Source organism: Streptomyces sp. NPDC000594, from assembly GCF_040299965.1.
Taxonomy (GTDB): domain Bacteria; phylum Actinomycetota; class Actinomycetes; order Streptomycetales; family Streptomycetaceae; genus Streptomyces.
Genome location: NZ_JBEPCY010000031.1, coordinates 1 through 90,772 on the forward strand (window position 1 = coordinate 1; position 90,772 = coordinate 90,772).

73 protein-coding genes, 1 pseudogene and 1 riboswitch are annotated in these 90,772 nt (G+C 73.6%); of the genes and pseudogenes, 49 read left to right on the forward strand and 25 right to left on the reverse strand.

Annotation, left to right across the window (positions count from 1 at the left end; translation table 11 throughout):
- Positions 1–69: 69 nt before the first annotated feature.
- The 10 genes from ABT354_RS29785 (at position 70) to ABT354_RS29830 (ending at position 10,714) form a co-directional block, all read left to right on the forward strand.
- A complete protein-coding gene (locus ABT354_RS29785) occupies positions 70–1,515 on the forward strand; it encodes an RsmB/NOP family class I SAM-dependent RNA methyltransferase (RefSeq protein WP_351499450.1) in 1,446 nt (481 codons plus the stop codon).
- A gap of 135 nt (positions 1,516–1,650) precedes the next feature.
- Positions 1,651–2,316, forward strand: a complete 666-nt coding sequence (rpe, locus tag ABT354_RS29790) for a ribulose-phosphate 3-epimerase (protein ID WP_351499452.1) — start codon at positions 1,651–1,653, stop codon at positions 2,314–2,316.
- Between the two features lie 224 nt (positions 2,317–2,540).
- Entirely contained in the window at positions 2,541–3,572 is a 1,032-nt protein-coding gene (locus tag ABT354_RS29795) for a sugar-binding transcriptional regulator (protein ID WP_351499454.1), read from the forward strand.
- Positions 3,573–4,164: 592 nt separating this feature from the next.
- Positions 4,165–4,812 carry a helix-turn-helix transcriptional regulator gene (locus ABT354_RS29800; protein ID WP_351499456.1) on the forward strand — a complete coding sequence of 216 codons (648 nt, stop codon included), beginning with the start codon at positions 4,165–4,167 and terminating at the stop codon, positions 4,810–4,812.
- Between the two features lie 62 nt (positions 4,813–4,874).
- A complete protein-coding gene (locus ABT354_RS29805; RefSeq protein WP_351499458.1) occupies positions 4,875–5,381 on the forward strand; it encodes a hypothetical protein in 507 nt (168 codons plus the stop codon).
- Complete coding sequence (locus tag ABT354_RS29810; RefSeq protein WP_351499460.1) at positions 5,374–6,597, forward strand: MAB_1171c family putative transporter; 1,224 nt, start codon at positions 5,374–5,376, stop codon at positions 6,595–6,597. Before ABT354_RS29805 ends, ABT354_RS29810 begins: the two co-directional genes overlap by 8 nt.
- 60 nt (positions 6,598–6,657) lie before the next feature.
- Positions 6,658–7,416 (forward strand): oxygenase MpaB family protein, encoded by a 759-nt coding sequence (locus ABT354_RS29815; protein WP_351499462.1) that lies wholly within the window; start codon positions 6,658–6,660, stop codon positions 7,414–7,416.
- 140 nt (positions 7,417–7,556) lie between these two features.
- Entirely contained in the window at positions 7,557–8,999 is a 1,443-nt protein-coding gene (locus ABT354_RS29820) for a GuaB1 family IMP dehydrogenase-related protein (protein WP_351499464.1), read from the forward strand.
- Between the two features lie 168 nt (positions 9,000–9,167).
- Positions 9,168–10,037: an RNA polymerase sigma factor SigF gene (locus tag ABT354_RS29825; protein WP_351499466.1), complete on the forward strand. Its 870-nt coding sequence runs from the start codon at positions 9,168–9,170 to the stop codon at positions 10,035–10,037.
- A gap of 221 nt (positions 10,038–10,258) precedes the next feature.
- Positions 10,259–10,714 (forward strand): Lrp/AsnC family transcriptional regulator, encoded by a 456-nt coding sequence (locus ABT354_RS29830; RefSeq protein WP_351499468.1) that lies wholly within the window; start codon positions 10,259–10,261, stop codon positions 10,712–10,714.
- Between the two features lie 69 nt (positions 10,715–10,783).
- On the opposite strand, the gene ABT354_RS29835 is transcribed toward ABT354_RS29830, so the two are convergent.
- A complete protein-coding gene (locus ABT354_RS29835) occupies positions 10,784–11,371 on the reverse strand; it encodes a Repetin (protein ID WP_351499470.1) in 588 nt (195 codons plus the stop codon).
- Positions 11,372–11,823: 452 nt separating this feature from the next.
- On the opposite strand from ABT354_RS29835, the gene ABT354_RS29840 reads away from it, so the two are divergent.
- Both ABT354_RS29840 and ABT354_RS29845 read left to right on the forward strand, forming a co-directional pair.
- Positions 11,824–12,627 carry a carbon-nitrogen hydrolase family protein gene (locus ABT354_RS29840; protein ID WP_351499472.1) on the forward strand — a complete coding sequence of 268 codons (804 nt, stop codon included), beginning with the start codon at positions 11,824–11,826 and terminating at the stop codon, positions 12,625–12,627.
- Positions 12,628–12,758: 131 nt separating this feature from the next.
- Positions 12,759–14,465, forward strand: a complete 1,707-nt coding sequence (locus ABT354_RS29845; RefSeq protein WP_351499474.1) for a flavin monoamine oxidase family protein — start codon at positions 12,759–12,761, stop codon at positions 14,463–14,465.
- Between the two features lie 318 nt (positions 14,466–14,783).
- On the opposite strand, the gene ABT354_RS29850 is transcribed toward ABT354_RS29845, so the two are convergent.
- Positions 14,784–15,467, reverse strand: coding sequence for a TetR/AcrR family transcriptional regulator (locus ABT354_RS29850; RefSeq protein ID WP_351499476.1), 684 nt, complete (start codon positions 15,465–15,467; stop codon positions 14,784–14,786).
- Between the two features lie 135 nt (positions 15,468–15,602).
- On the opposite strand from ABT354_RS29850, the gene ABT354_RS29855 reads away from it, so the two are divergent.
- The gene (locus ABT354_RS29855; protein WP_351499585.1) at positions 15,603–16,349 is read left to right on the forward strand and encodes an SDR family NAD(P)-dependent oxidoreductase; all 747 of its coding nucleotides are present in this window, start codon (positions 15,603–15,605) and stop codon (positions 16,347–16,349) included.
- Between the two features lie 482 nt (positions 16,350–16,831).
- Here ABT354_RS29855 and ABT354_RS29860 read toward each other — a convergent pair whose 3' ends face one another.
- A complete protein-coding gene (locus ABT354_RS29860; RefSeq protein WP_351499478.1) occupies positions 16,832–17,554 on the reverse strand; it encodes a DUF5995 family protein in 723 nt (240 codons plus the stop codon).
- A 309-nt stretch (positions 17,555–17,863) separates the two neighbouring features.
- Here ABT354_RS29860 and ABT354_RS29865 point away from each other — a divergent pair, with 309 nt between their 5' ends.
- Together ABT354_RS29865 and ABT354_RS29870 are read left to right on the forward strand one after the other, a co-directional pair.
- Entirely contained in the window at positions 17,864–19,255 is a 1,392-nt protein-coding gene (locus tag ABT354_RS29865; protein WP_351499480.1) for a uracil-xanthine permease family protein, read from the forward strand.
- Positions 19,256–19,483: 228 nt separating this feature from the next.
- Positions 19,484–20,818, forward strand: a complete 1,335-nt coding sequence (locus tag ABT354_RS29870; RefSeq protein ID WP_351499482.1) for an alginate lyase family protein — start codon at positions 19,484–19,486, stop codon at positions 20,816–20,818.
- A 106-nt stretch (positions 20,819–20,924) separates the two neighbouring features.
- Here ABT354_RS29870 and ABT354_RS29875 read toward each other — a convergent pair whose 3' ends face one another.
- A complete protein-coding gene (locus ABT354_RS29875; RefSeq protein ID WP_351499484.1) occupies positions 20,925–22,142 on the reverse strand; it encodes an MFS transporter in 1,218 nt (405 codons plus the stop codon).
- Between the two features lie 101 nt (positions 22,143–22,243).
- On the opposite strand from ABT354_RS29875, the gene ABT354_RS29880 reads away from it, so the two are divergent.
- The 11 genes from ABT354_RS29880 to ABT354_RS29930 all read left to right on the forward strand — a co-directional run bounded on the left by ABT354_RS29880 (position 22,244) and on the right by ABT354_RS29930 (position 32,804).
- Positions 22,244–23,413 (forward strand): ROK family transcriptional regulator, encoded by a 1,170-nt coding sequence (locus ABT354_RS29880; RefSeq protein WP_351499486.1) that lies wholly within the window; start codon positions 22,244–22,246, stop codon positions 23,411–23,413.
- Positions 23,414–23,676: 263 nt separating this feature from the next.
- Positions 23,677–23,807, forward strand: a riboswitch (FMN riboswitch).
- A gap of 164 nt (positions 23,808–23,971) precedes the next feature.
- Complete coding sequence (ribD, locus tag ABT354_RS29885; RefSeq protein WP_351499488.1) at positions 23,972–25,102, forward strand: bifunctional diaminohydroxyphosphoribosylaminopyrimidine deaminase/5-amino-6-(5-phosphoribosylamino)uracil reductase RibD; 1,131 nt, start codon at positions 23,972–23,974, stop codon at positions 25,100–25,102.
- Between the two features lies 1 nt (position 25,103).
- Complete coding sequence (locus ABT354_RS29890) at positions 25,104–25,739, forward strand: riboflavin synthase (protein WP_351499490.1); 636 nt, start codon at positions 25,104–25,106, stop codon at positions 25,737–25,739.
- A complete protein-coding gene (locus tag ABT354_RS29895; RefSeq protein ID WP_351499492.1) occupies positions 25,736–26,380 on the forward strand; it encodes a nicotinamide mononucleotide transporter family protein in 645 nt (214 codons plus the stop codon). Before ABT354_RS29890 ends, ABT354_RS29895 begins: the two co-directional genes overlap by 4 nt.
- The gene (locus ABT354_RS29900) at positions 26,377–27,747 is read left to right on the forward strand and encodes a bifunctional 3,4-dihydroxy-2-butanone-4-phosphate synthase/GTP cyclohydrolase II (RefSeq protein WP_351499495.1); all 1,371 of its coding nucleotides are present in this window, start codon (positions 26,377–26,379) and stop codon (positions 27,745–27,747) included. The genes ABT354_RS29895 and ABT354_RS29900 overlap by 4 nt, the downstream gene beginning before the upstream one ends.
- A 117-nt stretch (positions 27,748–27,864) precedes the next feature.
- A complete protein-coding gene (ribH, locus tag ABT354_RS29905; protein WP_351499497.1) occupies positions 27,865–28,350 on the forward strand; it encodes a 6,7-dimethyl-8-ribityllumazine synthase in 486 nt (161 codons plus the stop codon).
- A gap of 33 nt (positions 28,351–28,383) precedes the next feature.
- Entirely contained in the window at positions 28,384–28,656 is a 273-nt protein-coding gene (locus tag ABT354_RS29910; RefSeq protein WP_351499499.1) for a phosphoribosyl-ATP diphosphatase, read from the forward strand.
- A 120-nt stretch (positions 28,657–28,776) separates the two neighbouring features.
- The gene (gene hisG, locus ABT354_RS29915; RefSeq protein ID WP_351499501.1) at positions 28,777–29,625 is read left to right on the forward strand and encodes an ATP phosphoribosyltransferase; all 849 of its coding nucleotides are present in this window, start codon (positions 28,777–28,779) and stop codon (positions 29,623–29,625) included.
- A 10-nt stretch (positions 29,626–29,635) separates the two neighbouring features.
- Positions 29,636–30,133, forward strand: a complete 498-nt coding sequence (locus tag ABT354_RS29920; protein ID WP_351499503.1) for a PH domain-containing protein — start codon at positions 29,636–29,638, stop codon at positions 30,131–30,133.
- A 248-nt stretch (positions 30,134–30,381) separates the two neighbouring features.
- Positions 30,382–31,719: a hemolysin family protein gene (locus ABT354_RS29925; protein ID WP_351499505.1), complete on the forward strand. Its 1,338-nt coding sequence runs from the start codon at positions 30,382–30,384 to the stop codon at positions 31,717–31,719.
- Positions 31,716–32,804 carry a hemolysin family protein gene (locus ABT354_RS29930; protein ID WP_351499507.1) on the forward strand — a complete coding sequence of 363 codons (1,089 nt, stop codon included), beginning with the start codon at positions 31,716–31,718 and terminating at the stop codon, positions 32,802–32,804. Before ABT354_RS29925 ends, ABT354_RS29930 begins: the two co-directional genes overlap by 4 nt.
- 61 nt (positions 32,805–32,865) lie before the next feature.
- Here the strand turns inward: ABT354_RS29930 and ABT354_RS29935 are convergent, their stop codons facing one another.
- A complete protein-coding gene (locus ABT354_RS29935; protein ID WP_351499509.1) occupies positions 32,866–34,785 on the reverse strand; it encodes an AAA family ATPase in 1,920 nt (639 codons plus the stop codon).
- A 360-nt stretch (positions 34,786–35,145) separates the two neighbouring features.
- On the reverse strand, positions 35,146–35,844 hold the full coding sequence (locus tag ABT354_RS29940; protein ID WP_351499511.1) for a uridine kinase family protein: 699 nt from the start codon (positions 35,842–35,844) through the stop codon (positions 35,146–35,148).
- A 294-nt stretch (positions 35,845–36,138) separates the two neighbouring features.
- Here ABT354_RS29940 and ABT354_RS29945 point away from each other — a divergent pair, with 294 nt between their 5' ends.
- The 4 genes and pseudogenes from ABT354_RS29945 to ABT354_RS29960 all read left to right on the forward strand — a co-directional run bounded on the left by ABT354_RS29945 (position 36,139) and on the right by ABT354_RS29960 (position 40,188).
- Positions 36,139–37,500: a C39 family peptidase gene (locus tag ABT354_RS29945; protein ID WP_351499513.1), complete on the forward strand. Its 1,362-nt coding sequence runs from the start codon at positions 36,139–36,141 to the stop codon at positions 37,498–37,500.
- A 179-nt stretch (positions 37,501–37,679) separates the two neighbouring features.
- Complete coding sequence (locus ABT354_RS29950) at positions 37,680–37,838, forward strand: SCO1431 family membrane protein (RefSeq protein WP_351499515.1); 159 nt, start codon at positions 37,680–37,682, stop codon at positions 37,836–37,838.
- Between the two features lie 86 nt (positions 37,839–37,924).
- Positions 37,925–38,551: pseudogene (locus ABT354_RS29955) on the forward strand (TetR/AcrR family transcriptional regulator); the annotation flags it as partial.
- Between the two features lie 464 nt (positions 38,552–39,015).
- Positions 39,016–40,188 carry an acyl-CoA dehydrogenase family protein gene (locus tag ABT354_RS29960; protein WP_351499517.1) on the forward strand — a complete coding sequence of 391 codons (1,173 nt, stop codon included), beginning with the start codon at positions 39,016–39,018 and terminating at the stop codon, positions 40,186–40,188.
- 154 nt (positions 40,189–40,342) lie between these two features.
- Here ABT354_RS29960 and ABT354_RS29965 read toward each other — a convergent pair whose 3' ends face one another.
- The gene (locus ABT354_RS29965) at positions 40,343–40,732 is read right to left on the reverse strand and encodes a hypothetical protein (RefSeq protein ID WP_351499518.1); all 390 of its coding nucleotides are present in this window, start codon (positions 40,730–40,732) and stop codon (positions 40,343–40,345) included.
- Positions 40,733–40,934: 202 nt separating this feature from the next.
- Between ABT354_RS29965 and ABT354_RS29970 the strand changes: the two genes are divergently transcribed.
- The 4 genes from ABT354_RS29970 (at position 40,935) to fxsA (ending at position 45,050) form a co-directional block, all read left to right on the forward strand.
- Entirely contained in the window at positions 40,935–41,375 is a 441-nt protein-coding gene (locus tag ABT354_RS29970) for an Lrp/AsnC family transcriptional regulator (protein WP_323448465.1), read from the forward strand.
- Positions 41,376–41,471: 96 nt separating this feature from the next.
- Entirely contained in the window at positions 41,472–43,109 is a 1,638-nt protein-coding gene (locus ABT354_RS29975) for an amidohydrolase (RefSeq protein ID WP_351499520.1), read from the forward strand.
- Positions 43,110–43,638: 529 nt separating this feature from the next.
- On the forward strand, positions 43,639–44,424 hold the full coding sequence (locus ABT354_RS29980) for a polyprenol monophosphomannose synthase (RefSeq protein WP_351499522.1): 786 nt from the start codon (positions 43,639–43,641) through the stop codon (positions 44,422–44,424).
- Between the two features lie 35 nt (positions 44,425–44,459).
- The gene (fxsA, locus tag ABT354_RS29985) at positions 44,460–45,050 is read left to right on the forward strand and encodes an FxsA family membrane protein (RefSeq protein ID WP_351499524.1); all 591 of its coding nucleotides are present in this window, start codon (positions 44,460–44,462) and stop codon (positions 45,048–45,050) included.
- A gap of 299 nt (positions 45,051–45,349) precedes the next feature.
- Here fxsA and ABT354_RS29990 read toward each other — a convergent pair whose 3' ends face one another.
- The 4 genes from ABT354_RS29990 to yczE form a co-directional block, all read right to left on the reverse strand.
- Positions 45,350–45,724, reverse strand: coding sequence for an RNA polymerase-binding protein RbpA (locus ABT354_RS29990; protein ID WP_114627560.1), 375 nt, complete (start codon positions 45,722–45,724; stop codon positions 45,350–45,352).
- Between the two features lie 267 nt (positions 45,725–45,991).
- On the reverse strand, positions 45,992–47,344 hold the full coding sequence (locus ABT354_RS29995; protein WP_351499526.1) for an MFS transporter: 1,353 nt from the start codon (positions 47,342–47,344) through the stop codon (positions 45,992–45,994).
- Between the two features lie 94 nt (positions 47,345–47,438).
- Positions 47,439–48,209 (reverse strand): glycerophosphodiester phosphodiesterase family protein, encoded by a 771-nt coding sequence (locus ABT354_RS30000; protein WP_351499528.1) that lies wholly within the window; start codon positions 48,207–48,209, stop codon positions 47,439–47,441.
- Positions 48,206–48,970 carry a membrane protein YczE gene (gene yczE / locus ABT354_RS30005; RefSeq protein WP_502983526.1) on the reverse strand — a complete coding sequence of 255 codons (765 nt, stop codon included), beginning with the start codon at positions 48,968–48,970 and terminating at the stop codon, positions 48,206–48,208. The genes ABT354_RS30000 and yczE overlap by 4 nt, the downstream gene beginning before the upstream one ends.
- Positions 48,971–49,139: 169 nt before the next feature.
- Here yczE and ABT354_RS30010 point away from each other — a divergent pair, with 169 nt between their 5' ends.
- Positions 49,140–50,639 carry an SCO1417 family PLP biosynthesis transcription factor gene (locus ABT354_RS30010; protein ID WP_351499530.1) on the forward strand — a complete coding sequence of 500 codons (1,500 nt, stop codon included), beginning with the start codon at positions 49,140–49,142 and terminating at the stop codon, positions 50,637–50,639.
- A 133-nt stretch (positions 50,640–50,772) separates the two neighbouring features.
- Here ABT354_RS30010 and ABT354_RS30015 read toward each other — a convergent pair whose 3' ends face one another.
- The gene (locus ABT354_RS30015) at positions 50,773–52,464 is read right to left on the reverse strand and encodes a hypothetical protein (protein ID WP_351499589.1); all 1,692 of its coding nucleotides are present in this window, start codon (positions 52,462–52,464) and stop codon (positions 50,773–50,775) included.
- Between the two features lie 195 nt (positions 52,465–52,659).
- Positions 52,660–52,854, reverse strand: a complete 195-nt coding sequence (locus ABT354_RS30020) for a hypothetical protein (RefSeq protein ID WP_323448473.1) — start codon at positions 52,852–52,854, stop codon at positions 52,660–52,662.
- A 455-nt stretch (positions 52,855–53,309) separates the two neighbouring features.
- Between ABT354_RS30020 and ABT354_RS30025 the strand changes: the two genes are divergently transcribed.
- The 3 genes from ABT354_RS30025 to ABT354_RS30035 all read left to right on the forward strand — a co-directional run bounded on the left by ABT354_RS30025 (position 53,310) and on the right by ABT354_RS30035 (position 59,293).
- Positions 53,310–53,702, forward strand: coding sequence for an ankyrin repeat domain-containing protein (locus ABT354_RS30025; RefSeq protein WP_351499532.1), 393 nt, complete (start codon positions 53,310–53,312; stop codon positions 53,700–53,702).
- Positions 53,703–54,035: 333 nt separating this feature from the next.
- Entirely contained in the window at positions 54,036–55,454 is a 1,419-nt protein-coding gene (locus ABT354_RS30030) for a HEAT repeat domain-containing protein (protein WP_351499534.1), read from the forward strand.
- 155 nt (positions 55,455–55,609) lie between these two features.
- On the forward strand, positions 55,610–59,293 hold the full coding sequence (locus ABT354_RS30035) for a hydantoinase B/oxoprolinase family protein (RefSeq protein ID WP_351499536.1): 3,684 nt from the start codon (positions 55,610–55,612) through the stop codon (positions 59,291–59,293).
- 36 nt (positions 59,294–59,329) lie between these two features.
- Here ABT354_RS30035 and ABT354_RS30040 read toward each other — a convergent pair whose 3' ends face one another.
- The 4 genes from ABT354_RS30040 to ABT354_RS30055 all read right to left on the reverse strand — a co-directional run bounded on the left by ABT354_RS30040 (position 59,330) and on the right by ABT354_RS30055 (position 63,051).
- Entirely contained in the window at positions 59,330–60,196 is an 867-nt protein-coding gene (locus ABT354_RS30040) for a 5-oxoprolinase subunit C family protein (RefSeq protein ID WP_351499538.1), read from the reverse strand.
- Positions 60,193–60,858 carry a 5-oxoprolinase subunit PxpB gene (gene pxpB, locus ABT354_RS30045; RefSeq protein ID WP_351499540.1) on the reverse strand — a complete coding sequence of 222 codons (666 nt, stop codon included), beginning with the start codon at positions 60,856–60,858 and terminating at the stop codon, positions 60,193–60,195. The genes ABT354_RS30040 and pxpB overlap by 4 nt, the downstream gene beginning before the upstream one ends.
- Positions 60,855–61,619, reverse strand: a complete 765-nt coding sequence (locus ABT354_RS30050; protein ID WP_351499542.1) for a LamB/YcsF family protein — start codon at positions 61,617–61,619, stop codon at positions 60,855–60,857. The genes pxpB and ABT354_RS30050 overlap by 4 nt, the downstream gene beginning before the upstream one ends.
- Positions 61,620–61,749: 130 nt before the next feature.
- Positions 61,750–63,051, reverse strand: coding sequence for an MFS transporter (locus ABT354_RS30055; RefSeq protein ID WP_351499544.1), 1,302 nt, complete (start codon positions 63,049–63,051; stop codon positions 61,750–61,752).
- A gap of 174 nt (positions 63,052–63,225) precedes the next feature.
- Here ABT354_RS30055 and ABT354_RS30060 point away from each other — a divergent pair, with 174 nt between their 5' ends.
- The 4 genes from ABT354_RS30060 (at position 63,226) to ABT354_RS30075 (ending at position 71,581) form a co-directional block, all read left to right on the forward strand.
- Positions 63,226–63,957 carry a GntR family transcriptional regulator gene (locus tag ABT354_RS30060; protein ID WP_351499546.1) on the forward strand — a complete coding sequence of 244 codons (732 nt, stop codon included), beginning with the start codon at positions 63,226–63,228 and terminating at the stop codon, positions 63,955–63,957.
- A gap of 285 nt (positions 63,958–64,242) precedes the next feature.
- Positions 64,243–65,787 (forward strand): hypothetical protein, encoded by a 1,545-nt coding sequence (locus ABT354_RS30065; RefSeq protein WP_351499548.1) that lies wholly within the window; start codon positions 64,243–64,245, stop codon positions 65,785–65,787.
- 85 nt (positions 65,788–65,872) lie between these two features.
- The gene (locus tag ABT354_RS30070) at positions 65,873–66,784 is read left to right on the forward strand and encodes a hypothetical protein (protein ID WP_351499550.1); all 912 of its coding nucleotides are present in this window, start codon (positions 65,873–65,875) and stop codon (positions 66,782–66,784) included.
- A 78-nt stretch (positions 66,785–66,862) separates the two neighbouring features.
- Positions 66,863–71,581 carry a hypothetical protein gene (locus ABT354_RS30075; protein WP_351499552.1) on the forward strand — a complete coding sequence of 1,573 codons (4,719 nt, stop codon included), beginning with the start codon at positions 66,863–66,865 and terminating at the stop codon, positions 71,579–71,581.
- Positions 71,582–71,661: 80 nt separating this feature from the next.
- On the opposite strand, the gene ABT354_RS30080 is transcribed toward ABT354_RS30075, so the two are convergent.
- Positions 71,662–72,147 carry a hypothetical protein gene (locus tag ABT354_RS30080; protein ID WP_502983525.1) on the reverse strand — a complete coding sequence of 162 codons (486 nt, stop codon included), beginning with the start codon at positions 72,145–72,147 and terminating at the stop codon, positions 71,662–71,664.
- 477 nt (positions 72,148–72,624) lie between these two features.
- Between ABT354_RS30080 and ABT354_RS30085 the strand changes: the two genes are divergently transcribed.
- From ABT354_RS30085 to ABT354_RS30100, 4 genes are read left to right on the forward strand one after another with little or no spacing between them, the layout of a single operon-like run.
- The gene (locus tag ABT354_RS30085; protein ID WP_351499556.1) at positions 72,625–75,330 is read left to right on the forward strand and encodes a sensor histidine kinase; all 2,706 of its coding nucleotides are present in this window, start codon (positions 72,625–72,627) and stop codon (positions 75,328–75,330) included.
- Positions 75,327–75,779, forward strand: a complete 453-nt coding sequence (locus tag ABT354_RS30090) for a roadblock/LC7 domain-containing protein (protein WP_351499559.1) — start codon at positions 75,327–75,329, stop codon at positions 75,777–75,779. Before ABT354_RS30085 ends, ABT354_RS30090 begins: the two co-directional genes overlap by 4 nt.
- Before the next feature lie 10 nt (positions 75,780–75,789).
- Entirely contained in the window at positions 75,790–76,194 is a 405-nt protein-coding gene (locus ABT354_RS30095) for a DUF742 domain-containing protein (RefSeq protein WP_351499561.1), read from the forward strand.
- Entirely contained in the window at positions 76,175–76,786 is a 612-nt protein-coding gene (locus ABT354_RS30100; RefSeq protein ID WP_351499563.1) for a GTP-binding protein, read from the forward strand. The genes ABT354_RS30095 and ABT354_RS30100 overlap by 20 nt, the downstream gene beginning before the upstream one ends.
- A 68-nt stretch (positions 76,787–76,854) precedes the next feature.
- On the opposite strand, the gene glpK is transcribed toward ABT354_RS30100, so the two are convergent.
- The 4 genes from glpK to ABT354_RS30120 form a co-directional block, all read right to left on the reverse strand.
- Complete coding sequence (glpK, locus tag ABT354_RS30105; protein WP_351499565.1) at positions 76,855–78,363, reverse strand: glycerol kinase GlpK; 1,509 nt, start codon at positions 78,361–78,363, stop codon at positions 76,855–76,857.
- Between the two features lie 43 nt (positions 78,364–78,406).
- Positions 78,407–79,174 (reverse strand): MIP/aquaporin family protein, encoded by a 768-nt coding sequence (locus ABT354_RS30110; protein ID WP_351499567.1) that lies wholly within the window; start codon positions 79,172–79,174, stop codon positions 78,407–78,409.
- 263 nt (positions 79,175–79,437) lie between these two features.
- A complete protein-coding gene (locus ABT354_RS30115) occupies positions 79,438–80,634 on the reverse strand; it encodes a lipid-transfer protein (RefSeq protein WP_502983527.1) in 1,197 nt (398 codons plus the stop codon).
- Positions 80,635–80,690: 56 nt separating this feature from the next.
- Positions 80,691–81,209 carry a Zn-ribbon domain-containing OB-fold protein gene (locus ABT354_RS30120; RefSeq protein ID WP_351499569.1) on the reverse strand — a complete coding sequence of 173 codons (519 nt, stop codon included), beginning with the start codon at positions 81,207–81,209 and terminating at the stop codon, positions 80,691–80,693.
- Positions 81,210–81,398: 189 nt separating this feature from the next.
- Between ABT354_RS30120 and ABT354_RS30125 the strand changes: the two genes are divergently transcribed.
- A complete protein-coding gene (locus ABT354_RS30125; protein WP_351499571.1) occupies positions 81,399–81,902 on the forward strand; it encodes an NUDIX domain-containing protein in 504 nt (167 codons plus the stop codon).
- On the opposite strand, the gene ABT354_RS30130 is transcribed toward ABT354_RS30125, so the two are convergent.
- Entirely contained in the window at positions 81,893–84,409 is a 2,517-nt protein-coding gene (locus ABT354_RS30130; RefSeq protein ID WP_351499573.1) for a TIM-barrel domain-containing protein, read from the reverse strand. The two genes, ABT354_RS30125 and ABT354_RS30130, sit on opposite strands and share 10 nt — an antisense overlap.
- Before the next feature lie 320 nt (positions 84,410–84,729).
- Here ABT354_RS30130 and ABT354_RS30135 point away from each other — a divergent pair, with 320 nt between their 5' ends.
- Positions 84,730–86,712, forward strand: a complete 1,983-nt coding sequence (locus ABT354_RS30135; RefSeq protein WP_351499576.1) for an acetoacetate--CoA ligase — start codon at positions 84,730–84,732, stop codon at positions 86,710–86,712.
- Positions 86,713–86,868: 156 nt separating this feature from the next.
- Positions 86,869–88,014 (forward strand): DUF8829 domain-containing protein, encoded by a 1,146-nt coding sequence (locus ABT354_RS30140; protein WP_351499578.1) that lies wholly within the window; start codon positions 86,869–86,871, stop codon positions 88,012–88,014.
- 142 nt (positions 88,015–88,156) lie between these two features.
- Here the strand turns inward: ABT354_RS30140 and ptsP are convergent, their stop codons facing one another.
- Both ptsP and ABT354_RS30150 read right to left on the reverse strand, forming a co-directional pair.
- Entirely contained in the window at positions 88,157–89,827 is a 1,671-nt protein-coding gene (gene ptsP / locus ABT354_RS30145; protein ID WP_351499580.1) for a phosphoenolpyruvate--protein phosphotransferase, read from the reverse strand.
- Between the two features lie 77 nt (positions 89,828–89,904).
- Positions 89,905–90,354 carry a PTS sugar transporter subunit IIA gene (locus ABT354_RS30150; protein ID WP_351499582.1) on the reverse strand — a complete coding sequence of 150 codons (450 nt, stop codon included), beginning with the start codon at positions 90,352–90,354 and terminating at the stop codon, positions 89,905–89,907.
- Positions 90,355–90,772 lie beyond the last annotated feature (418 nt).

The window sequence follows — 90,772 nt, forward strand, 5'->3', positions numbered from 1 at the left end:
CCGCCGGGTCCCTACCCGGCGGAGGGACTACCCTTGCGAGGTCAGGACCCCTGTGACTGCGGAGCACCTTTGAACGACCAGGCACGCGCGGGCCGCCCCCGTCGCGCCCCCAAGCCCCACCGCCGCCCGAAGAAGGACCCCGTGCGGATCCTCGCCTTCGAGGCGCTGCGCGCCGTGGACGAGCGGGACGCGTACGCCAATCTCGTCCTGCCGCCGCTGCTGCGGAAGGCCCGGGAGGCCGAGGACTTCGACACCCGGGACGCCGCCCTCGCCACCGAGCTGGTCTATGGCACCCTGCGCCGCCAGGGCACCTATGACGCGATCATCGCGGCCTGTGTCGACCGGCCGCTGCGCGAGGTCGACCCGCCGGTCCTGGATGTGCTCGGGCTCGGTGCCCATCAGCTGCTGGGCACCCGTATCCCCAGCCACGCCGCCGTCTCCGCCACCGTGGAGCTGGCCCGGGTGGTCCTCGGGGACGGGCGGGCCAAGTTCGTCAACGCCGTGCTCCGCCGGATCGCCCGGGACGACCTCGACACCTGGATCGAGCGGGTCGCCCCCGCGTACGAGAAGGACGCCGAGCAGCATCTCGCGATCGTCCACTCCCACCCCCGGTGGATCGTCTCCGCCCTGTGGGACGCCCTGGGCGGCGGCCGGGCCGGGATCGAGGATCTGCTGGAGGCCGACAACGAGCGCCCCGAGGTGACCCTGGTCGCCCGCCCCGGGCGGTCGACGCCCGAGGAGCTGCTGGTCGCCGTCGGCGAGGACTCCGGGCTGCCCGGCCGCTGGTCCCCCTATGCGGTACGGCTCGCCGAGGGCGGTGAGCCCGGCGCCCTGGAGGCCGTCCGGGAGGGCCGCGCGGGCGTCCAGGACGAGGGCAGCCAGCTGGTCGCCCTGGCGCTGGCCAACGCCCCCCTGGACGGCCCCGACAGCCGCTGGCTGGACGGCTGTGCCGGCCCCGGGGGCAAGGCCGCCCTGCTGGCCGCGCTCGCCGCCGGGCGCGGCGCCGCCCTGCTCGCCGCCGAGAAGCAGCCGCACCGTGCCGGTCTGGTGGCGAAGGCGCTGGCCGGGAACCCCGGCCCGTACCAGGTCGTCACCGCCGACGGCACCCGCCCGCCGTGGCAGCCCGGCGGCTTCGACCGGGTGCTGATGGATGTCCCCTGTACCGGTCTCGGCGCGCTCCGCCGCCGCCCGGAGGCGCGCTGGCGCCGCCGTCCGGCCGATCTGGAGGGGTTCGCCCCGCTCCAGCGTTCGCTGCTGCGGGAGGCGCTGCGGGCCGTCCGGGTCGGCGGTGTGGTCGGGTATGCGACCTGCTCGCCGCATCTCGCCGAGACCCGGGTGGTCGTCGACGATGTCCTGCGCGGGCGCGGCGGCACCCCGGTGGAAGCCGAGTGGATCGACGCCCGCCCCCTGCTCCCCGGGGTCCCCGCGCTCGGGGACGGACCGGACATCCAGCTGTGGCCGCATCTCCACGGCACCGACGCGATGTATCTGGCCCTGCTGCGCCGCACGGCGTGAGCACCCCCGGGTACGAAGGGAAAGACAGTTTTTGTCCCGGATGGGGCCCTGCGGCGACCCGCTGTGGCCCCTCCGGACCGATCGCGATACCCGTCCGCGGGCGGGAACCGGCCCGGAGCATGGCAGGCTTGGGCCATGGCCGTACAGATCAACCCCAGCATCCTCTCCGCCGACTTCGCCCGACTGGCGGAGGAGGCCAAGGCCGTCGACGGCGCGGACTGGCTCCATGTCGATGTGATGGACAACCATTTCGTGCCCAATCTGACCCTGGGCACCCCGGTGGTGGAGTCCCTCGCCCGTGCGACGGACACCCCGCTGGACTGCCATCTGATGATCGCCGACCCCGACCGCTGGGCCCCCCAGTACGTCGAGGCGGGGGCGGGCTCCGTCACCTTCCATGTGGAGGCGGCGGCGGCCCCGGTCCGGCTGGCCCGGGAGATCCGGGCCAAGGGGGCGCGCGCCTCCATGGCGCTCAAGCCCGCCACCCCGATCGAGCCGTACGAGGATCTGCTGCCCGAGCTGGACATGCTGCTGATCATGACCGTGGAGCCGGGCTTCGGCGGTCAGGCCTTTCTCGACATCATGCTGCCCAAGATCCGCCGTACCCGGGAGCTGATCTCGAAGCACGGACTGGAACTCTGGCTCCAGGTCGACGGCGGGGTCTCCGCGACCACCATCGAGCGGTGCGCCGAGGCGGGCGCGGATGTCTTTGTCGCCGGGTCCGCCGTCTACGGCGCGGACGACCCGGCCCGCGCGGTGCGGGCCCTGCGGGAGCAGGCCACCGCCGCCTGCCGTCATTGAGGCACGACCCGGCCCGTTTCCGAGCGAACCGGGGGAGACTGGGTGGGGACGGTCCGCCCGCGGGCGACGGCCGGGGCGGAATCGGTTCCGCCGGTTTCGGACCCCGGGCAAACACGGGCCACCCGTACCGGAAATACGGCGAAGAGCAGGGGAGAAGGAAGCGAACTCGGCCCATTCGGGCTGATCAACGACGGTCGGATCTGACAGGATGACGGATCCGGAGTGTGTACAGCAGTGAGGAGATCGCGGTGTCGACGGGCCGGTCAGCCACGCGGATGGGACCCGCGGAGCTGGTGCAGGCGGCGGCCATGGCCCGCCGCTTCTATCTAGAGGGCAAATCCAAGATCCAGATCGCGGAGGAGTTCGGCGTCAGCCGCTTCAAGGTCGCGCGCGTCCTGGAGACCGCGCTGGAACGTGATCTCGTACGGATCGAGATCCGCGTTCCCGCGGAGCTGGACGCCGAGCGCTCCGACGCGCTCCGCGCCCACTTCGGGCTGCGCCACGCGGTGGTGGTGGAGTCCCCGGCGGAGGCCGAGGAGTCACCCGACCCGGAGAACCTGGGCGAGGTGGCCGCCGATCTGCTCGGCGAGCTGGTGGCCGAGGGCGATGTGCTGGGCCTGGCCTGGGGCCGGTCCACCATCCATATGGCCGCCGCGCTGGACCGGCTGCCACCGTGCACGGTGGTGCAGCTCACCGGGGTGTACGACGCGGGGACCGCCGAGCGCGGCTCGGTGGAGGCGGTCCGGCGGGCCGCCCAGGTCTCCGGCGGCGACGCCCACCCCATCTACGCGCCGATGCTGCTGCCCGACGCGGCCACCGCCGCCGCGCTGCGCCATCAGACGGGCATCGCCCGTGCCTTCGACTACTTCGACAAGGTCACCGTCGCCGCGGTCTCGATCGGCTCCTGGGAGCCGGGCATCTCGACCGTCCACGACATGCTGAGCGAGGAGGAGCGGGCGCGCTACGCCTCGTACGGTGTCGCCGCCGAGATGTCCGCGCACCTCTTCGACCGGGACGGCCGCCGGGTCGGCCGGGACCTGGGGGAGCGCTGCATCACCGTCGAGACGGACCGGCTGCGCCGGATCCCCGAGGTGGTGGCCATCGCGGGCGGTCAGCGCAAGGCCGACGCGATCGGCGCGGTGCTCCGCTCCGGTCTGGTGACCAGCCTGGTGACGGACACGGCGGCGGCCGACCATCTGCTGGCGGGGCCGCCGAGCCCCCGCCCGGCCCTGGACCGGGCGGACCCGGACGACTGACGGAAAGCCGAAGGAGCGATCACCCCACGGGGCCCGGACGACCGGGCCCCGTGCGGCGTTTCCGGGGGACCGGGGCGGCTCAGCCCGGGTCCCAGGAGTGGGTACGGCGGTGCGCCACGGCCCTGCCGCCCGTCGGCGCCGCCATCGCGCCACCGGCTCGGTTCAGAAAGCGACGCCGTCGTGGGGCCGTCGCGGGTCCGGCCGCTCGGTGATGTGGCATGTGATCGACCTCACAAAGCAGTGATGTCCTTCGCCCCTCTGCCCGCGCGGTCGATGAATGCCCCGCGTACCGGACCCCAACGCGTCCACCACGTACTGGACATACGGCACCCCCCGTGCACAAGAGACCTGTCCGACCGGTGTGGAACCCCCTCTCCCCCGGGGGATCCCCTGGGGTCAACAATTCTTTACCCTACGCGTTCCGGCCGTATACGACGCCAACTTCACGCCTTTGCGGGCGAGATGACGACAGGTCAGCTTTTCTTGACCCTCCCCGGCGCGCGGTCACATACTTCTGCCGTCGGGTTCCCGAGAACGGGGTGGTGGCACGGCCCTCCGGCCCGGCGGTACACGCGATCTGGAGGCCCTGGCCATGACCGAAGTGCCCGGCGCGGCGGAGCTGCCGCCGAGGGTGGCGGCCCGGCTGGAGCTGCTCTTCTCGGTCATCCGGCCCGCCGCCCTCCAGCGCCCCTGGACCAGCGGAGAGGTCGCCGACCGCGCCGGGGTCGACCTCCCCTATGTGGAAGGGCTGCGGGCCGGCACCCTCCCGCCCGGGGAGGTGGACCCGCCGATCGACGAACGCCAGCGCGAGCGGCTCTTCGCCCAGCGCCTGGACTGCCTCTTCCGTACCCGGCTCTCCCCCCGGACCGGCAGACCGGTCACCCAGACCGAGGTCGCCGAGGCCCTCAACAGCAACAAGCAGCACGTCGGCAACCTCCGCACCGGGAGGAACAACCCCTCCATCGTCCTCGCCCAGAAGTACGCCGACTACTTCGGCGTCGATGTCGGCTACTTCAGCGCCGCCCCCCTCAGCGCCGTCGCCGCCTGCTTCGGCCACACCCGGGACTTCCTGGTCCGCGCCGACGACGACGCCCATGTCGTCCAGGCCCTGGCCAATCTGCGGCTGCTGCGCGCCCTCGCCGACCGCCGGGTGCGCCATGTCGTCGGCCGGCTCGTGGACCAGTACGAGGCCACCGCCGACACCACCCGGCACCGCCCGCCCCCCGGTGGCGGTGGGTGAGCGCGTCCGGCGGCCGGCCCCAGCCCCTCCTGTGCCGATGGCACCCGCCGGAAGGTGACGACATGCGCTCCCTGGCCCTGTGGTGGATGCGCTGGCGATGGGCCCGCCGGATCCGGACGGAGCTGCGCCTGCCCGAGGCGCCCAGCCTCCAGGAGGTCATCGACGCCGTCGCGGCCGGCCGGGGCCGCCCCATCCGGCTGCTGGTGGAACCCCTGGAGCTGCGGGTCTCCGGCTACTGCGCCCAGTCCGACACCACCGACTACATCTTTGTCGACGCCCATGCCGGACCCCTCCTCCAGTACCAGGTCGTCTGCCATGAACTGGTCCACCTCCACCGGGGCCACCGGCCCGCCGACCACGACACCATCGACGACGAGGTGGCCGAGGCCCTCTTCTCCACCGTGAGCCCCGATGTGGTCCGGCTGGTCCTCGGCCGGGACGCCTACGACGAGGAGGCCGAACTGGAGGCCGAGATCATCGGCACCGTGCTGCTCCAGTGCCTCGACCTCTCCCGGCAGCCCAACCCGGCGCTCTCCGCCTCCTTCGAGCTGGGGAGCACCGGTGTCTGAGGGCGTCTACGACCTCGTCTATCTCTCGGTGAGCGCCGCCGCCTGGACCATGGTCGTCCTGCGGCTGATCCGGCTGAGGGTCGCCGCCTCCGCCCCGCTCGCCCTCACCACCGCCGCCGTCTTCACCGGGGCGACCGCCTTCGCCTTCGGCGCCCCCACCGTCTACCGCGCCGTCGGGGAGATCAGCGGCATCGCCAATCTCGGCACCCTCTTCGTCTATGTCTCGGTGGTGCTGTACGGCGGACTCGCCCAGGCCATGGCCCTGATGTGGACCCCCACCGCCCGCTCCGGCGCCGCTGGTGCCCGCCCCCGGATCCGGGGGCCGATCGTCCGGCACGTCCTGCTCGCCGCCCTGCTGGTCCTGCTCTTCCTGCTCGCCCGCCCCCGGGGGCCGGAGACCCCGCTCACCTTCGACATGGCGCACGCGGACGATCCGGTGCTGCTCGCCTTTCTGCTGCTGTACCAGGCGGGCTGGTTCTCGGCCTGTCTCTCCGTCGCGGCGATCTGCCGCCGCCATCTGCGGAAGGTGGGCCCGGGGGAGGAGCGGGTCCGGCGGGGACTGCTCTGTGTCACCGTCGGCACCGTCATCTGCTCCACCTACGGCGTCACCAAGGTGATCGCCATCCTCGGCGCCGCCACCGGGGCGTACCGCCTGGATGTGCTCAGCGATGTCGTCGGCCCGATGGCGTCCGCGCTGGGCGCCCAGGTGATCGTGGCCGGCTTCTGCTATCCCGTGCTCGGCAAATGGCGGGCGGACCGCCGGGACTACCGGCTGCTCGCCCCGCTCTGGCGCACCGTGGTCCGGGAGCACACCCCCCGCCAGGTGCTGGCCTCGGTGGGCCCGCTGCGGGAGCGCCTGGCCCTGGGCTCCGTCGGCTTTCTGCTCACCCGCCGGATCATCGAGATCACCGACGCCCAGCGCTCGCTCCGCCCCTATCTCCGGGCCGGGGACGCCGAAGCGGTGGAGCGGGAGGCGGGCCGCCACGGTCTCGGCGGCGCCGATCTGCGGGCCGCCCGGGACGCGGCGGGGCTGCTGGTGGCGGTGGACCGGGTACGGAACGGGGGAGCCCGCGCCGTCCGGCCCCCGGGGCTCCCCGGGCCGGGGCGGCTGGCGACCGATGTCGACGCCCGGGTGGAGCGGGAGCATCTGGTGCGGATCGCCCGGCATCTGGACCATCCGGCGGTGCTGGCCGCGGTGGCCCCCCGGCCCGGCTGACCCCCTCCGCGACGCCCCGCGCGATCGACCCCTCAGCCCCGCGACCACCCGAAGGCAGCCGTGACCGTACCGAACCCCTCCACGCCCCGCCCGGCGGAGCCCGCAGCACCCGGCGAAGGGTCCTGGAACGCCTACCGGGAGCTGGTCCGCAGCCACCCCACCGCCCTGCGGTTCGGGCTCAACCTCGCCTTCTACCGGTGCTTCGCGGTCCCCGAGATAGCCACCGTGCTGGCCCGCTCCGGCGGCATAACCGGGGACCCGCTCGCCCGTGCCAAGGCCACCGGCCGCCCGCTCTTCCGCGTCCTCGAATCCGGCTTCGACGACCCCGGCGCGGAGGAGAGCCTCGACCGGCTGCGCCGGGTCCACCACGGGCTGCCGGTCGGCGACGACGCCTTCGTCTATGTACTCGGCCTCTTCTGCGTCCATCCGCTGCGCTTCCTCGACCGCTACGGACCCCGCCCCGCCACCGAGGCCGAACGCGAGGCCGCCCACACCTTCTACACCGCGCTGGGCCGCCGGATCGGGATCACCGCACCGCCCGCGGGACACCGGGCGCTGGCCGCCTTCACCGACGCCTACGAGCAGCGCTCCTTCCGTCCGACCCCCGAGGGACGGGCCCTGTGGCGCTCCGCCCGTACCGTCTTCGCCCGGCGGCTGCCCGCCCCCGTCGCCGGGCTCGGACCGCTGGTCGCCGAGTGTCTGATGGACCCCTCCATGGGCGCCCTGGGCATACCCCGCCGCCCCGCCCCGTTGCGCTGGGTGACCACCACCGCGCTCCGCCGTCATCTGGCCCGCGACCGGCGTACCGGATTTGGATGATCCGCTTGATGGGTCCGCCGGGCACTGGAGCTTTCTCCCACCCCGCCCGCCGAGCGGGCCATGGGAGAATGAAGTACGTGCGCTTTCCCCGGCCGGCACACCTGCCGGGGCCTCCTCCTATCGACTGGGATGTTCTGCACGTGCGTTTCCTCAATGATCTGAAGCCGCCGTACGACCTGACGTACGACGATGTGTTCATGGTCCCCAGCCGCTCGGCCGTTGGCTCCCGCCAGGGGGTGGACCTCTCGTCCCCCGATGGCTCCGGCACCACCATTCCGCTGGTCGTCGCCAATATGACCGCCATCGCCGGCCGCCGGATGGCGGAGACCGTGGCCCGCCGGGGCGGGCTGGTGGTCATCCCCCAGGACATCCCCATCGAGGTCGTCACCGACGTGGTCGCCTGGGTCAAGACCCGCCACCATGTCCTGGACACCCCCATCGTGCTCGCCCCGCACCAGACCGTCGCCGACGCCCTGGCCCTGCTGCCGAAGCGGGCCCATGAGGCGGGCGTCGTCGTGGACGCCGACCACCGGCCCATCGGTGTGGTCACCGACGCCGACCTCACCGGCGTCGACCGCTTCACCCAGCTCAGCGAGGTCATGTCCACGGATCTGCTGATCATCGACGCGGACATCGACCCCCGGGAGGCGTTCAACCGCCTCGACCACGCCAACCGCCGCTACGCCCCCGCCGTGGACGCCGACGGCCGCCTCACGGGCATCCTCACCCGTAAGGGCGCCCTCCGCGCCACCCTCTACACCCCGGCCGTCGACGACGCGGGCCGGCTGCGGATCGCCGCCGCAGTCGGGATCAACGGCGATGTCGCCGGCAAGGCGAAGCAGCTGCTGGAGGCGGGGGTGGACACCCTGGTGGTGGACACCGCCCATGGCCACCAGGAGTCGATGATCGCCGCCGTCAAGGCGGTCCGCGGCCTCGACCCCAAGGTCCCGATCGTCGCCGGCAACATCGTCGCCGCCGAGGGCGTCCGCGATCTGATCGAGGCGGGCGCGGACATCATCAAGGTCGGCGTCGGCCCCGGCGCCATGTGCACCACCCGGATGATGACCGGTGTCGGCCGGCCCCAGTTCTCCGCCGTCCTGGAGTGCGCCGCCGAGGCCAAGAAGTACGGCAAGCACGTCTGGGCCGACGGCGGTGTCCGCCACCCGCGCGATGTCGCCATGGCGCTGGCCGCCGGAGCCTCCAATGTGATGGTCGGCTCCTGGTTCGCCGGGACCTACGAGTCCCCGGGCGACCTCCAGCAGACCGCCGACGGACGCCTCTACAAGGAGTCCTTCGGCATGGCCTCCGCCCGCGCGGTGCGCAACCGCACCAGCGAGGAGTCCTCCTACGACCGCGCCCGCAAGGCCCTGTTCGAGGAGGGCATCTCCACCTCGCGGATGTTCCTGGACCCGACCCGGCCGGGGGTCGAGGACCTGATCGACTCGATCATCGCGGGCGTCCGCTCCTCCTGCACCTACGCGGGCGCGGGCTCCCTGGCGGAGTTCGCCGAGCGGGCCGTCGTCGGCGTCCAGAGCGCCGCCGGATACGCCGAGGGCAAGCCGCTCCACGCCAGCTGGAACTGACCCTCCCCCTCCCCCCACCCCGCGGCCCGGTCGGCCGCACCGGGCCCGCGGCCCCGCTCCGGCGGGGCCGCGGGCCCTTTCCGTACCCCGAAAAAAACCGGCACGCATGGAAGGAATGGTTCGGGGTAGGCGCCCACCTGCACTGACCACGGAGCAGGGGAGGACGAAGTGTCCACGGCGAGCCAGGTCCCGACCGGCCTCATCGACGGAACACGCAGCCCGAGCCGAGAGCTGGACCTTCCGGAGGTGATCGACCCCGGGGCGGTGGCGCCCCGGGACGCACGGGAGATCTCCAGGATCTTCTTCACCCGGCTGGCCACGCTGGAGGAGGGCACGCGGGACCACCAGTACGTCCGCAACACCCTCATCGAGCTGAACCTCGCACTGGTGAAGTACGCCGCGGGCCGGTTCCGCAACCGGGCCGAGCAGATGGAGGACATCATCCAGGTCGGCACGATCGGCCTGATCAAGGCGATCGACCGGTTCGAACTGAGCCGGGAGGTGGAGTTCGCCACCTTCGCCGTCCCCTATATCGTCGGCGAGATCAAGCGGTTCTTCCGGGACACCAGCTGGGCCGTCCATGTGCCGCGCCGGCTCCAGGAACTGCGGATCGACCTGGCGAAGGCCACCGACGACCTCTCCCAGCGGCTGGACCGCTCCCCGACCACCCGGGAGCTGGCCGAGTATCTGGGCATCGACGAGCAGGAGGTCATCGAGGGCGTGGTGGCCAGCAACGGCTACACCGCCGGCTCGATCGACATGCCGCTGGAGGACTCCTCCGACCACACCTCGGCCACCCTCTCCGACCGCCTCGGCGCCCCCGACGGCGATCTGGAGATCGCCGAGAACGTCCAGGCGCTCAAACCGCTCATCGAGGAGCTGGACGAACGGGACCGCAGGATCCTGCGGATGCGCTTCGGCGACGAGCTGACCCAGTCGGAGATCGGCGCCGAGCTGGGCGTCTCCCAGATGCATGTCTCCCGGCTGCTCGCCCGGATCACCACCAGGCTGCGCGAGGGGCTCCTCGTCGTCGAGTGAGCCCCGGCGCACCCGCGACGGGTCTCCCCTTCCCGGCCCGTCCGGGGCGGGCCCCGCCGGACCGCTCACCGGCGTGCGGGCCCGCCCCTTCCGGTGCACCGGGTCACCCCTGTGGACCCGGTGCACCGACGCGGGCGCGCGGTCATGGTCTACTGCGGTGGCGGCACCCAGCCGCTTCCGTCCCCGGCCACGGCCACCGCAGAGATAGTGATCCATCCGCAGTGCGACTGAATGACCTCGACGAACGCATCGTCCACGCCCTCGCGGAGGACGCCCGCCGCTCCTTCGCCGATATCGGCGCCCAGGTCGGCCTCTCCGCCCCGGCGGTCAAGCGCCGGGTGGACCGGCTGCGCGCGGTCGGCGCCATCACCGGATTCACCGTCCGGGTGGACCCCGCCGCCCTCGGCTGGGAGACCGAGGGGTTCATCGAGCTGTACTGCCGCAGCAACACCTCGCCCGAGGCCATCGAACGCGGCCTCAAGCGCTACCCGGAGATCGCCTCGGCCTCCACCGTCACCGGCGAGGCCGACGCCATCCTCCAGGTCTTCGCCGCCGACATGCGCCACTTCGAACGGGTCCTGGAACGCATCGCGGGCGAGCCCTTCGTGGAGCGCACCAAGTCCGTCCTGGTCCTCTCCCCGCTGCTGCGCCGCTTCTCCTCGGGCTCCCCCGCCTGACCAGAGGTCCGGGTGCCGGGGCTTCGGGGTCCGGGGTGTCGGGTGCCGGGGCTTCGAGGCCCGGGCGGCTCAGAGCTTCGGCTGCCACGGCAGCACCCGGAAGCCGCCCGAGCCCGCCAGCACCTTCTCGAACGGGGCCGAGCTGACACACCGGGGGATCGTCCCCTTCGCGGTGATCGGGGCCGTCGCCCAGCTGTAGCCCAGCCGGTCCTTCCCGCCGAGGTCATGGACGGTGACCCCGACCCGCTTGCCCCGGGCGCCCGGGAGATCCGTCTTGGTGATCACCCCGCTGACCACGGCGACCTTGCCACCGGTCACCAGGCAGTCGACCTCGGCCCGGGCGGTGGCCCCCTTGCCGTTCAGATAGTGACGGAAGGTGAAGGTGCCGGTCGCCTTGTGCGGGCTCTTCCGGTGCTTGGCCGCCAGATGGGCGTCGAAGGAGAAGGTGATGTCGTCCCCGCGCGAGCGGTAGAGCTTCGCCGTGCCGGTGAGGGCCGCCGCCTCCCGGGGAGCCGCGGCCGCGGCGGCCGGGCGCTTTCCGTCGGAGCCGCTTCCGCCCGACCCGTCGCCCTGTGCGGCGAAGGCGGTGCCCCCGCCGGCCAGCAGGACGGCGCAGAGGGCGGGGAGCAGCGTACGGCGGTGCGCGGAAACATTCATGACAGGGGCCTTTCACCAGGTGGTGGAGGGTGTCCCGACCGGTCGGCCGGACAACAGCCACTCTTCCGTCCGGGCCCCCCGCCCCACATCGACCCCAGGAAGTCGATCACTCTCCCCCGAATGGCGGGGAAGCCCACCGCCCGGGTCGGCCCCCGGGTGGATCCGTCTCCGCCGAACGGCACGCCCGGCTCCCTTGCCCGGCCTCCCCACCCGGCCTTTCCCGGCCGATGAGCGGTCCCGTACGGTCCCGTACGGCCTCCGCGCAATGAATCGCCGAAAGCGCCGCAGATCACGCAATACATCGCCCGTCGGAGCGCAACGGTCGCGCCTTGTCCCGATACCCGCCGGGCCCCTACCGTTTTGAACGGCTTCTTCGCCGTCCCCCGCTCCGCCCGCGCGCCCCTCGGGCCGTGGTGCGCGCGGGTCCTCACTTCCGCAGACCGAGGTCCGCCATGTCATCGCCGCGCATCGCCCTGCTCCAGAGTTCCGGCCGTCCGGGATCGGTCGCCGACAATCTCACGGCGCTCGACGACGCCGCCGCGCGCGCCGCCGCGCTGGGTGCGGAGCTGCTGGTCACCCCGGAGATGTTTCTGACCGGGTACGCCATCGGGGACCGGGTGCCCGAGCTGGCGGAGCCGGCCGATGGGCCGGGGCCGGCGGCGGTCGCCGCCATCGCCGCCCGCCATGGCATCGCGATCTGCTTCGGCTACCCCGAGCGGTCCGCCCCGGACGGCCCGATCCACAACTCCGCGCAGCTGGTGGGCGCGGACGGCACCCGTCTCGCCGACTACCGCAAGACCCATCTCTTCGGCTGCTTCGAGCAGCGGTGGTTCACCCCCGGGACCGAGCAGGTGGTCCGGGCCGAGCTGAACGGCCTCTCCGTCGGCATGCTGATCTGCTACGACGTGGAGTTCCCGGAGAACGTCCGGGCGCACGCGCTGGCCGGGACCGATCTGCTGCTGGTCCCCACCGCGCAGATGCACCCCTTCCAGTTCGTCGCCGAGTCGCTGATCCCGGTGCGCGCCTTCGAGAGCCAGCTGTACATCGCCTATGTGAACCGGACCGGCGCGGAGGGCGAGTTCGAGTTCGTCGGGCTCAGCACCCTCGCGGGGCCCGACGGGGTGTCCCGGGTCCGCGCCGGACGGGGCGAGGAGCTGGTGACCGCCGAGGTCGACCCCGCCTTCCTGGCCGCCTCCCGGGAGGCCAACCCCTATCTGCGGGACCGCCGCCCGGAGCTGTACGGCACGCGGAGCTGACCTGCGCCCCGCCCCCGTACAGCCCGGTGGTACGGGGCGCTGAGCCGCCCGTACGCCCGTACGCGCGGAGCCGCCCGTACCGCCGCACCCCTCGCCTTTTCGTGTTTCCGCTTCACAAGGAGTCCGCGCCCATGACCTCCACGGTGCCCCCCGCCGTCCAGCACACCGACGCGCAGCCGCCGATCACCATGTTCGGGCCGGACTTCCCGTACGCCTATGACGACTATCTCGCCCATCCGGCGGGGCTGGGCCAGGTCCCGGCGACCGAGCACGGTACCGAGGTGGCGGTGATCGGCGGCGGTCTCTCCGGGCTGATCTCCGCGTACGAGCTGATGAAGATGGGTCTCAAGCCGGTCGTCTACGAGGCGGACCGGATCGGCGGGCGGCTGCGCACGGTCGGTTTCGAGGGGTGCGACCCGGAGCTGAGCGCCGAGATGGGCGCGATGCGCTTCCCGCCGTCGTCCACCGCGCTCCAGCACTACATCGACCTGGTGGGGCTGACCACCCGGCCGTTCCCCAACCCGCTGTCGCCCGCCACCCCCTCGACCGTGGTCGACCTCAAGGGGGAGAGCCACTACGCCGAGACCATCGACGATCTGCCGCAGGTCTACCGCGATGTGATGGAGGCGTGGAACGCCTGTCTGGAGGAGGGCGCCGACTTCTCCGACATGAACCGCGCGATGCGGGAGCGCGATGTCCCGCGGATCCGGGAGATCTGGGCGCGGCTGGTGGAGAAGCTGGACAACCAGACCTTCTACGGCTTCCTCTGCGACTCGGACGCCTTCGCCTCCTTCCGCCACCGGGAGATCTTCGGCCAGGTGGGCTTCGGCACCGGCGGCTGGGACACCGACTTCCCCAACTCCATCCTGGAGATCCTGCGGGTGGTGTACTCGGAGGCGGACGACCACCACCGGGGCATCGTGGAGGGCAGCCAGCAGCTGCCGCTGCGGCTCTGGGACCGCGAGCCCGGGAAGATCACGCACTGGGCCCCGGGCACCTCGCTCGCCTCGCTGCACGGGGGAGCGCCGAGGCCCGCGGTGACCCGGCTGAACCGCACCGCCGGGAACCGGATCACCGTCACCGACGCCTCCGGCGACATCCGCACCTACCGGGCGGCGGTCTTCACCGCCCAGTCCTGGATGCTCCTTTCCAAGATCGACTGCGATGACACGCTCTTCCCGATCGACCACTGGACGGCGATCGAGCGCACCCACTACATGGAGTCGTCCAAGCTCTTCGTCCCGGTGGACCGGCCGTTCTGGCGGGACCGGGCGGTGGACGCGCGGGGCGCGGAGACCGGGCGGGACGTCATGTCGATGACCCTCACCGACCGGATGACCCGGGGCACCTATCTGCTGGACAACGGGGACGACGGCCCGGCCGTCATCTGTCTCTCGTACACCTGGTGCGACGACAGTCTGAAGTGGCTGCCGCTCTCCGCCAACGAGCGGATGGAGGTCATGCTGAAGTCGCTCGGCGAGATCTACCCGGATGTGGACATCCGCCGGCACATCATCGGCAACCCGGTGACGGTCTCCTGGGAGAACGAGCCGTACTTCATGGGCGCGTTCAAGGCGAACCTGCCCGGTCACTACCGCTATCAGCGGCGGCTCTTCACCCACTTCATGCAGGACCGGCTGCCCGAGGACATGCGGGGCATCTTCCTGGCCGGGGACGACATCTCCTGGACGGCGGGGTGGGCCGAGGGCGCGGTGCAGACGGCGCTGAACGCGGTGTGGGGTGTGATGACGCATCTGGGCGGCGGTACGGATCCGTCCAACCCCGGTCCGGGGGATGTGTACGACGAGATCGCCCCGGTGGAGCTTCCGGAGGACTAGGGAGTTTCTTTCGGATCAGGCTGGATCAGGGAGTGGGGGCACCTCCCACGCCCTTCGGGCGTAGGGGGAGGGTCTGGTGCCGTGCATCGCAAGGCGGAGGATTGAGCCACTGCGGTGGGGGTACTCCCCCTCGTTCCACTGGGGGAACCCCCACCCGGGCCCGCCAGGGCCCAGGGGGCCATTGGTGATTGACGACAACGCGGCGTGGGGGCACCTCCCGGGCCGCCAGGCCCAGGGGGAGTGCGGTGCCAGGGCACGCGAGCCCAGCAAGATCCGAAAGAGACGACCTAGGGGCCCGGCCCGGTGTCCTCCGGAGGGTCAGGGAGCGGGTGCGGGGGCCGGGGCGGCGGGGTCCGGGGCGCACCGCATGCCCGGCGCGCCCGGTGTGTCCGGTGACGTGCCGGTGACGGTGGACCAGGCGGCGAGGGCCAGCGCGGCGATCCGCTCCAGCTCCGCCCGCCGGGCGCCGTCCCGGGCCTGGACCGACATGCCCTGGAGCACCGCCGTGTAGAAGGCGGCGACCGCGGCGGTGTCGGTCCCCGGGGGCAGCTCGCCCGTGCTGACACCGCGGTCCAGCCGGGCGGTCAGCTCCGTGACGCCCTCCCTGCGGCGCTCGGCCAGATGTTCGCGGGGGCCCGGGTTGGCCGCGGAGCAGTTCACCGCGGAGAGCACCACCATGCACCCGCCGGGGCGGTTGTCCTCGGTGTAGGCGCGGGCCCCGCTCCGGAGCAGCGCCGCGACCGCGGCGCGGGCCGTGGGCTCCTCGGTGAGGGCCCGGGTCATCCACCGCCCGTCCGTGGCGTCGAAGAGCGCCACGGCCTCCCGGAACAGCTCCTCCTTGGAGCCGAAGGCGGCGTAGAGACTGGGCGAGGCGATTCCCATCGCCGCGGTGAGGTCGGCCATCGAGGTGGTCTCGTACCCCTGCTCCCAGAAGACCTCCATCGCGCGTTCGAGCGCGGTGTCGCGGTCGAAAGCGCGGGGGCGTCCGCGTGTGGCGGCCATGCGCTGCCTCCCTCCGGCGGCCCGGTCCCACGGTGTGGTCCTCATTTCTGTACCGCTCGGCAAATATATCTCTTGACGTGCGCCGCCGAGGGGTCGAATAATTCTGTGTCGATCAACACAGAAATGGGGCCGGGGATGGAACCGCTGCGGGGCAGGGTCGCGTTGGTGACGGGTGGCAGCCGGGGGATCGGGGCCGCGATCGTGCGACGGCTGGCCCGGGAGGGCGCGGATGTGGCCCTCACCCATGTCACCCCGGCGAGCAAGGCGAAAGCCGAGGCGGTGGCCGCCGAGGTGACAGCGCTGGGCCGGCGGGCCCTGGTGATCGAGGCGGACGCCGCCGACGCGGGGGCGGTGGCGCGGTCCGTCGAGGAGACCGTCGCCGGGCTGGGCGCCCTGGACATCCTGGTGAACAACGCGGGGGTGTTCCCGTACGGCCCGGTCGAGGAGATCACCCCCGAGGCGGTGCACCACACCCTCGCCGTGCACGCCGCCGCGCCGTTGCTGGCGGCGGGGGCGGCCTCGCCGCATCTGCCCGAGGGCGGGCGGATCATCAGCATCGGCAGCGCTCTGGCCGAGCGGGTGCCCTTCCCCGGGATCGCGCTGTACGCGATGAGCAAGTCGGCGCTGACCGGGATGACCCGGGCGCTCGCCCGTGAGCTGGGGCCGCGCGGGATCACCGTCAATCTGGTGCAGCCCGGTTCGACGGAGACGGACATGAACCCCGCGGACGGGGAGGACGCGGATGCCCAGCGGGCGCTGTCGGCCCTCGGCCGCTATCTCGCCCCGGACGAGGTGGCGGCCACCGTCGCCCATCTCGCGGGGCCCGGCGGGCGGGGCATCACCGGATCGGTCATCACGGTCGACGCCGGTACCAACGCCTGAGCCGCCCACGGTCCGGCGGGCCCGGTCCGGGGCCTCGCCGGGGGCGCTCGGGGGGCCGGGTACCCGGTGGGGCGGGTACCCGGCCGATCGCCGTACGGGCCCCCTGGGCCCGCCCGCCCCGAGCCCGCACGGCCCCGGTGGCCCGGCCCGCCCCGGGTGCCCGTACCGGCCGGGGCGCGGCAGGCCGCGCGGGACGATGACGGCCGGGGGCGCCGCCGGGCCCGGGACGACCGGGGTCCTTCCGCCGGATCGAGCTGGACCGGGTAGTGGGGGCACCACCCACGCCCTTCGGGGGTAGTGGGGGCACCACCCACGCCCTTCGGGCGTAGGGGGAGGAGGAGGGTCCGGTACGTGGAGTCCCCCCGGGCCGCAGGACCGCCGGGCCCAGGGGGTGGATACCCTCCCGGGCCCCTGGGTGCGGGTGGGCGCACCTCCCGGGGAAGGGGCGCGGCGCGGGCCGGGCGGGGCTTCGCTCACGCGCCCTACGGCCGGGGTACCAGCAGGCAGCGCCCCACCAGCCCGGTGTCGCCGTCCAGCCGGTGCCGGAACTCCGCCGCGAGGGCCGGCTGTTCGCGCAGCCGCCACAGCAGCCGCGCCGCCGACCAGGCGCTGTCGCAGGCCCGGCGCGGACTCCAGCTGCCCAGCAGATGGGCGAGCGGATCGGCGACCCGCAGCGGCTCCGGGCCGGACAGCAGCTCCTCCCGTACGCCCTCCTCGATCAGTGCGAGCAGATCCCCCAGCTGGTCGAAGGCGCTCTCCAGCCGGGCGGGTTCGCACCCCAGCGTCTCGCAGGCGTCCACCACGGCGAGGGCCAGATCATGGCCGATATGGGCGTTGAGCCCCGCGAGGGCGAACTGCGCCGGATGCACCCGGGGGTGATGGCGGTACCGCAACAGGGGCCGCCAGCAGGCGGGCGGCCGGGCCGCCGCGACCGCCCGCAGCGACCGGCGGGTGGCGAGGGCGCCGAGGACGGCCGCCGCCCGGCGGCCCGGGAGACCGCCGCCGGGGTCCAGCGGGCCGAGGTCGCGGACGGCCGTGAGCAGGATCCGGCGGCAGACCGCGACCCCGTCGCCGGCGGACCCGCGCGACCCGCGCGGCCCCGGTACACCCGGCAGGACCGGGCCCGGCCCGGCGGTACCCGGCGGTGCCGGGGCGGCCTCCCGGGGCCGCGCGGCGATCGGGTACGAGGAGTGCTGTGGCGCCATGGGGGCAGCGTCCCAGCCCGGCGGGGTCCGTGACCCCCGTGGAGCGAGGACTTCCCCGGAACGGGGGACCCCGTCAGCCCGCCGCCCGCCCGCGCCGAGCCCCTCGTACCGAGCCACCAGGGGTCGCGCAGTGTCATGAACGGCTCACGCGGAGGCGCGGCGCGGAGGGCTCCGCTGCGCTGAACGATCCATTTCACCCCACCGGGACGGCGTGTCCGCCACTGTCCCGGTTTGCCTCTGGCCTGCGCATCGGCTACTTATCAGCCGGACTCTGCGATGCGCAGAGCATCGTGGAGATGGAGTGTGATCATGAAGGGCTTCGGCTGGACGCTGCACGGCGACGGCAAGCACCTCGCCCCGGGAGAGATCGTCCGGCCCGATGAACGGCTGAGCTGGGGACGTACCGCCGGGCTGGGCGCCCAGCATGTCGTCTCCATGATCGGCGCGTGTTTCGTGGCCCCGGTCCTCATGGGCCTCGACCCCAATCTCGCCCTCATGGCGTCCGGTGTGGCGACCGTGCTGTTCCTTCTGATGACCCGGGGGAGGATCCCGAGCTATCTGGGGTCGTCGCTCTCCTTTGTCGGAGTGGCCGGGGTGATCGCCTCCCAGGGCGGCGACGCGGGCACCCTGACCGGGGCGCTCCTGGTCGTCGGCGCGGTGCTGACGGTCTGCGGCATCGTGATCCAGACCCTCGGGGCCCGGATCATCCACGCGGTGCTGCCGCCCGCGGTGACCGGTGCGGTGGTGATGCTGATCGGCTTCAATCTGGCGCCCGTCGCGGCCGGCACCTACTGGCCGCAGGACCAGTGGACCGCGCTGGCCACGATGCTGTTCACCGGTCTCGCGGTCGTTTGTCTGCGCGGCTTCTGGGGCAGGATCGCCATCTTCCTCGGGCTGGTCTTCGGCTATGCCCTCTCCTGGGTGCTGGACCGCGTCGCCGGGAAGATCCATTCGGCCGACGGCTCCGGCAAGGTCACCGACCACTGGCGGATCGACTTCTCCGGGGTGGCCCGGGCGGAGTGGATCGGACTGCCCGAGTTCCATGCGCCCAGCTTCGAGTGGTCGGCCATCCTGGTGGCCCTTCCCGTGGTCATCGCGCTCATCGCGGAGAACGCCGGCCATGTGAAGGCGGTCGGTGAGATGACCGGTGACTCCCTGGACGACGAGATGGGTACGGCCATCGCGGCCGACGGCACGGCGACCGTGCTCTCCACCGCCGTGGGCGGGCCCGCCACCACGACCTACGCGGAGAACATCGGGGTGATGGCGGCCACCCGGGTCTACTCGACGGCGGCCTACTGGGCGGCTGCCTGCTTCGCGCTCCTCTTCGGCTTCTGCCCCAAGATCGGCGCCCTGGTCGCCGCGATCCCCGGCGGGGTGCTCGGCGGCATCACGGTGATCCTGTACGGGATGATCGGCCTGCTCGGCGCCCAGATCTGGATCCGCAACAAGGTCGACTTCACCCAGCCGCTGAACCTCGTCCCGATCGCGGCCGGTGTCATCATCGGCATCGGCGATGTCAGCCTGGAGTTCAGCGACGACTTCAAGCTGAGCGGTATCGCCCTCGGTACGCTGATCGTGCTGACGGGCTATCACGCGCTCCGCTGGCTCTCCCGTACCTCGGCCCGCCATGAGCCCCCGCTGCTGGACGGCGGCACCACGGGATACGACGACGCCGACAAGGGGGACCCGGGGCGCTGACGTGCCTGTCGGACGGGGTGCGGAGAACGGCGGCGGTCAGGCCGCCGCTCCGGCCCCGCACCCCGCGCACCGGCTCCCCGCCTGCCGGAGCCGCATGCCACGGGCGCCCGGCGGGTGGCCCCCTGCCCCGGCGGCGGCCCCGCCGGGGTTGTCACCCGTACCCCACGGCCCTACGCTCGCCACGGTCCGATGCGTGAATCCCGTTCACATATCTGATGGGAGTCTTCGATGGCCGGAGATCACTTACGGCGCCGGCGGGTGGGCCTCACCGCGGCCGCCGTCGCCGTCGCCCTGCTGCTGCCCGTGGCGTCCGCGCGGGGCGCGACCGAGGAGCCGGGGACCGGCGGGGCCCGGGTCGCCCGAGCGGTGACGGCCGGCGGCGAGGTGCGCACCCCCAGGACCGTGGTGATCGACGGGGAGCGGATGCGCCGGGCCAAGCAGCGGCTCCAGCGGGGCGATCCCGAGCTGCGCCGGACGGCCGCCGAGCTGACCGCGCGCGCCGACCGCTGGCTGGGGCAGGGCCCCTGGACCGTCACCGACAAGCCCCGGCCCGCGCCGAGCGGGAACCCCCATGACTACCTCAGCCAGGCGCCCTACTGGTGGCCGAGCAAGCCCCGTACCCCGGAGAACCCCTGGGGCTGCCCCTATGTCCAGCGGGACGGCGAGCGCAACCCCGAGGTCGACACCGGCACCGACCGGCCCGACATCGGCAAGGTGGTGAACGCCTCCACCACGCTGACCCTCGCCTGGTACTACACCGGGGACCAGCGGTACGCCCGGCACGCCGCGACCATCCTGCGGACCTGGTTCGTCGCCCCGGCCACCCGGATGAACCCGCACCTCAACCATGCCCAGTTCATCCCCTGCCGGTTCGACGGCCGGGCGATCGGGATCATCGACTTCTCCCAGATGTACACCGGCGTGCTGGACGCCGTCGCGGTCCTCGACACCGGGGCACCCGGCTGGCGGGCGGCCGACCGGGCCGGAGTACGGGCCTGGAACATCGCCTTCCTCGACTGGCTGCGCACCAGCCCCTTCGGCAAGGAGGAGGCGGCCGCCGCCAACAACCACGGCACCTTCCACGACATGCAGGTCGCCGCGCTCGCCGTGGCCACCGGGGACCGGGCGCTGGCCCGGAGCGTCGTCCGGGAGGCCCGTACCCGGCGCATCGACGTCCAGATCGCGCCCGACGGAAGCCAGCCGCAGGAGCTGCGCCGCACCCGCAGCTGGCACTACTCGACCTTCTCCCTCGTCGCCCATCTGCGGCTGGCGGCGATCGGGCGGCAGCTCGGTGTGGACCTCTGGGCGCACCGGGGGCCCCAGGGGCAGTCGCTCGCGGGGGCGGTCCGCCATCTCCTGCCCGCGGCGACCGGCGCGGCCCGCTGGCCCCATCCGGAGCTGGATTTCCGGCGGTACGCCGCCACCGATGTGGTCCACGCGGCGGCGGACGCCGGTGACGCACCCTCCCGTGCGGCCGTCCCCGCCCTGGAACCCCCGCCGGGCGGCGACCTCTGGGCGCTGCGCCCCGCCGCCGAACAGCTCGACTCCATCGCGGGCGGCTGACACCCGGTACGGGGTACGGGTTCACGGGGTACGGGGTTACGGGGTACGGGGGAGCCCGGCCCGGGGCGCATGGTCCGGGCCGGGCACCCCCGAGGTGGTGTACGGGTCAGTGCTTGGGCTCGGGCGCCGGCGCCGGGGCGGAGCGGGTCGTCTCGGTGGTGCCGCGGGCCGAGCGCAGCACGCCCGCGCCCAGCACCAGACCCAGCGCGAGCACGGTGACCAGCCCGAAGGAGAACATCAGGCTGGTCGCGTCCGCGATCCCCCCGATCGCGGACGGCGCCACCAGACCCGAGGTGTAGGTGATGGTCGCCACCCCCGCGATGGCCTGGGCCGGCCGCGGACCGCTGCGCGCCGCCGCCGCGAAGGCCAGCGGGACCACGACGGCCACCCCGAGGCCGAGGAGGCCGAAGCCGCCCATCGCCACCGCCGGGTGCGGGGCGACCACCACCAGCAGCCCGCCGGCCGTGGCCAGCACCCCGCCGGTACGGACCGTGCGGACCGGGCCGAAGCGGTCCACCACCCGGTCGCCCGCCAGCCGGGCCACCGCCATGGTCAGCGCGAACGCTGTGGTGGACGCCGCCGCGAGCGTGTCCGACGTACCCAGTTCGTCCCGGAGGTAGACCGCCGACCAGTCCAGGCTCGCCCCCTCCGCGAAGACCGCGCAGAAGCCGACCGCGCCGATGACCACGGCGGACTTCGGCGGCAGCGCGAACCTCGGCGGCGGCTCCTCGTCCGCGGTGCCCCGCGACGGATCCAGCACCCCCTGACAGGCGAGCAGCCCCAGCAGGGTCAGCGCCACGGCGACCACCAGGTGGTGCGCCCGTGCGTCGAGGTCCAGATGGGCGGCGAGGGTGCCGCCCGCCGATCCGATCAGCGCGCCCACGCTCCACATGCCGTGCAGCCCGGACATGATCGAGCGGCCCAGCCGGTTCTCGGTCTCCACCCCCAGGGCGTTCATCACCACATCCGACATCCCCGAGGTCGCCCCGTAGACGAAGAGCGCCGCGCAGAGCGTCAGCAGATTCGGGGCGAGCGAGGGGAGCGCCAGGGCCAGGGTCCACAGGCTGAGCAGGCCGCGCAGGGCGGTACGGGCGCCGAAGCGGTGGCTCACCCAGCCCGCCAGCGGCATCGCGATGGACGCGCCGAGCGCGGGAAAGGCGAGGGCGAGCCCCAACTGTCCGGCGCTCACCCCCGCATGGTCCTGGATCCAGGGGATACGGGTGGCGAAACTCCCGGCCACCGCCCCGTGCGTACAGAAGATCATGGCCACGGCGAACCGTGCCCTGCCCAGTCGTTGCTGCCCAGGGGCGGCTTCCTGCGCCATCCGGCGTCCCTCCCTCTCCGTTGGTGCGCCGTAAACTATCAGGAACCTTGCCTGATAGTTAGTGGTCATCGGCGGGGCAGACGATCTGAAAGGATCCCGACATGGCCGCATCACCGAGCACAGCCCGGGTCATCAACGACCGTCTCGCACTCCAACTCCTCCAGAGTCAGGGGCCGTTGACGGCGGGACAGCTGAAGGCCATGACGGGCCTCTCCCGGCCCACTGTCGCCGATCTGGTCGAACGACTCCAGGAATCGGGCCTCATCCAGGTCGTCGGGGAGGCGGGTGCCCAGCGGCGCGGACCCAATGCCCGGGTGTACGGGATCGTCGCCGACCGCGCCCATCTCGCCGCGCTGGACGTCCGTACCGAGGGCGTCTGGCTGGTCGTCGCCGATCTGCTCGGCACCACCCTCGCCGAGGCGTCGCTGCCCATCGGGGACGCATCCGGTACGGAGCCCGCCGAGCGCGCCGCCGCCCTGCTGGAGCGGACCGTGCGCGAGGCGGGCGCCGCCCGGCTGCACAGTGTCGCGGTGGGCGTCCCCGGCCTGATCGATCCGGCCACCGGCGAACTGCGGACCGCCCGGGGGCTGCCCGCCTGGCACCGGCGGCTGGTCGAGGCCCTCCAGGAGCGGCTCCCCGCCCGGCTGGTGCTGGAGAACGAGACCAATCTCGCCGCCGTCGCCGAACAGCGCGAGGGCGCCGCCCGGGACCGGGACACCTTCGCCTTCCTCTGGCTGGGCGAGGGGGTGGGCGCGGGGATCTTCCTTGACGGACGGCTGCGCCGGGGCGCCTCGGGCGGCGCGGGCGAGATCGGCTTTCTGCCGGTGCCGGGCACCGGCGGGCTCCCCTCCGCCGTCGGCTGCGACGGCGGCTTCCACTCCCTGGCCTGCGGGGGTGCCATCGCGCGACTCGCGGTGGAGCACGGCATCGCGGTCGGTGCCCCGGGTGGTGCCGGTGCGGCGGAGGCCGTCGCCGAGGCGGTCGCGTCGGGCCGGGACGCCTTTCTGGAGGCCCTGGCCGAGCGGGTCTCCCTGGGGGCGGCGGCGCTGGCCTCCGTACTGGACCCCGGCTGTGTGGTGCTCGGCGGGGAGCTGGGCCTCGCGGGCGGCGCGGTCCTGGCGGAGCTGGTCGAGCGGCGGCTGGCCGGGCTCACCCCGCTCGCCACCCAGGTGCGCCCGGGGGAGCTGGGCGGTTCGGCGGTCCTGCGGGGTGCTCTGATCACCGCCCGCGACCGGGCGCAGGAAGAGGTGTTCGGCGCGGCGACCCGCTGACCCGCTGCTCCGGGCCCTCCGGGCCGGTCGGGGCCGGGCGGGCGGACGCCCGGCGGCGGCAAGGGCCGGGACTCCGCCGCCGGGCGTCGCTCACCCCGCGCGCTGCGGAGTCCGGCGAGCGTAAATGGACTAGACCAAGAGGGTCAAGAGTGAGGGATCCCCAGGTGATGGCCGGGATCGCCCCCGCCGCTGTGAGCCAGGCCACAGGGGATCACTCGTTTGGCCCACAGAGGTCCGTGGCACACTGGGCCCTGTATCAGCAGCAGCGCACTCCGGGGTCGGTGCAATTCCGAGCCGGCGGTTACAGTCCGCGACCCGTCCGCAGCCAGCGGCCGGTTGACCAGGTGAAATTCCTGGACCGACGGTGAAAGTCCGGATGGGAGGCAGTGCGCGGCGGGTGGCCCTTTCACGGCACGCCGGCCGTTCCAGGCGACTGATCGCCCCATCAGGGGTGGTCCCTGTCGTCGGCGGCCCCGGCGTCGCCGTCTGTTCGGCGCTTCCCGTCCCTGTCGACCTCGACAGCCCCGGAGTCCGTGCCCGAACAGGCAGGAGGACCCGGTGGCCACCCCAGCCGACATCGCCGCCATGCGCCGAGCCATCGCGCTCGCCGCCCGCGGACTCGGCTCCACCAGCCCCAACCCCGTCGTCGGATGTGTCATCACCGACGCCGCCGGGGAGATCGCCGGAACCGGCTGGCACCGGCGCGCGGGCGGACCCCATGCCGAGGTCCACGCCCTCGCCGCCGCGGGTGACCGCGCCCGGGGCGGCACCGCCTATGTCACCCTCGAACCCTGCGCCCACACCGGCCGTACCGGCCCCTGCGCCGAGGCCCTGCGCGCCGCCGGGATCAGCCGGGTCGTACACGCCGTGGCCGACCCCACCCCGCAGGCCGCCGGTGGCGCCTCGGTGCTGCGCGCGGCCGGGGTCCGGGTCGAGTCCGGCCTCCTCGCCGAGGAGGCCGAGGCCGTCAACGCCGCCTGGCTCACCTCCGTACGCCGGGGCCGCCCCCATGTCCTGTGGAAGTACGCCGCCACCCTCGACGGCCGGATCGCCGCCGAGGACGGCACCAGCCGCTGGATCACCTCCGCCGAGTCCCGCGCCGACGTCCACCGGCTGCGCGCCGAGTGCGACGCGGTGGTCATCGGCTCCGGCACCCTCGCCGCCGACGACCCGCATCTCGCGGTGCGCGGGATCGAGGGCGCCGTCCAGCCCCTGCGGGTCGTCGTGGACACCCATGCCACCGCGACCCCGGGGGCCAGGGTCCTCGACGGCGCCGCACCGACCCTGATCGCCGTCGGCGAGCACGCCGACACCAGCCGTCTGACCGGCGTCGACACCGTGGTCCTGCCGCCCGGCGCGGGCGGCGGGCTGGACATCCACGCCCTGCTCGCCGTGTTGTACGGCCGGGGTGTCCGCTCCGTCCTCCTGGAGGGCGGTCCCACCCTCGCCGGGGCCTTCGTCGCGGCCGGTGCCGTCGACAAGGTCATCGGCTATCTCGCCCCCGCCCTCCTCGGCGCGGGCCCCACCGCCCTCGGCGGCGCCGGAATCACCACGATCGCCCAGGCGTTGCGGCTCCACATGACGGAGACCGTGCGCATCGGCCCCGATCTGCGGATCACCGCGGTCGCCGCCACCATCCCTGCCCCTGCCCCTGCCCCTGCCCCCGTCCCCGTAGCCAAGGAGCGCTGAAGTGTTCACCGGAATCGTCGAGGAACTGGGTGAGGTCACCGCCGTCGAGCAGCTCGGCGACTCCGCCCGCTTCCGGCTGCGCGGCCCCCTGGTCACCGATGGCGCACGGCACGGCGACTCGATCGCCGTCAACGGTGTCTGTCTGACCGTGGTCGACCACGGCGACGGCGAGTTCACCGCCGATGTGATGGCCGAGACCCTCAAGCGCTCCAGCCTCGGCGCCCTCACCCCCGGCGACCGCGTCAATCTGGAGCGCCCCACACCGGTCGGCGGCCGGTTCGGCGGCCATGTCGTCCAGGGCCATGTCGACGGTGTCGGCACCATCCTGGACCGCGTCCGCGCGGACCACTGGGAGCTGGTCACGGTGGCACTGCCGCCCGCGCTCGCCCGCTATGTGGTCGAGAAGGGCTCCATCACGGTCGACGGCGTCAGCCTCACGGTGGTGGAGGCGGGCGACGACCGCTTCAGCGTCAGTCTCATCCCCACCACGCTCGCCCTGACCACCCTGGGGGTCAAGGGCGGCGGCGACCCTGTGAACATCGAGGTCGATGTGATCGCCAAGTATGTCGAGCGGCTGCTCGGCCACCGCGTCCCCGGTGCTCCCGGTGCTCCGGATACCCCGGAGGCCGGATCGTGAGCGCCTTCGACACCCTCAACTCGGTCGCCTTCACCGCCTTCGGCCAGGACATCAAGTGGTCCGACATGGTCGGCAACACCATCGGCCTGATCGCCCTGGCGCTGGGCTGGCGCCGCTCCATCTGGACCTGGCCCGCCCAGCTGGTCTCCGGGCTCGTGCTGGTGGCCGCGTACTCCTCCGCCGACCTCGCCGGTGGCGTCGGCAAGCAGCTCCTGGTCATCGGGGTCGCGCTCTGGGGCTGGCGGCAGTGGACCCTCGGCAGCCGCCAGGCCCGTGACGGCTCCATCGCCGTCCGCTTCGCGAGCTGGAAGGAGCGCGCCCTGCTGGCGGGCGGCGCCGCCGCCGGGACGGTCGCGGTCGCCGGGATCTTCCTCGCCTACCCCTCGCTCTCCTGGAGCCCCTGGGCCGACGCCTATATCTTCGTCGGCACCCTGGTGGCGATGATCGCCCAGGCCAGAGGCCTGGTGGAGTTCTGGTTCGCCTGGCTCCTGGTGGACCTCGTCGGTGTCCCCCTCGCCTTCAGCAGCGGTCTCGCCTTCTCCGGGATCGTCTACATCCTCTACTTCGTACTGGTCCTGTGGGGCCTGCGGGACTGGTGGCTGCGCTCCCGTACCCCGGTTCTCAAAGGAGTCCCCGCATGAACACCACCGTCACCCCTGAGACCGAGACCGCGACCCAGACCGATGCCGGTGCCGATACCGGCACCGGGACCGGGACCGGGACCGACACACCCACCTGGTACTCCACCGACAACCGTGAGGACTTCGCCCTCGACCCCGTCGAACAGGCGATCAGGGACATCGCCGCGGGCCGCCCCGTCGTGGTCGTCGACGACGAGGACCGGGAGAACGAGGGCGATCTCGTCATCGCCGCCGAGAAGGCCACCCCCGAGATCATCGCCTTCATGATGAGCGAGTGCCGCGGCCTGATCTGCGCCCCCATGGACAGCGACGAGCTGGACCGGCTCGCCCTGCCCCAGATGGTGGACCGCAACACCGAGTCCATGCAGACCGCCTTCACCGTCTCCGTCGACGCCGCCCCCGTCCACGGCGTCACCACCGGCGTCAGCGCCGACGACCGCACCACCACCCTGCGGCTGCTCGCCGGCGGCGAGGCCGGGCCCGCCGACTTCGTCCGCCCCGGCCATGTCTTCCCGCTGCGCGCCCGCCCCGGCGGTGTCCTGGTGCGCAACGGCCACACCGAGGCCGCCGTCGACCTCGCCCGGCTCGCCGGGCTGCGCCCCGCCGGGGCCATCGTGGAGATCGCGGGCGAGGACGGCCGCATGCTCCGCCTGCCCGAGCTGGTCCCGTTCGCCCGTAAGCACGGACTGACGATCATCTCCATCGAGGACCTGATCGCCCACCGCCGGGCCACCGAACGGACCGTCGAGCGCGAGGCCGCCGTCGATCTGCCGACCGCCTTCGGCCGCTTCACCGCCTACGGCTACCGCTCCACCATCGACGGCGTCGAGCACATCGCCCTGGTCCACGGCGAGATCGGCGACGGCGAGGACATCGTCGTCCGGGTCCACTCCGAGTGCCTCACCGGCGACATCTTCCACTCGCTGCGCTGCGACTGCGGCCCCCAGCTGCATGCCTCCATGGAGCACATCACCGACGCCGGGCGCGGTGTCGTGGTCTATCTCCGCGGCCATGAGGGCCGGGGCATCGGCCTGCTGCCCAAGCTGCGCGCGTACGAACTCCAGGAGCGCGGCCGGGACACCCTCGACGCCAATCTCGAACTCGGCCTGCCCGCCGACGCCCGTGACTACGCTGCGGGCGCCCAGATCCTCGCCGACCTCGGGGTCCGCAGCCTCCGGCTGATCACCAACAACCCCGACAAGATCCACGCGCTGGTCCGGCACGGGCTGACCGTCCACGGCCGGGAGCAGCTGCCGATCCAGGCCGGCGAGCACAATCTGCGCTATCTGCGCACCAAGCGGGACCGGATGGGCCACCAGCTGCCCGGTCTGGACACGGCCCCCGTGTCGACCTGCGCCCACCAGTAGCCACCGGCCCCGTACCAAGCGAACCTGCACCAACCGGACCCGTACCACCGAATCGGTACCAACCGAACCCGTACCAACCGCATCCGTACCACCGACCCCACACCACCGAGGAGAAGCGTGAGCGGCAACGGCGCACCCGAACTGTCGGTACGCAACTGCGGCGACCTCCGTGTCGCCGTGATCGCTGCCCTGTGGCACGAGAAGATCATGGACGGTCTGGTCGAGGGCGCCCTGCGCGCCCTCCGCGAGCTGGGCATCGACGAACCGACCCTGCTGCGGGTCCCCGGCAGCTTCGAACTGCCGGTGGTCGCCAAGGTGCTCGCCGAACGCGGCTACGACGCCGTCGTCGCGCTGGGCGTGGTCGTCCGGGGTGGCACCCCGCACTTCGACTATGTCTGTCAGGGCGTCACCCAGGGCCTCACCCAGGTCGCCGTCGACACCGGGGTCCCCATCGGTTTCGGCGTACTGACCTGCGACACCGAGGAGCAGGCGCTCGACCGGGCCGGTCTTGAGGGGTCCCGCGAGGACAAGGGACACGAAGCGGTCACCGCCGCCGTCGCCACCGCCACGACCCTCCGTTCGGTCAGTGAACCCTGGCGCTGAGCGGCACCCCCCACCCCGTACCCTGGGACCATCATGGCGAACAAAACCTTCGAAGAACTCTTCACCGAGCTTCAGCACAAGGCGACCCACGGCGACCCCGCCTCCTCGCGGACCGCCGAACTGGTGGACAAGGGCGTCCACGCCATCGGCAAGAAGGTCGTCGAGGAGGCCGCCGAAGTCTGGATGGCCGCCGAGCACGAGAGCAAGGAAGCCGCCGCCGAGGAGATCTCCCAGCTGCTCTACCACGTCCAGGTGATGATGGTGGCGCGCGGGATCTCCCTGGACGACGTCTACGCCCACCTCTGATCCCGCGGGCCGCCGCCCCGGCCGGGTGTACGACCCGGCCGGCCGGACCGCTCTCCTGATCCCTCCCGATCCCACCCGTCCCCTTCACCACTCACGTCCTACGCGAAGGAAGCCGACCTCATGCTGCGTATCGCCGTCCCCAACAAGGGTTCACTGTCCGGACCTGCGTCGGCGATGCTCCATGAGGCCGGCTACCAGCAGCGCAAGGAGTCCAAAGAGCTGGTACTGGTCGACCCCGAGAACGAGGTGGAGTTCTTCTACCTCCGCCCCCGGGACATCGCCATCTATGTCAGCTCCGGCCGTCTCGACATCGGGATCACCGGCCGTGATCTGCTGCTCGACTCCGGAGCGAGCGCGGAGGAGATCCTTCAGCTGGGCTTCGCCCGCTCCACCTTCCGCTACGCCACCCGGCCGGGCACCGCGAGCGATGTCACCGACTTCGGCGGGATGACCGTCGCCACCTCGTACGAGGGCATCGTCGCCAAGCACCTCGCCGACCACGGCATCGACGCCTCCGTGGTCCACCTCGACGGTGCCGTCGAGACCGCCGTCGAACTGGGCGTGGCCCAGATCATCGCCGATGTGGTCGAGACCGGCACCTCCCTGCGGAACGCGGGCCTCGAAGTGATCGGCGAGCCCATCATGACCTCCGAGGCGGTCGTCATCCGCCGTACCGGCGCCACCGCCGACGACCCCAAGGTGCGGCAGTTCCTCCGCCGTCTCCAGGGCGTCCTGGTGGCCCGCTCCTACGTGATGATGGACTACGACTGCCGGGTCGAGCACCTGGAGCAGGCCGTGGCCCTCACCCCCGGCCTCGAATCCCCGACGATCTCCCCCCTGCACCACGAGGGCTGGGTCGCCGTGCGCTCCATGGTCGCCGCCAAGGAGGCCCAGCGGATCATGGACGATCTGTACGAGCTGGGCGCCCGCGCCATCCTGACCACCGCGATCCACGCCTGCCGGCTCTGAGGAAGCGACCATGTCCACCCCCTCCTCCACCCCTGCGGCAGCCCCCGGCCCCACCGGCTCCTCCGACGCCGCCGCCACGCCCGCACTGCCCGTCACCTTCCGCCCCACCCGTACCCGGGTCGTGCTGCTCACCGTCGGCGTGCTCATGTTCGGCGTGATCAGCTTCGCCGGGCTCACCCTGAACCGGCTCAACCCCGGTGAGCGGATCAGCTTCGTCTTCACCGCCTGCATCTTCCTCGGGGTGCTCTGTCTGCTGGCCCGGCCCAAGGTGGTCGCCGACGCCGCCGGGGTCACGGTCGTCAACATCACCCGTGTCCGCCGCCTCGAATGGGCGGAGATCCTTCGGGTCAATCTCCGCACCGGCGACCCCTGGGTCTTTCTCGATCTGAGCGACGGCTCCAGCCACCCGGTCCTCGGCATCCAGCCCGGAATCGCCCGTGAGCAGGCCATCAGCGACGCACGGGCGCTGCGCGCCCTCGCCGAGTCGCGCGGCGGCGTCGAGCCCTAGCGTTCTGGCCGGGGAGCCGTGCCCCCGCGTCCCGGTGGCGGGGGCGGCGGGCCCGGCGCTGCCCCTGCCCCGCCACGGCCGGGCATGCTTAATCTGGTCACGGTGGCGCCGAGCGCGCCCCGTCCCCTTTCCGTGTCCCGCGTGCGGCGGGCCACGGCCTCCTGGGGACACCTGCGACCAGAGGAGTGACACCCTCCGGCCATGGACGGACCGTCCGGCAGTACCCCCGCCGCCCCCGAGGCGGCCGTATGACCCCCACCCTGGTGCCGCTGAGCGCGGCCTGTCTGCTGATCCTCGCCAATGGCTTCTTCGTCGCCGCCGAGTTCGGCCTGGTCACCGTGGAGCGGCCGGAGGCCGAACGCGCGGCGGCCGACGGCGACCGCCGCGCCCGCCGGGTCGTCGAGGCCCTCAGGGAACTCTCCTTCCAGCTGTCGGGCACCCAGCTCGGCATCACCCTCACCTCGCTCGCCGTCGGGGCGCTCGCCCAGCCCGCGCTCTCGGCCCTGCTCTCCCCGCCGCTGACCGCCGCCGGGGTCCCGGACGGCGCCGTGCCCGGCATCGCCGTCGGCACCGGGATGCTGCTGGCCTCCGCCGTCCAGATGGTGATCGGCGAACTGGTCCCCAAGAACTGGGCGGTCTCCCGGCCGCTCCAGGTGGCCCGGTTCACCGCCGGACCCCAGCGGCTCTTCTCCACCCTCTTCCGTCCGCTGATCACCCTGCTCAACGCGGTGGCCAACCGGATCGTCCGGCTCTTCGGCGTGGAGCCCGCCGAGGAGCAGGCGTCCGCCCGTACCCCCGCGGAGCTGGTCTTCCTCGCCCGGCACTCGGCCCGCGCGGGCGCGCTGGAGCAGGACACCGCCGATCTCTTCGTCCGGACCCTCTCCCTCGGGCGGCTCACCGCGCAGCATGTGATGACCCCACGGGTCCGTACGGTCGCCCTGCACGCCGACGCCACCGCCGCCGATGTCCTCAACCTCACCCGGGCCACCGGACTCTCCCGTTTCCCCGTCTACCGGGAGCGCATCGACGACATCGTCGGGACGGTCCATCTCAAGGACGCCCTCGCGGTGCCCGTGGCGGCCCGGCCCCGTACCCCCGTCGGCTCCCTCGCCGCCCCGCCGCTGCTGGTCCCCGAGACCCTGTCGGTCGAACGGCTGCTGGACCGGCTCCGCAGCGAGCAGCCGCTCGCCGTGGTCGTGGACGAGTACGGCGGTACGGCCGGTGTCGTCACCCTGGAGGACATCGTGGAGGAACTCGTCGGCGAGGTCCGCGACGAGCACGACACCGAGACCGACACCCGGCCCGAGCTGGCCGCCCTCGCCCCCGAGGACGGCCGGCCCGCCTGGGAGGCCGCCGGGAGCTGCCGGGTCGGCACCCTGCGCCGGATGGGGCTCGATGTCCCCGACGGCCCCTATGACACGGTCGCCGGGCTGGTCGCCGATCTCCTCGGCCGGATCCCCGCCCCCGGCGACCGGGCCGAACTGCCCGGCTGGCGGCTGTCCGTGCGGCAGGTCGACCGCTACCGGGCCGGCCGGGTACGCCTGGTCCGCACCGCCGCCGCGACCGACCGGGAGGCGGTGCGATGAGCGCCCTCCAACTGCTGCTCGCCCTGGGTCTGGTCCTCGCCAACGGCTTCTTCGTCGGCGCCGAGTTCGCCCTGGTCTCGGTGCGCCGCAGCCAGATCGAACCGCTCGCCGCCCAGGGCTCGGCCCGCGCCCGGCGGGTGCTGTACGGGGTGGAGCACCTGCCCCGGATGATGGCGGCGGCCCAGTTCGGCATCACCGTCTGCTCGCTCACCCTGGGGGCGGTGGCCGAACCCACCGTCGCCCGGATCCTGGAACCCGTCCTCCATACGGCGGGGGTCCCGACGGGGCTGGTCCACCCCCTCGGCTACGCGGTCGCGCTCGCCGTGGTGGTCTGCCTCCATCTGGTCATCGGGGAGATGGTGCCCAAGAATCTGGCGCTGGCCGCCCCGGAGAGCACGGCGCTCTGGTTCGGCCCCGGCCTGGTCGCCTTCGCCCGGCTCTGCCACCCGGTGACCGCCGCCTTCGAGGCCCTGGCCCGGGCGGTGCTGCGCTGCTGCGGGGTCGAGCCCCGGGAGGAGGTCGAGGCGGTCTTCACCCGGACCCAGCTGGGGCGGCTGGTGGCCGACTCGGGTCAGGCGGGACTGCTGGACCCGGCCGAACAGGAACGGCTGGGGGACGCCCTGGAACTCGGCAGCCGCCCGGTCAGCGAGGTGCTGATCACCCGGTCCGCACTGGTGACGGTGGACCCCTCGGTCACCCCCCGGCAGATCGAGGAGCTGACCGTACGCACCGGCTACTCCCGCTTCCCGGTGCGCGGCGACGCCACCGGGCCCTATGCGGGCTATCTCCATGTGAAGGACGTCCTCGACCTGGAGGAGCGGGAGCGGGCGGTGCCCCGGCGGGTGTGGCGGCCCATGACCACCCTCGCCGCCGAACTGCCCCTGGACGAGGCCCTCACCGTGCTGCGGCGGGCGGCCACCCATCTCGCCCAGGTCGCCGATCCCGCCGGGCGGGTCCTGGGCCTGGTGGCTCTGGAGGACGTACTGGAGACCCTGGTGGGGGAGGTACGGGACCCCTCGCACCCCACCGCGCCGCTCTCCTCGCCGACCTCCCGGACCACCGGGGGGATCGCCCTGGTCAGCTGAGCCCCCGCACCGGAGCCCTCGCACCGGAGCCCCGCCCGGAACCTCCGCCCGGGCTCCGGGGTCAGAGCGGGGGGTCCTGCGGGCCGCGCTCCAGCGGACCCCGGCCCGACAGGACCTCCCCGTACGCCTGCATCAGATCGGGCAGCCGCAGGGTGGCCAGATCCTCCCGGGTCGGGGTGCCCGGATACCCCGAGAGCCGCAGATCGCGGTAGGCGCAGCTCTTCTCGTACAGGGTGCGCAGAAACCGTCCGTTGCCCAGCTCGTCGATCCACCGCTGGTCCACCACATGACCGCTGATGGACCGCAGCTCGTCCACCGCCTCCTCGTCCCAGACATCGTCGTTCTGCGCCGCCAGCACCTCGCCGATCGCGGTCAGTTCGAGGGGGCGGTACGAGGGGAAGTCGACCCGGGTGGTGAAGCGCGAGGCGAGCCCGGGGCTGGCGGTGAGCAGCCGGTCCATGCCCTCGGGATGGCCGGCGAGGATGACGACCAGATGGTCGCGGTTGTCCTCGGCGCGCTTCAGCAGCACCTGGAGGGCCTCGTCGCCATAGGCGTCGCCCTTGCTGTAGCCGGAGTTGGCCAGCGAGTACGCCTCGTCCACGAAGAGCACCCCGCCGAGGGCGGAGTCGATCAGCTCATTGGCCTTCACCGCGGTCTGGCCCAGATACTCGCCCACCATGTCGGAGCGCTGGGCCTCCACCAGATGGTCGCCGCCGAGCAGGCCGAGGGCGTAGAAGACCCGCCCCAGGATCCGCGCCACGGTGGTCTTCCCGGTGCCGGGCGGCCCGGAGAAGACGAAGTGGCGCTTGGGCGGCTGGACCTGAAGGCCCTGCCCGGCCCGTAGCCGGGCCATCTCCAGCTGTGCCGACAACGCTTTGACCTGCCGCTTCACCGGTTCGAGCCCCACCATCCGCTCCAGCTCGGAGAGCGCCTGGGCCAGCAGCGCGGGGTCGGTGGGGCCGGTGGGCACCGGCGGGCGGCCGTCCCCGCCCGCCGCACGGGCCCGGCGCCGCCCCGCCCCGGGGAGTGCGCCCGCCGCGCCGCCCCCGGACTGCGGTACCGGCCCGTCGCCGACGGGCCGGGGCTCGGCCCCCGGAACGCTCTCGCTCTCCGCCCGCTCCTCCGTGCTCTCCTGTCCGAAGCCCGCCAGGGAGACGGCGAGCCCGGCCGAGGTGTCGAAGCCGTCCGCCACATCCACCCCGTCGACCCCCTCTATGCCGTCGTACGCCGAGATCGCGGCGAGCCGGGCGGAGGTGTCCATGAAGGCGGGGTCGATCCGGTGCACCGCCCGGTACAGCGGCAGGGCGGCGGCGCTGCGGCCGGTGCCCTCATGGGCACGGGCCAGCCAGTACCGCAGCTCCTTGCGCTGCGGCTGCTCGCTGCGGCACCGCATCAGCGCCGCCGACAGCAGGGGCTCCGCCTGCCCGTACATCTCCAGCCGCACCCGGGCCATCCCGCCGAAGAGCCCCGCCTCGATCCCGAGCAGCGCGTCGTCCACCAGGGACTCGGTGTGCCGGACCAACTGCTCCCAGTCCTTGACCAGATAGGAGCGGCAGGCGTGCAGAAAACGCACCTGGGGGTCGGTGTCCACCGGGGGCAGTCCCGCCAGCGCCCGGTCCAGCTCGGCCACATGACGGCCGTCGAGCCAGTGGGAGGCATGGGCGAGCAGCAGATCGCGCGGGGTCTCCAGCACCGGCTGGACCCACCAGCCCAGCCAGTACCAGGAGTTGAGGGTGCGGCGGTGCCGGGCGCGCTGTTCGCCGAAGCGGTCCCGGGCGCGGTACATCCGCAGCAGCGCGTTGGAGGTGTCCACCCGCAGTGCGTGCAGACCGAGCCAGCCGTCGGCCATCCCGGGGTCGAGCCGTACCGCCGTGCGGAACTCCTCCTCCGCCTGGGGGTAGGCGCCCATGGTGTAGGCGTCCACGGCGCGCACCCAGGCGAGGTCGGCCGGGTCCGGTGCGCCCTGTGTGCCGATGTCCATCAGGTCCCCCACGAAGTGCGCCTGCGCCCTGTCCGGCCCATGCGGCCGTGCGTCCGTCGGGGGGAATGTGCTTCCCGGGACCCGTCGTCGGAGGGTGGGCCGGTGGCACCGCGCCGAACCGCCCTGCCGTGAGCGGGATATGACCCCACAGAAGGGCATCGTACCCGCGCGGGGAGGGCAGCTTAAGGGTGCCGCCCGGCGAGCCCGGAGGTGGTGACCGAGGGTGAGAGGATCCCGCTTCCCGAGGGCCTGTTGAGGGCAGAACGAAGCCCCCGGTCACGGGGGAACAACCGGGGGCTTCGTGTTTGTGGCAGCTCCAAAGCCGCACATTGAGAACGTAAGCCCGTTAAGGCCCCTCGGTCAAGCAGAGTTCGGGCAGTCCTGCGGCAGATTTCCGACTGGTCGGTTTGGCGCGGATGTGTCGTCACCGAGCGTAAGGAATTGGCTCTCGCCTGCGGTTGCGCGAGGGCCCGGCGTCATGCGGTACCCCTGGGGACACTCCTGTACCAGGACATCGGCGAACGGGCGGGAGGGGTCGTCGGCGAAATGGCGGGTCTCCGCCACCGTCCAGCCGTCCCAGAAGGCGCTCAGCCCGCTGCCGTCGCGGTGGCGCCCGCGCCGCCAGGAGCCCTCGGCGTCACGTTCCATCCAGAGCACCGCGGCGAGCAGGGGGCGCAGCTCCCGCCGTCCGGCGCCGACGCCCTCGATCAGCACGATGGGGGCGGGGGGGAGGGCGCGTGGTGGGGAGAAGTGGCGTGCGGTCCAGTTGTACGGCGCGTAGTACCCGGTCCTGCCCCCGGCCAGCGGCCCGGCGAGCTGGGAGCGGAACCGTGCGGTCCAGGCGAAGGGCTCCGCATGGCTGGCCAGGTCGTCCAGATGGAGGACGGGGACAGATTCGGTGTCGGGGCCAGGGTCGCCGGTGGCGAGGGCGGTGGCGAGGCGTGCGGTGAAGGTGCTCTTGCCCGATCCGGCGTGTCCGTCGACGCCGATCAGCCGCACCGGGCCGCAGGAGGGCGGCAGCGCGCGCAGGGTCCGGGCCAGCCGGTCGAGGGCGTCCATCCGGCCAGCCTACGCACCGGGGCGGGCCGGGCGCCGGGCGCCGGTGCGGGGTCAGGGGGCCAGAGGGGCAGGGGGTCGTGGGCGGCCGGTTCCGGTGGGGCGGTACAGGAGGGGAGCCGCTCCCGGGCGCGGACGCTGGCCGGAGGGGGCGGTTCCCGAGATAGTGGCCGCTGTCTGTGTCTGTACCCGTGCCTGTGTCTGTACGTGTGTCTGTGTTTGTACCTGTGCCGGACCGACCACGGCCCCGGCGGTCGTACGACCGCCGCCCGGCCGCCGACGACCAAGGGGGAACCCATGCCCACATCGCGCCGAACCGTCCTGTCCGCCGCGGTCGGGACCCTGACGGGGGCGGGTGTGCTCACCGCGGGTCCCGCCGCCGCCCGGGCCCCCGGCTCCACCACCGCCCCGGGCCGGGCCGCCCGCACCCCCGGCGTGGACAACCGCTTCTGGAGCTCGTACCGGGACTGGGGCCGGGGCACCCCCGACGGGGTCCGGGCCGTGGCGGCCCCGCGCCCCGGTGTGGTGATCGCCGACCCGGCCGGCCGGCGGGAGTACGCCGATCCGCACACCGGCCGTACGGCGGTCTGGGAGTACGCCACCTGGACCTCGCCCTCGCACCGGCCGGCTCTCCCGGCGACCGAGATCATTCCCTCCTGGAACGCCGACACCCCGCCCGGCACCTGGATCCAGGTGGAGGTGCGTGCCGGGTACGCGGGCGGCGGCTCGACACCGTGGTTCGTCCTGGGCCGGTGGGCGGCGGGCGACGGCGACATCCGGCGCACCTCGGTGGACGGGCAGGGCGACGGGCGGGCGAGTGTCTGGACGGACACCCTCTCCGTGGACGACGCGGCGGCCGGCCCCCGGCTGGTCTCCTACCGGCTGCGGGTCACCCTCTTCCGCAGGCCCGGCACCCGGCTCACCCCGGTGGTGCACCGGGTGGGCGCCATGGCCTCCGATGTCCCCGACCGCTTCACCGTGCCCGCGTCCGAGCCCGGCCCCGCCCGGGAGCTGGTGGTGCCCCGCTACTCGCAACATGTCCACCTCGGCCGTTACCCCGAGTACGACAACGGTGGCGAGGCGTGGTGCAGCCCCACCTCCTCACAGATGATCATCGAGTACTGGGGGCGGCGCCCGGCCCCCGCCGACCTCGCCTGGGTCGACCCCGCCTACTCCGACCCCCAGGTCTGCCATGCCGCCCGGAGCACCTATGACCACCGGTACCGGGGGTGCGGGAACTGGCCCTTCAACGCGGCCTACGCGGCGGCCTACCCGGGGATGAACGCCGTGGTCACCCGGCTCGGCTCGCTGACGGAGGCGGAGCGGCTGGTCGGCGCCGGGATTCCGCTGATCACCTCGCAGTCCTTCCGCGCCGAGGAGCTGACCGGGGCGGGGTACGGCACCTCGGGGCATCTGATGACGGTGATCGGCTTCACCGCCGACGGCGATGTGATCGCCAACGACCCCGCGTCCCCGCACAACGGGGCCGTGCGGCGGATCTACCGCCGCCGGGAGTGGGAGAACATCTGGCTGCGGACCAAGCGGCACACCGCCGAGGGGAAGACCGCCTCCGGGAGCGGCGGGGTCTGCTATCTCTACTGGCCGCAGCAGCCCACGGGCGCCCAGCGCCGGGCCCTGAAGGACCTCGGGATCCGCTGAGCCCAAGGCCGTGACGGCCCTCGGGATCGGCTGAGCCCCGGGCCCGGCCCCGGCCGGGTGCCCGGGGGAGTGACCTGGCTCCTACCCCGGACGCCCGGCCGCTGGCACTGTGGTCGGGTCGGCCGGCGCCCCCGGTGCCGGACCGGCGCATCAGCCCCACGACCCGAGCGAGCCCGATCATGAGCACAGGAACCCCCTCCGCCGCGCTGTCCCCCACCACCGCCCGCAGCCGCACCGGCGGCCCCGACGACGACCGCTCCGAGCTGGTCGAGCACATCGCGGGCTGGGTCCTGGTGGTCGTCGTCGCGATGCTGGTCACCCGGCTCGGTCTGCTCTAGTCTTCCGGGTCCTCGGCGGCCACCCCATGGGGGTGGCTTCCGTCCGTGCGCGGAGCCGCTGTCCGCGCGCGGCATAGGGTCGCTGTGTGCAGAACGACGAACGGCGGGCCGCCGCCGAAAGGCCCCGGACCCGCCGCGCCGAACTCATCGCGACCGGGCGGAAGTTGTTCGCCCATACCTCCTACGACGCCTTGTCGATGGATGACATCGCGCGTCAGGCGGGTGTGGCGAAAGGACTGATCTACTACTACTTCACCAGCAAACGCGGTTATTACCTCGCCATTGTCGAGGATTCGGTCGCCGGTCTCGTCTCCCGGGCCACCCAGGACCCCGAACTCCCGGGCGCGGAACGGGTGCGGCGTACCGTCGACGGATATCTCCGATACGCCCAGAACAATGAGGCCGCTTTCCGTACCATCGCCACCGGCGGGGTCGGTTTCGACACCGATGTGCAGTCGGTGCGCGACGCGGTACGGGAGGAGCTGGTGGCCGCCGTCGCCGAAGGGGCCTATGGCACACGGGAGATCCCCGCGACCGCCCGGCTCGCGCTCATCGGCTGGCTCGCCTCGGTGGAACAGATCGCCCTGGACTGGCTCGGACATCAGGACGACCCGGGGCGCGACGTTCTGTGCGAGCTGCTGACCTCCCTGCTGAGAGCCACCCTGGTGACCGTCGCGGAGTTCGTCCCCGAGCTGCCCGTACCACCGTTCACCCCCGCCGTACCGCCGCGGACGGAGCCACGGCAGGAGCCACGCCAGGAGTCCCGGTCGGAACCACGGCAGGAGTCGCGGCCGGAACCGCGGTCGGAGCCGTGGCCGGGGGCGGACCCCGCCCGGCCCGGGAACCCGGCCTTCCCATAGGTCTGGACCATTATCGAATTGACGCGGGGGGATTTCCCCCGGGCCTTCCGGGGAATCCTTCTCGCACCCCTCCCGCACGCCCTCGCACCCTCTCTCACTCTCGAACGGGCAATCGGCCTACGGGGCCGTGCGGAAAAGCAGATTTCCGCACTTCGCCCGTGACGGAAGTCTGTTGATCGGGCATACTCGACGCGCCACCGCCGCATGCCGTCCACCGCGATCCGGAGGGCGGCGACGGCACGGCGAAAGACCCGGCGGGGCGCGCCGAAACCCCGAGCGCGCGACGCCCCGGGCCCGACAGTGAGGAGAGCGCCGCTATGTCCGACCGCGTTCCGCAGCCGGTGGATCGAGAGCTGCCCACCGAGGAATCCCAGGAACTCCTGGCGCTGGCGCGCGACATCGCCCAGCGGGAGATCGGGCCGCGCGCGGCCCAGGAGGAGGAAGCGGGCCGCTTCCCCCGGGAGGTCTTCACCCTGCTCTCCGGATCGGGCCTGCTCGGCCTCGTCTACCCCACGGAGTACGGCGGCGGGGAACAGCCCTACGAGGTCTACCTCCAGGTCCTGGAGGAACTGGCCGCCGCCCGGCTGACGGTGGGGCTCGGTGTCAGCGTGCACACCCTCGCCTGCCACGCCCTCGCCGGCTACGGCACCAAGGAGCAGCGGACCGAGTGGCTGCCCGACATGCTCGGCGGCGGACTCCTGGGCGCCTACTGCCTCTCCGAGCCCTCCTCCGGCTCCGACGCCGCCTCGCTGCGCACCCGGGCCGTCCGGGACGGCGACGACTGGGTCATCACCGGTACCAAGGCATGGATCACCCATGGCGGTATCGCCGACTTCTATACGGTCCTCGCCCGTACCGGCGCCGAGGGCCCCAAGGGCATCAGCGCCTTCCTGGTGCCGGGCGACGCGCCCGGACTGACCGCCGCCGCGCCCGAGAAGAAGATGGGCATGAAGGGCTCACCCACCGCCCAGCTCCACTTCGACGGGGTACGGGTCCCCGACGCCCGGCGGCTCGGCGAGGAGGGGCAGGGCTTCGCCATCGCGCTCTCCGCGCTGGACTCCGGCCGGCTGGGCATCGCCGCCTGTGCCGTGGGCATCGCCCAGGCGGCGCTGGACACGGCGGTCGGCTATGCGGCCGGGCGCCACCAGTTCGGCCGCGCCATCGCCGACTTCCAGGGGCTGCGCTTTCTGCTCGCCGACATGGCGACCCGGGTCGAGGCGGGCCGCGCGCTCTACCTTGCCGCCGCGCGCCGCCGTGACCGGGGCGTGCCGTTCTCCCGGGAGGCCGCGATGGCCAAGCTCTTCTGCACCGACGCGGCCATGGCGGTGACCACGGACGCCGTTCAGGTGCTCGGGGGCTATGGCTACACGACGGACTTCCCGGTCGAGCGGCTGATGCGGGAGGCGAAGGCGCTCCAGATCGTGGAGGGCACCAACCAGATCCAGCGCATGGTCATCGCCCGCCATCTGGTGGGGCCCGAGACGCGCTGAGCGTCCGGCGGGACCCCAAGGGCGCGCCGAGCGGCGTCCGGCGGGACCAGGGGCGGGCCGGAGGGCGTGCGGTGGCACCGGGGACGCGCGGGGACCCGCCGTCCTTCCATGAGCCCGCCGGACCGTGGTCCGGCGGGCCGGTGACCGGCCCGGATCAGGCGGCGTGCCGGCGCAGCGGCTGCGAGCCCGGCCCGCCGACATGCGAGAACGGCTGCATCCGCCAGTCCAGCCCCTGAGGGAGCGTCAGCAGCAGCCCCATCTCCTGCTCCTGGGGGGCGAACCCGTCGTCGGCGGGGCTCGCCTGCGCCGCCGGGCGCCCGGTGCCGCCGCACACGGTCAGCCCGAACGGGTTCCACGGAGTGGGGCAGAGCGCGTGCTCCGGGAGGACGTCCTCCTCGGCGAGCAGGGCGATCGGCTGGGAGCAGTCCGGGCAGACCACCCGGTACATCTCAAAGGTGTCGTACGCGTCGAACTCGTCGATCCCGTCCTGCTCGGCCGGATCAAGAGGCTCCGTTACGGCACGGATATTTCTGACATTCTGCATGGGTTCTCCCCCTCGGGTGGGCCAACCAGGCTCATGTGGCCTCGACCACACCAAGCACTTCCCATCGCGATCGGTGGGTAACCGTCGGGTCACGGTCCAGAGCCTCGCACTTCTGTGGTGTTCGTCACATGTTCGGTCCGGTGGCCCCGGTGGGCGCCATCCCGCTGTGCCGGAAGTCGCTCCGGCCCTTAAGTTGATCCACATGGAGGACCTGGATCGTCAGATCGTTGAATTGCTCGTCCGGGACGGGCGCATGAGCTACACCGACCTCGGCAAGGCCACCGGCCTCTCCACCTCGGCCGTGCATCAGCGGGTCCGCAGGCTGGAGCAGCGCGGTGTCATCCGCGGCTATGCGGCGGTGGTCGACCCCGAGGCGGTCGGGCTGCCGCTCACCGCCTTCATCTCGGTCAAGCCGTTCGACCCGAGCGCCCCGGACGACATCGCCGAACGGCTCGCCGGGGTCCCCGAGATCGAGGCGTGCCACAGCGTCGCCGGGGACGAGAACTACATCCTCAAGGTACGGGTCGCCACCCCGCTGGAGCTGGAGCACCTGCTCAGCAGGATCCGCTCGCTGGCCGGGGTCTCCTCCCGCACCACCGTCGTCCTCTCCACCCCCTACGAGGCCCGCCCGCCCCGCATCTGAGCCGCGCCGGGCGGCTCGGGGCCCCGGCGCCCTCGGGGGACACCGGCCGGGGCCCGGCACGCGGCCCGGCGCACCGCCCGGCCTAGGCTGATGCCCATGACCGAGAGCACCGCCCTCCCCGGCGAGCACCGCACCACGCTGCTGCGCGGCGGAGAAGTCCACAGCCCCGCCGACCCGTTCGCCACCGCGATGGTCGTGGAGCGCGGCCATGTCGCCTGGGTCGGCTCCGAGGGGGCCGCCGACGCCTTCGCCACCGGGGTGGACGAGATCGTCGACCTCGACGGAGCGCTGGTGACCCCGGCGTTCACCGACGCCCATGTGCACACCACCGCCACCGGCCTGGCCCTGACCGGGCTCGATCTGAGCGGCGCGAGGAGCCTGGCCGACGCCCTCGCCCTGGTACGGGAGCACAGCGCGGGCCGCCCCGGGGGCCAGGTGCTCCTCGGCCACGGCTGGGACGCCGCCCGCTGGCCCGAGCGCCGCCACCCCACCCGGGCCGAGCTGGACGCCGCCGCCGGCGGGCGCCCCCTCTACCTCACCCGGATCGACGTCCACTCGGCCGTCGTCTCCACCGCCCTGCTCGACCTGGTCCCCGGGGTCACCGGACTCGACGGCCACCACCCCGACGGGCCGCTCACCGGCGACGCCCACCACGCCGTACGGGCCGCCGCCCATGGTGCCGTCACCCCCGCCCAGCGCGAGGCCGCCCAGCGCGCCGCCCTGGCGCGGGCCGCGTCGCTGGGCATCGGCACCGTCCATGAGTGCGCCGGGCCCGAGATCTCCGGCGAGGACGACTTCACCGGGCTGCTCGCCCTCGCGGCGGCCGGCACCGGCCCGCGGGTGGTGGGCTACTGGGCCGAGGCCATCGCCGGCGCGCGGGGCGCCCGGCGGGTCCGGGAGCTGGGCGCCGCGGGCGCGGCCGGCGATCTCTTCGTGGACGGCTCCCTCGGCTCCCACACCGCCTGTCTGCACCGCCCCTACGCCGACGCGGGACACACCGGGGTGTCCCATATCGACGCCGACACCATCGCCGCCCATGTCACCGCCTGCACCGAGGCGGGGCTCCAGGCCGGTTTCCACGCCATCGGGGACGCCGCCGTCACCGCCGTCGTCACGGGGGTACGGGCCGCCGCCGAGCGGGTCGGGCTCGCCCGGGTGCGCGCCGCCCGCCACCGGGTGGAACACGCCGAGATGATGACCCCCGAGACCATCGCCGCCTTCGCCGAGCTGGGGCTCACCGCCTCCGTGCAGCCCGCCTTCGACGCCCTCTGGGGCGGTGACGAGGGCATGTACGCCGACCGGCTGGGGGTGGACCGGGCGAGGACCCTCAACCCCTTCGCGGCGCTGCTGCGGGCCGGGGTGCCGCTGGCGCTGGGCTCCGACTCCCCGGTCACCCCGCTGGACCCCTGGGGCACCGTCCGGGCCGCCGCCTTCCACCGGACGCCGGAGCACCGGATCTCGGTCCGGGCCGCGTTCACCGCCCACACCCGGGGCGGCTGGCGGGCCACCGGCCGGGACGACGCCGGGATCCTGGTCCCCGGCGCCCCCGCCGACTACGCCGTGTGGCGCACCGGTGACCTGGTGGTGCAGGCCCCCGACGACCGGGTGGCCCGCTGGTCCACCGACCCCCGCTCGGGCACCCCCGGACTGCCCGATCTCACCCCCGGCGGCGAACTGCCGGTCTGTCTGCGGACGGTGGTCGGCGGGCGGACCGTCTGGGAGCGCGGGATGTGACCCGGGATGTGACCCGGGTGGTGACCCGCTGAACGGGTGACGTGCGGAGCTTCCGTACCCCGGGACGGTCCCCGGGGTGGTCGGCCGCGACCTGCGGATCTTCGCCGGAGAGGCGACTGAATGCCGCAAACCGCGCAGATCGCACGACTGTTGACATGGAGCGGCCGGTGGCCGGTAGGTTCGGCCGCGTCCACCACAGGACGTCCGACCGGCAGACCTCCGCGCTCCCGTCGAACGCCGCTGGGCCATGGGGCTGTGCGCCGCACCGGGCACGGCCACTGGGAGCCAGGCCCGGCGACCGCCGCGCCGGGCGCGAGGGAAGGTTTTTGCCGGGCGGCGGGTGCGACCCGGACGGGGTCCGGCGTTCAGTAGACAACGGCTCTCGGTCGACCCGCAGCCAGCGGGTTCCAGGTCGGCCCGAAGGAGGCCGGACCCCTCCGCGCGCACCCCCGGCCGTCCGTGCCGTCGCGGAGGTGGTGCCGACGATCGCTAAGGTGGTCCCTGAGCACGGACATCAAAGGGGCCAGCAGTGAACGACGGCGCTAGGGACAGCGAAGCCCAGGGAAAGCGGTACGGGCCGCTCGGCAGATCCTTGGTGATCATCCCGACCTACAACGAGGCCGAGAACATCGAGGCCATCGTCGGCCGGGTGCGCGAGGCCGTGCCCGACGTGGATGTCCTCGTCGCCGACGACAACAGCCCCGACGGCACCGGCAAGATCGCCGACGAGCTGGCCGGGGCCGACGCCCAGGTGCACGTCCTGCACCGCAAGGGCAAGGAAGGGCTGGGTGCCGCCTATCTCGCGGGCTTCGCCTGGGGGCTGGAGCGCGACTACGGCGTACTGATCGAGATGGACGCCGACGGCTCGCACCAGCCGGAGGAGCTGCCCCGGCTGCTCACCGCGCTCCGCAACGCCGATCTGGTCCTCGGCTCCCGCTGGGTCCCCGGCGGCCGGGTGGTGAACTGGCCCAGGTCCCGCGAGATCCTCTCCCGGGGCGGCAGCACCTACTCCCGGCTCTTCCTGGGCCTGGCCATCCGCGATGTCACCGGTGGCTTCCGCGCCTTCCGTGCCGAGACCCTCCGGGGCCTGGGGCTCGACCAGGTGACCTCGCAGGGCTACTGCTTCCAGGTCGACCTCGCCCGCCGGGCCGTCGCCTCCGGATATCACGTGGTGGAGGTCCCGATCACTTTTGTGGAGCGGGAGCACGGCGACTCCAAGATGAACCGCGACATCGCCATCGAGGCGCTGTGGCGGGTGGCGGGCTGGGGCGTCTCGGATCGCGCCAACCGGCTGCGGGGACGCTCCACCCCCTGACGACGCTCCGACGGGCCGCCAGGCACACTGGGAGCATGACGACCGGTGCCATGCCCCCGACCGCCCCCGGACCCCGGCGCTCGCGCGCCCGCACCCTGCTCCCGCTCGGCGTCGCCGCCTGGCTGGTGCTGGAGATCTGGCTGCTGACCCTGGTGGCGGCCGAGGCCGGCGGGCTGGTGGTGCTGGCCCTGCTGGTCGGCGGTGCCGTCGTCGGCGGCGCCGTGGTCAAGCGGGCCGGGCGCCGGGCCTTCCAGGGGCTCACCGAGACCCTCCAGCGCCAGCAGGCGGGCCAGGCCCTTCCCGCCGACGGCGGGAAGGGGAGCGGGGGCAATGGCTTCCTGATGCTCAGCGGGCTGCTGCTGATGCTCCCCGGACTGATCTCCGACGCGGTGGGGCTGCTTCTGCTGCTGCCGCCGGTGCGCTCCCTGCTGAAGCGCTCGGCCGAGCGCTCGCTGGAGCGCCGGATCCGCCGGGCCGCGCCCGGGGGCCTGGAGGACGTCCTCCAGCAGGCCCGGATGCACCGCCCGGACGGGAAGGTGGTCCAGGGCGAGGTGATCCGCCAGGACGGCACGCCCGAGCCCGGTCCGGAGCGCAACGACGGCCCCCGGCCCCCGCTGACCCCCTGATCCCGCCCCGCCGCCGCTGAGCCCCCGCTGCCGCCCCTGATACCCCTGCTCGGCGCCCGGGGCGCTCAGCACCCCCGGCCCGGCGCCCGGGACGGGAGCAGGCTCCGGGGTGCGGCCAGGGCCGTGCGCGGACATGGCCCGGCGCAAAGACGTGGCTCAGCCGGAGAGCGGACGTGGCGGCTCAAGGGGAAATAAACGCACAAAGCCGCGGGCCGGTGCGCACCCTGAAGTGCCCACCGGCCCGCGGCTCTGCATCACCGCTCGCGCGCCGGGCCCGAAGCCCTGACGCGGAGGTGCCGCTATGCGGACTTCCTGCTGTCGCGCGGATGCACGGCGATGTTCATGGCACCGGAGCGCAGGACGGCCAGCCGCTCGGCCAGCACCTCCTCCAGCTCCTCGCGGGTACGCCGCTCCATGAGCATGTCCCAGTGCGTGCGCGCCGGCTTGCCCTTCTTCTCCTCGGGGCCGTCCCCGTCCACCAGGAGTGCCAGGGCGCCGCACGCCTTGCACTCCCACTCCGGCGGAATTTCCGCCTCGACCGAGAACGGCATCTCAAAACGATGTCCGTTCTGGCATGCGTACTCCACCGCCTGGCGCGGGGCCAGATCGATGCCGCGGTCCGTCTCGTAGCTGGTAACCACGAGGCGCGTGCCGCGGAGAGCTCGCTCACTCATGAATCGTGCCTCCCGGGCTTGTCGCCCACAGGACAGGTGTCGCTGTCGTCGTCATCCGGTCAACGTCCGGTCGGCCGTAAAGATTCCCGTTCCGGGTCATGCGTCGCCCGTCGTGCCGCTGCTTTCCCAAGGTTGGGGTACCCACCAGTGCCCGGTTTGTCACATCTGACAGAAAGTGTCACCCACGGATTCCACTTCCCCCCTGTGCGCAGTAACGGTCCGCCTGGCAGGCCAAACGCGTACACTACCGCCCTTTCCCCGCACCGTCTAAATCCGGTCCGGTACGGGATTGCCCGCCGCCGCCACCGCCCGGCGCACGGGCACCCGGGCGAGCAGCACGAATCCCACCCCGAAGAAGACCACCAGGGAGACGATCGCGTCGCGATAGCTCCCGGTCAGCTGGTAGGCGAGGCCGAAGAAGAGCGGCCCGAGCCAGCTCAGCCCGCGGTCGCTCAGCTCGTACGCCGCGAAGTACTCGGCCTCCTTCCCCCGGGGCACCAGATGGGAGAAGAGCGACCGCGACAGCGCCTGGCTGCCGCCCAGGACCAGGCCGATCGCCACCGCCAGCGCGTAGAACCACGCGGGGGACCCGGCGGGCAGCACGAACCCGGCCACCAGGATCAGGATCCACACCACCAGGGAGCCGAGGATCGCCCGTTTCGCGCCATGGGTCCTGGCCAGCCGGGCCATCAGCAGCGCCCCGGCCACCGCCAGCACCTGGACCAGCAGCACCGCCGTGATCAGTGTGGTCTGGTCGAGCCCCAGCTCCTCGGAGCCGTAGATCGACGCCTGGGAGATCACGGTCTGGATGCCGTCGTTGTAGAAGAGATAGGCGAGGAGGAAGGAGAGGGTCAGCGGATGGCGCCGCATGTCCTTGAGGGTCGCCGCCAGCTGTTTCAGCCCCGAGCCCGCCCCGGCCCGGCCGCCGTGCCCGACCGCCCGGTCCCGCAGCCGCCGCAGCGGCACCACGGTGAACGCGCCCCACCACAGCCCCGCCGTCGCCAGACAGATCCGTACCGCCTCCGCCTCCGACAGACCGAACCGCTCGTGCCCGCCGTAGAGCACCAGATCGGCGACGAGGACCAGGGCGCCGGAGGTGTAGCCGAAGGCCCAGCCCCGGGAGGAGACCCGGTCCCGCTCGGCGGGGGTGGCGATCTCGGGAAGATAGGCGTTGTAGACGACCATCGACACCGCGAGCGACGCATTGGCGACGATCAGCAGTCCGGCGCCGAGCAGATAGCGGTCGCCGCTCACGAAGAAGAGGCCCGCCGAAGCCCCCGCGCCGGTGTACGCGGCGGCGGCCAGCAGCGGCTTCCGGCGCCCGGTACGGTCCGCCCAGGCGGCGGCGAGCGGCATCAGCAGCACCGCCAGCACCACCGATGCCGAGATCGCGTAGGCGAAGAGCGACCCCGCCCGGATCGGGATCCCCAGCGGACGCACATACCCCTCGGCGTCCGCCGCGGCCTTGGCCACCGAGGTCAGATAGGGCCCCAGGAAGACGGTGACGACACTGGTCGAATAGACGGAGCAGGCGAAGTCGTAGACGTACCAGCCGCGTTGCTCCCGCCGTCGGTCGCCGTCCACCTGGTCGGTCGTGGCATCCGCGGTCTCGGCGGCCATCCGGCCTCCCCCCTCTGCCGGGCCCCGGGGGACCCGTCGGGCCGGCCGGGCGGACCCCGGGAAGAGCGCGCCGGCCCCCGCCCGAGGGCAGGGGTCAGACCCAGGCTCCCCGCTCGGTCAGCACCGTGCGCAGCGTCTCCAGTCGATCGGTCATGATGCCATCCACCCCCAGGTCGAGGAGTGCCCTCATCCGCTCCGGTTCGTTCACCGTCCAGACATGCACCCGCAGCCCGTGTGCGTGGGCCTCCCGGACGAAGCGCCGGTCCACCACCCGGATCCCCGCCCGGCTCTCGGGCACCTGGGCGCAGACCGCGCCCCGCCGCAGCGCCGCCGGGATCCCCAGCGAGCGCAGCCGCAGCGCCGCGATGCCCCGTATCCCGTACGAGGTGGCCAGCCGTCCTCCGGCGAGCCGGGCCGTGCGGGCCAGCCGGGCCTCGGAGAAGGAGCCGACACAGATCCGGTCCCACGCACCGGTCCGGCGCACCAGCTCCACCAGGGGGGCCACCGAGGCCGCCGCCTTCACATCGACATTCCAGCGGGCGTCGGGGAACTCCTCCAGCAGCTCCTCGAAGAGCGGCAGCGGCTCCCGCCCCCCGACCCGCGCCCGCCGGACCTCGCTCCACGGCAGCCGGGCGATCGGGCCGCGGGCGTCGGTGACCCGGTCCAGCGTCGCGTCGTGGAAGGCCACCAGACGGCCGTCGGCCGTGGTGTGCACATCGGTCTCGAACCAGCGGTAGCCGAGACGGGCGGCCCGGCGGAAGGCGGCGGCCGTGTTCTCGAAGCCGTCCGCCGCCCCGCCGCGATGGGCGAAGGGCAGCGGGGCGGGATGGTCCAGGAAGGGATGGAGGGCGGCGGCGGAGGTCACCGCCGCAGTATCGCGCGCGCCCGGGTGACCGCGGTGCCCCGCTCCCTCTCCTGCTCGGGCGCGGTCTCCTGCTCTGGCCCGCCTCCGGTACCGGCACCGGAGGCGACGATCCGGCCGGCGCCGTCCCCCTCGGGCACCGCGAAGAGCCGCAGCGAGAACTGGGCGATCGGCCCGATCGCCAGCGCGTACAGCACCGTACCGATCCCCACCGAACCGCCGAGGACAAAGCCCGTGGCCACCACGGTCACCTCCAGCCCCGTCCGCACCAGCCGGATCGAGCGGCCCGTGAGCCGGTGCAGTCCGGTCATCAGACCGTCGCGCGGCCCCGGGCCGAAACGGGCGGCGATATAGAGGCCGGTCGCGATGCCGTTGAGCACCACCCCCGCGACCATCAGGGGTATCCCGAGCGCGAGCCCATGGATCTGGGGGAGCAGGGCCAGGGAGCCGTCCATCGCCAGGCCGATCACCACCACATTGGAGACCGTGCCGAGGCCGGGGCGCTGCCGGATGGGGATCCAGAGCAGCAGGACCGCCGCGCCCACCAGGATCGCCATGGTCCCGATGGAGAGCCCGGTCAGCTCGGAGAGGCCCTGGTGGAGCACGTTCCAGGGCTCCAGACCCAGCCCGGCGCGGACCAGCAGCGCGGAGCTGAACCCGTACAGCAGCAGTCCCCCGTACAGCTGGAGCAGTCTGCGGGGCAGCCGCCGGGAGCGGGCGCCGGTATCCGTCCCGGTGGCATCGCCGGCCTGGGTGGCAGGGATGGTGTCGGTGGCCGTCGGGGGAGCCACGGGCGGTACCGGCGGCGCGGGCTGTGCGGACTCTGTGGACACGGTGGTGGCCCCTCTGGTGATTCTGGACTGACCCATGACACTCTGTGGCTACGGAACAGATGGCAACCATGGCCAATTCCGGGAAGGTGGACTTATTTCCATGACCCAATGGACCTCCACGGTGGGAGTGGTCCAGCTGGCCCGGCAGCTCCGCACCCAGCAGCCCCGCCCGGCGGGACCCGGTACCCGCAAGCCCCCCGCCTACCGCGCCCTCGCCGACGGTGTACGCCTGCTCGTCCTCGAAGGACGGGTCCCGGTCGCGGCCCGGCTGCCCGCCGAACGCGAACTGGCCCTCGCCCTCTCCGTCAGCCGTACCACCGTCGCCGCCGCCTATGAGGCCCTGCGCGCCGAGGGCTTTCTGGAGTCCCGCAGGGGAGCCGGCAGCTGGACCGCCGTACCGGCGGGGAACCCGCTGCCCGCGCGCGGTCTGGAGCCGCTGCCCCCCGAGTCGCTCGGCTCGATGATCGACCTGGGCTGCGCCGCGCTGCCCGCGCCCGAGCCCTGGCTCACCCGCAGCATCCAGGGCGCGCTGGAGGAGCTGCCGCCGTACGCCCACACCCACGGCGACTACCCGGCGGGCATCCCGGTGCTGCGCCGGATGCTCGCCGACCGCTACACCGAGCGCGGCATCCCCACCATGCCCGAGCAGATCATGGTGACCACCGGGGCGATGGGCGCCATGGACGCGCTGTGCCATCTCTTCGCCGGGCGCGGGGAGCGGATCGCGGTGGAGTCCCCCTCGTACGCCAATATCCTCCAGCTGATGCGGGAGGCCGGGGCCCGGCTGGTGCCGGTGGCGATGGAGCCGGGGCTGGCCGGCTGGGACATGGCCCGCTGGCGCCAGGTGCTGCGGGACGCCGCGCCCCGGCTGGCGTATGTCGTCGCCGACTTCCACAACCCCACCGGGGCCCTCGCCGACGAGGACCAGCGCCGGGCGATGGTGGACGCGGCCCGCTCGGCCGGGACGGTCCTGGTGGTGGACGAGACCATGACGGAACTCCGTCTCGACCCGGGGACCGAGCTGCCCCGGCCGGTGTGCGCCTTCGACCCGGCGGGCTCCACGGTGGTGACCGTGGGGTCGGCGAGCAAGGCGTTCTGGGCCGGGATGCGGATCGGCTGGGTCCGGGCCGCCCCCGATGTCATCCGCTCGCTGGTGGCCGCGCGGGCCTACGCGGACCTCGGCACTCCGGTACTGGAGCAGCTGGGGGTGCACTGGCTGATGCGGACCGGTGGCTGGCAGCAGGCGGTCGCCATCCGCCGGGACCAGGCACGGCAGAACCGCGACGCGCTGGTGGCGGCGGTCCGCAGGGAGCTGCCGGAGTGGGAGTTCGCGGTGCCGGCGGGCGGGCTGACGCTCTGGGTGCGTACCGGGGGGCTGTCGGGCTCCCGGCTCGCCGAGGTGGGGGAGCGGGTGGGGGTCAGGGTGCCGTCCGGGCCGAGGTTCGGGGTGGACGGGGCCTTCGAGGGCTTTGTCCGGCTGCCGTTCACGGTCACGGGGGCGGTCGCCGACGAGGCGGCGAGCCGGCTGGCCGCCGCCGCCCGGCTGGTGGAGACCGGGGCGGCGACGGGGGCGGAGGCACCCCGTACCTTCGTCGCCTGAGCTGTCTGGGCCGCCTCGGCTGCCTGAGCTGCCTGGGCCGCCTGGGCTGACTGAGCCGCTTGGGTCTTCCGGGCCGCTCGGGTCTTCTGGGCCTCCTCGGGCGGCCGGGTCGGCCGGGTCGGCCCGGGGAGGCTCAGCCGTCCGCCGCCACCGGGGCCCCGGTCAGCTCCTCGGCGGTCAGCGGTCCGCTCACTGTTCCGCTCACCGGTCCGGCCTCCGGGGGCTTGCCGAAGGGGGCGGGGCCGTCCCGGTCCGTCCGCGCGGGGGATCCCCCCGTACCGCCCCGCCGTCCCTCCGTACCGCCCGGTCGTTCCGTGTCGCCGGGGCGCTCCGGCAGCAGGGCGAGGACCGCCGCGCGGTGCCGTTCGTCCGCCGTGTCCTCGTACGGGTCCGGGGTGGCCGGCACCTGGAGCCGCAGCACCGGCCCGCCGCCCAGCCGGACATAGCCGCGCCCCGGTGGGACATCCGGGGTGGGTGTGGTGTGCGGGGCCGTGCCGAGGACCGCCGCGACCTCCTCGGGGCCGGCCTCCCCGAGCACCACCCGGGCCCGGGTGTGGGCCCGTACGGTTTCCCCGAGGGCGTCCAGCGCGTCCGGCTGTTCCGCCACCACGACCGTGACCGAGGCCGGCCTGCCGTGCCGCAGCGGCACCTGGAGCAGATCCTGGGGGCCGGCCCGCCCGTCGGTGGCGGTCGGCTCCCCGAGGGCGGCTGGCCGGTCGACCAGGATCCACAGCGGCCGCCGGGTGTCCTCGGGCGCGGGCCGTCCCGCCTGCCGGGCGCGGTTGATGGCGATCAGCCGCCGCTCGGTCTCGTGCGCCGCCCACTCCAGGCTGCTCCGCGCGCCCGCCGGCCCGCACTCCACCGCCAGCACCCCGGCCCGCCCGGTCAGACAGGCGTACTCACCGGTCCCGCAGCCCTCCACGATCAGGACATCGCCGTACGGCAGCACCTGGAGTGCGAGGGAGCGCAGCAGGGTGGTGGTGCCCGCCCCGGGGCCGCCGACGGCCAGCAGATGCGGTTCGGCGGAGCGCGGTCCGGTGCGCCAGATCACCGGGGAGGCGTCCCGGCTCTCCTCGCCGTCGGTCACCGGGACGGTACGGCGTACCGCGTCCTCGTCGGTGAAGCCGAGCACGGTCTCGCCGGGCGCGGTGACGAAGCGCTGGGCCGCGACGGTGGTGGAGAGCGGCGGCAGCACCCGCATCAGCAGCTCATTGGCCTCCTCGTCCCAGTCGAAGCGGTACTCACGGCCCCGGCCCGACTTGGCGTGCAGCACCTGTTCGATCCGGGCCCGGGAGGCGGCCTCGCCGTCGGTGAAGTAGGCGGGGTAGACGATCCGCAGCCCGGTCGGCCGGCCGTCGCCGTCGAAGGCCGGGTCGCGCAGCACACCGGACCAGGAGCCGCCGTGGTGGTAGAGGGGCTCGGGGTCGTCGGGCACCGCGAAGTAGGGCACCAGGGCCTCGTACAGCGACTGGAGGCGGGCGGTCTCGGCCGGGTCGGGCCCGGTCCGCGCGGGGGCCCGCTCCCGGCCCGCCCAGCCCGCCGCGCCCATCAGCGCGATCAGGGCGAGGACCGGCCCGAACGGCAGCATGCCGACCCCGAGGAGACATCCCGCCACCAGCAGCACGGTGGGGCCGCGCCGGTCCTTGGGCGTCGCGGACCAGCCGCGGCGGGCCCTTCCCGCCAGCCGGCGCAGCCCGCGGCCGACCGTGATCAGGGGTTGCAGGACATCGACGGCGCCGTCCGCGGTGGTGCGGGCGATCCCCCTGACGCGGGCGAGCTGTGCGGTGGTGCCGGCCAGCACGCGGGGGAGGGGTCGCCGGGCCACATCGGTCTCCTGGGTCATGGATGGACAGATCGGTTACGGGGTGCTGTGCGGGTGTACGGGGGTGTTGTGCGGGTTACGGGGGTGCCGGCGGGCGCCGCGTCCGGTGCGGGGCGACGGGAACCGGCTCGGGGTCCGGTGCGGGGTGGCGGGACGCCGGGGACCCGGTGGCTCCGGGCCCCGGCGGCCGGCACGGACTCAGAACTTGATGCCGCCGAGGAGGCTGGCCAGGCTCTGGGTGCCCGCGTCGATGCTGGGGGCGATGGCGGTGCCCGCCAGGAAGAAGCCGAAGAGGGCGCAGGCGACCGCATGGGATGCCTTGAGCCCTCCCTTGCGGAAGAAGAGGAAGACGATGATCGCGAGGAGGACCACGCCCGACATCGAGAGGACCATGAGTTTTTCTCCTGGGTGAGGGGACAGTCACCATCAGTTCTTCCAGCCTCACAGAAAGGATCTATGCGACAAAAGGTGCAAATGGGTGAAAGCGTTGATGAATCACTTCAATGGAGTAGATGGTTGCGCCCAACGACGGTCCCGCCGACGGAGTCACGACCGGGCTCCACGGGGTGTCCGCCCCCGTACCGCCGCTCGCCCCGGCCCGCCGGGGCCCCGGTCCCGGCCGTCCCCGCACCCCTGTCGGCGGCCTCCGCCGGCGGCCTCCCCCCGCGGCTCCCCCGGGGGGTCGCTCCGCCGTACGGGCCGTGCCGCAGCCCCGGACCGGCCGGAACGCCCCCGGCACGGGCGGGCGGGGCAGTAACCTGTCCCGGTTCACCCGTACGGCCGTCCCCGCCGTGTGCGCCCCAGGTCAACGCGGTACACCTCAGATCCAGCGAAAGGCGGACCCTCCGATGAGCGAGTCCCCGGACCCCGAAGTCATCGCACTCGCGACCAAGGTCTTCGACCTCGCCCGGCAGGGCGAGACCGAGCAGCTGGCGGCCTATGTCGACGCCGGAGTCCCCGCCGATCTCACCAACGATCGCGGCGACACCCTGGTCATGCTCGCCGCCTACCACGGACACCCCGCCGCCGTCGAGATCCTGCTCGCCCGTGGCGCCGACCCCGACCGTGTCAACGACCGCGGTCAGACCCCTCTCGCCGGGGCCGTCTTCAAGGGCGAGGACGCCGTCGTCCGCGCACTCCTCGCCGGCGGTGCCGACCCGTCGGCCGGAACCCCCTCCGCCGTGGATACCGCGCGGATGTTTGGGAAGACAGAGCTTCTGGAGCTGTTCGGCAGCGACTGACCGCCGTCGCGTACGGCACCGGCGGCATCCGTGCCCGCCGGCCGCGCGGCGCCGGCACCCCACCCGCCGCCCCCGCGCACCACCGTGGAACGCCCCGCCGACGGGCGTCGTAAATGTGGTCGCGGTGGCGATATGGGTGGGTCATCATGACGTACGGCCCTGTCCCGGACAACACCGGGAGTTCCCCTGGGGCCACCGACGAGAGGCAGGAAAATGCTCACCACCAAGCGCATGACGCGGACGCAGACGACGCTCGGCCGCCCCATCTGCTGCGGCGCTGCCTAGGCCATCCAGTCCCCGGTTGCGTCGAGAGCTTGATGTGAGGCTTTCCCCATGTTCGATCCAGTCATAGCGCCGAGCGGCACGCTCCTCGGTCTGCTCCAGAGGGGCCGCGGAGACGGCACGTTGCACGCGCTCGCCGCGCCTCGCGACGAGGCGCTCGCCGCCCTCAACCACTGCGTGCTGAACGACCCCCGCCACGACTGGCAGGTGGAGAACCGCTCCCTGTACTACGCACGTCTGTACCTGGATCTCCACGGCGGTCTGGAGGAGATCGAACGGCATCTGCGCGATCCCGACGACCTGATCCACGACGACGAGAACCGCACCGGTCTCGCGCTCGCGGTCCTCGGGCACCTCGCCGCCTACGATCGCCCGGACGCCCTCGCACTGCTGCGCTCCTACGCGGCCACCGGCGCCAACTGGGCCTGGGCCCTGGACGAGCTGGCCCTGCGCGACGACGACGCGGGGCTGCGCGCCCTGGCCGGTCCGGTCCTCGCCCGCTTCCCGGACACCCCGGAGGGCAATGCCGAGCTGGCGGCCACCGTGCGCGACGCCTTCGAGCCCCGCCCCTGGCGGCTCTGGGCCGACGACCCGAGGCCGGCGGTGGGGGCCAGGGTGCGTGCCGCCCAGGAGGCCGGATCCTTCGACCGCTGGCAGCGGCAGATGCGGCCCACCGGGCCCCGTCCCGGCTGGAGCGTCCAGGCCGTGTTCGACTGGGCCGACCAGGGCCTGGAGCGCGGTACACCGCTCCATGTCCCCGCGGCCCGCTGTCTCTCGGCGGTCGCCGGGCCCGACGACCGCGACGCCATCGTGGCGGTCGCCCGTGCCGGGTCCGACGGCGCCCGCTGTGCCGCCCTGCACTATCTCGCGCAGTCGTCCGACCCGGTCGTCCTCGATCTGATCGAGACGGCGGTGACCATCGGGTCGGCCACGGTCGCCGAGGGCGCGATCTCCGCGTTCGAACGCATGTGCGGCGAGGCGGCGGTCGAGCGGGCCCGTGGGTGGGTGCACCGCCCCGACGCGCTCGGTACCTCGGCGGCGGGTGTCCTCGCCTGCCGGGGCGGGGCGGGTGACGACCGGCTGGTCCTGGGCGCGCTGCGGGAGACCGTGCGCTCCCACGGCCCGGACGCCCCGGCGCTCTGGACCCTGGTGGACGGCGCCGGACGGCTCGGCATCAGCTGCGCCGCCCCCGTACTGCGCCATGTCTACCGCGAGACGGCCTCCTCCCATCTGCGCGGACGCGCCGCCCGTGCGCTCGCCGCCACCGATGGCTCCTTCGCCACCGGCTTCGCGGTCGAGTGCCTCTGGGACTGTGAGGAGACCACCCGGGAGGTCGCCGCGCTGCACGCGGAGACGGGGGACATCCGGGTCGCCGAGCGCCTGCGGCGGCTGGCCGCGGATCCGGCCGAGGAGGCCGAGGTGCAGACGGCGGTCCGCAGCAGGATCGGGCCCGACCGCCCGGTGGTCTGAGACCGGGACCGACGGCCGTGGGGCCCCTCGCCGCGTGATGGCGAGGGGCCCTGCGGATGTCCGGGCGCCTCTCCCTCGACCGCCTCGCCGTTCTCCCGTCACGGGGCGGGGCGGCTCACCGGGCCCGGCCGCCCCCCGCTTGCCAGAATGGGTCCATGAGCGGGCGCTGGGAGTTCTGGATCGACCGGGGCGGCACCTTCACCGACATCGTGGGCCGCCGCCCCGACGGCCGGCTGGTCACCCGCAAGCTCCTCTCGGAGGACCCCGCGCACCACCGGGACGCCGCCGTCGCCGGCATCCGGCTGCTGCTGGGCGTCGCACCCGGCGAACCCGTACCCGTCCACCGGATCGCCCGGGTGGCCATGGGCACCACCGTCGCCACCAACGCCCTGCTGGAACGCCGGGGCGAGCCCACCGTCCTCGTCATCACCGAGGGCTTCGCGGACGCCCTGCGCATCGCCTACCAGAACCGGCCCCGGATCTTCGACCGCCGGATCGTCCTGCCCGAGCCGGTGTACACCCGGGTGATCGAGGTCCCCGAGCGCATCGACGCCCGGGGCGGCACCGTCCGCCCCCTCGACCTCGCCACCGTCACCGAACGGCTCACCGAGGCCCACGCCGACGGCTTCCGCTCCGCCGCCGTCGTCCTGATGCACGGCTATCGCCACCCCGCCCATGAGCGACGCGTCGCCGAAGCCGCCCGCGCCGTCGGATTCCCCCAGGTCAGCTGCTCCCACGAGGTCAGCCCGCTGATCAAACTGATCCCCCGGGGCGACACCACCGCCGTGGACGCCTATCTCACCCCGGTACTGCGCCGCCATGTCGACACGGTCGCCGCCGAACTCGACGGTGTCCGGCTGCTGTTCATGCAGTCCAACGGCGGACTGCGGGAGGCCGCCCACTTCCGGGGCAAGGACGCCGTGCTCTCCGGCCCCGCCGGAGGCGTGGTCGGCATGGCCCGCAGCGCCGCCCGCGCCGGCTACCACCGGGTCATCGGCTTCGACATGGGCGGCACCTCCACCGATGTCTCCCACTACGCCGGGGAGTTGGAACGCGGGACGGGCACCCAGGTCGCCGGGGTCCGGATGAGCGCCCCCATGCTCCATATCCACACCGTCGCCGCGGGTGGCGGCTCCGTCCTCCACTTCGACGGGCGCCGCTACCGCGTCGGACCCGACTCCGCGGGCGCCGACCCGGGCCCCGCCTGCTACCGGCGCGGCGGCCCCCTCACCGTCACCGACGCCAATGTGATGCTCGGCCGGATCCAGCCCGCCCACTTCCCCGCCGTCTTCGGACCCGGCGGGGACCAGCCGCTGGACACCGGCACCGTACGCGCCCGTTTCACCGAACTCGCCGACCGGGTGGCCCGGGAGAGCGGGACCGCACACACCGCGGAGGAGGTCGCCGCCGGCTTTCTGGAGATCGCCGTCCTCAATATGGCCAACGCGGTCAAGAAGATCTCCGTCCAGCGCGGCCATGACATCACCCGGTACGCCCTGGTCTCCTTCGGCGGCGCGGGCGGCCAGCACGCCTGCGCGGTCGCGGACGCCCTCGGCATGGACACCGTCGTCGTACCCCCGCTCGCCGGAGTGCTCTCCGCCCTCGGTATCGGGACGGCCGATGTGACGGCGGTGCGCGAGCGGTCCGTCGAGGAGGAGCTGACCGGGGCGGCGGCCGACCGGGCACACGCCCTCTGCGCACGGCTCGCCGGGCAGGCCCGCGCCGATCTGCTCGCCGACTCCGTGCCCGGGAGCGCCATCACCACCCGGGCCACCGTACGGCTGCGGTACGCGGGGACCGACGCCACACTGCCCGTACCCCTCGCCGACGCCGCCGTGATGCGGGACGCCTTCCTCGCCGCCCATCGGGCGCGCTATGCCTTCACCCTGGAGAAACCGCTGGTCGTCGCGGCGGTCTCGGTGGAGGCCACCGGCTCCTCCGGGGGCGCGGAGCCCCTTGCCGGGGTCCTTCCCGAGCCCCTTCCCGAGACCGGTTCCGCGGCCCTTCCCGAGCCCGGCCCGGCAGGGGGAGGAGACGGCGAGGAAGCCGAACAGGTACGTCTCTTCACCGAGGGCTCCCGGCGCGATGTCCCCCTCCACCAGCGGGCCCGGCTGCGCCCCGGGGCCACCGTCGACGGCCCGGCGATCGTGGCCGAACCCGATGCCACCACCGTGGTGGACCCCGGCTGGCGGGCCCGTGTCCACCCGGCCGGACATCTGCTGCTCGAACGGGTCCGCCCCCGCCCCGCCCGGACCGCCGCCGGCACCGAGGCCGACCCCGTCCTCCTGGAGGTCTTCAACAACCTCTTCATGTCCATCGCCGAGCAGATGGGCGTACGGCTGGAGAACACCGCCCACTCGGTCAACATCAAGGAGCGTCTCGACTTCTCCTGCGCCCTCTTCGACCCCGAGGGCCGGCTGATCGCCAACGCCCCCCATATCCCCGTCCACCTCGGCTCCATGGGGGAGTCGATCAAGGAAGTGCTGCGCCGGCGCCGGGGCGGGGAGCTGCGGCCCGGGGATGTCTACGCGATCAACGACCCGTACCACGGTGGCACCCATCTGCCCGATGTGACCGTGGTGACCCCGGTCTTCGACGAGGCCGACGGTGCGAGCGGGAGCAGGGGGGACGGCGGGCTCCGCTTCCTGGTCGCCTCCCGGGGCCACCATGCCGAGATCGGCGGCATCACCCCCGGCTCCATGCCCGCCTTCAGCCGGACCGTCGACGAGGAAGGGGTCCTCTTCGACAACTGGCTGCTCGTCCGCGACGGCCGGCTGCGCGAGCGCGAGACCCGGGCCCTGCTCACCGGGGCGCCCCACCCCTCCCGCGCCCCGGACGCCAATATCGCCGATCTGCGCGCCCAGATCGCCGCCAATGAGAAGGGCGTCGAGGAACTGCGGCGGATGACCGGCCGGTTCGGCCTGGAAGTGGTCCATGCCTATATGCGGCATGTACGGGAGAACGCCGAGGAGTCCGTCCGGCGCATCGTGGCCGGGCTGCACGACGGCTCCTGCCGCTACGAGACCGACGGCGGCGCGATCATCCAGGTCTCCGTACGGGCCGACCGGACGGCGCGCACGGCCGTCCTCGACTTCACCGGCACCTCGCCGCAGCGCCCCGGCAACGACAACGCCCCCACCTCCGTGGTCATGGCCGCCGTCCTCTATGTCTTCCGGACCCTCGTGGACGAGGACATCCCCCTCAACAGCGGCTGTCTGGAGCCCCTGGAGGTACGGGTGCCCGAGGGGTCCATGCTGGCGCCGGTCCACCCCGCCGCCACCGTCGCGGGCAATGTGGAGACCTCCCAGGCGATCACCGGAGCCCTCTACGCCGCCCTCGGGGTCCAGGCGGAGGGCTCCGGCACCATGAACAACGTCACCTTCGGCGACGACCGGGTGCAGTACTACGAGACCGTCGCCAGCGGCTCGGGCGCGGGCGACGGCTTCGACGGCGCCGACGCTGTGCAGACCCATATGACCAACTCCCGGCTCACCGACCCGGAGATCCTGGAGTGGCGCTATCCGGTACGGGTGGACTCCTTCGCCGTCCGCGAGGGCAGCGGCGGCGCCGGACGCCGGCACGGCGGCGACGGGGTCGTCCGCAGGCTCCGCTTCCTGGCGCCGATGACCGTCACCCTGCTCACCGGGCACCGCCGCATCCCCCCGTACGGCCTCGCGGGCGGGCGGCCCGGAGCCCTCGGCCACAACTCCGTCGAGCACCCCGACGGCAGCGTCACCCCGCTCGCCGGGGTGGACTCGGTCGCGGTCGCGCCCGGCGATGTCCTGGTCCTGGCCACCCCGGGCGGCGGAGGGTACGGCCCGGAGGGAGCGGGGGAGTGAGCCGCCCCGGACCGGCCGCTCCCGGCCCGGCCGCGCTCAGCCGAGGGGGACGAACCGCAGCGGGGTCCCCGGCGGCGCCTGGGCCGCCGCCGGGAGGTCCCGGCCGTCGACCACCGCGACCACCGGATAGCCGCCCGTCGTCGGATGGTCGGCGAGAAAGACCACCGGGCAGCCGTCCGGGGGCACCTGCACCGCCCCCAGCACCATGCCCTCACTGGGCAGCTCCCCCGAGCGGGCCCGCGCCAGCGCCGGTCCCTCCGTCCGCAGCCCGATGCGGTTGCTCGCCGCCGACACCCGGTACGCCCCGCTGGTGAACGTCCGCAGCGCCGGCCCGGTGAACCAGTCCGCGCGCGGCCCGAGCCGCACCCGCAGCACCAGCTCCCCCGGCGGCGCGGGCCAGGGCAGCGCCCCGTCGACCCGGGCGGGCGGGCCCACCGGAGAGCCGAGCGGCAGCACCACCCCGTCGGCGAGCGGCGGCGGGCCGAGCCCCGAGAGCAGATCCGTGGACCTGCTGCCGAGCACCGGCTCCACGGCCACCCCGCCGGAGAGGGCGACATAGCCCCGCACCCCGTGGACGGCCCGCCCGACATCGAGCAGCGCGCCCGCCGGCACCCGTACCGCCGCACCCCAGGCCACCGGGCGGCCGTCCACGGTGACCGGGCAGGGCGCCCCGCCGACCGCCACCGTCACCGGGCGCCGGGGCCGCACGGCGCACCCCGTCACCGTCGTCTCCAGCACCGCGGCCTCCGGCGGATTGCCCACCAGCCGGTTGACCAGCGCCGCGGCGGGGGGATCGAGCGCCCCCGAGGCGGGCACCCCCAGATGGGCATGGCCGGCCCGGCCCCGGTCCTGCACCGTGGTCAGCGCCCCCGCCCGCACCACCGCGATGGCCCGGTCCGTCATCGTCCGCCCGCCACGAAGCGCACCCGTGTCCCCGGGGCCAGCAGCGCGGCGGGCTCCCGCTCCGCGTTCCACAGCTCCAGCTCCGTCCGGCCGATCAGCCGCCAGCCGCCGGGGGAGGAGCGGGGATAGACCCCGGTGTACGGACCTGCCAGACCCACCGAACCCGCCGGGACCGCGGTGCGCGGAGTGGCCCGGCGGGGGACCGCGTACCGCTCGGGCAGTCCCGTCAGATAGCCGAAACCGGGCGCGAAGCCACAGAAGGCGACGCGGAACTCGACCGACGAGTGGATCGCCGCCACCTCCTCCCGGGTCACCCCCCAGAGGGCCGCGACCTCCGCGACGTCGGGTCCGTCGTACCGCACCGGAACCTCGATCACTCCCTCCCGCCGCGTCTCCAGCGGCGGTATCTCCCATCCGGCCAGCTCACGCGCCAGCCGCCGGGGGTCCGCCAGACCGTCCAGCAGCACCGTCCGCGCCGCCGGCACGATCTCCCGCACGGCGGGCAGCAGCCCCGCCGCCCGGCGGCGCAGCAACTCGGCGTGGAGCGCCTGGGCCCCCTCCCCGTCCGCCGTCTCGATCAGCAGCGCCCGCTCCCCGACGGGCAGCACCCGTGGCCGGGCGGCCATGGGCGGCCCGCCGTCCGCCCGGTGCCCGGTGCTCATACGAACGACTCCACCCTGACCCCCGCCGACTCCAGCTCCCGGCGCACCCGCCGGGCCAGCGACACCGCGCCCGGGGTGTCGCCGTGCAGACAGAGCGAGCGGGCCCGGACCGGGACGGGCTCCCCGGAGACCGCGGTGACCACCCCGAAGCGGGCCATGCTGACGGACCGCTCGACCACCGTCGTGGCGTCGCTGATCACCGCCCCCTCCTCCCGGCGGGGCACCAGCCGCCCCTCGGGGGTGTACGCCCGGTCCGCGAACGCCTCGGTGACCACCGGCAGTCCCGCCTTCTCGGCCAGGGTGTGCAGCCGGGACCCCGGCAGCCCCAGCACCGGCAGCCGCTCGCCGGAGAGCAGGATCCCCTCGACCACGGCCGCCGCCTGCTCCTCGTCATGGACGACACGGTTGTAGAGCGCCCCATGGGGCTTCACATACGACACCCGGGACCCCGCCGCGCGGGCGAAGACCTCAAGTGCCCCTATCTGATAGGCGATCTCCGCCGCCAGTTCGTCCGGCGGCACCTCCATCGAGCGCCGTCCGAAGCCGGCGAGATCGCGGTACGAGACCTGGGCGCCGATCCGTACGGAACGCTCCGCCGCGAGCCGGCAGACCCGCCGCATGGTGACCGCGTCGCCCGCGTGGAACCCACAGGCCACATTGGCGCTGGTGACCACGGAGAGCAGCTGCTCGTCGTCGGTCAGCCGCCAGTGGCCGAAGCCCTCGCCGAGATCCGCGTTGAGATCGATGGATGCCCAGGTCATGGTGGTCCCTCCCGTCCTCTTCAGGCGCGCGTCCCCGGGGCCGCGCGGCCCTTCCCGCCCCATGTGTCCGTGGCCCCCGGGCCCGCCGGGTGCCAGGGCCCCGGCCCGCCCGTGGCCCTCCCGCCGATGGTCACAGCAGCTCCCGGCCCCGGGTCTCCGGAAGTCCCCAGAGCGCCACCACGGCCAGACCGTAGCCGACCGCCCCCAGCGCCAGCGCGCCGCCCACTCCCCAGCTGTCGGAGAGATAGCCCACCAGCGTCGGCAGGAACGCGCCCACCGCGCGCCCGCCGTTGTAGGTGAAGCCCTGGCCGGTGCCGCGCAGTTCGGTCGGATACAGCTCGCTCAGGAAGGACCCGAAGCCGCTGAAGATGGCCGACATGCAGAAGCCGAGCGGGAAGCCCAGCAGCAGGAGGAGTTCATTAGAGCCCTCGGGTATCTGCGCGTACGCCAGCACCCCGCAGGCCGAGAGCACCGCGAAGAGGGCGATGTTCCGCTTGCGGCCGATGCGATCGGTGAGATAGCCGCCGGTGAGATAGCCGATGAAGGCGCCGGATATCAGAAAGGCCAGATATCCCCCGGTGCCGACGACCGACAGCCCCCGCTCGTTCTTCAGATAGGTCGGCACCCAGGTGGCCAGCGTGTAGTAGCCGCCCTGGACGCCGGTGGAGAGCAGGGTGGCGAAGACCGTGGTCCGCAGCAGGTCCCCTCGGAAGATGGCGCCGAAGGAGCCGCGCCGCGTGCTGGCCATGCGCCGCGCGGTGGCCTCCGGGGCGTCCCGCACATGGCGCCGGACCCAGATGACGAGCAGCGCGGGGAGCGCGCCCGTCCAGAACATCACCCGCCAGGCCAGGTCGTCGTCGAGGAAGTGGAAGACCAGGGTGTAGACGAGCACGGCGAGCCCCCAGCCCGCGGCCCAGGCGCTCTGCACGGCCCCGAGGGTGCGCCCCCGGTGCTTCGCCTGGGCGTACTCGGCGACGAGGATCGCGCCGACGGCCCACTCGCCGCCGAAGCCGAGGCCCTGGAGCGCGCGGAAGACCAGCAGGGTCTCGTAGTTGGGGGCGAAGCCGCAGGCGACGGTGAAGACGGCATAGGTGATGACCGTGATCATCAGCGCCTTCACCCGGCCTATGCGGTCGGCGAGCACGCCCGCCAGCGCCCCGCCCACGGCGGAGACCACCAGGGTCACGGTGGTGAGGAGCCCGGTCTGCCCGTTGTCGAGGCTGAAGTAGGCGGATATCGCCACCATCGACAGCGGCAGGGTGAAGTAGTCGTACGAGTCGAGGGCGTACCCCCCGAACGCGCCGCCGAACGCCCGTCGCCCACGCGGGCCGAGTGCGCTCAGCCAGGCGAACGCGCCCCGCTCGCCGGCGGGTCCGCCGGTGTCGGGTCCGCCGGGGTCGGGCTGGGCCTGCTGTGCCTTGGTCGTGCTCATCTGCACCTCGCAGAAGGGGAGATGGTGATGCCGGCCGAGTGCCGTGGAGGTGTGCGGTGATGTCAACGTAGGGGATTGTTCAACGATCCGACAAGGGGCGCGTGGGCTCGTTCTGCCTTCTACGATGGAGATCGTGCGCCGGTTTGAACCGCCGGCGAGAACGAAAGGGGCGTCGTGAAGACGACGGAGCCGGACACCGACCGCGCCGACGAACCCGGCGGGCCCGTCGGGCTGGCGGCGGACCGCGCGCTGCTGAGCCGTACCAGCACCGCCGAACGGGTCGCCGACATCCTGCGGACCCGGATCGCCGAGGGGTACTTCCAGCCCGGCGAGCGGCTCTCCGAGGACATGATCGGCAAGGCCCTCGGCGTCTCCCGCAACACCCTGCGGGAGTCCTTCCGGCTGCTGACCCATGAACGCCTGCTCGTCCACCGGCTCAACCGGGGGGTGTTCGTCCGGATGCTCGCCGTCCAGGACGTCGTGGACATCTACCGCACCCGGCTCCTCGTCGAGTGCGCCGTCGTCCACGACCTGGGCGAACCGCCGTACGCGCTCGCCCGGCTCGACGCCGCGGTCGGCGGCGGCGAACGCGCCGCCCTGGACGAGGACTGGCGGGGCGTCTCCACCGCCAACATCCACTTCCACAGCGAGCTGGTCGCCCTCGCCGGGAGCGCCCGCACCGACGAACTCATGCGCAGCGTCCTGGCCGAACTGCGGCTCGCCTTCCATGTGGTGGACGACCCGCGCGGACTCCACCAGCCCTATCTCGTCCGCAACCGCGCCATCCTGGAGGCCCTGCGCTCGGGCGACCGCACCCACGCGGAGGGGCTGCTCGCCCAGTACCTCGCCGACTCGCGGGCGCAGCTGGTGGAGGCCTACGCCGGTCTCGTCACCGACGACGCCTAGGACGCGCCTCGCCCGCCCCCGCCCCCGCTCCCGTACCGCCGCCGCACTGCCTCTCCGCACCCCGCCCACGACAGGGTCGTCCGCACGGGCGCGGCGGGCCGGTGGATCACCGGCCGGGGGCGGCTCCGGCCCGGCGGCGGCGGGCGGTGGAGCGCCCCGGGCGAGGGCCCCGGGCGGGGCCGGGTGCACCCGGCGGCAGGCGGCGCGGGCCGGGGCGGGCAGGGCCCGAGGGGCGGTCCGGAGCCGTTTCGACCGTTGTCAGTGCGAGGACCTAATGTGGGCACCGTGACTTCGCCTGCCTCGACGGAATTCGTTCCGCCCCAGCTCAGCGCGGGGCCGCGCCCCGCGCCGGGCCCGGCCGCCGACGAAGGGCTGGCGCGGCGCCTGCGCGCGCTCGCGTGCACCGCGCCCCTGCACGACCTCGACACCCGCAAGGCGAATCTCGCCGGAGAGTACTCGGTCTACGCCATGGCCGAGGTCGCCCTCGCCGCCATCGACCTCATCACCCTCCATATGGACTTCGACACGGGCGCCGACCACGACCAGGTCGTCTCCCGGCTGATCCCCCGCGTCGCCGCCCAGGCCCCCCGCCGCCCCGCCGCCGAGCACGAGCGCGTCGCCCGCTGGGTCCTGGAGAACCTGATCAACGTCGGCAGCGTCGACCGCGGCTTCCGCGCCGTCTACGGCACCTTCGGCCCCGACGGCGTCTACACCCGCCGCGACTACGACTTCAAACTCGTCGAGGAGGTCCCCGGCCCCGGCGGCGCCGTCTACCTCCGCACCACCGACGAAGCGGTCAATGTCCTGGTGGGCGCCCTCGACACCGATGTCACCAGCGCCCAGATCGCCGCCGAGGTCAAGCTGGAGATCCTGATCAGCCGGGGCCGGCTCGCCGACGCCCAGCTCGCCGCCGAGCAGGCCCGCTACCGCACCGTCCAGTACGCGGAGACCCTGCGCCGCACCCTGGAGGCGACCCGCCGCAACGTCCGCGCCGTCGACTGGCTCACCACCGTCCCCGACATGATCGCCGAAGCCCTCGACCATGTCGCCGACCGCTACCGCCACGAGAACGCGATCCTCACCAACATCCGCCGCGCCCGCGACGAGATGGAGGCCACCTCCGACCCCAAGGCCGCCGAGTACAAGCGCCGCGCCGCCGAGCTGGTCGACATCGTCAAGGACTGCATCCGCCGCCACACCCAGCTCCAGTCCCGGCTGCTGGAGGCCGGCCCCCTCTTCCGCGCCGAGCAGGACCGCCAGGCGTTCGCCCGGCCCGCCACCCGGACCGGCCTCGACCTCTACGGCCAGCTTCTCGCCCCCGTCCTGCCGCTCCCGCTGGAGTCCGCGATCCGGGTCACGGACGCCTTCTTCGCCCGGGGCCTCGGCCCGCGCACCCCCTCCTCGGTCCGCGTCGGCGACCTGGTCGAGCTGCTGCTCACCCCGCCCGTGGAGCGTGAGCACCTGGGCGCGGAGATGCCCGAGCCGGACCTCGTGGCCACCCCCGACGACAGCCGCTTCAGCGAGGAGCAGCTCGCGAGCGCCCTGGAATTGCTCGACCTGGAGCACGACGCCCCCCGGCGGCTCTCCGGGCTGCTCGCCGAGGCCCGCCGCCGCGACCCCGACCTGCCCTATCTGGTGGCCCTGCTCGCCGTCCACGCGGCGAGCCCCCCGGTCGGCACCGCCTACCGCCAGGGCGAGGAGCGCCTGCTCTTCGCCGTCGACGACGGCACCCCCCTGGAAGACCCCGAGTTCGGCGGCGCCGACCTCATCGTGGGCACCGCCCTGCTGGATGCCGCCGGCATGGCCGCCGACCGTACCGAGGCGGCATGAGACGCGACCGACCGCGCCCCCGACGGCCGGAGCGCCCCACCCGGGCCCGGCGACACCAACCCCACCTGGACGAGGAGCCACCCCAGTGACCGACCTGCACGCCGAGCGCGACCCCTGGCGTGACCCGGCCACCGCCGACCCCGCCGCGGAGAGCGCCCCGGCCGCCCCCGGCACCCGGCTGACCCCGCCCGACGCGGCCGACGCCGCCCGCCTCGTCTCCTTCGGCCTCCAGCCCAAGCTGCTCCCCGCCCGCGACGCCGAGTACACCGAACTGCTCCGCCGCTACCGCGAGGACACCGGCTTCGCCCGGCTCGCCGACGCCGTCGCCACCGGCCTCGGCCTCGTCGTCCTGGAGGTCTCCCCCCGCGCCGGTATGGCCCTCGCCGCGGGAGAGGACTCCGTCTTCGCCGTCCGCATGGGCGAGTACGCCCGCCGCGCCTCCGCCGAATCCGCCGACCGCTTTCTGCACGGCCTCGCCCATCTCGCCGTCGCCGCCCTGGCCTTCCCCCGCCCCGACGACCTCGCCGACGACGGATACATCGGCCGGATCACCGTCAACGGCGTCGACGCCTTCGTCCGGCAGGCCTGCCGCAGGCTCGCCGAGCGGGCCGGCGAGGACGGCGAGAACACCGACCCCACCAGCGACGCCCCCGGCCTGGAGGCCGCCTGGCGGATCTACGCCCGCCGCAGCGCCACCGGCGCGACCAAGGACGCCCGGCGGCTCGCCGGATCCACCACCGGCATCGTCGGCAAGGCCGTCGCCTTCCTCACCGACTCCGGCTTCCTCCAGCGCACCGGGGACGACGCGGGCGGCGCCTACCGCACCACCGCCCGCTATCAGCTCCAGGTCCGCGACATGGCGGGCACCGCCGCCATGGCCGAACTGCTCGACCTCGGCGTCGTCCCCGTCAGCGACGGCAGCGCCACCCTGCTGCCGCCGCCCGACGGCGACGACCTCGACCTGGTCGCCGACGCCGGGCTGCCCTTCCACGCCTGACCGCCCGCCCCGCCGCCCCCGCGGCCGGGGCACCCCCTCCCGTACCGCCCGATCTGCCAACCACGAGAGTCCGCCGCCATGTACGAGCTGTCCCGCGTTCGCCTCTACTCCATCGGACCCGCCGGTGCGCGCTACGCCGACACCGTGCTGGATCTGCGCGGGGTCGGCGAGCCGGTGCCCCACCCCGCCCCGGCGCAGGCGGAGTTCTTCGAGGAGGAGCCGGCCGGCCCGCCCCGCCGGCCCGCCCCCGCGGGCGTCCTCTTCCTGGAGAACGGCGGCGGCAAGTCCGTCCTGCTGAAGCTGATCTTCTCGGTGATGCTCCCCGGCCACCGCAACACCCTGGGCGGCGCCAGCTCCGGCGTCCTGCGGAAGTTCCTCCTCGCCGACGACTGCGGACATGTCGCCCTGGAGTGGCAGCACACCCTCACCGGCGAACTCGTCGTCGTCGGCAAGGTCAGCGAATGGCGCGGCCGGCAGGTCTCCAACGACCCCCGGAAGTTCGCCGAGGCCTGGTACTCCTTCCGGCCGGGCCCCGGACTGAGCCTCGACTCGCTCCCCGTCGCCGAGGCCACCTCCGTACGGACCACCGCCGAGGGCGCCTCCAGCGCACGGGGCCGCCGCCGCACCATGAAGGGATTCCGGGACGCCCTCACCGAGGCGGGCAAAATCTACCCCCATCTCGACATCGCCTGGGAGGAGATCCACGACCGCTGGAACGAACACCTCGGCGACCTCGGCCTCGACCCCGAACTCTTCCGCTACCAGCGGGAGATGAACGCCGACGAGGGCGAGGCCGCCGGCCTCTTCGCGGTCAAGAAGGACTCCGACTTCACCGATCTGCTGCTGCGCGCCGTCACCGACACCCGGGACACCGACGGCCTCGCCGACCTGGTCAGCAGCTTCGGCAACAAACTCGGCCGCCGTGCCGAACTCACCGCCGAACGCGACTTCACCGCGGGCTCCGCCGATCTCCTCGGCCGTATCGTCGAGGCCGCCGACGCCCGCGCCACCGCCCGGGGGATCCACACCGCGGCGGAGCGCCGCACCCGCACCCTCGCCCGCCGGCTCGCCGCCCGCGCCACCGCCGAGCGCGCCCGCGCCGCCGACCTCGCCCAGCGGGTCACCGCCGCCGCGCACACCGTCACCGAGGCCGAGCGCGAGCGGGGCCACAGCGACCGGATCGCCGCCGAACTCGCCTACCGCCACGCCTCCCTGGCGCTGGCCGCCGCCGAGAAGGGCGCCGCCGCCCAGCGCCGTGAGCTGGCCGACGCCCGTACCCTCCACTCCGCCTGGCAGGCCGCCGAATCCGTGCTGCGGCACCGGGCCGCGGCCGACCGCTCGGCCAGGGTCGACGCCGCCATCCGCGAGGCCGAGCGGGACGCCGCCCCCGCCCTCGCCGCCCGCGCCCTGGCCGCCGCCGACCTCGTCCGCGCCCTGCACACCGCCGCCGAGGACGGCGAGCGCCTCGCCCAGGAACAGGAGGAGCGCTCCGCCGTGCTCCAGGAGGCGGGAGAGGCCGCCCACCGCGACGCCACCGCCGCCGCCACCGAGGCCCAGCGCGCCCGCAGCGAGATCGGCCACCTCCGCCAGCGCCTCGCCGAGGTCGAGCAGGAGACCGCCGACGCGGTACGGGCGGGCTGGCTCGACGACTCGGCCCCCGACGCCGACCCCGCCAGGGCCGCCCTCGCCGCCAGCGACGCGGAGCGGACCGCCGTCGCCGCCTGGGACACCGCCCGTGAGGCCGCGCGCGCCACCGCCGACCGGGCGAGGGAGACCACGGCCGCCGAGTCCCGCGCCGAGCTGGCCGCCGCCCGCGCCGCCGACGCCGCCACGGCGGCCGAGCAGGCGTACACGGCGGAGCACCGCGCCGCCGCCTCCATCGCCGCCGACCCCCGCCTCGCCGAACTCCTCGGCCTGCCCGCGCCCGACGCCCTCCCCGCCCCCGATGCCCCGGGTGCCTCCGACACCCCGGCCGGCAGCGGGGCCGACCGGGACACCACCGCGCCGGACCCCGGCGAACCCTTCGGCGCGGAAGCGCTGGACCGCCACGCCGACGACCTCCGCACCCTGCTCGACCAGTGCATATCGACCGCCGAGCGCCAACTCTTCGAGCTGCGCACGGCGGCGGCCGACGACGCCCGCATCCTCGGCGCCCTCGGCGACGGCGGACTCCTCCCGCCCGGCCCCGATGTGCTGGCCACCGTCGAATTCCTCGGCGAACACGGCATCCCCGCCCTCCCCGGGTGGCGCTATCTCGCCCAGTCCGTCGACCCGGCCGACCACGCCGCCGTCCTCGCCGCCCGCCCCGAACTGGTCGACGGCGTCGTCATCACCGACCCCGCCTCCCACGCCCGCGCCCGCGAGGCCCTCGCCGGGGCCGCCCTGCTGCCCCGCTCCACCGTCGCCGTCGGCACCGCCGCCGCACTGCTCGCCCCCGTACCCCCCGCCCGGGGCGAGGACACCGGGGTCTTCCTCGTCCCGCCGAACCCGGCCATGCACGACGAGCACGCCGCCGACGAGGAGCGCCGGACCCTGCGCGCCCGCGCTGGCGCCCGGGACGAGGAGATCAGGACCCTCGCCGCCCGGCTCACCGGCGACCGCTCCCTGGCCGCCCGGATCGGCTCCTGGCGCGCCGACTGCCCGCCCGGGATGCTCGCCGAGCTGGCGCGGGGCGCCGAGACCGCCCGTACCGCCGCCGAGACCGCCCACGCCGAGCTGACCGAGGCCCGCGCCCTGCGCGCCGAGTCGGACGAGGCCGCCGCCGACGCCGCCCGCATCCGCGACGACCGCCAGGACACCGCCCAGCGCGCCCGCCGCGCCGCCGACGCCCTCGCCGGCCTCGCCCACCGACTCCGGGAGAGGGCCGGCTGGCAGCTCAAACTCCGCGAACTCGCCGACGAGGCCGTGGAGTCCGAAGCCCGTGCCACCACCTGCCTGGAGCGGGCCAAGGCCGCCGACGAGGACCGCCGGGCCGCCCAGCGCGCCGCCGACGACGCCCATCGCACCGCCCGCGCGCTGCGCGCCGAGCGCGCCGAGATCACCGGCGCCCCCGAGCAGCTCCCCGACACCGGCCGCGACACCCCCCGCACCCCGCTGCCCGCACTGCGCGAGGCGTACCGCGCGGCCTCCCGGCTCTACGAGAAGGTCGGCGTCGGCGCCGACCTCCGCGCCGAGCAGGCCCGTGCCGAGAGCGACGAGAGCGCCGCCCTCGCCGAACTCGACCGCCTCACCAACAAGGTCCGCGCCCGCGCCGCCCAGCTCCTCGAAAGCCCCGATGGCGCCGACGGCCCCTCCCGGCAGGCCGCCGCAGCCCGCGCCGAGTCACTCGTCCAGATGCTGGAGACCCGCGCCTCCGAGGCCAGCGAGAAGCTGGGCCGGCTGCGCGGCGAGGCCGAGCGGCTGGCCCCCACCGGGGAGGCCGAGACCCATACCGACCTCCCCTACGAACTGGTCCCGGCCGGTGCCGAGCACGCCCAGAACCTGCTGCGCCGCGCCACCACCGAGCTGGCCGCCCGCACCGACGCCCTGGAGACCGCCCGCGCGGCCCACACCGACCTCCTCAGGGCCCACCGCGCCGCCGAGGACGCGACGGGCGGCTTCGAGGAGACCGCCGCCCTCCTCCGCGATCTGCTGCGGGACCAGCGCGAGGACGAGACCGCCGAGGAGACCCCCGAGCCGTACCCGGACGACCTCACCGAGGCCCGCGCCGCCGCCGCCGACGCCCGGCGCTCCCTGCGCGGCTGCGCCACCGACCTCTCCGCCGCAGAGGCGGCCGTCCGCGAGGCGAGCGACATCCTCGTCCGGCACGCCAACTCCACCCGGTACGAGCAGGTACGCACCCCCGCCCGCCAGCAGATCCGGGAGCTGCCCGCCGCCGCCCTGCCCGAGCACGCCCAGAAGTGGGCCGACGCGTTCGCCCCCCGGCTGCGGGTGCTCACCGATGAACTCCAGCAGCTGGAGCGCAACCGCGACACCATCGTCGACCGGCTGCGCGGCTTGGTCGACTCCGCCCTCGCCACCCTCCGCTCCGCCCAGCGGCTCTCCCGGCTCCCCGAGGGACTGGGGGAGTGGTCGGGCCAGGAGTTCCTGCGGATCCGCTTCGAGGAGCCCGATCAGGCCACGCTCACCGAGCGGCTGGGCGAGGTGATCGACGAGGCGACCCGCGCCGCCGTGCGGAAGAACGCCACCGCGGCCTACGGAGAGGGCCGCCGCGACGGCATGGCCCTGCTGCTGCGCGGCGTCCAGGCGGCCCTGGAGCCCAAGGGCATCGCCGTGGAGATCCTCAAGCCGGACGCGGTGCTGCGGGCCGAGCGGGTACCCGTCGGCCAGATGGGCGATGTCTTCTCCGGTGGTCAGCTCCTCACCGCCGCCATCGCCCTCTACTGCACGATGGCCGCACTCCGCAGCAACGACCGGGGGCGGGACCGCCACCGGCACGCCGGCACCCTCTTCCTCGACAACCCCATCGGCCGGGCGAACGCCACCTATCTCCTCGAACTCCAGCGCGCGGTCTCCGACGCCCTGGGTGTGCAGCTCCTCTATACGACCGGGCTCTTCGACACCACGGCGCTGGCGGAGTTCCCCCTGGTGATCCGGTTGCGGAACGACGCGGATCTGCGGGCCGGGCTGAAGTACATCAGTGTCGAGGAGCATCTGCGGCCCGGTCTGCCCCAGCCCGATGCCTCGGCCGAGACGGTGCACGGCGAGATCACCGCGACCCGGATGTTCAAGCGCTCCGCGCCGGCCCCCGCCACCTCGGAGACCCAGGAGCACCGGCCCACCCCGGCCAACGGCTAGCCCGTGAGGGTCGGCTGAGCACTCCCGCCCGGCTCCGGCCGGGCGGGCCCGCGCGACACGGGCCCGTACCGGTCACGCGGTCACGCCTCGTACGGCTCCGGGAAGCGCTGCCCCGACCCCCGGCCCTGCCGTATTCGCCCGCTCTGCCGCGCCCCCGTCCGCGCGGCCCGCCGCTCCCGGCGCCGCTCCCGCCGCAGCCGCCGGGCGCTGCTGCTCGGCTCCGACATCACGCCGTGGCGCTGGCGCCACGCCTGACGGGTCACCCAGACGTCCAGCACCGCCCAGGTCGCCGCCACCGTGCTCCCCACACTGGTCAGCACCATCGGGAAGGCCAGCCAGGAACCCGCGAGGGTGCAGAAGAAGGCGACCATCGCCTGGATCATGGTCAGCGAGGCGATGAGCACCGCGCGGACCGCCGCCGTACGGATCGGATCGGGCATCCGCCGGCGCTTGGCGGGCTCCTCCACCCACAGCGACGGCCGGGGCCCCGGCCGGCCGGCGCCCGCCCGGTCCCCGCCGCGGTGCCTGTCCCAGTCCCTGGTCCCGCTCACTGACCCAACCCCCATGTCGCTCCGGCGGCCCGGGGCGTCCTCGCGTCCCCGAGCTCCGTGTCGCCCCGCCCGTACCCAAGGCCGCTGTACCCAAGCCCGCTGTACCGAAGGATGCTGTACCCAAGGCCGCGGTACGGAACGTCGCTGTGCGGAATGACTCTGCAAGGAAGGACGCGTGACACCCCGGAAAGATTCCCGTTCACCGGCGGCGCCACTCCGCCGCGGTGCCGATGTGTCCACCGACGGGCTGTGCAAGGGGGTAATTCCAGCCATCTGATGGGTTCCGGAACGGCACCTCTCACCTGCCCACCCCCGCCACACCGGGAATGCCAACTCCTTGAATACTGGGCCACCGCATGCTTGACGCGGACCCGCCAGGCTGAAAATCGACCGGACGTGTCTTCGAGTTGTCGTTGTGTCAGTAGTAGGCTCGCGCCGTTTGTTGACGGAGCAACACCGTTGCCCGAGGGCGGCGTTGAGCAGGGGGAGGCCATGCGCTTTCGCGGGAAGTCCATCCGCAGGAAGATCATGGCCCTGTTGCTTGTGCCACTGGTCTCCATGACCGCCCTCTGGGCCTTCGCCACCGTCATCACCGGCCGCCAGGCGAACGACCTCTGGGAGGTCGGCGAGGTCACCGAGAAACTCGGCCACCCCGTCGCCACCACCCTCCAGGTCCTCCAGGACGAGCGCCGCCAGAGCCTGGTCTACCTGGCCGACCGCCGCTCCTCCACCGCCCTGCCCGCCCTCCACGAGAGCCGCCACGCCACCGACGCGGCCATCGCGACCCTCAAGCGGAACGCCTCCCGCCAAGAGGTCCGCGACGATATGCGCCCCGACGCCGAACGACGGCTGTCCTCCCTGCTCAAGGGGTTCGACGGCCTCGCCACCCTGCGCCGCTCCGTCGAGTCCGGCACCGTCAGCCGCACCCAGGCCCTCGACTACTACAACCGTATGGTCGAACCCGGCTTCGGCTTTCTCACCGTCCTCCACGCCATCCACGACGTGGCCATCGAACGACAGGGCCGCGCCCTCGTCGGCGTCGCCCGGGCCATCGAGATGCTCTCCCGCGAGGACGCCCTGATCGCCTCCGCCCTCACCGCCGGACGCATCACCGAGCCCGAGCTGCGCACCCTCTCCGACCTCGTCGCCCACCGCGAGCTGTACTACGACATGAGCCTGGAGGGACTGCCCGCCAAGGAACGCGGCATCTACGTCCAGTTCTGGCGCAGCCCCGAGACCGCGCCCCTGCGGGACGCCGAGGAGAGCCTCGTCAAGGGCGGCCCGGTCACCGCGGCGGACCGCTCCGATCTGGACGAGTGGCGCCAGGCCGCCACCCCCGTCCTCACCGAGCTGCGCCGCGAGTCCCGCGCGAGCGGCGACCGCTACCAGGACCGCGTCGACCCCGCCGCCCGGGGCGTCTTCATCCAGGCCGGTGTCGCCGGAGTCCTCGGCTTCCTCGCCCTCTCCGTCTCCCTCGTGGTCTCCGTCCGCATCGGCCGGGTGCTCATCCGCGATCTGTCCCGGCTCCGCAAGGAGGCCCACGAGGTCTCCGGCGTCCGCCTCCCCAGCGTGATGCGCCGCCTCGCCTCCGGCGAACAGGTCGACGTCGAGACCGAGGCCCCCCGCCTGGAGTACGGCAAGGACGAGATCGGCCAGGCCGGCCAGGCGCTCAACACCCTCCAGCGCGCCGCCGTCGAGGCCGCCGTGCGCCAGTCCGAGATGCGCCGCGGCGTCTCCGAGGTCTTCGTCAACCTCGCCCGCCGCAACCAGGTGCTCCTCCACCGCCAGCTCACCCTGCTCGACACCATGGAGCGCCGCACCGAGGACACCGAGGAACTGGCCGACCTCTTCCGCCTCGACCACCTCACCACCCGCATGCGACGCCACGCCGAGGGCCTGGTCATCCTCTCCGGCGCCGCCCCCTCCCGGCAGTGGCGCAACCCGGTCCAGCTCATGGACGTGGTCCGCGCCGCGGTCGCCGAGGTCGAGGACTACGAGCGCATCGAGGTCCGCAGGCTCCCGCGGATCGGCGTCGGCGGCCCGGCCGTCGCCGACCTCACCCACCTCATCGCCGAACTCCTGGAGAACGCCACGGTGTTCTCCCCGCCGCACACCGCCGTCCATGTGATCGGCGAACGCGTCGCCAACGGATTCACCCTGGAGATCCACGACCGGGGCCTCGGCATGGCCCCCGAGATCCTGCTCGAAGCCAATATGCGGCTCGCGGAGACCCCCGAGTTCGAACTCTCCGACACCGACCGGCTGGGCCTCTTCGTCGTCAGCCGCCTCGCCCAGCGGCAGGGCGTCAGGGTCTCCCTCCAGCAGTCCCCGTACGGAGGGACCACCGCCATCGTCTTCCTCCCCGCCGCGCTGCTCACCGAGGCCCCGGACGACGACTCCGCCGCCGGATTCCGCCTCGACCGCAGAAGCGACGGGCCGGCGGCCCGCCGGGAGGCGGGGGAGACCCGGCTGTCGGCGCTCACCCGGTCCCCCCGGTCGCCCCGGCCCGACGCCCTCACCGGCCCCGACGCCCTCACCGGTCCGGGGATGCTCACCGACCCCGCCACCCTCCTCGGGATCGATGGCCCCGGGGTTCCGACGGGCCCCGGCACCCCCGGCGGCACGGACGAAAGCACCGAGCCCCGCTTCCGGCCCCGGCCCCGCGCCCCCCGCCGGACCGCCGCCGACGAGCGGCACCAGCAGACCGCCGATCCCGCGCACGACCACCCCGTACCCCCTGTCCCGCTGCCCCGGCGCAAGCCGCCCACGCTCGTCGCCGACCACGGCCGGCGGGTGGACAGCCCGGGAACCCCGTCCGGCTCCCCGGCGGCGGACCGCCCCCGCGCGGTGCCCGGCCCGGCGCGGCCCGCGCCCGTCTCCGGCCAGGAGCAGCCCGTACCCCCGGCGCGGGACACCGGCCCCGCCACGATCGACGGACTGCCCCGCCGGGTCCGCCAGGCCAGCCTCGCTCCTCAGCTGAGGGCGAACGCCCCCGCCGAGCGGACCGGCGCCCCCGCACCGGACGGGGAGAGCGAGCGGGACGCCGAGGAGGTGCGCGCCCGGATGGCCTCCATGCAGCGGGGCTGGCAGCGGGGCCGCCGCCAGAACGCACAAGGGGGCGACGACGCCGAGCGGACCACCGGCGCCGTCCCCGGACCGACAGCACCACGAACCACACCGGAGGGGGACGGTCGATGACCGCACCGCATGCCGCAGCAGCACATACCGATACCGGACGGGGCGCCACCCTCGGCGGCGGCGCCCTGAGCTGGCTCCTCGACGAACTCGTCGAACGGGTCGGCAGCATCCGCAAGGCCCTCGTGCTCTCCAGCGACGGCCTCGCCACCGGCACCTCCAGCGAGCTGACCCGGGAGGACAGCGAGCACCTCGCCGCCGTCGCCTCCGGCTTCCACAGCCTCGCCAAGGGCGTCGGCCGCCACTTCGACGCGGGCAGGGTCCGCCAGACCGTCGTGGAACTGGACGAGGCGTTCCTCTTCGTCACCGCGGCCGGCGACGGCAGCTGTCTCGCGGTGCTGGCGGACGCGGACTCCGATGTCGGCCTGGTGGCGTACGAGATGACGCTCATGGTCAAGCGGGTCGGAGTCCACCTCGCCACCGCGCCGCGGACCGGTTTCGCCGGGGGATGAGGGGCCCGGCATGAGCGAGGCGACCCACCGTCCCCGGCAGCCGCACCACTTCATCGACGCCGACGCGGGCCCGGTGGTCCGCCCGTACGCCATGACCCGGGGCCGCACCAACAGCACGTCCCAGCACCGGCTCGACCTGATCGCCCTGGTCGTACCGGAGCCCGAGGCCGACCACACCGATCATGACCAGTCGCTCTCCCCGGAACACGTCGAGATCGTGGAGCGCTGCGAGGACGCCCCGCAGTCGATCGCCGAACTCGCCGCAGGACTCGATCTCCCCGTCGGGGTGGTCCGGGTCCTGGTGGGTGATCTGGTGGACGACGCACTGGTCCATGTCACCCGTCCTGTTCCCCCGGCCGAACTGCCGGACGTCAATATTCTCCGCGAGGTGATCAATGGCCTTCGGGCGCTCTAGCAGCCGACGGCCCGTCGTCGAGCCCGTCACGCTGAAGATCCTGGTCGCGGGAGGCTTCGGCGTGGGCAAGACCACCCTGGTGGGCGCGGTCAGCGAGATCAGACCCCTGCGTACGGAGGAGGACCTGAGCGAGGTGGGCCGGCCGGTGGACGACACGGTGGGGGTCGAGGGAAAGACCACCACCACGGTCGCCATGGACTTCGGACGGATCACCCTCCGCGAGGACCTGGTCCTCTATGTCTTCGGGACCCCGGGCCAGGACCGCTTCTGGTTCCTCTGGGACGAACTGGCCCAGGGCGCCCTCGGAGCGGTCGTCCTCGCGGACACCCGCCGCCTGGAGGACTCCTTCGCCGCCGTGGACTACTTCGAGCGCCGGGGCATCCCCTTCACCGTCGCCGTCAACTGCTTCGACGGCGCGACCCGCTTCCCGACCGACGCGGTACGGGCCGCGCTGGACCTCGACCCCGGGGTGCCGCTGATGATGTGCGACGCCCGCGAGCGGGAGTCGGCCAAGGAGGTGCTGGCCGCGGTGGTGGAACACGCGCTGGTACGGGTCGCGGCGGCCCGCCGTGAACCCGCCCCCACGACCTGACGCCCGTGCCTGTGCGTATGCCCGTGCCCGTGGCCATGATCTGAGCCACGGCCACGGGCGGCCCGCCGTCAGCCCGCTGGCTCCTCCCACCCGAAGCTGCGCTCCACCGCCCTGCGCCAGTTGGCGTACTCCCGGTCACGCGTCTCCGGGGCCATCGCGGGCGTCCACTCGGCCTCCTTGCGCCAGTGCGTCGTCAGCTCGTCCGTACCCGACCAGACACCCGTGGCGAGCCCCGCCGCGTACGCCGCGCCCAGACAGGTCGTCTCGGAGACCTGCGGCCGGATCACCGGCACCCCCAGCACATCGGCCTGGTGCTGCATCAGCAGCCGGTTCGCGGTCATCCCGCCGTCGACCTTCAGGGTGGTGATCCGGACCCCGGAGTCCTCGTACATGGCGTCCACCACCTCCCGCGTCTGCCAGCTGGTCGCCTCCAGCACCGCACGGGCCAGATGCGCCTTGGTGACATACCGGGTCAGACCGGTGATCACCCCACGGGCGTCCGCCCGCCAGTACGGGGCGTACAGCCCGGAGAACGCCGGGACCACATACGCCCCGCCGTTGTCGTCCACGCTCGCCGCCAGGGTCTCGATCTCGGCCGCGTCGCGGATGATCCCCAGCTGGTCACGGAACCACTGCACCAGCGCCCCGGTGATCGCGATCGACCCCTCCAGGCAGTACACCGGCGCCCGCTCACCGATCCGGTAGCCCACGGTGGTGATCAGCCCGTTCTTCGACGGAACAGGCCGCTCGCCCGTGTTCAGCAGCAGAAAGCTTCCGGTGCCATAGGTGTTCTTCGCCGTCCCCGGCTCGTAGCACGCCTGCCCGAAGACAGCCGCCTGCTGGTCGCCGAGGGCGGCGGCCACCGGCACACCCGCCAGCGGACCCACGGCCCGCCCGTACACCTCGGACGAGGAACGGATTTCCGGCAGCATCGCGCGCGGTATCCGCATCTCCGCCAGGATCTCCGGATCCCAGTCCAGCGTCCGCAGATCCATCAGCAGCGTCCGGGAGGCGTTGGTGACATCGGTGACATGCACCCCGCCCTCGGTGCCCCCGGTCAGATTCCAGATCAGCCAGGAGTCCATGGTCCCGAAGGCGATCTCGCCCGCCTCGGCCCGCTCCCGCAACCCCGGGATCTCCGCCAGCAGCCATGCCGCCTTGGGCCCGGAGAAGTAGCTGGCCAACGGCAGTCCGGTGGTCTCCCGGAACCGGTCCTGCCCGTCCGCCCCGCCCAGCTCGGTACAGAGTCCGGCGGTACGGGTGTCCTGCCACACGATCGCATGGTGCACGGGGCGGCCGGTGGACCGCTCCCACAGCACCGTCGTCTCGCGCTGATTGGTGATGCCGAGCGCGCTGATCCGGTCGGCCGTCAGGCCCGCCCGGTCCAGCGCCCCGGCCACCACCGCCCGCACCGTGGACCAGATCTCCGCCGCGTCGTGCTCCACCCAGCCGGGCCGGGGGAAGATCTGCCGGTGCTCCCGCTGGTCGACGGCGACGATCGCGCCGTTCCGGTCGAAGACGATGCAGCGACTGGAGGTGGTGCCCTGGTCGATCGTCGCGACGAAGGTGTCCGTCATCACCGTGTCCCCGTTCGGGAGATCCTCGGGATGTCCCGGGATCTCAGTAGATGAGGTTGAAGAGCAGTCCCGCGAGCGCCCCGCCGACCATCGGCGCGGCGACCGGGATCCAGGAGTACCCCCAGTCCGACGACCCCTTGTTCGGGATCGGCAGCAGGGCGTGGACGATACGCGGCCCCAGGTCACGGGCCGGGTTGATGGCATAGCCGGTGGGCGAGCCCAGGCAGAGACCGATACCCACGACCAGCAGCGAGACCAGCAGGATCGAGATGCCGGAGCCATAGATCCCGGCCTCCTGCCCGGCGATCTGGCCGACGCCGATGCCGGCGTTCTTGTTGAAGGAGAGGATCGGCAGCACCAGACCGACGGTCACGATCACCTCGGTCATGATGTTGGTGACGGGATTGCGCACCTCGGGGGCGGTGGCGAAGATCCCCAGCGTCGGCTGGGCCTTGTCCGCCTCCCGGTTGGCCTGGAACTGCGAGTAGTAGACGAGATAGCCGAGGACGGCTCCCAGCATCGCCCCGACGAACTGGGCGAGGATGTAGAGCGGCACCTTGCTCCACTCGCCGGTGTCGATGGCGATGGCGAAGGTCACGGCGGGGTTGAGATGGCCTCCGGAGAGCGGGGCGGAGGCGTAGGCCCCCGCCAGCACCCCGAAACCCCAGCCGAAGGTGATGACGATCCAGCCGGCGCCGGTGGCACGCGCCTTGGAATAGGGGAGGTTGACGGCGGCGCAGACACCGACACCGAACATGATCAGGATGGCGGTGCCGAGCACCTCACCGACGAAAATGTCTCCGTTGCTCATGGCGACTCCTAGGCCCTCACCCGGGGCCGGGCCCCGGTCCTGCGTGCAGGATGCGTACTGCATGGGGGGTGCCGTGGACATGGGAGCCGGGAGCGGAGCGGTCCGCCCGTCGTCCGGCGCCCTGACGAGCGTGGTGACCGTGCCGACAAGCGGCCCTTGCCGAGGGCGGTGCGCACAACCGCCGACGAGATGGCAGTGTTCACCCGTGCTGAGGGACCGTCAAGGTCGCCTGTGCGCGTACGGGTGGACGGGTGTCCGGTCGTTCACCCCACCGCGATCAGCGCCGAGCCGTGCCCGAACAGGCCCTGGTTCACGGCGATCCCGATCCGTGCCCCGGCCACCTGGCGCGCTCCGGCCGTCCCCCGCAGCTGCCGGGTCAGCTCGCAGAGCTGGGCGATGGCCTGGGCGGGCACCGCCTCGCCGAAGGAGGCGAGACCCCCGCTGGGGTTCACCGGGAGCCGCCCGCCGAGCGTGGTCGTCCCGTCCCGCAGCAGGCCGGCCGCCGCACCGGGCGGACAGAGCCCGAGATCCTCGTACCACTGGAGCTCCAGCGCGGTGGAGAGGTCGTACACCTCGGCCAGGGACAGCTCCTCGGGCCCGATGCCCGCCTCCTCGTAGGCGGCGCGGGCGATCGAAGCACGGAAGCCGTCCCCGGGCGGCCCGTCCGCGGGGGCCGGGTCGGTGGCGATCTCCGGCAGGTCGAGCACGGCCCGGGGGTAGACGGGGGTGACGGTCGACACCGCCCGCACCCGCACCGGCCGCGTCACGCCATGGCGCCGGGCGAAGCCCATGCCGGAGAGCACCACCGCCGCGCCCCCGTCGGAGGTGGCACAGATGTCCAGCAGCCGCAGCGGATCGGCGACCAGGGGGGAGGCGGCCACCTCCTCGGCGGTGACCGGACTCCGGTAGCGGGCGTACGGGTTGGCCGCGCCGGCGCGCGCGTTCTTCACCTTGACCCGGGCGTAGTCGGCGGGGGTCTCGCCGTACAGCGCCATCCGGCGGCGGGCGAGGAGGCCGAAATAGGCTGGATTGGTCGCCCCGAGGACCCGGAAGCGCAGCCAGTCGGGGTCATCGGGGCGGTCCGCGCCGCCGACGGGGGCGAAGAAGCCCTTCGGGGCGGCGTCGGCGCCCACCACCAGTGCCACCTCCGTCTGGCCCGCGAGGATCTGGGCGCGGGCGGTGGCGATGGCCTGCGCGCCCGAGGCGCAGGCGGCGTACACGCTGGTGACCCGGGCTCCCTGCCAGCCGAGCGCGCGGGCGAAGGTCGCTCCCGCCACCTGTCCGGGATAGCCGCCGCGCACCGTGTTGGCGCCGACCACCGAGCCGATCCGCCGCCAGTCGAGACCGGCGTCGGCGAGCGCGGCCCGCGCGGCGACCGTCCCGTACCGGACGAAACGGTGTCCCCACTTGCCCCAGGGGTGCATTCCCACCCCGAGGACCGCGATATCGCCGTCGCCCATGACGTCACCCATGACATCGCTTGCGCCGTCGTTCGTGCCGTCGCTGGTGTCGTGGTTCATGAGGGCGCCCCGGGGGATCCGGTCGCGCCCGGGGGCGCGGAGCCCGGGACCGGCCGCCAGTGCCAGGTCGTCCAGACGGTCTCCCCCTCCTCGTACAGCACCCCGGGCACCGCCTCGGCCGCCATGCCCACGGCGAGCTCCGCTGTGGACACCCCGGGTGGGCCCTGGCCGAGGACCACGATCCGCGCACCCCGGGGGAGCGCCAGCTCCACCGCGAGCAGGACCCGGCTCTCCCATGGGGTGTGCGGATCGGAGGGATAGGGAAGGGGCGGCCGGTAGCGGCTGTCGGTGTACGACCAGATCCGGCCATGACGGGGGAGCGGGACCTCGCCCAGCTCCCCTCCCGCGCACCCGGGGTTCCGGCAGAAGTCGTCCCCGGGCGGGAAGAAGACCGCGCCGCACCCCGAGCACCCCGAGCCGAGCAGCCGGAACGCCTCCGTATCCGCACCCTCCGCACCCGTACCCCTCGCCGCGTCCCCGGTGAACCAGCCCTCCACCACGGGTGTCCGAGCCATGGCACCTCCCGTACAGCCGAATCTGACGGTACGTCAGAAGTGTGCCACGCCGGGACCGGGCCGCGACCCCCGTGCACCGGACCTGTCGCGGGACCGGGTACGGGAGCCGGTGCCACCCGGCGGCCGGACGCCGTACCGGCCCCGCGGACCGGCCAACTGCCGTACCCACGGGTCGGATACAGTCCGCGCGTGCCCAAGGACTCGTACTGCGGAACCTGCGGAGCCCCCTACGGACCCCTCACCGGCTGGCCGCGCACCTGCGCCGCCTGCGGGGCCGTCGCCTACCGCAACCCCCTGCCCGTCGCCGTCGCCCTCCAGCCCGTCGAGGACCCCGACGGCATCGGACTGGTCGTCGTCGTCCGCTCCATCGAACCCCAGCTCGGCGGAGTCGCCCTCCCCGGTGGCTTCATCGACCACAACGAGGAATGGCAACACGCCGTGGTCCGTGAGCTGCGCGAGGAGACCGGCATCGAAGCCGACATCGGCGACGTCCGGCTCGCCGATGTCCTCAGCTCGGCCGACGGCCATCTGCTGGTCTTCGGCACGCTCCCCATACGCCCCGCCGACACCCTGCCACCCTCCCGCCCCACCGCCGAGACCACCGGATGGCATCTGCTGCGCACCCCCGCCGAACTCACCTTCCCGCTGCACACCACGGCGGTACGGCGATGGTTCCTGCACCGCTACGACTGACCGGGACTCCCCGGGCCCGGCCCCCCAGGCCCTCGACCGGCGCTCCCCGGGTCCGGGCCCGGCCCCCGGCCGGTGCCCCCGGGGGCCTCGCCCAGCCCTCGCACCCGAACCGGCCACCGGGGCCGGCCCGAGCCCTCCGTCCTGATCTGCCTCACCCGCACCCGGCCGTCGACCAGCCGGGTCGTGTACCGCTCCACCTCCGACCGCTCCCAGCCGTCACCCGCGTCCGGGATCACCAGACCACCACCCCGGCGGCCCGGCGCCGGAGCCCACACCTCCAGCTCCAGCCGGCCCTCCCGGCCCCGTACCGGAACCACCGCCCCCGCCCGCGCCAGCACCGGGATCCGGTCCGCCGGCGCGGCCACCACCACCTGCCCCGGCCCCTCGTACACCCGCTCCGTCACCGTGTCGTACCAGCGCCCCCGGGGCAGCCGCACCACCCGCCGCTCCACCCCCGGCTCCAGCACCGGCGCCACCAGCAACGCGTCCCCCAGCAGAAACGCGTCCTCGCACTCCCGCAGCAGACGGTCGTCCGGCGCCCCCCACCAGAGCGGACGCACATACGGCGCCCCCGTCAGACGGGCCAGCTGCGCCAGCGTCACCCAGTACGGACGCAGCCGCTCCCGCTCCTCCAGCACCGCCCGCGCGCCCGCCAGCACCCCGGGGCCGAACTCCCACGGCTCCCGCCGGCCCGCCCCGATCGCCGCATGGGTACGGAACAACGGCAGATAGGCGCCCAGCTGGAACCAGCGCAGATACAGCTCCGGCGACGGACTCCCGTCGAAACCCCCGATGTCCGGACCCGAGTACGGCACCCCGCACAGCCCGAGCCCCAGCACCAGCGAGAGCGAGGCCCGCAGCCCCGGCCAGCCGGTGGCCACATCACCCGACCAGGTGCCCCCGTACCGCTGCATCCCCGCCCACCCCGACCGCGAGAACAGGAACGGCCGCTCCTGCGGACGGAGCGCGCGCAACCCCTCGTACCCCGCGCGCGCCATCGCCAGACCGTAGACATTGTGGGCCTCACGGTGATCGCCGCCATGGCCCTCCAGCGCGTGCCGGGCCGACCGGGGCAGCGTCCGGTCACCGAACGGCGCGAACGACACCGGCTCGTTCATGTCGTGCCAGAAACCCGAGAACCCCTGCGCCAGCCGTTCCGCGTACAGCTCCCCCCACCATCGGCGCACCCCCGGATCGGTGAAGTCCGGATAGACGCACCACCCCGGCCACACCACCCCGCGCACCGCACGCCCCCGCCCGTCCCGGACGAACGCCCCTGCCTCCGCTCCCCGCTCGTAAACCTCCGACCCGCGCTCCGCCTTCACCGCGGGATCGACGATGGACACCAGCCGCACCCCCTCCTCGCGCAGCTCCCGGGCGAGACGGGGCAGCGCCGGAAAGCGCTCCCGGTCCACCGTGAACACCCGATGACCGTCGTAGTGGTCGATGTCCAGATGGACCGCGGAGAGCGGAAGTCTTCGCTCCCGGTACCCCGAGACAATCCGGCGCACCTCCGCCTCGCTCCCGAAACCCCAGCGGGCATGGTGCGGACCCAGCGCCCAGGACGGCGGCACGGCGGGCGCCCCCGTCAGCCGCGCCCACCGCGCCAGCACCCGGGACGGCTTGCCCACCATCACCCAGCAGCGCAGCGGACCGCCCTCCATCCGTACCTCGCACACCCCCGGGCGATCATGGCCGGAACCCGCGCCCTCCTCGCCCTCCCGGAGCGTCACCCGGCCGTCCCAGGGGTTGTCGTGGAACGCCAGATGCGTCCCCGCGTCCGACACCACCCATAACACCGGCATCGTGATGTACAGCGGGTCGTCCGACGGGCCGAAAGGGCCCCGGGGGTCCGTGTTCCACAGCCGGTGCACCCCGTCCCGCAGCCGGGGGCCGCCGGCCCGCCCGCCCAGGCCGAAGAAGCGGGCGTCGGCGGGCACCTCGGTCCGCAGGGTCCACCGGACCGCCCCGGCACACACCGCAGCCCCGGCCCCCGTACGTCCTTCCGCCCCGGCCTGCTCCGCCCCCGCGTCCGCGGGACCGCCCTCCGGCTCCCACCAGCGCGGCGGGTGGTCCCGGCGCAGCACCACCCCGCCCGGAGTCCGCACCTCCACCGCCCCGTGCCGGGAGACCAGCACCGTCACCCGCTCGGACACCACCCGCCAGCCGCCGTCCTTGTCCGGCTCCAGCACCGCCCGGGGATCCGGCTCCGGAACCGGACCCGTCAGCGCGTACGAGGGCCCCGGCGCGGCCCCGTCCCAGCCCCAGAAGACCGCGCCGCCCACCACCACCCGGATCAGCAGCTCCGACCGGGCGAACCGCACCACCCCGCCCCCCGGCAGCGGCTCCGCCCCCGTCACCTCCCCGGGGACCCTCGCGCGCTCGGCACCCCGTACGGGCAGCTCCCGGGCGTCGAGCCGCCGCATCCGCCACCCCGAACGCGCCGCCCGCCACCACCGCAGCGTCCCGAAACTCCTCAACGCGCGCACCAGTTCCCGACCGTCCATGCGGCTCAGCCTGCCATCGCGGGGGGCGTACCCGGGCTGTGTTCGGACCCCGTTCACCCGCCGCGCAGTCCACGCCCCACCCACACGGACCACACCTCCCACCCGGCCCGCTCGCCCCACCCGTACAGCCACCCGCTCAGTCCCCCGTACAGCCCCTCGCTCAACCCCTCGCTCAGCCACCGGAACGACGCCCACCGGCCGTCCCTGGTGCCCGGGACGATCACATGGCATCGTCCCTGTCAGCCGGGCACACCCCGCCCGGCCGGACCCACCGCCGACAGAACCGGGCCACCACGAGCGAGAACACCGGGAGCCGTGCCATGACCTCCGCAGCGAACGCCACGCCCCTGTGGCAGCCGGACACCCACCGGATCGCCGCCGCCCAGATCACCCGCTTCCAGCACTGGGCCGCCGAACGCCACGGAGCCCCCGCCGACGGCGGCTACCCCGCCCTCCACCGCTGGTCCGTCGATCACCTCGACACCTTCTGGGGCGCCCTCGCCGAGTGGTTCGACATCCACTTCACCACCCCGTACGAGACGGTCCTCGCCGACCCCGCCATGCCCGGCGCCCGCTGGTTCCCCGGCGCCACCCTCAACTACGCCGAACACGCCCTCCGCGCGGGCGCCGACCGCCCCGACCACCCCGCCCTCCTCCATGTGGACGAGGTCCAGGGACCCACCGCCACCACCTGGGCCGAGCTGCGCCGCCAGGTCGGAGCGCTCGCCGCCGAACTCCGCGCCCTCGGCGTACGCCCCGGCGACCGGGTCAGCGGCTACCTCCCCAACATCCCCCAGGCCGTCACCGCGCTGCTCGCCACCGCCGCCGTCGGCGCCGTCTGGACCTCCTGCGCCCCCGACTTCGGCGCACGCAGCGTCCTCGACCGCTTCCAGCAGGTCGAACCCGTCGTCCTCGTCACCGTCGACGGATACCGCTACGGCGGCAAGGAGCACGACCGCCGCGAGATCGTCGCCGAACTCCGCCGCGAACTCCCGAGCCTCCGCGCGGTCGTGCACATCCCGCTCCTCGGTACCCCGGCGCCCGACGGAGCACTCGACTGGTCCGCCGTCACCTCCGCCACCACCGAACCCCACTTCACACCGGTCCCCTTCGACCACCCCCTGTGGGTCCTCTACTCCTCCGGCACCACCGGACTGCCCAAGGCGATCGTCCAGTCCCAGGGCGGCATCCTGCTGGAACACCTCAAACAGCTCGCCCTCCACTGCGACCTCGGCCCCGGCGACCGCTTCTTCTGGTACACCTCCACCGGCTGGATGATGTGGAACTTCCTCGTCTCCGGCCTGCTCACCGGCACCACCGTGGTGCTGTACGACGGCAGCCCCGGCCACCCCACCACCGGCGCCCAGTGGGATGTCGCCGAACGCACCGGGGCCACCTTCTTCGGCACCTCCGCCGCCTATGTCATGGCCTGCCGCAAGGCCGGCGTCCACCCCGCCCGCGACCACGACCTCAGCCGGGTCGCCTGCGTCGCCACCACCGGATCACCCCTGCCCCCCGACGGCTTCCGATGGCTCCACGACGAATTCGCCGACCGGGGCCACGATCTGTGGATCGCCTCCGTCAGCGGCGGTACCGATGTGTGCAGCTGCTTCGCCGGAGCCGTGCCCACCCTCCCCGTCCACATCGGGGAACTCCAGGCCGCCTGCCTCGGCACCGACCTCCAGTCCTGGGACCCGCACGGCCGGCCCCTCACCGGCGAGGTCGGCGAACTCGTCGTCACCCGGCCCATGCCCTCGATGCCCATCCACTTCTGGAACGACCCCGACGGCAGCCGCTACCACGAGAGCTACTTCGAGATGTTCCCCGGCGTCTGGCGGCACGGCGATTGGATCACCCTCACCGAACGCGGCTCCGTGATCATCCACGGCCGCTCCGACTCCACCCTCAACCGCCAGGGCGTCCGCATGGGGTCCGCCGACATCTACGAGGCCGTCGAACGCCTCCCCGAGATCCGCGAATCCCTGGTCATCGGGGTGGAGGAAGCCGAGGGCGGCTACTGGATGCCGCTCTTCGTCCAGCTCACCGAGGGCACGGTCCTCGACGACGCGCTCCGCGACCGCCTCCGGCGCACCATCCGCGAACAGCTCTCACCCCGGCATGTCCCCGATGACATCATCGAGATCCCCGCTGTGCCGCACACCCTCACCGGCAAGCGCCTCGAAGTCCCGGTGAAGCGGATCCTCCAGGGCACCCCGCTGGAGAAGGCCGTCAACCCCGGCTCCGTGGACGACGTCGGCCTGCTCTCCTTCTACGAGGACCTGGCCCGCACCCGCCCCCACTGAGGCGCCAGCGCCGCAGCCCTCTCCGTGGTGCGACGCCGCCCCGCCCGACCCTCCTGGCCCTCCTGACCAGGGGCGGAACCCTGCGGGCGGGGCGTTGTCAGTGGCAGCCCCTACGGTGGGTGAACAGAAGTCCACAGAACGCGAGGGGGAGCAGCCATGGGATACGACAGCACACCGGCCCCGGCCGAGGAACCACGCCGCCCGGACCACCCCACCGGAGCCATGGAATCCGCCCGGGACCAGGGAAACACCGCCCGGGACCGGGGAAGCACCGACCGGGGCGGGACGGCCACCGGGAGCGGCACCGACACCCGCGAGCGCCGGCCCGGCCGCTCCGGGCGCCGCCGACGCCGCCGGGGCCCCACCGGATCCCGGCCCCGGGGCAGGACCGCCACCCGCACCCTCCTCCGCCGGGAGAGCGCGGGCACCGTCGCCGTCCTCGCCGACCCCCATGACTTCCAGGCCATGCGCCGCTACCGCACCTTCGCCTTCGACGACCACCCCCACTACCTCCAGGAGACCGAGAGCCTGCTCAAGACCCTCGCCACCCGCCAGCTCCACACCGCCGTCGCCCTCTTCGACCCCGAGGACTTCGCCGCGTACTGCACCGAACACGGCCTCGAACCCGACTCCCCGCTCAGCCGCGCCCGCTACACCGCGGAGATCCCCGCCCGCGGCTGCGCCCTGCCCTACGCCGGAGAACCCCTCGACGGGCTGCTGCCCCTTCTTGTGGACACCGCGGTACGCCGCGCCACCTGGGAGTACGCCTCCCTCCTCCTCGCCGACGCGGGCCCCTGCGCCGACTGCGGCCAGGACATCGGCGAGGCGGCGCTCGACCAGGCCGCCCATCTGCTGCGCGGACTCCTCAGGGCCGCCGGCCCCGGCGCACAGCATCTGGTGTGCAGCGTCTCCGCCCCGGCGGAGCAGCTGATCGCCGTCTTCCACGCCGATGGAGCCGGCACCCCCGGCGCGGAGGGAGCCGGCCCCGCCGACCCGCCCGGCGACGACGACGCCGTGCCGGACACCCCCGAGGCGGCGGAGTTCATCACGGTGCTGGCCACCGCCATCGCCCTCCGGCGGCCCGGCGGGCTGGTGCTCCGCGTCAGCACCCCCGGCGCCCCGGACCGGCTGCACGGCTGGCGGATCCACCCCCGAGGGCTGGACCCCCTCAGCGAGGCCGAGGTCTTCAGCGCCTACTGCACCGACGCCGCCACCGGTGAACCGATCGCCCCCGAGCCCGGAGTCGAGTACCGAGCGGGCTTCCCCGTCCCCGACGACTACCCCCACACCGACCACCACTGAACCGCTCCCAGCAGGTTCCGGAGCACGGTGACCCACCGTGCTCCGGACAGACGGAAGGGCCCCGCGCCCACCGGCCGCGAGGCCCTTCCGTATCCGGCCGCTCCCCGGGCCCCGCTCATCGGCGGGGCCCGAGGAGATGTCACTACTCCCCGGACAGCACCGCCCGCGCGGCCACCCGCGCCTCCTCGGCACTGTCCGAGGCCCGCGCCGCCGCGGCCGCCCGCTCGCACTGCGCGAGCGTGTACTTCGCCAGCGTGGACCGCACATACGGAATCGACGCCGCGCCCATCGACAGGGAGGTCACCCCGAGCCCGGTGAGCACACAGGCGAGCAGCGGATCGGCGGCCGCCTCACCGCAGACACCACAGCTCTTGCCCTCGGCCTTCGCGGCCTCGGCCGACAGGGCCACCAGATCCAGCAGCGCCGGCTGCCAGGGGTCCTGGAGCCGGGAGACCGCGCCCACCTGACGGTCGGCGGCGAAGGTGTACTGCGCCAGATCATTGGTGCCCAGCGAGAGGAACTCGACCTCCTGGAGGATCGACCGCGCCCGCAGGGCCGCCGAGGGGATCTCCACCATGGCGCCGAACTTCGCCCGCAGCCCGGCCTCGCGACAGGCGTCGGCGAATGCCTTGGCGTCCGCGCGGTCCGCCACCATCGGCGCCATGACCTCCAGATAGACCGGAAGCCCCTCGGCCGCCTTCGCCAGCGCCGTCAGCTGGGTCCGCAGCACCTCCGGGTGGTCGAGGAGGGTCCGCAGCCCCCGCACACCCAGCGCCGGGTTCGGCTCGTCGGCCGGGGTGAGGAAGGAGAGCGGCTTGTCCGCGCCCGCGTCCAGCACCCGGACGACCACACGGCCCTCGGGGAACGCCTCCAGCACCTTCCGGTACGCCTCGACCTGCTTCTCCTCCGACGGGGCCCGCTCGCTGTCGTCCAGGAAGAGGAACTCGGTACGGAAGAGCCCGACGCCCTCGGCGCCCGCGTCCACCGCGGCGGGCACATCGGCGGGGCCGCCGACATTGGCCAGCAGCGGCACCTTGTGGCCGTCGGAGGTGGCCCCCGGTCCGCTGGAGGAGGCCAGCGCGGCCTTCCGCTCGGCGGCGGCCCGCGTCAGCTCCTCCCGCTTCTCCCGGCTGGGCTCCACGAAGATCTCGCCGGTGCTGCCGTCGACGGCGACCAGCGTTCCCTCGGGCAGCTCCCCGGCGCCCGGCAGTGCCACCACGGCCGGGACCCCGAGCGCCCGCGCCAGGATCGCGCTGTGGCTGGTCGGCCCGCCCTCCTCGGTGACGAACCCCAGCACCAGGGCCGGGTCGAGCAGAGCGGTGTCGGCGGGCGCGAGATCCCGGGCGATCAGTACATAGGGCTCGTCACTGTCCGGGACGCCCGGCATGGGTACGCCCAGCAGCCGGGCCACGATCCGGTTCCGGACGTCGTCCAGGTCGGCCACCCGGCCCGCCAGATACTCCCCGGCGCCCGCCAGCAGGGCCCGGTAGGCGGCGAACGCGTCGTACACCGCGCGCTCGGCGCTGCTGCCGACGGTGATCCGGCGCTCCACATCGGCCATCAGCTCGGGGTCCTGCGCCATCAGCGCCTGGGCCTCCAGCACGGCCTGTGCCTCGCCGCCGGCCAGATTGCCCCGGGCGATCAGGTCCGCGGCCACCGCCTCCACGGCCTGGTGAGCACGACCCTGCTCACGCTCCGCGTCCTGCGCCGGGATCTGCTTGGCCGGCGGTTCGAGGACCGCAGTCCCCATGTGCCGGACCTCGCCGATCGCCACACCGTGGCTCACCCCGACGCCTCGCAGCGTTGTTCCCATCTCACCGTCTCCGATCGAGCGGCGGTCCGCCCCGCCGCACTCCATGTCCTACTGGTCCGTCACTCCCGTACCCGGCGTCACCGCCAGGTGAAGAGGGAGTCACCGGCCTTCACATCGCCGTCCTCGCGTACCTCGCCGAGGGAGTCGGCGGTCGCCTCCAGGGCGACGACGGGGCAGATCGCGGACTTGCCCGCGGCTTCCACGGCGACGGGGTCCCAGCGGACCACGGCCTGGCCGCGGGTCACCGTGTCGCCCTTGTTGACCAGCAGCTCGAAGCCCTCGCCATTGAGCTGGACGGTGTCGATGCCGAGGTGGACAAGGACGCCGTGGCCCTCGGAGTCGACCACGACGAAGGCATGCGGATGGAGGGAGACCACGACTCCGTCCACGGGGGACAGTGCCTCCGACGGCTCGCGCACGGGGTCGATGGCGGTACCGGGACCGACCATCGCACCCGAGAACACCGGATCGGGCACAGCCGCGAGTCCGATGACACGTCCGGCAAGAGGTGACGTCACTGTGGTCATGGAGCCTCCCTGGGGGCGGAGATTCGTTACGCGCCGTCACTACCTGTTCCGGACGGCGCACTGTTCAGCAGCGTAAGTCATATGAAGTCCCAGTTCTGCCTGAAAGCCCTGGGTTGGGTGGATCTAGGTGTGCTCGGGAAACGATTTGCCTCCCCTCTGGACATCGGGGTACTGTCATACCTCCCGCCGGGCCCCACCACGACGTCGAGTCGAGGGGCTGGCGGCAAACCCATCGAGCTTCGCTCTTCTTCCGGGCCATTGCTCTGCCATGCGGCAGAGAGGGTGGTCAGGAAGCCGGAAAAAGCCTGATAAGGTTTGAACACACCGAAGGGAAAAGCCCGGAGGGCCCCGTGAGACGGGCTCGAAGGAAGCGTCCGTTCCTTGAGAACTCAACAGCGTGCCAAAAGTCAACGCCAGA

Coding starts and splice junctions, on each gene's coding strand:
- rpe (WP_351499452.1), top strand. CDS start 1,651: ATGGCCGTACAGATCAACCCCAGCATCCTCTCCGCCGACTTCGCCCGA.
- ABT354_RS29800 (WP_351499456.1), top strand. CDS start 4,165: ATGACCGAAGTGCCCGGCGCGGCGGAGCTGCCGCCGAGGGTGGCGGCC.
- ABT354_RS29805 (WP_351499458.1), top strand. CDS start 4,875: ATGCGCTCCCTGGCCCTGTGGTGGATGCGCTGGCGATGGGCCCGCCGG.
- ABT354_RS29835 (WP_351499470.1), bottom strand. CDS start 11,371: ATGAATGTTTCCGCGCACCGCCGTACGCTGCTCCCCGCCCTCTGCGCC.
- ABT354_RS29840 (WP_351499472.1), top strand. CDS start 11,824: ATGTCATCGCCGCGCATCGCCCTGCTCCAGAGTTCCGGCCGTCCGGGA.
- ABT354_RS29845 (WP_351499474.1), top strand. CDS start 12,759: ATGACCTCCACGGTGCCCCCCGCCGTCCAGCACACCGACGCGCAGCCG.
- ABT354_RS29850 (WP_351499476.1), bottom strand. CDS start 15,467: ATGGCCGCCACACGCGGACGCCCCCGCGCTTTCGACCGCGACACCGCG.
- ABT354_RS29855 (WP_351499585.1), top strand. CDS start 15,603: ATGGAACCGCTGCGGGGCAGGGTCGCGTTGGTGACGGGTGGCAGCCGG.
- ABT354_RS29860 (WP_351499478.1), bottom strand. CDS start 17,554: ATGGCGCCACAGCACTCCTCGTACCCGATCGCCGCGCGGCCCCGGGAG.
- ABT354_RS29865 (WP_351499480.1), top strand. CDS start 17,864: ATGAAGGGCTTCGGCTGGACGCTGCACGGCGACGGCAAGCACCTCGCC.
- ABT354_RS29870 (WP_351499482.1), top strand. CDS start 19,484: ATGGCCGGAGATCACTTACGGCGCCGGCGGGTGGGCCTCACCGCGGCC.
- ABT354_RS29875 (WP_351499484.1), bottom strand. CDS start 22,142: ATGGCGCAGGAAGCCGCCCCTGGGCAGCAACGACTGGGCAGGGCACGG.
- ABT354_RS29880 (WP_351499486.1), top strand. CDS start 22,244: ATGGCCGCATCACCGAGCACAGCCCGGGTCATCAACGACCGTCTCGCA.
- ABT354_RS29900 (WP_351499495.1), top strand. CDS start 26,377: ATGAACACCACCGTCACCCCTGAGACCGAGACCGCGACCCAGACCGAT.
- ABT354_RS29910 (WP_351499499.1), top strand. CDS start 28,384: ATGGCGAACAAAACCTTCGAAGAACTCTTCACCGAGCTTCAGCACAAG.
- hisG (WP_351499501.1), top strand. CDS start 28,777: ATGCTGCGTATCGCCGTCCCCAACAAGGGTTCACTGTCCGGACCTGCG.
- ABT354_RS29920 (WP_351499503.1), top strand. CDS start 29,636: ATGTCCACCCCCTCCTCCACCCCTGCGGCAGCCCCCGGCCCCACCGGC.
- ABT354_RS29925 (WP_351499505.1), top strand. CDS start 30,382: ATGACCCCCACCCTGGTGCCGCTGAGCGCGGCCTGTCTGCTGATCCTC.
- ABT354_RS29930 (WP_351499507.1), top strand. CDS start 31,716: ATGAGCGCCCTCCAACTGCTGCTCGCCCTGGGTCTGGTCCTCGCCAAC.
- ABT354_RS29935 (WP_351499509.1), bottom strand. CDS start 34,785: ATGGACATCGGCACACAGGGCGCACCGGACCCGGCCGACCTCGCCTGG.
- ABT354_RS29940 (WP_351499511.1), bottom strand. CDS start 35,844: ATGGACGCCCTCGACCGGCTGGCCCGGACCCTGCGCGCGCTGCCGCCC.
- ABT354_RS29945 (WP_351499513.1), top strand. CDS start 36,139: ATGCCCACATCGCGCCGAACCGTCCTGTCCGCCGCGGTCGGGACCCTG.
- ABT354_RS29950 (WP_351499515.1), top strand. CDS start 37,680: ATGAGCACAGGAACCCCCTCCGCCGCGCTGTCCCCCACCACCGCCCGC.
- ABT354_RS29960 (WP_351499517.1), top strand. CDS start 39,016: ATGTCCGACCGCGTTCCGCAGCCGGTGGATCGAGAGCTGCCCACCGAG.
- ABT354_RS29965 (WP_351499518.1), bottom strand. CDS start 40,732: ATGCAGAATGTCAGAAATATCCGTGCCGTAACGGAGCCTCTTGATCCG.
- ABT354_RS29970 (WP_323448465.1), top strand. CDS start 40,935: ATGGAGGACCTGGATCGTCAGATCGTTGAATTGCTCGTCCGGGACGGG.
- ABT354_RS29975 (WP_351499520.1), top strand. CDS start 41,472: ATGACCGAGAGCACCGCCCTCCCCGGCGAGCACCGCACCACGCTGCTG.
- fxsA (WP_351499524.1), top strand. CDS start 44,460: ATGACGACCGGTGCCATGCCCCCGACCGCCCCCGGACCCCGGCGCTCG.
- ABT354_RS29990 (WP_114627560.1), bottom strand. CDS start 45,724: ATGAGTGAGCGAGCTCTCCGCGGCACGCGCCTCGTGGTTACCAGCTAC.
- ABT354_RS29995 (WP_351499526.1), bottom strand. CDS start 47,344: ATGGCCGCCGAGACCGCGGATGCCACGACCGACCAGGTGGACGGCGAC.
- ABT354_RS30010 (WP_351499530.1), top strand. CDS start 49,140: ATGACCCAATGGACCTCCACGGTGGGAGTGGTCCAGCTGGCCCGGCAG.
- ABT354_RS30020 (WP_323448473.1), bottom strand. CDS start 52,854: ATGGTCCTCTCGATGTCGGGCGTGGTCCTCCTCGCGATCATCGTCTTC.
- ABT354_RS30025 (WP_351499532.1), top strand. CDS start 53,310: ATGAGCGAGTCCCCGGACCCCGAAGTCATCGCACTCGCGACCAAGGTC.
- ABT354_RS30030 (WP_351499534.1), top strand. CDS start 54,036: ATGTTCGATCCAGTCATAGCGCCGAGCGGCACGCTCCTCGGTCTGCTC.
- ABT354_RS30035 (WP_351499536.1), top strand. CDS start 55,610: ATGAGCGGGCGCTGGGAGTTCTGGATCGACCGGGGCGGCACCTTCACC.
- ABT354_RS30040 (WP_351499538.1), bottom strand. CDS start 60,196: ATGACGGACCGGGCCATCGCGGTGGTGCGGGCGGGGGCGCTGACCACG.
- pxpB (WP_351499540.1), bottom strand. CDS start 60,858: ATGAGCACCGGGCACCGGGCGGACGGCGGGCCGCCCATGGCCGCCCGG.
- ABT354_RS30050 (WP_351499542.1), bottom strand. CDS start 61,619: ATGACCTGGGCATCCATCGATCTCAACGCGGATCTCGGCGAGGGCTTC.
- ABT354_RS30055 (WP_351499544.1), bottom strand. CDS start 63,051: ATGAGCACGACCAAGGCACAGCAGGCCCAGCCCGACCCCGGCGGACCC.
- ABT354_RS30075 (WP_351499552.1), top strand. CDS start 66,863: ATGTACGAGCTGTCCCGCGTTCGCCTCTACTCCATCGGACCCGCCGGT.
- ABT354_RS30080 (WP_502983525.1), bottom strand. CDS start 72,147: ATGGGGGTTGGGTCAGTGAGCGGGACCAGGGACTGGGACAGGCACCGC.
- ABT354_RS30085 (WP_351499556.1), top strand. CDS start 72,625: ATGCGCTTTCGCGGGAAGTCCATCCGCAGGAAGATCATGGCCCTGTTG.
- ABT354_RS30090 (WP_351499559.1), top strand. CDS start 75,327: ATGACCGCACCGCATGCCGCAGCAGCACATACCGATACCGGACGGGGC.
- ABT354_RS30095 (WP_351499561.1), top strand. CDS start 75,790: ATGAGCGAGGCGACCCACCGTCCCCGGCAGCCGCACCACTTCATCGAC.
- ABT354_RS30100 (WP_351499563.1), top strand. CDS start 76,175: ATGGCCTTCGGGCGCTCTAGCAGCCGACGGCCCGTCGTCGAGCCCGTC.
- glpK (WP_351499565.1), bottom strand. CDS start 78,363: ATGACGGACACCTTCGTCGCGACGATCGACCAGGGCACCACCTCCAGT.
- ABT354_RS30110 (WP_351499567.1), bottom strand. CDS start 79,174: ATGAGCAACGGAGACATTTTCGTCGGTGAGGTGCTCGGCACCGCCATC.
- ABT354_RS30115 (WP_502983527.1), bottom strand. CDS start 80,634: ATGGGCGACGGCGATATCGCGGTCCTCGGGGTGGGAATGCACCCCTGG.
- ABT354_RS30120 (WP_351499569.1), bottom strand. CDS start 81,209: ATGGCTCGGACACCCGTGGTGGAGGGCTGGTTCACCGGGGACGCGGCG.
- ABT354_RS30130 (WP_351499573.1), bottom strand. CDS start 84,409: ATGGACGGTCGGGAACTGGTGCGCGCGTTGAGGAGTTTCGGGACGCTG.
- ABT354_RS30135 (WP_351499576.1), top strand. CDS start 84,730: ATGACCTCCGCAGCGAACGCCACGCCCCTGTGGCAGCCGGACACCCAC.
- ABT354_RS30140 (WP_351499578.1), top strand. CDS start 86,869: ATGGGATACGACAGCACACCGGCCCCGGCCGAGGAACCACGCCGCCCG.
- ptsP (WP_351499580.1), bottom strand. CDS start 89,827: ATGGGAACAACGCTGCGAGGCGTCGGGGTGAGCCACGGTGTGGCGATC.
- ABT354_RS30150 (WP_351499582.1), bottom strand. CDS start 90,354: ATGACCACAGTGACGTCACCTCTTGCCGGACGTGTCATCGGACTCGCG.